This window comes from Nitrospirillum karajorum (assembly GCF_036348415.1).
Lineage (GTDB): Bacteria > Pseudomonadota > Alphaproteobacteria > Azospirillales > Azospirillaceae > Nitrospirillum > Nitrospirillum amazonense_B.
Genome location: NZ_JAZBQB010000001.1, coordinates 570,049 through 684,316, shown reverse-complemented (window position 1 = coordinate 684,316; position 114,268 = coordinate 570,049). Strand labels below are relative to the sequence as shown.

Genomic DNA, 114,268 nt, shown 5'->3' with positions numbered 1-114,268 from the left:
GGACTTCGTGTTCATGGTGGCTTGCCCTCATCACAACGTCATGCTGGTCGACCGGTGTGCCGAGTGCAGGGGACCACTTAACTGGCTGACCAGCAAGTTGACCCACTGCGTGCATTGCGGTGCCGACTACCGCCTCATCGACCCCGAGCCTGCCCCTGACGACATTGAAGGCTTAAGGGCTGTTGTCTCACTCCTCGAAGGTAAGCCCCCGCCGGAAGGGCTGGCAGGCATGGACGTCGGCTGCCTGCTGAAGACCATCTACATGCTGGGCCAATGCGTCCACGACACCTTGTTGAATGTCGCGGCGGTCAAAATCGGTCGGCATCATCCCGAACGAGTCCTTGCCTACCTGAACATCGGCTGGCAGGCCTGCGCGGACTGGCCCCATTCCTTCTACCGCCATATCGATTGGCTTCGGCAGGGGGCGGCTGATCGTCAGGACCAGCATGAGCGGATGTACCGCGACATCGGCGTTACCGCCAAATGGATCCTGAAACAGGATAAGGACCCGGCGTTTGGGCCCATTACCAGCACCTTCAGCCGGTATATCGCCGGTGATGTCAGGCTGGTAACCAAAGCCAGGGCCGTCGTCCGCGCGCGCCGTGCCAATCCATCGCGGTCCTTCTTTCTTCCCCAGGAGGCTATTCGCCTCCTAGGGACCTCAATGCCTCGGCTGATGCGTCTGGCCGAGGAACGCGACATGTTCTTGGTTAGGGGAAGGGCAAAGGCTACGGCTCCCGGCTCGACCCCCAGAAGCTCCTGGACCTCAAAGCTGAGGTCGAGAAATTCATCGACGGAAAGACAGCCCGGAAGATGTTGGCAGTCAATGACCGGATTCTTGGGCAAATGGAGGATGCCGGTCTTCTCACCGTGGCGTCCGAACCGGTCGCCACCACATTCTTTAAGCACCCGCTTCTCAAGGCGGAAGTTCAGGATCTCCTGGACGCCATCAACCGCTTGGAACTTACGGAGCTGCCGTCGCCGCTGGGCAAATACAGTAAGCGTCAGCGCAGCCCCGCCTTCCCAGGGCGTTATTGATGGGCATGCTTGCCGCTCGGCTTGAGTGGTGGACGCATGGATGACGTGACGGTGATCGGCAAGGAGGCGCTTCGAAGTGCTCATACGAGCGCTTCGGAGTTGCACGGCGAGGTTTTGAGCGGGCCGGAGCGGCGGCGGCGCTGGAGTACCGAGGAGAAGCTGCGGGTTCTGGCGCAGAGTGTGGCGCCGGGGTCGTCGCCGAGCCTGACGTGCCGGATGCACGGTATCAGCACCGGTCAGCTGTCGACGTGGCGCAAGCAGTTCCGGTCGGGTGAGCTGACGGGGTTCGTGCCGGTCTCGGTCGTTGCCGATGCGGCGTTGCCTGAACCAGCTGTCGCTCCTCAAGCGGCGGAGCGGGCCCCCGTTGCCATCGGCGTGATCGAGGTGGAGCTGCCGACCGGCGTGCGGCTGCGGATCACCGGCGATGTCGGCGAAGCGGCGTTGCGCCGGGTTTTGGCGGCGTTGTCGTGATCGGCATTCCGGGCAATGTGCGCATCTACCTGGCGTGCGGCGCGACCGATATGCGCCGTGGGTTCGACAGCCTGGCCGCCCAGGTGCAGACGATGCTGAGGCTTGATCCCCACGACGGCGCGCTTTACGCCTTCCGGGGGCGGCGGGGCGACCTGATCAAGATTTTATGGTGGGACGGCCAGGGCCTTTGCCTGTTCTCCAAGCGGCTGGAGCGCGGCCGGTTCGTCTGGCCGCAGGCCCGGGAGGGCTCGGTCGTGCTCACCTCCGCCCAGGTTTCCATGCTGCTGGAAGGGATCGATTGGCGGACGCCGGTGCGCACCTGGCAGCCGGACGCGGCCTGCTGAGCACGCTCGGTTCCATGCGGCCCCCGGCGCGTCATAGTGACTCGGATGCTGTCCACCACCCTGCCGGTGGTGGTGTTTTCGGGTAGAATCCGCCCCATGACCGACGTTGCCGCAGAGATCGCCGAGCTTCGTGCCCGGCTCGCCGAACGCGAGGCCGAACTGGCCGCGGCGCGGGCGGAACTGACCGGCGCACGTCTCCTGATCGAGCAGTATAAGGCGCAACTGGCCAAGCTTCGCCGGATGCAGTTCGGCCGCTCGTCGGAGAAGCTCGACCGGCAGATCGCCCAACTGGAACTGATGCTGGAAGACCTGGAGGAAGGCGAGGCCGCCCGGACGGCGCCGTCGCTGGATGGCGGGAACGCGGCCCCGGAACGGCGCCAGCGGGACCAGCGTCATCCGGTGCGCCGTCCTCTGCCGGAGCATTTGCCACGCGAAGAGGTCGTCCATTCCCCAGGCGACGTCTGCCCCGGCTGCGGCGGCACGCATTTCTCCCGGTTGGGTGAGGACGTGACCGAGGTACTGGAGAAGATCCCGGCCCGGCTCAAGGTGATCCGCCACATCCGGCCGAAGCTGTCTTGCCGGGCGTGCGAGGCCGTCCTCCAGGCGCCGGCCCCGGACCTGCCGGTGGAGAAGGGCCGCCCCGGGGCCGGCCTGCTGGCCAATGTCGTGGTGTCGAAGTACCTGGACGGGCTGCCGCTCTACCGGCAGTCGGCGATCCTGGCGCGTGAGGGCATCGCGATCGAGCGCGCGACCTTGGCCGATTGGGTCGGCCATGCCGCCTGGTGGGTAGCCCCCCTGGCCGGTCTGATCGGCGCCCATGTGATGGCGGCGCCAATCATCCACACCGACGACACGCCGGTCAAGGTGCTGGCCCCCGGCAACGGCCAGACCAGGCTCGGTCGGCTCTGGACCTATCTGGTCGATGAGCGGCCCTGGTGCGGTGACCGTGCGCCGGCGGCGTTCTATCGCTTCAGCCCGGACCGCAAGGGCGAGCGCCCGCGTGAGCATCTCTCCGGGTTCAGCGGGGTGATCCAGGCCGACGCCTACACGGGCTATGAGGCCCTGACCCGGCCATCGGGCCTGGTCCCGCCCGGTATCGTTCCACCAGGTATCGTCCATGCGGCCTGTTGGGCGCATGCGCGGCGGCACCTCTACGACCAGTACGAGAAGACCAGGTCACCCATCGCCGAAGAGGCCTTGCGCCGGATTGGGCGGCTCTACGAGGTCGAGGCCACGATCACCGGCCTGTCGGCCGACCAGCGCCGGGACGCGCGACGGCAACTCGCCGTTCCCATCCTCGACGACCTCAAACCATGGCTGGAGGCGCAGCAGCGGCGCCTGTCGGCCAAGAACACGCTGGGCAAGGCGATCGGGTATGCGCTGAACCGCTGGAACGCGCTCACCCTCTATGTCGCCGACGGCCGCATCGCCATCGACAACAATCCCGCCGAGCGCTCCCTGCGTGGCATCGCCCTTACCAGGAAGAACTTCCTGTTCCTGGGCTCCGAGGCGGGCGGCGACCGGGCGGCACTCCTCTACTCCGTCCTGGAGACGGCGAAGCTGAACGGGCTCGACCCCGAGGCCTATCTGGCGGATGTCCTGGACCGCATGGCCAAGGGCCATCCGATCAACCGGCTGGCCGAACTTCTGCCCTGGAACTGGACACGCCGGGCTGACAAACTCGCGGCATGACCGCCGACGCCCCCCTCCCGCCAGAGCTCATCGCGACAGTCCGCATCGATCTGCTCGACACCGACCCGCCGATCTGGCGCGAGGTCGAGGTGCCGATCACGATGACGCTGAAGCAAGTTCATGGCGTCATCCAGGCCGCCATGGAATGGCAGGATGCCCATCTCTGGTCATTCGCCAGCGACAGCGAGGAGATATCCCAAAGCCGGGCCGCCAAGCTGCCGCTTCAAGACCTGCTGCGGCCTCGCAAGACCAAGCTCCTCTACACCTACGACTTCGGTGACTGCTGGGAACATCAACTGACTGTGACCCGGCCCCGTCCGCCCGAAATGGGTGTCGCCTATCCCCGCTACGTCGCCGGGGAAGGTGCCGCGCCGCCGGAGGATTGCGGCGGCATTCCTGGCTTCTATGCTCAACTCGACATCCTCGCTGACCCGAACCATCCCGATCACGATGAGGTCAAGGAGTGGCTCGGTGACTACGATCCTGGCGCCTTCGATGAGCAACCGGTCAGGCAAAGACTCGCCCGCATCGCCGCTCGCCGGTCAGCACCGAAAAAGGCAAAGACGCGGTGATCCGCTGACGCTTACCAAATACATGATCACGACGGCCAACCTCATCAGGCGCATGCCGGTGAGTTATGACGACCGAAACGCCGCGACGGTGTATCGCGCTGTGATCGAGGGCGCATTGCTTCCGGCCGGGAGATTGGCGGGATCTGGGGATTCGCCAATCTGGTCTTCACCATCGATGCGGTGAAGAAGTTGGCGGTGAAGCTTCGCCAGGACGTTCTGGCCGTTTCCGACATTGCGGCCAAGCTGAACGTTCAGACCAAGTCGGTTCGACTTTGGGTGCAAAACGACATCCTGAAATCCAGGGACAAGGTCGGACGCGTCACCCGCCGTGCCAAGGTCTTGAACAAGGATTTCCGCGACTTTTCTGGAAGGTACATGCTCGCCAGAGACGTTGCGGCCCAGCGCGGTTTAGATGTCAAATCAGTCAACTCGACGCTTCTGTACAGCGGAGCACGACCGGTTTCCGGTCCCTCCGTCGATGGCGGCGAGATGTATCTTTATGAGCGCAGTGATATCGACCGGATCATCGGATAGATAAATCGGCGCGAGGTGCGCGACATATCTCTCCGAATCAAGTCCCTCGGCCACTCCAATAAGGGGCCGGGCCAACGACACAGCCGACACGAATCCGGCGTTCTATGACAAAGACCGGCCTGAATCCGGCATTCCATGAAAAGGAATCCGGAATTCTATGAAAAGCCCCCCAGATTTCCTGAGGCTCTCAGACGCCCAAGATCCGGATTTCCATGAAAAGGGATGAAAGATGAAAGGCGTCCAGTAAGGCCCTTTTTATCTGGAATGCCCCCGGGTGGTTCTCTTCGAGCAATCGGGGAGGCCGCCCGGGGGCATTTTTGGCTTTTATCGCTTCAGCAGGAATTCACGCCCCATCTTGACGCGGGCCACGCCGTCATAGGCGACGATGTCGGCGGTGGCATAGGTCTCCCCCCAATGCTCTGGCAGGAAGCTGCCGGTTCCCACCACATCGATCGGGGCTTGAGCATCCGCCATAACCCGGCATTTGGCCGGGCTGAAACCACTGGAGGCCACGATTTTCACGGTGTGGAAGCCGGCTTCGTCCAAATGCTCCCGGACCCAATGCAGGCCCGCGGCGGATACGCCAGCACCGATCAGGTAGCGCAGCTCCGTTTCATCGCGATAACCGCGGATGCTGTCCGGGGCGCGGCGTTCAAGCACGGCATAGCTTTGTGGCGGGTCCAATCCTTCGATGAAGCGTCCGCCGGGCGTATCCAGCCGAACCGATAGTTTGCCGGCGGCCGCCAACTCCGGGAAGCGCCGACACACCGCCAGCGTGTCACTGACTTCCCGCCCGAAATAGTCCACCAGCACGGTCATGGCTTCGTTCGGGAAGGTTTCGTTGTACAGTTCAGCCGCTTTGACCGTCGAGCCCGCATAACCAATCAGGGCATGCGGCATGGTGCCGAACCCATGGGACTGGCCAAAATAGTGAGCGGTGGCGTCGGTGGCGTTGCCGATGAAACCAATGGCGCCGGCCTTGCGCCGGGCGCGCTCGGAACCGACGCTGGCGGCGTAAGCCATCAGGTCCGCCATCTCGGTACCGGCACAATGGCGGGCATCCATGGCGAGGAAGGCGGATTTGGGCAGGCCCGCACTCATTACGAACGCGTTATGAGCGGCGACGCAGGCTGGACCCAGTTTCATTAGGAACAGGGTTTCCAGTTCCGCGAGCTGCGAGAACGGGCCGGTGATCCACATCATGGGCTCACCGGCGCCGACCCATTGGCCTTCGTGATAGCGAACCTCGATTTCCGGGGTGAAGCCCCGGGCGGCGGCCACCGACCTCAGCCAGTCCAAGGCCAAGCGGGGAGCGAACACTACGGGGCGGCGCATGAAAACGGCATAGGTCACAGGGACGTCGCCGTGGCGCTCCACGATGGTGCGGGTGCGCTTGAAATAGACGTCGGTCCATTGCCCAACGACGCCGGCGGGTGGCCATGGCGTGCCTATTTCCTGTGCCCTCGGGGTATCTACGGGGCCGGCCTGCAAGCGGGCCGTTTCATCCATTTTGTCCGCAGCCACGTGGCTATCCTTCCGTTGTCCTCAGGACATGCGGGTGGATCATAGACGATGGTCGGTGGGCAAGGGCAAGCGGTGTCGTGAAGCGACGCGCCGAATGGCCTTACCAATCCATCTCATTGGGGCTTTTCAGGGGGCGTTGCCGGCGGCGTTTGGCCATAGGCGCGGGCGTAAGCGCCCAGGGCTGTTTCATGCACGCCTTGCTGGATCTCCCCGATCAGGGACCGGACGCGGGCGAAGGCGGCGCTCGCGGCCGCCGGGTCGAAGGGCTGTGCCTTCAATCGCTGCACGGCTTCATGCCGCGCATCCCGCAATTGCTGAAGCTGGATCTGTGCCAAATCCTGGCGGGCGGCGATGGCATCTTTGAGAAAAGGCAGCACCTGCTCCGGGGCGTTCTTCACGAACATGTCATAGGGACCGGGCCGCGGATTGGCGTTGGGGTCGGGTCGGTTGACATTGACCCGAGCAACGACGTTGCTGCCGTCCAGGCGTTGACCCAGGACCATGCCCGCGACAAGGAGATTGATCGAAACGGAAATGATCAGCAGGACGATCATTACCTTGGAAAGCGAGCCTCCCGAGGAAGCGCCCAAGTCCGAATGCGCACGCCCCTCGGTCACTGCCCAATCTCCGTGTCGATTTCGGTCATAGCCTTCATATATTCCGTGGTGGCGGAGGTGTGGGTGTCGGCGGATGACAGGGCAATCGGCGAAACGCCGTGAACCCCCAGCACAATGCCCACGGCCGCAGCAGCCAGTCCGGAAGCCAGGGCAGCGGAAACGCCACCACCCCAAAGGCCGACCCCCGCCCCTCGGCCGCCACCTCCGGCGAAGATGGGCATGCGACCCGACCGCCAGCGGGGGCCCCCTGTCATAAGCCGTTGGTCAGCCGGGCGCTGTTTTGAAGAGCGCGCTTCGACCGATCCAGCGGGGGATGCAGAGGGAATGGCGAGAATGGAGCGGCGTAATTCCGCGCTGGCTTGATCCAGCGGCATGGCGGTGAGCGCCTGTTCCATCAAGCGCGCCTGGGCCATGACAGCCTGCGCCGCCGAGGACCGGCTCAGAAGTGCCACGGCCCGGGGCCGGTCGGCGGCGGGCCACAGGTCGGGGTCCGGCCCATGCAGGTCGACCAGTTCCTCAAATTCCGCGATCATCATCATGTCGTCCATTATCGCGGTCCTCCCGTCCGTGAGCGCCGACCATCCTGGGCATCAGAGGGGGCGAGGGGCGCCAATGTCGCCCTTAAGGCGCGGCGGGCCCGTACCAACAGGGTTTCCAGCGCGCCCACGCTCACCTCCATGGCGGCAGCGGCTTCGGCATTGCTCAGTCCTGCATCATAGCACAGGGAAATGGCTGCCCGCTGCCGCTCCGGCAGATCATCGACCGCGCGTGCCACGAGCCGCCCCAGTTCCGACCGCTCCACCAGGGCGACGGCGTCCAGCGATGGATCAACCGGCTCCGGCACGCTCTCCAATGCGTCATGGGCGGGCCGGCGCTTCCGGTCGAGGCAAAGGTTCATAGTGATTCGGTAAAACCAGGTCGAGAATCGGGCCTCCGCCGGTCGGAAACGTTCGGCATGTTGCCAGAGGCGCAGGAAAGCTTCCTGCGCCACGTCTTCCGCCTCCGCTGCGCCGCCGAGGACGCGACGGGCCAGTGTGACGGTTCGGTCCAAATGCCGATCTGTCAGCACGCGAAAGGCTTGCGCGTCGCCTTCGGCAACCCGTCCCACCAGGTACTCATCACTGCTGGTGGCCAACCCATGACCATCGCTTCGCTGCACAGGCTTGCCTTTGCCGCCACTGGTGACAGGCAGCCCTGCCAGCCGCCCCACCCGCTTAGTTAGACCAATCGCGGCCGGTACGCCAGAGAGGTCATAACCACCCGCGCCGGCAGAGGAGGCGATTGCGGCAGCTGAATGTGAGTTGGCATACGAAGGCATGGGCAGATGTATCCCTTGCGGTCTTTGGCATGGCCAAGTCGTGTCCATCAGCGTCGACGCCAAGAACACCGGAAGGCCAAGCCACCGGAAGGCCGCCGCCAGTGGTGGCCTGAACTTGGGATTGATACGTCTCATATCGCCGTAACCCTGCGCCGCCTAAGGCGGGACTCAAAGGCGCGGGCGGTTGCCACCGACAATTTTGCTGTTACCCGCATAAGTGGTGCGCGCAATTAGTTAATCAATGTGACCAAATATGATATCGTGCTTTCTAGGGCGATTTGCCGGCTGGGGCGCTGCGGCAAGGTGGTGAGCAGCGGGCATAACGTGACTGTGGCTGCGGGCGGACTGTTTTCATGAGCTTGGCGGAGCGGGAACGGAAGACCAAGGGTGTTGTCTTCGGACGCAGCCTCAACCACCGGCCGGAGCCGGTGGCGGGGGAAAGCGTTTCCTCGCCCTTGCGTCTGACGGATGTGGAATATTTCACCCTGCCGCAGAAGTCCTGGCGCGATCAGCTGCGGCTATTCCTGCAAGCCAGCGGGCTCTCGACCATTCCGATGATGACCCGCCTGCGCTGGCAGGCCCATGACATCATCGAATCGCTGCAGGCGTCCCTTCTGGGCAAGGGGCGGGCAAAGCGGGCCGCTATCTCCCACCCCGTGCAGCTTCTGCCGGCGATGGAGTTCCTGATGGGATTGCCGCCGGATCTGGATGTGGAACGCCGCATGATCCAGACTTTGGTCGGCCGGGCGCTCATAGATTATCGCAAACGGATCAGCGAGGAGCGGGAGAAGCCTTTCCTGTTCGCGCGCGAAGCATCGAACTATTTTTATGCTGGTTTTAAGGAACAGCAGCTGATTTCAAAAGTGTCTTCGCCAAGTGAGCAATTTTATATCGTTCAACGCATTTATAATAACTACTATTATTTTAGGCTTTTTTATATCTGCTCGATCATGTCGCGAGAACCGGCGGAGGGGGCCAACAAGCTCTTCTCCAAATTCATGCGCTCATCCTTCTTCCTGTCGACGGTGCAGGATGATGGCACCCTGGCGGCGAAGCCGTCCTATCGCTCCCTTCCCCCCAAAGACCACGTCGTCTACTTGGCCAAACGCGATCACGCGCTGCAGGCGCGGCTGCGGGAGGACCAGGGCTTGCGTACCGAGCTGCAGTCCGTCCTGCGGTATTTCCGTCCCCTGCGGGGCTAAGCCGTTGCCTGCGCCAGCGGGTTCCGGCCACTATGCCGCCCGTGTCCGGTCGTGGGGGTAAGTGACAGATGCATGAACGGGTTGCCGGCTTCGACCTGGCGGTGAACGGGGGAGTGGCCACCCTGACGGTCAACCGGCCGGGCAAGCACAACGCGCTGACGCTGGACATGTGGCTGGCCTTGCCCGAGCTTATGGCCACGGTCGGTACCGACCCGGAGGTGCGGGTGGTGGTCGTTACCGGCGCTGGGAGTGAGGCATTTTCCGCAGGCGCGGACATCGCCGAGTTCGCTCAGGTTTTCAGCACGCCGGAAGGGACGGCCCGTTTCAATGCGGCGGTACGGTCGGGGAACCGGGCGGTCGAGCGCTGCCCCAAGCCGACCATCGCCATGATCCATGGCTTGTGTGTCGGCGGTGGGTGTGGATTGGCGTTGCATTGCGACCTGCGTTTCGCCGGATCCGGCTCGCGCTTCGGCATTACCCCGGCCAAGCTGGGCTTCGTTTACCCGTTCGAGGACACGCGGCGGCTGGTGGACCACATCGGGCCGGCGCGGGCGAAGGACCTTTTGTTCAGCGGGCGGTTGATCGGCGCGGCGGAGGCCCTGGCCATCGGCCTGGTGGACTGGGTGGTGGGGGATACGGAACTGGGGGCCGCCGTGAAGGATTACGCCGCCACCCTATGCGGCCTATCGCAATTCTCCATCCAAGCGGCCAAGTGCATCGTGCAGTCCATCCAGGACGGGGCCCAGGACGGGCCCCAAGACGGAGCGGCGGGCGGCCCCGGCGGTGGTGCCGAAACCTTCCTGGCCCATGCGGCCCGCAATGCCGACTTCGTCGAGGGGCGCGATGCGTTCCTGGCCAAGCGCCGCCCCAACTTCACCTGGCAAGGGTGGGACGAAGAACCCTGAGGGCGCGGCGGCGCCTGAGGTCAAAGGCGGGTGGGTATCAGCGCACCAGGAAGCAGGTGCGCCCCTGGCAGCGAACATAGACCGCCAGATCCTTCCCATTCTGACACGTGATCTTATACACGATGTCGGGGTTGTTACCGACCAGGCGCTGCACCGCCTCCACCTTGTTGGGCTTGCAACTGGCTTCCAGCGCCACCGACTTGGCTTCAGCTTCTGACTCGGCGGCGGTTGCGCCGCTGGTCACACCCATGAACGCACCAGCCAGCAGGCCGATCATCCAGGGTATCCGACGCGGCGTAAGCTGGGACGGGAAGCGCATCTGACATCCATCTCGGAAAGATATCCCGGATGGTATCACTCTTGTCTGGCGAAGGTCACGACGGAGAGCGTGCCCGCGTGGCACGGGCTCGAGCCCTATCTCGGAAGGGACTACCGAATTACTGCGTCGGTTCATGAGCCGGTGGAGAAATCTGTTCCTTTATTATCAAATGTTACGGGATATACCCATATTGCGTAAGGTGAAAATCATCTGAAATACATACGCCTACGGAGGAAGCCCATATTGACGGAAAAGCGATGCTTATGAGGAACATGGGACATCAGCATCGTGCGGCGGTTACGCCGGCGGCACCTTTATTTCCGAGAGGGCGTTATGGGCATGCAGACCACCCGTGGCTCAGGCCTGACATTGGACGAATACCGGCAGATGGAGGAGTCGCTGCTGGCCACGGCCAAGGGGCGCGACTTTTTCTACGAGGTCCAGCGCCGCGCCCGCTCGGTGGAAACTGATGAGCTTCGGCGTACCATCACCAGCATCCAACGCCTGATCGCCGCGTCCCGCAATGCCGCGGCCCCAACCACCACCGCGCTGGGCAACCCGGAAATCGCCTTCCTGAAGGCGGAGGTCGAGGCGATGGCCAACACCATCCGCCTGGTGAAACGCGAGATCGCCGCCATCAAGCCCAGCGATCCCAAAGCCGACCGCATCAGCGCCGCTACGTCCGAACTGGACGCCATCGTCACCGCGACGGAGGAGGCGACGAACCGCATCCTGACCACCGTGGAGCGTATGACCAACGCCTTGCGGCGCCTGCGCCCTGGGCGTGCGGTTGACGGTCAACTCCTGACGGCGCTGGAAAACGCCTGCATGGATGTGATGATGGCCTGTTCCTTCCAGGACATCTGCGGCCAGCGCACCGCCAAGGTGGTGAATACCCTGAGTTATATCGAGGAGCGTGTGGGTGTGATCACCGGCCTTTGGCGCACCCTGCCGCAGGCCTCGACCACCCCGGCCATGCCGCCAGCCGATGCGCCGCGCGACGTCTTGCTGCCCTATAAGCACGATGACGCCCGGCCGGATGCCCATCTTCTGCATGGTCCCGCGTTGCAGGCCCCCTCACAGACGGCCATTGACGCTCTGTTCGGCGCGGTAGCCCCCGCCCCGTCGGCAGCGGTGGTAAAGGATGTCGTCATCCCAAGCACCACCGGGCTATCGTCCGACGCGCTGCGGACCCAGCAGGAAATCGACGCCCTGTTCGAAGGGGCGCACTGACAGCCGTCCTAACGAGCTGAGCTGACTATCAGCCTTCCGCGCCACCGCTTCGCACCAAGGCGGCTACGTCGGTGGCCCCATCCTGACCTAGCCCTTTTACCACGCCGTCGCGGTCGGCGACAGGGCGGTTTTGGCTCATCTTCCATTTGCCTTCCAGGCTGGTGAGGGCTAGCCGGAAGCCGACGATGCCGCGCAACTGCGCCTGGATGAAGTCGGCGGGGGCATCGTCCACGGCCCAGGGCGCGGCGCGTCCATCCTCATGCCCACGGGTCAGGTGGGTGACCAGATCCAGCAAGGCATCCGCATCCTGGAAAAAGGTGATGGGCCCCCGGGCGTGGATGGTGGCGTAATTCCAGGTGGGAACGACCTTTTCCGTCTCTGCCTTGGTCGCGTACCAGGACGGGGTAATGTAGGCATCCGGTCCCATGAAAATGGCCAAGGCCGGACTGCCCGCCGGTGTGTCCCGCCACTGCGGATTGGCTTTGGCGAAATGTCCGTACAGCGTGCCGTAGGGGCCCTCATCCGCCTGCAGCAGCAAGGGCAGGGGGCTGGCATGGGGCGCTCCGTCCGTTCCCACCGTCACCACATTGGCCAGCCCGATGGCCATCATGGCCTGGTGCAGCACGGGCAGCCGGTCTTCCTTGAAATGGGGCGGACGGTACATGGCGGATCGCTTTCGGTAGGACTGTCCAGAGCAAGAGAGGGCGTCCACTTTTCCTCGGACTGGTGGACGGACGATAATGCTGGTTTTCGCGCCCTGGTCCGCCCCTCGCGTGGGTCTGCCGTGCCCGGCGATCAGATCGCCGCCGGCAAGGGCGAAAGTTCCTTGCGCATGGGCACGAACTCGATGGTCTGGCCATTGGGCAGGGGATGGAAGACTCGCCCCGTGGGCAGGAAGCCCAGGGCGGTGTAGAGCGGCACGCCCGGCAAGGTGCCCATCAACTCCAGCGCTCGGAAGCCGGCCGCCTGGGCCTCCGCCTCGCAGGCCTTCAGCAGGGCGCGGCCGATGCCCTGGCGGGCCCGGTCGGGGTGGACGAAAAAGGCGCGGATGCGGGCGGGGTCGAGGGCCGGGTCCAGCATCTGGGAGGAACGGTCCGGACGGGCGTCGCCCCCGAACAGCGTCATGCGCCGACTCCACCCACCGCAGCCGACGAACAGGCCATCCGCTTCCTCGGCCACGAAATAGGTCTGGTCATGGATCAACTCACTGTCGACGCCGAAGGCGCCCGCCAGCGCCCCTTCCACCACTTCCGGTGTGTAGTGGCCGCCGCTGAGGCCACGCGCGGATGCCTGGATGAGATCCTGAAGCGCCGCCCTGTCGTCCAGCCGTGCCTTGCGCAGCGTGTAGGCCATGCATCCCCCTGGCGCTCTGTCCCGCGAAGCCCTTGAAGATACATCAGCGTTGCTGCGACTCCACTTCTGGAATCGCCCGTACGCGCCCGCCTAGGGGGCCTTACCCCCGGGCCGCCGGCGCGTCCCGCTTCAGCCACCATGTCGCCAGGGCGTCGGCCGGCAGGGCGTGGCTGTAGAGGAAGCCTTGGGCCACGGGAACGCCCAAAGCCCGCAGGCGCGTGGCCTGTTCCTCCGTCTCCACACCCTCGGCCACCACCTTCGCGTCGATGACGGCGGCCACTTGGACGATGGCCCGCACCAGCATGTCGGACTTCGAATCCTGGTTCATGCCCTGGATAAAGCGGCGATCCACCTTCACCGTGGTGGCGGGAAGGCGGTTCAGGTAGCTCAATGAGGAATAGCCGGTGCCGAAATCGTCCAGCGCCACGCCGAAGCCCCGGTCACGCAAGCCCTGGATATGATCGAAGGCGCGCTGGTCGTCGCCGACAAAGACCGACTCGGTGATCTCCATTTCCAGGCCCTCGGCTGTGACGTCCTGGGCCGCCAGCACGCCATCGATGCCATGAAGGAAATCCGCCTGCTGCACCTGCAGGGCGCAGACATTGACCGCCACCGGGATGTCCAAACCCTCGGTCTGCCAGGCACGGCGCTGGCGGATGGCCATTTCCAGCACCATCAGGCCCATGGGTAGAATCAAGCCGCTGGCCTCCGCCAGGTCCAGGAACTGGGCCGGCATCAACAGACCGTGCCGCGGCGATTGCCACCGCACCAGCGCTTCCACCCCGACCGGCCGTCCAGTCAGGAGATCCAGCTTGGGCTGGTAATGCAGCACCAACTCGCGGTTACGCAGGGCGGCGCGGAATTCGGCCAGCAGCGCCAGCCCGGCGTTGTTGCGCCGCTCCAGTTCCGGGTTGAAGGCGATCAGGCGGCCCCGTGCCCGCAGTTTGGCATCCTTCAGCGCCAGGGACGCTTGCTGCACCAGCTGGTCGCCGCTATCGCTGGCACTGATGGTGCAGCCGCTGGTGGCCGACAGGCTGGCGTGGCGCCCAGCGACATCGAAGCCGGCCTCGAACGCCATCTCAAGCTGTCGCTCCAAGGAGGGCAGCGACAGCTCCTCGTCGGTCGGCAACGGCAGGGCCAAGGCGAAACGGTCGCCGCCAAAACGGCTGACGGCCACGGCGTCGGGGAAGGTGCTCACCAGCCGGTGGCCCACGGCGCGCAGCAGGGCGTCCGCCACCTGGAAGCCCAGCCGCGCATTGATGAAATGGAACTGGTCCAGGTCCAGCAGGATCACCACCGGGCCACGTCCTGGAACCGGGTTGTCCCGCGCCGCCCGGTCCAGTGCGGCGATGAATCCAGCACGGTTGGGCAGACCGGTCAGCGGGTCGGTGAAGGCCACGGAACGCAGATGCTCAAACAGGGTCGCGGTTTCGAAGCCCAGCGCGACGTTGATTGTGAACAGGCGCAGCAGGTCGCGCTTCTGTTCATCCACCGGGATGGGGGTGGACATGTAGACGGCGGCCGGATGAGCGCTGCCCGACTGCAGGTACAGGATATCCCCGTCCCGGCTCTTGAAGCCCTGGCGCCGTGAAAACGCCTCCAGAAGCGCGGCCTCGATCTCGACATTGCCCAGGGTGGCCAGGGGCTTGCGGATATGATCGGCGAATCGGCCGGCCGCGGCGACGATGACGGGGCCGTCCACCGTGCCCTGGGCGCACAACAGCCCCTCCGGTTCCGTTCCCATCTGGGCCGCCAGTTGGATCAGCACCCCGGCGCTGAACTCGTTCAGGCTGCGCTCGCTGAACAGGTCGGCGGAGGCCTTGATCACCTGTTCCAGTCCCCGGCGGTGGCGGTCCAGCGCCACGATCTGCTCATACGAGCGCAACGCCGTGATGATGCTGGAGGCCAGCCGGGTGACGGTCAGCTCCGTCTTGGCCTTGTAATCGTTGATGTCATACTGGCGGATGACGTCCAGTTCCGGGGCATAGCCCGGCTGGCCGGTGCGCAGCACGATGCGCACCTGGTCATTGCGCAGGTCTTCCCGGATGCGCCGCACCAGATCCAGCCCGGCGTGTTCATCCTCCATGACCACGTCCAGCAGCACCACGGCGATATCCGGGGTGTTGGACAGGTAATCGAACGCCTCCCAGGCGGAATAGCAGCTGTCCAAGGTCAGCGGCCGGCCCCGGAAATCCATGCCCTCCAGCGCCAGGCGCGTGGCCAAGTGAACCTGCTCGTCATCGTCGACCACCAGGATGCGCCAACCGGGGCCGCCCTGCCGCGTGTCGTCCCGGTCATCCTCGATGTGGATCAGGGCCTCGGCCGGGTTCGCCATCAGCTGGGTTCCTGGCCAGGGTCCAGCGTATCCGGGTGGGCGGCGAGGCCGTCGCTGGCCTGGGGCGCCACCAGCGGCAGGGTCAGGGTCACGCTGGTTCCCTGGCCGGGCGATGCGGCGACGGCGATGGAGCCGCCCAGGATGCCGGTCACGATGTTGTAGACGATGTGCATGCCCAGGCCCGACCCTCCCTGACCCAATTTCGTCGTGAAGAACGGTTCGAAAAGACGCCGGCGCACATCTTCGCTCATCCCCGCGCCGTTGTCCTGCACGCGCAGGGTTACCTCGCGGGCGTTGCGGCTGGCCTCGATGCGCAGCCTCTGGCCGGTGGCCTCCCGGTCCCGCGCCGAAACGGCGCCATCGAAGGCATGCAGTTCGGCGTTCTGGATCAGGTTGGTCAGCACCTGGCCCAGCGGGCCGGGATAGCTGTCGAGATCGATGCCGTCGGGAATGCGGGTTTCGACATTGAACGTGGCGCGCCGCAGCATGGGACCCAACGTGGTCAGGGTATCCGACACCATTTCCGCCAGGTCGAACCGTCGGCGCTGGGAACTGGTGCGGTCCACCGCCACCTGTTTGAAATGCTGCACCAGGGTGGTGGCGCGGTCCAGGTTGCGCTCCAGCAGGTCGGTGCTGTCGCGGGCCACGCGGGCGAAGCGGTCTACTGTGCTCTGTCGCAATTGGCCGGCCTCGATGGCGGCCAGGAAGCGCTTGGTTTCCAGCGCCAGCGTGCTGCTGGCGCTGACCGCCACGCCCAGGGGGGAATTGACCTCGTGCGCCACGCCGGCGACCAGGGCGCCCAGGGCGGCCAGTTTCTCCGACTCGACCAACTGGTCTTGCAGTTGGCGCAGGGTGGCCAAGTTGGTTTCCGCCTCGGTCTTGGCGGCGGACAGGGACTGGGCCTCGTCCGTGCGGTCGGCGATCATCCGGTCGCGTTCCGCGCTTTTGTCCCGCAGCACGGCCAGCGCCTCGGCAAGGCCGGCGATTTCGTCCCGCCGGCCGCTGCTCGGGAGGGGATGGTCGTAGCGGCCCTGTGCGAAGGCGGCGGTGGCCCTGGTCATGGCCTGTATCGGGGCGGCGATGGCGCGGTTGGCCAGCACGGCCAACAGGGTTCCCGCCGCCACGGCCAAGCCGATGCCTGCCCACAGCATTAGGCGCGTGGATTCGTAGATGGCGTTGCCCTCGCGCGCCGTGGCGCGGCCCTGGTTCACGTTGAACGCCAGGTCACGCAGGATGGCGTCCGTCGCCTGGTTGTCGGCGTCCCGCAGCGGCCCATTGTACAGGGCGATGGCCTCCGCCTTGTTATGCGCCCTCACCAGGTCCTTGAGCCGCTGCTCATATTGCCGGCCGGCGGCCCAGGCTTGGTCGAAGGCGTGCAGGTGCCGCTCATCCTCCGTGTTCATGACGATGTATTGCTGATAATCGCGGCGCGCGATCTCCACGTCCTGGTTGCGGTGGTCCAGCGTCTCCAGGTCCCTGTCCAGGGTGGACTCGTCGGAAAAGAGCAGCCGGGCCGTGGCCAGGCGATGGCTTTTGATGGCGGAGATCATCTGGCCGTTCACGGCCGTGCTGGGCAACCAATTGTCCCGGATGACGGTGGTCTTTTCATTCACGGCCGCCAGGCGATTGACGGCCAGCAAGCCCGCCAGCACCACCCCCAAGGTCAACAGGCCGAAGGCCAGCAACAGGCGCAGGCGCACGGTCATCCCGCCCGTGGCCCGGCTCGGGGATGGGACGGACAATGAGGCCCCCGGCGGGACGGTCCTCTCCGCCGTTCCCATCTCCATCGACCGGGGACCGGTGGACTGTGCCATGAGCCATGCTTCCGCTTGTGACCCGCCCTATCCGCCCTTCCGTGACGGCGGACGACCGGGAAAAGGCGCGACATCCCCCTGAGAGTAACGTTTGCCGGCGGTGGTGGACAGGGGCAGGGCGCTATCCTCCGGTACAGGGAGGGGCGGGGCAAGGGGCCGAGAGAGGGGGCGACCGCTGGTCGCGGTCCCGCTGCGGCCATGGCAGCCGCAAAAGAAAAGGGCCGCCCCGGGGGACGGCCCTTTCCCGACAGGAGGCTTCCCAGGGGAAGCCGATCCGATCAGACCGAGTAGTACATCTTGTATTCGATGGGGTGCGGCGAGGTTTCGAACGCCAGCACTTCTTCCATCTTCAGGTCGATGTAGCTGTTGATGAAGTCCTCGGTGAAGACGTCGCCCTTCTTCAGGAAGGCGTTGTCGGCGGCCAGGGACTCCAGGGCCTCACGCAGCGAGCGGCAGACGGTCGGAACCTCCTTCAGCTCCTCCGGCGGCAGGTCGTACAGGTTCTTGTCCATCGCGTCGCCGGGGTGGATCTTGTTCTGGATGCCATCCAGACCAGCCATCAGCATGGCGGCGAAGGCCAGGTAGGGGTTCGCACCCGGGTCCGGGAAGCGGACCTCGACGCGCTTGCCCTTCGGGCTGTTCACGAACGGGATGCGGCAGGAAGCCGAACGGTTGCGCGAGGAGTAGGCCAGCAGCACCGGCGCCTCGTAGCCCGGGACCAGACGCTTGTAGCTGTTGGTCAGCGGGTTGGTGAAGGCGTTCAGGGCGCGGGCGTGCTTAATGATGCCGCCAATGTAGTACAGGGCGGTTTCCGACAGGTCGGCGTAGCCTGAACCGGCGAACAGCGGCTTGCCGTCCTTCCAGATGGACTGGTGGCAGTGCATGCCCGAACCGTTGTCGCCGAACACCGGCTTCGGCATGAACGTGGCCGTCTTGCCATAGGCGTGGGCGACATTGTGCACCACGTACTTAAAGATCTGCATGGTGTCGGCCATGCTGACCAGGGTGCCGAACTTGATGCCCAGTTCGTGCTGCGAAGCGGCCACTTCGTGGTGGTGCTTCTCGACCTCGACGCCCATGTCGGCCATCACGGTCACCATCTCGGCGCGCAGGTCCTGGCCGGCGTCGATCGGGGCGACCGGGAAGTAGCCGCCCTTGACGGCCGGACGGTGACCCAGGTTACCTTCCGGATAAGCCTTGCCGGAGGTGTACGGGCCTTCCTCGCTGTCGAACTCGTACATGACGCGGTTCATCGAGACTTCGAACTTCACGTCGTCGAACACGAAGAACTCGGCCTCGGGGCCGAAGTAGGCGGTGTCGCCGATGCCGGCGCTGGCCATGTACTTCTCAGCGGCCTTGGCGATGGAGCGCGGGTCGCGCTTGTAGGGCTGGCCGGTGGACGGCTCCAGCACGTCGCAGAACACGGTCAGCAGCGGCTGGGCGGCGAACGGGTCCAGGACGGCGGTGGCGGGGTCGGGCATCAGGATCATGTCCGACTCGTTGATGGCCTTCCAACCGGCGATCGACGACCCGTCGAACATCACGCCGTCGGTGAACATATCCTCGTTCACGGTGCTGATGTGCTGGGCGGTGTGCTGCAGCTTGCCGCGCGGATCGGTGAAACGGAAGTCGACGTACTTGACGTCGTGCTCCTTAACCAGGTCGAAGAACTTCGCGATATCGGACATCTTGATGGGTTCCCTAAAGTTCTGGGAGGTGTTGGGTTACTACTGACTGGTTCTCATGGGCGGGAACATCGCTGCACCCCCATCCCATACTGTTCCGGCGCCCAGGGTTACTCCCATCCCGTGCCGCCGGCCCCAAACTCGCGCGTCAGACGGCGTCCGGCCCACGCTCCCCGGTGCGAATGCGGATGACATCCTCGACCGGGGTGACGAAGATTTTGCCGTCGCCGATGCGCCCGGTGTGCGCCGCCTGCTGGATGGCTTCGATCGCGCGGTCGACCAGCTGGTCGTCCATCACGATTTCGATCTTCACCTTGGGCAGGAAATCCACGACGTACTCGGCGCCCCGGTACAGCTCGGTATGGCCCTTCTGGCGGCCGAAGCCCTTGGCTTCGGTCACGGTGATGCCCTTGATGCCGACTTCGTGCAGCGCTTCCTTCACCTCGTCCAGCTTGAACGGTTTGATGATGGCTTCGATCTTTTTCATCGCTTACGGCCACGCCTTCGCTTCAAGGGCGGGGGATGTTGGCGCCGCTGCCTGGGCTGGTGATCGACCCTTGGTCTCATCCCAGGGAAACGGTACCGGGAACCCCCACGATTTTCAATTCGCTGTCTGGCCGATACACAACACGGCTTGGGCGTTTCCCGCAACAGGCGTTCCGCCCCACCCGTGTGGCCCGACCGGACCGGGCCGATAGGATAGCACGCCCCATGCCAACCCGGCGGATGGGGCGGTGCCGGCCCTCCTGGCCAATCGCCGTCCATGCATGCACTGTTTCTATGCAAACGGCAGCACAAAAAATAGACAATGGCCTGAAATTTACTCTTAAGCCATCCTCTCGCCCGGATTTGCGGGGGTGGCGCTGCCTCGATTGCGGCCTATCCCGCAACGCGACCCCGGCATGTGAAGATTATTTTATCAGAACGCTTGACGGGATGGGGGTAGGTGGTGCAGAAACCCGCCTCACGGCGGCGGTGGTAGCTCAGCTGGTAGAGCTCTCGGTTGTGGTCCGAGCGGTCGTGGGTTCGAGTCCCATCCATCGCCCCATTCTCCTTATAGTATATATAAGGATGGCAAAGGCGCCCTTCGGGGCGCCTTTTTGCGTTATGGTGGTGCGCTCGGCGGGAAGGCTCGCTTAAGGCCTCAATGGCCGCCGCAACTGCCGCCTCCGCAACCGCCATGGCCGCCGCATCCGCCGTGGCCGTCCCCACCATGGCCAGCCCCATGCCCATGACCGCCCCCGCAGGAGCCGTGGGCTGGGCCGCTTCCGCTGTCCCAGCCGGTGGAGGCCTCCGTCCCGCCACCCTGGTCGCCCCGGGTCTTCTGCACCCAGGCGATGGCCATGGGGCTGGGGACCGGCCAGGCTTGCGGGTCGGGCACGCCGTAGCATGCCTCATAGGCCAGCCAGGTGCGGGCGTAGGCCTCGGCGCTGCCCGCGCCGACATGGTGGTGAATGAACCGCCCCGCCGCCGCCCGGCAATAGTCGGCATAAAGCGCGGTGCACAGCACCAGCTCATGCCAATAATCATCCACTTGGCTGTCCGGCGCCCCCAGGGGCCGACCGGCGGCCCACGCCGGGGGCGTTGCCATCAGCCCGAAATAGCGGCGGAATTCCCGTTCCCAGAAGGCGGCGGCGGTCGCGTCCAGGCCTTGGCGTAGGCGGAAGCGCTCCGTGGCTAGGGACAGGTCGTGGGCGAATACGGCCCGCAGGCGTTTTTTTCGTTGGTGAAGAAGGCGGCCGCCCCAGGCGGCAATGGTGGCCCAACTGGCCAGGATCAACGTACCCGGTCCCCAAATGGTGGACATAAGCCCTCGACGGGTGGTTACGGACGGCGCCATTGTAACCGGACATCCCCGGCGCCGCCAGTGGTGCGTTGTCCTGCCGATGCCGGGATCAACTTCAGGTCGCCCCGCCGCCGAGTGTCCGCCCTATGCCCCCGCGCGCCGCTTCCCTATTCCCGCCCGCCTCCATGAACGTCTTGCTGTCCGTCGCCCGCATGCGGGCTGCCGATGCCGCCGCCATCGCCGGTGGGGTATCCGGCATCACCTTGATGGAGCATGCGGGCCGGGCCGTGGCGGATGCCGTCATGGCCCATCAGCGTGGCGGCCAGGGCGTGGCGCCGGTGGCCGTGCTGTGCGGGCCCGGCAACAACGGGGGCGATGGCTTCGTCGCGGCCCGCCATCTGGCGGCCGCCGGTTGGCCTGTGCGCCTGGCCCTGCTGGGGGAACTGGACCGGCTAACGGGGGATGCCGCCCTGGCCGCCGCCGAATGGGTGGGGGCCTGGGGGCGAGACTCGGTGCTGGCGGCCGAGTCGCGGGTGTTGAACGGGGCCGCGGTGGTGATCGACGCCCTCTTCGGCACGGGGCTTACACGTCCGCTGTCCGGTGCCGCGAGGGAATTGGTGGTGGCGATGGCGGCGGCGCGCCGGGACGGCGCCATGGTGGTGGCGGTGGACGTGCCCAGCGGTCTGGACGCGGACACCGGCCATCCCGTGGGTAGCCGCCCGATGGAAGAGGGGGGCATGGTCCAGGCCGACCTCACCGTCACCTTCTTCCGCAAAAAGCCCGGCCACCTGCTTCTGCCTGGCCGTGTGGCCTGTGGCGCCACCCGTGTGGCGGATATTGGAATACCCGAGGGCGTGCTGGACGGGCCGGCGGTGGCGAGCGACGTGTGGGAGAACGGGCCGGCCCTGTTCGTGGACGCTCTGCCACGACCGCGCGTTGACGATCACAAATACCGGCGGGGCCATGCCTTGGTCGTGGGCGGGGCGGTCATGACAGGCGCCGCCCGTCTGGCCGCGCGGGCGGCGCAACGGGTCGGGGCCGGCATGGTGACGGTGGCCAGCCCGCCGGCGGCGGAATTGGTCTACCGTCTTTCCAGTCCCAGCCAGATCGTGCGTCCGATGGCGGACGCGGCCGCCGCGGCGGACATGGTGGCGGATGCCCGTGTCGCCGCCGCCGTGTTCGGCCCCGGCGCCGGCACGGATGACGCGTCACGGGCCTTGCTGCATGCCTTGGTGGCGGCGGCCGGGCGGCGGGGCCCCGATTTCGGCCTGGTGCTGGACGCTGATGTTTTCACCGCCTTTGCCGGCGCGGCCGATGCGCTGCGCCCGCATCTCACGGGGCGGGTCGTGCTGACGCCGCATGAGGGGGAATTCGCCCGGCTGTTTGGCGCCGGCCACCCGATCCTGTCCTCCACCGCTTCGGGCGCGGACAAGCTGTCCCGCGCGCGGGTGGCGGCCCGGCATCTGGGCGCCGTCGTCCTGCTGAAGGGGGCGGACACCGTCATCGCCCACCCTGACGGCCGCGCGGTGATTGAGGCGGGCGGGCCAGCCACCTTGGCCACCGCCGGGTCGGGCGATGTGCTGGCGGGACTGTGCGTGGGGCTGCTGGCGGGCGGCATGGATGCCTTTCGCGCCGCCCAGGCCGCCGCCTGGCTGCACGCGCGGGCGGCGGTTCGCTTCGGCCCCGGCCTGGTCGCGGAAGACCTGCCCGAGCAGGTGCCGGCCCTTTTGTCGGCGCTGTTGCGGTCGACGGATGACCTCGACATAGCCGCAATCAAATAGAAAACCCATAAAATTGTATATAATGCCGCGCCTTCTCCTTGGCGGCCGTCACGACCTTTTCAGGTCTCTTCGATGCCCATGAAGGGCGAAGGGGAATATTTGAAATTCGATTTTCGGCATACACCAAAAGCATTGCCCCTATAAAAACAATCGGATACTCTCCAATTCGAACTGAAACTGCCTTGCGACAGTCGTCCTTAACAGGGGGCGATTGATCGGCGCAATATCCACACACCGAACCATCTCTGCTTGCGGCATCTGTGTCTTTGGCAGTTTGGGTCGCGCTTCGCGTTTCAAGTATTCGTGAATCGCGTTTTGGTTGTGGGCTGGGTCGAGCTGGCGCGGGTGGGGCAAGGCGGCGGGGCCTTTATCCCGAACGTCTGGCGCCGTGGCCGATCATCGCCCCGTTGTCTGGGGTTGGCCGGGGGCCTGCTTTATAGGGGGGCGGGTGTGGGCTTCTCTCTTTTTCGCCGGTCGCGCCTGGACGATCCGTTGCAGGTCGGTGCGCAGTACCGCCGCGTCGTTTCCGGCAGTGTCACGGAAACGGCGGAGGTTTTGACCATCACCACGGACAGTTTTCATATTCCGCATGTGCGCTTCATGGTGCGCAATAACCTGGCCGAGGACGGCAGCGCCCCGGACCAGCGCACCCTGTCGGCGGAAAGCTTCAGCCGGCTGTTCAACGAGCGCGTCGTTAACTGAGCCAGGGTGCCCGTCGCCCGCCCGCCTCGCCTGACGGGGTAGCCCGCTAGGACGCTGGAACAACTGGCGGAATGTCCCCATCGTCTTATGTGGGGCCTCCATCCAAGGAGGCCGGTTCTATGTAACCGGCCGCCATCGGTGTCCCTGAACGGATGCGAACGGGGCGGACGGCATGGGATGGAAAGACGCGATGCCCCCCACGGCCGATGCCGTCCAGCCGGGCACGCCCGCGGCCCCTTTGAGGCTCACATCTCCCTTGGTCGCACAGACACCCGTTCCCATGACCTCGCAGGCCCCCTTGGTGGCCGTTGACGGTCTCGCGGTGGGTTTGATCGAGCTGGTTCAGGCGCTGTCGTTCTGCCGCGACATGGCCAGTGTCATGGCCCTGGTGCGCCGCGCTGCTCGCGCGTTGAGCGGCGCTGACGGCGTCACCATCGTCCTGCGCGAGGGGGACCTGTGCCACTACGTGGACGAGGATGCCATCGGTCCCTTGTGGAAGGGGCGCCGCTTCCCCTTGTCCACCTGCATTTCCGGCTGGGTCATGTTGAACCGCCGGCCGGCGGTCATTCCCGACATTTACCAGGACGACCGCGTTCCCCATGACGCCTATCGTCCCACCTTCGTGAAAAGCCTGGTGATGGTTCCCGTGCGCGTGGATGAACCGATCGCCGCCATCGGCGCCTATTGGGCGGCGGTGCGCCAGCCGACGCCGGGAGAGGTCGCGTTGTTGCAGGCGGTGGCCCATTCCACCGCGGTCGCGCTGACCAACGTCCAGCTTTATGAATCCCTGGACGCGGCATTGGCGGAAAGCCAAGCGCGGGCGGAGGAGGCGGAGAAGGCCAACCGCGCCAAGTCGGTCTTCCTCGCGGCCATCAGCCACGACCTGCGCCAGCCGTTGCAGACCATGCGTCTCTATCACACCATGTTGAGCGAGCGGGCGACGCTGGGCGCCGCGATCACTGGCGTGGCGACAGCGTTGGATCGCAAGCTCATCGCCGGCATGGGCGAGGCGCTGTCCTCTGGCGAGGAACTGTTGCGCGCCCTGCTGGACATATCGGTGTTGGACGCCGGCACGGTGCGGGTGAACCCCCAGCGCTTTTCGTTGGAAAATACCCTGGCCGGCTTGGTCAGCGCCATCCGCGGCGACGCGGAGAAGGCGGGCGTGGACATCCGCTTGCGTGCGGGCGCCAAGACCGGCCCGCAGGCGGCGCTGGCGGACGCGGATACCGACCCCGTCCTACTGAAATGCATTCTGCGCAACCTGCTGACGAACGCCGTGCGCTACACCCCGCGCGGGGGGCGCGTGCTGGTTTCCACCCGTCGGCGGGGCAATGCCCTGCTGGTCCAGGTTTGGGACACCGGCGCCGGGATCGCCCCGGACCAATTAGGCGCCGTCTTCGAGGATTTCGTTCAGCTGAACAACCCCGAGCGGGACCGTGCCAAGGGCCTGGGCTTGGGGCTGGGCATCGTCCGCCGCATGGCCCGCCTGCTGGGCATTCCCGTCACGGTGCGCTCCTTTCCCGGCCGCGGTTCCGTCTTCTCGCTCCTGGTGCCCGCCGTACCGGCGGCGGTGGCGCCCGGTGGCGACAGTCTGGTGGCCTTTCCCCGGGACAGCCAGCGTCCGGCCCAACGCGACAGCGACCCGCGGACCATCCTGGCGGTGGAGGACGACCCGCTGCAGCGCCTGGCGCTGGGCGCCATCATCGAAAGCTGGGGGTATCGCGTCATCACCGCGGCCGGTTCCGACGAGGCCATGGTCGCCATCCGCGGTGCCGGTCCCCTGCCCGGCCTGGTGATCAGCGATTTCCGCCTGCCCGGACAACTCAACGGCGTGCAACTGGTCGCCCGCCTGGGCAATGAACTGCGGCGCCACCTTCCGGGCATCATCGTGACGGGGGATACCGATCCCGCCCGCATCCAGGAGGCGTCGGCCACCGGCTGCACCCTAATCCACAAGCCCTACCTGCCGGAGGTTCTGCGCGCCGCCATCGAGGGGGTGCTGCAAGGGCCGGAGGATGGCGCGCGTCCGGCCGCGCGGTCCCAGGCGGCCACCCGGGAGGGTTAGCGCGTGGTGTCAAAACTTTCAGGCGCCAAAAATTTTGAACACCGGTCTTCAGGGGCGCCGCGCGCGGGTCTATAACCCTGGGTATGAGCGGGCGCCGGGCCTTAGGCCCATGGGCGCCCCACCCCTGAGGGAAGACACGCGGCATGCCTGACGCCTCGACCGTTTCCGCCACCCACCCCGACAAGATCCGCCTGCTGGAGGCGCTGGAGCGCAAGGTGCTCTGGCTGTCGGCCTGGACCATCCACAACGCCAACCATATCCGCCCGTCGCGCGATGGCTTGAAGGTGGGCGGCCACCAGGCCTCCAGCGCCTCGCTGGCCAGCATCATGACGGCCCTGTACTTCGACGTTCTGCGGCCGCAGGACCGGGTGGCGGTGAAACCCCACGCCAGCCCCGTCTTCCACGCCATCCAGTACATGCTGGGCCGCCAGACCAGGGAGAAGCTGGAACGCTTCCGCGCCCTGGGGGGCGCGCAAAGCTACCCGTCGCGCACCAAGGACACCGATGACGTGGATTTTTCCACCGGATCGGTGGGGCTGGGCGTGGCGGTCACCGCCTTCGCCTCCCTGGTCCAGGACTATGTGCGCCTCAAGGGGCTGTCGGACCAGCCGGAGGGGCGTATGGTCGCCCTGGTGGGCGACGCCGAGATGGACGAGGGCAACGTTTTCGAGGCCATGCTGGAGGGCTGGAAGCACGACCTGCGCAATACCTGGTGGATCATCGACTATAACCGCCAGAGCCTGGACAGCGTGGTGTCGGACCGGCTGTGGGTGCCGATTGAGGGCATGTTCCGCTCGCTGGACTGGAACGTGCAGATCCTGAAGTACGGCAAGAAGCTGCAGGCCGCCTTCGTGCAGGAGGGCGGCGACGCCCTGCGCCAGTGGATCGACACCTGCCCCAACCAGCTCTATTCCGCGCTGACCTTCAAGGGCGGGGCCGCCTGGCGCGAGGCATTGATCCGTGACCTGGGCGACACGCGCGGCATCCGCCATATCCTGGACGCCCATGACGACGCGGCCCTGGGCGGGCTCATGACCAACCTGGCGGGCCATGATCTGCCCACCCTGCTGGAAACCTTCCACGGCACCACCGACGACCGGCCGGCCTGCTTCATCGCCTACACGGTCAAGGGCCGGGGGCTGCCCTTCCAGGGGCACAAGGACAACCATGCCGGCCTGATGAATCCAGAGCAGATGGCGGCCTTCAAGGCGGCTTGCGGCCTGGCCGAAGGCCAGGAATGGGACCGGCACGCCGGCCTGGACGTGGAGCCGGCCGACCTGGACGCCTTCCTCGCCCAGGTTCCCTTCGCGCAAGGAACGGGGCCTGGGCGCGCCAGCCGTCGCCTCAAAGGCGCGGCCATCCCGGTGCCGCCCACCCTGGCGGTGGATTTGGGCGCCCGCATGTCGACGCAGGAGGGCTTCGGCAAGATTTTGGGCGAGATCGCCAAGGGTGACGACGACCTGGCCGCCCGCATCGTCACCACCTCGCCCGATGTCACCGTATCCACCAATCTGGGTCCCTGGGTGAACCGGCGTGGCCTGTTCGCGCGGCAGGAGACCCAGGACATTTTCCGCGAACAGAAGGTGGTGTCCGCCCAGCGCTGGCAGGGCGCGCCCGGTGGCCAGCACATCGAGTTGGGCATCGCCGAGCACAACCTGTTCCTGATGCTGGCGGCATTGGGCCTCAGCCACGACTTGTTCGGGGCCCGGCTGCTGCCTATCGGCACCCTGTACGATCCCTTCATCAAGCGCGGCCTGGACGCCATGAACTACGCGGCCTACCAGGATGCCCGCTTCATGGTGGTGGCCACCCCCTCGGGCGTCACCCTGGCGCCGGAGGGCGGCGCGCACCAATCCATCGTCACGCCGCTGATCGGCATGGGCCTGCCCAACGTCTCCAGCTATGAGCCCGCCTTCGTGGATGAACTGGCCGCCATCATGGCCTGGGGCTTCGACCATATGCAGCGGCCGGATGGCGGCTCCCTCTACCTGCGCCTCAGTACCCGGCAGGTGGACCAGCCCGGGCGGGGGGAATCAGGGGGCCTGGACCGGGAGGCCGTCATCCAGGGAGGCTATTGGCTGCGTCCCCCGGCGCCGGACGCGGAATTCGCCATCGTCTATTGCGGCGCCCTGGCGCCGGAGGCGCTGGAGGCCCACGCCCAGGTGCTGGAGGATTGCCCCGGCGCCGGCCTGTTGGCCGTGACCTCCCCCGATCGGCTGCACGCCGGCTGGACGGCGGCCCAGCGTCAAGGACGGGGGCATGAGGCCCATGTCCACCGCTTGCTGTCCGCCCTGCCGGCGGACGCCCGCCTGGTGACCGTCATCGACGGGCATCCGGCGACGCTCTCCTGGCTGGGGTCGGTGCGTGGCCAGGCGGTGGCGGCGCTGGGCGTGGAAAAGTTCGGCCAGTCCGCCGATATCCCGGACCTTTACCAAGCCCAGGGTCTCGACGCCGACGCCATCGTCGATGCATGCGCCAAGGTGCTTTTGGGATAGGGTTTGAAGCCGAAACGCCTATTACCTGATCGACTTACCTGATCGACGCGCAACCCACGGGGCGGTGTTGAGCGATTTCGGAAATCTCATGGTGACGTGACCTTGGCGTATTCCCGTCAATATCGACGATATCCGCGATGCGCGATCAGCTCACCGACAGAACTACTTGGGGGGAGGGTCGTAGGTGCAAGGGCCATTGTGCGACGCTAGGTAGTCTATAAAGGTTCTGACCTTGGCCGAGAGATATTTGCGGCTTGGGTAAACCGCGTGGAGCGTTGTGCTGAATGCCGCCGTGCCCGGCAACACGATCTCCAGCCGCCCGGCGGCGACGTCGGGCTGGACCATCCAGAAAGGGAGCAGAGCAAGGCCCATTCCTTCGACTGCCGCCAAATGAAGGATGGTCTCGTTCCCGCTTCGAAGCACGATGCGGAAGCGGACAGTCTCAGGCCCCTCCGGTCCGTTGAACGTGAGATCCGGTCCGATGTTGACGCCGCTGTACATCAGCATTTGATGTCCATTGAGATCTGCAATCCTGGCGATACGGCCCGTGCGCTCGAGATAGGAGGGCGCGGAGACCAGGCGGAAGTCTATTTGGCCGAGGGGGCGGGCTATCAGGCCGGGATCGAGACGGTCGGGCGCCGTGGCGCGAAGCGCGAGGTCGAAGCCCTCGTCGACCAGATTGACGATCCGGCCGCTCAGATCAAGATCGAGGCACACATCGGGGTAGCGCCGGTGATACTCGGCCAACACGCCGGCCATCATGGCGGTCGCGATCCAGACAGGCGCGCTGACCTTGAGCGTTCCGCGCGGTGAGAGTGCGACGTTACTGAGCGCCGCCTCGACCTCGTCCAGACCGTCAAGGGCCTGCCGGGCTTGCGCGAGATAAAGCGCGCCTGCCTCTGTCAGGCTGACATGGCGGCTGGTGCGGTTGAGCAACCGAATGCCCAGCCGATCCTCCAGGCGCTGCACATGCTTGCTGGTCATGGCCGGTGACAGGCCAAGGCGGAGCGAGGCAGCCGTGAAGCTCTCCAACTCGGCCACCGTGCAAAACACCCGCAAACTCATCAACGTATCCATCGATCATCAACATAGAAGAAACACTTCGTCAATGGAAGCGCGGTTGTTCCACCAAAAGGAAATCATCACCTTGGTGGTGGCAAAGCGCCGCTGACCCAAAACCGCGGTGGCCACAGTTTGGGACATAGCAAGGATGTCAATCGTGCGCGCGGGACGCCTGCCGACCTATTTCATCAGCCACGGCGGAGGCCCCTGGCCGTACATGACGGGCGAGTTTCGCCGCCACTTTGACAAGTTGGAGCAATCGCTGATCGAGATGCGCGCCGAACTGCGCGACCTGCCGCGTTCCGTTCTCGTGATCTCCGGTCACTGGGAGGACGACGGCTTTGCGATCTCATCCGGCGAACGGCCCGGCATGGTCTACGACTATGGCGGCTTTCCGGAATATCTCTATCACATCCGCTATGCCGCGCCGGGTTCACCAGAGCTGGCGCGCCGGGTGCGTGAACTGCTGGGTGCCGCCGGAATAGGGGCGAGGCTCGATCCGGCACGTGGCTTCGATCACGGCACTTTCAGCATCATGAAACCCCTCTATCCCGATGAGGATATCCCCGTCGTCCAGCTCTCGCTCAACGTGGGGCTCGATCCCGCGCTGCATATCGCGGTCGGTCGGGCGCTCGCGCCGCTCCGCGACGAAGGCGTTCTGATCATGGGCAGCGGCTTGAGCTTCCACAACCTGTCGAGAATGAGCACTGAGGCCAGCCGTGAGTCTTCACGCCAGTTCGACGACTGGCTGCAGCAGACCGTGATCCATGCCGCACCTGATGCCCGTGTGGCCCGCCTCTTGGACTGGGAACAAGCCCCTGCGGCGCGCAGAGCGCATCCGCGTGAAGACCATTTGATTCCCCTGATGGTGGCCGTCGGCGCCGCCGAGGCGGAGCCTGCGACCCTTAGCTATCACCAGACCGATTTCGCAGGCGGAATCACGGCTTCGAGCTTCCGCTTTGGCCCGCTTCCTGCCGCCCCTTCTCAAGGAGAATGAGCATGACCGAAGCCTTCAAGCCCATCGTCTATCTGAAGCAAAATTGCCCTTTTTGTATGAAGATCCGCCTGTTCATCCTGGAGGCGGGCCTTGGCGCCGAAGTCGAGACCCGCGACTTCGGCAGTGGAACGCCGCAGGAAGACACGGTCCGCGCCGAGCTCAAGGATCACTTGGATAAAGTGAGCTTTCCGGCGGCCCAGATCCGGCCTGGCCAATTCATCACGGAATCGGATGACATCATCGCTGCTCTGGCCCGGAAATCCGGCCGCGATCCTGCGACCATGCCAATCTACCAGAACTATGTCGACGGGCCCTTCGCCGCCCTGATGAGGCTCTGGAAGGAAAATATGGACCTCAAAAAGGCCGCCGCGGCCGCCTGACCTGCTGTCTGGGAGAAAGAGGCCATGATCAACACAGCCATTTGGACGCCGCGTGTCCTGGCCACTCTGCGGATCGTCACCGCACTTCTGTTCCTGGAACACGCAACGATGAAGTTCTTTCAGTTCCCAGCCGCGATCCCGGGCATTCCCTATCCGCTGCCCGCCATCATGCTGATCGCCGGCGCCATCGAGGTCGTGACGTCGGTGCTGATCGCGGCTGGCTACCACACCCGCATCGCCGCCTTCATAGCGTCAGGAGAGATGGCTGCCGCCTATTTCATGGCCCATGCGACTCAGGGCTTCTGGCCCGCACTGAACATGGGTGAGCCCGCCATCCTGTTCTGCTTCATCTTCCTCTATCTCGCCTTCGCCGGCGCGGGCGCATGGGCGCTGGACAACATCCTGCGACCGGCATCGCGGCAGAAGGCTGCGGTCTGAACCCGCCTCGGCAGCATCTCCATCCGATAGTCAGACCGCGCCCGCTCAGCGGCCCCCTGCAGGAAATCGTCCCATGAAAGCCGTTCTCCTCAAATCCTATGGTGACGTCGATCAGTTTGGCGTCGAGGACGTTGCGACGCCCGAGCCCGGTCCGGGCGAGGTGCTGCTCCGCCTCAAGGCGTCGGCCGTCAATCCGTTCGACCTCTATTTGCGCCAAGGCTACTTCACACAGTTCGTACCTTTAACCCTCCCAGCGATCCTGGGCGGTGATGCCGCCGGCATCATAGCCAAGCTCGGAGCGGGCGTGAGTGGCTGGTCAGTGGGGGAGCGCGTCGTCGCCGACTTCATGGCTAATGGTCGTGGAGCCCATGCCGAATATGGCGTCGTTCCAAGCACTTCGATTGCGCGGTTGCCGGACGATCTGAGCTTCGAACAGGGCGCGGCATTGGTGAAGGCCGGCCTGACCGGAAGGCAGACCGTCACCGCGCTGGGCATCAAGGCTGGCGACCGCGTGCTGGTTTCAGGCGCCCTGGGTTCGGTGGGGCGCGCCGCCATCCAATATCTGCAGGAACTCGGCGCAAAGCCCGTAGCAGGGGTTCGCCCTCAGCGTCTCGAAGAGGCGCGCGCCTTGGCCGGCCAGGCGATTGACATAACCCTGCCGGCCAGCACGCCCGCCTTTGACTTCGCGATCAGCGCGGCGGCTCCGGTGGCGGGCAATTTGATCAGTCATGTGCGCGATGGTGGAACGGTCATCAGCATCGTTCCAGTTCCCGTTGGCGCCAACGCCGCCAACCGCGTGACCATCCGGGAGATCTTCCACCAGACCGACGCCACCACCCTCGACGCGGTTCTCGATGCGGCGGCCCGTGGAACATTGATCATACCCATCGCCCAGACATTCCTGCTGGATGAACTCGGCGCCGCGCACACGGCGGTTGCTGCCGGCGCACCCGGCAAGGTCGTGCTGAAACACTGATCGGTATTTCGACGCGCCACCGCGATGTCCGTGCCGCATGAAATTTCATGGCGGTGGCCCCCAGCCCTCAAAATTCCCCCAACGCCTTGATCTGTGACCCGTCGCTCGTGAAGTTGTCCGGCGCGAGCCATGCCGCCAGGCGCTGGCGGCGCGTGGGCCATTCCGAATCCAGGATGGAAAAGACGTTGGTATCCCAGTTGCGGCCTTTCATCCACAGGGTCTGGCGCAGCAGGCCCTCATGGGTGAAGCCATAGCGCAGCGCCGCCTTGACGGAGGCGACGTTGGGCGGTCCGCAGCGCCATTCCAGGCGGCGGTAACCCGATTGGCCCAGGGCGTAGTCGATCAGCAGGAACACCCCCTCCGTCCCCGTCACCTTGCGGCTCAGGGCGGGACCATAGACCAGGCCCATCTCCACCGTGCCCATGTCCGGGTTGGCGTTCAGCAGAAGCAGCAGGCCCGCGGGTGCCGGCGCTGCGCCGGTCTTGTCCATCACGACATAGATGGTCTGGCCTGGCCGGGGAATGCGGTCCCGCAGCCACTGCGTGAATATCTCGGGCTCAGCGAAGGGGCCGCCGGGGATATGGTCCCACAAGGTATCGTGCCGGCCGATGGCCTGCCATAGGCCGGCGGCGTGCCGATCCAGGTCCAGCCGTTCCAGGTCGACCGTGCGGCCGGCCAGCCGGTCGGCGGTGAGGGCGGGGCGGGGCAGGTCCGGGATGATGGGCGTCGGCGGTGTGGTCATGCGGGGGGCGGCCTCGGGTGCGGGTGGCATGGGCCGCAGCATATCAAGCCCGTGGTTGCGTGGGATAGCCGCGCGCGCCTGGGCACTTCGCCCTTGGGTGCCCCAAGGCCCTTCCTCGGCCTAGATTCCTATTTACGCGGGTGCGCGGGTGCTATAGATCGGACGGCGCCTGGAAGGGTCCGGGCGCTATTCCTATGCCTATTTCCCTTTGGCGCCGCCGGCGTCGGCGGGGCGGGGCCGTGGGGTGGGCGCCCAGGCGACCTATAGTGCCGGGTTTGGACGCGGGCGTGGCGGAACTGGTAGACGCGCCGGATTTAGGTTCCGGTGACGAAAGTCGTGGGGGTTCGAGTCCCTTCGCCCGCACCAAGCACGAGATATCAACCCAACCGCCCGTGGTCCGTCCGGCCCCGGGCACCCAGGGGCCGGGGATGCCGGCATCCGGGGCCGATCACAGAGACAGGTTCGAATAGTCCCATGAACATCACCGAGACCAGCGCCGAAGGCCTGCGCCGCGAATACACGGTCGTCATTCCCGCCGCCGATCTGGCCGGCCGCGTGGACGCCCAATTGAAGGAAATCGGCAAGACCGTGCGCATGCCGGGCTTCCGCCCGGGCAAGGTGCCGATGTCGGTGCTGAAGCAGCGCTATGGGCAGTCGGTGATGGGTGAGGTGCTGGACAAGGCCATGTCCGACAGCGCCGCCAAGGTGGTTGAGCAGCACAGCCTGCGTCCCGCCCTGCAGCCCAAGGTCGAGATCGTGAAGTTCGAGGTCGAGTCCGAGAGCGACCTGGAATTCAAGCTGGCCTATGAGGTGCTGCCCGAGTTCGAGCCCGCCGACCTCGGCGGCGTCGCCATCGAGAAGCCGGTGGTGGAGATCACCGACGCGCAGGTGGACGAGGCCCTGGGCCGCATCGCCGCCGGCCGCAAGACCTCCGCCCCGCTGACCGAGGATCGTCCGTCCGCCAAGGGCGACATCGTGGTCATCGACTTCGACGGTTCCGTCGATGGCGAGAAGCGTCCGGGCATGAAGGGCGAGGGCCATGAGCTGGAGCTGGGCTCCGGCAGCTTCATCGACACCTTCGAGGAGCAGCTGGAGGGCACCCGCGCCGGCGACCACCGCACCGTCAACGTCACCTTCCCCGAGGGCTACCACGCCGCCGAGCTGGCCGGTAAGGCCGCCGTGTTCGAGGTGGACGTGAAGGAAGTGAAGCAGGCCGTCGAGGCGACCATCGACGATGAGTTCGCCAAGGGCCTGGGCTTCGACGATCTGGCCGCGCTGAAGACCGTCATCCGCGACCGTCTGGGCGGCGACTACACCGTCATGAGCCGCCTGCGCGCCAAGCGCGCCCTGCTGGACCAGCTGGCCGAGCTGCACAGCTTCGAGGTGCCGCAGGGTATGGTCGATATCGAGTTCGACCAGATCTGGAAGCGTCTGCAGGATGAGCTGAAGGCCGGCGACGCCGGTGAGGACGCCGGCAAGGACGAGGAAGAGCTCCGCAAGGAGTACCGCGATATCGCCATTCGTCGTGTTCGTTTGGGTCTGGTCCTTTCCGAGATCGGTCAGAAGAACAATATAACGGTGGCTAGGGAAGAGCTGAACCAGGCCGTGCTGGCCGAGGTGCGGCGCTACCCGGGCCAGGAGCGTGAGGTTTTCGACTTCTTCAAGAACAACCCCCAGGCGGTGGAAAGCCTGCGGGCCCCGGTTTTTGAAGACAAGGTTGTCGACTTCATCCTGGGACAGGTTAAGGTGACGGAGAAGCCCGTGTCGGCTGAAGAGCTGATGCAGGATCCCGATGAGGACGAGGCGGCGGCCTAAGGTCGCGTCTCCCGTCTTCGGTTTCTGACGGGCCTCGGTATTGAAACGGAATGGGGGAGGGATCGTCCCTCCCCCGGACCGGCAACGGGCCCGGGGATGGCCCCCGGGTCGGACGCAGCGCTGGAGCAGGCATGATCGACTTTGAGCCGCAGATGAACACGCTGGTCCCCATGGTGGTCGAGCAGACCAACCGGGGTGAGCGCGCTTACGACATCTATTCGCGCCTGTTGAAGGAACGGATCATCTTCCTCGTCGGTGGCGTGAACGACGCGGTGTCGAGCCTGATCTGCGCCCAGCTTCTGTTCCTGGAAGCGGAAAACCCCACGAAGGAAATCTCCTTCTACATCAATTCGCCGGGCGGCATCGTGACCTCGGGCCTGGCGATCTACGACACCATGCAGTACATCCGCTGCCCGGTGGCCACCCTGTGCATCGGCCAGGCGGCCTCCATGGGCTCGCTGCTGCTGGCCGGAGGTGCCGAGGGCCGGCGCTATTCGCTGCCCAACAGCCGCATCATGATCCATCAGCCGTCCGGCGGCGCCCAGGGTCAGGCTGCGGACATCGAGATCCAGGCGCGAGAAATCCTGAAGATCCGGCACCGCCTCAATGAGATTTACGTGCGCCATACCGGCCAGCCGATCGACAAGATCGAGCGGGCGATGGAGCGCGACAACTTCATGACCGCGGACGAGGCCAAGGCGTTCGGTCTGATCGACGACGTCATCGCCACCCGTCCCGGCGCCGGCGGAACAGCCCAGGCGGCATGAGGATTTGAGACGTTGAGCGTCCGGGGCTGGGCGGTGTTTCCGCCGCCCAGCCGTCCCACCGGGATACCCCGGTCAGGGAAACCGGACACAAGCCGACACACGGGGGGTTGAAAGCCCAGCGTTCCGTGGTGTTGAATGGGCGGGCAGTGGCGGGTGAGCGGTGTTCATCCCCTTGTCCGCCGGCCGATCCCGGGAGGATCGGGCCCCGGTTCCGTCATCGTGATGGCTCCGGGTGACTGTCCCGGTGATGTACGGAGCTTTTATGACCAAGTCGACCGGCAGCGATTCGAAGAATACCCTCTACTGCTCCTTCTGCGGGAAGAGCCAGCACGAGGTGCGGAAGCTCATTGCCGGCCCCACGGTGTTCATCTGCGATGAATGCGTGGAATTGTGCATGGACATCATCCGCGAAGAGAACAAGACGACGCTGGTGAAGTCCCGCGACGGCGTCCCCACCCCACGCGACATCTGCGCGGTGCTGGATGACTACGTCATCGGGCAGAGCCACGCGAAGCGCGTCCTCTCGGTCGCCGTGCACAACCACTACAAGCGGCTGGCCCACGGCACCAAGCACAGCGACGTCGAGCTGGCGAAATCCAACATCCTGCTGATCGGCCCCACGGGCTGCGGCAAGACCCTGTTGGCCCAGACGCTGGCCCGCATCATCGACGTCCCCTTCACCATGGCCGACGCCACCACGCTGACCGAAGCCGGTTATGTGGGCGAGGATGTGGAAAACATCATCCTCAAGCTGCTGCAGGCCGCCGACTACAATGTCGAGCGGGCGCAACGCGGCATCGTCTACATCGACGAAGTGGACAAGATCAGCCGCAAGTCCGACAACCCGTCCATCACCCGCGACGTGTCGGGTGAGGGCGTGCAGCAGGCCCTGCTGAAGATCATGGAGGGCACCGTGGCCTCCGTGCCGCCGCAGGGCGGCCGCAAGCATCCGCAGCAGGAATTCCTGCAGGTGGACACGACCAACATCCTGTTCATCTGCGGCGGCGCCTTCGCCGGCCTGGAGAAGATCATCGCCGCCCGCGGCAAGGGCACGTCCATCGGTTTTGGCGCCGATGTGAAGGGCCCGGACGACCGCCGCACCGGCGACGTCCTGCGCGAGGTGGAGCCCGAGGATCTGCTGAAGTTCGGCCTCATTCCGGAATTCGTTGGCCGTCTGCCCGTGGTGGCGACGCTGAACGACCTGGACGAGGAAGCGCTGATCGAGATCCTGACCAAGCCCAAGAACGCGCTGGTGAAGCAGTATCAGCGCCTGTTCGAGATGGAGGACGTGAAGCTCTCCTTCGCGGAAGAGGCGCTGAAGTCGATCGCCAACAAGGCCATCCAGCGCAAGACCGGCGCCCGTGGCCTGCGTTCGATCATGGAGTCCATCCTGCTGGAGTCGATGTTCGATCTGCCGGGCCTGCAGGGCGTGGATGAGATCGTCATCAATGGCGAGGTGGTCGAGGGCCGCGCCCAGCCGCTGTACATCTACGCCGACCGCAAGGCCGAGGCGGCGCCCGTCGCCTGACGGTTCCCGCGCAGGCGACGTAGCCAGTTTGGATAGTTGCAGCCCGGGAAGCTCCTCGTTGCGGGGTTTCCCGGGCTTTATTTTGCCTTCGCTCCGCATTTCAACCGGAATTCAGGCACTTGGCCCCGATCACGCCCGGTTGTCCGGTGCTCACGCTTGCAAAAGCGCGATTTTCCCGCCTCCGCTCCCGTCCTTAACGCAGAAATCACCGGGTTCAAGCCCTTGAAGGGGGGGGATCGGTGTGCCACGTTACCAGGGCGACCTCCCGACGCCGCGCCCATGACGGGGCGGCTGGTGGATGGCAGGCCAGGCCCATCACGGGCTGGCCGCTAAGATTTGAGTGGAAGGTCAGACCTATGTTGGAAGCCACCCGAGGCACCCTTTATCCGGTCCTCCCCCTGCGCGACATCGTGGTGTTCCCGCACATGATCGTGCCCCTGTTCGTGGGGCGCGAAAAGTCGGTGCGCGCGCTGGAAGACGTGATGAAGGATGACAAGCAGATCCTGCTGGTCACCCAGAAGAACGCCGCCCAGGACGATCCCACGCCCGACGACATCTATTCCGTCGGCACCATCGGTACCGTGCTGCAACTGCTGAAGCTTCCTGATGGCACCGTGAAGGTGTTGGTCGAAGGCGGGCAGCGCGCGCGCATCGTCAGCTTTGAACGCAGCGAGGACTTCTTCCAGGCCTATGCCGAGCCCATCGAGGAAAAGACGGGCGAGGCGCAGGAGGCGGAGGCTTTGGCCCGCGCCGCGGTGGCCCAGTTCGAGCAGTACATCAAGCTGAACAAGAAGATCCCGCCGGAAGTCCTGGTCTCGGTCAACCAGATCGAGGAACCGGGCAAGCTGGCCGACACCATCGCCTCGCACCTGGCGCTGAAGATTCCAGAGAAGCAGCAGCTTCTGGAAGCGGCGACGGTGGGTGAGCGGCTGGAAAAGGTCTACGCCTTCATGGAGGGCGAGATCGGCGTGCTTCAGGTGGAGAAGCGCATCCGCAACCGCGTCAAGCGGCAGATGGAGAAGACCCAGCGCGAGTACTACCTGAACGAGCAGATGAAGGCCATCCAGAAGGAACTCGGCGAGTCCGAGGATGGCAAGGACGAGGTTGCCGAGCTCGAGGAGCGCATCGCCAAGACCCGCTTCAGCAAGGAAGCCCGGGAAAAGGCGCTGGCCGAGGTCAAGAAGCTGCGGACCATGAGCCCCATGTCCGCCGAGGCGACCGTCGTGCGCAACTACCTGGATTGGATGCTGTCCATTCCGTGGAAGAAGCGCACCAAGGTGAAGAAGGACATCAAGGGGGCCGAGGCCATCCTGGATGCCGATCACTACGGCCTGGAGAAGGTCAAGGAGCGCATCCTGGAGTACTTGGCCGTGCAGCAGCGCATGGACAAGGTGAAGGGTCCCATCCTGTGCCTCGTCGGCCCGCCCGGCGTCGGCAAGACTTCGCTGGGCAAATCCATTGCCAAGGCCACCGGCCGCAACTTCGTCCGCGTGTCACTGGGCGGTGTGCGGGATGAGGCCGAGGTGCGCGGTCACCGCCGCACCTACATCGGCTCCATGCCCGGCAAGGTCATCCAGGGCATGAAAAAGGCGAAGTCGTCGAATCCGCTGTTCCTGCTGGATGAGATCGACAAGCTGGGCGCCGATTGGCGGGGCGATCCGTCCTCCGCTCTGCTGGAGGTCCTGGACCCCGAGCAGAACGGCACCTTCAACGATCACTACCTCGAGGTGGACTACGACCTCTCCGACGTGATGTTCGTCTGCACGGCCAACACCCTGCGCATGCCCCAGCCCCTGCTGGACCGCATGGAGGTGATCCGGCTGTCGGGCTACACCGAGGATGAGAAGATCGAGATCACCCGCGGCCACCTGATCGACAAGGAGCTGAAGTCACACGGCCTGAAGGCGGGCGAGTTCACCATCTCCGACGATGCGTTGCGCGACCTCATCCGCTACTACACCCGGGAAGCCGGCGTGCGCAGCCTGGAGCGTGAGATCGCCAACCTGGCCCGCAAGGCCATCAAGGAGATCCTCATGAAGGGGGTCGACAAGGTGTCGATCACCCGCCGCAACCTCGATAAGTATGCTGGCGTGCGCCGGTATCACTATGGCGAGGCGGAGAAGGAGGATCTGGTGGGTTGCACCACCGGTCTTGCCTGGACCGAAGTGGGCGGTGAACTGCTGACCATCGAGGCGGTGATGCTGCGCGGCAAGGGCCGGGTCACCACGACGGGTAAGCTGGGCGACGTCATGAAGGAATTGGTGCAGGCCGCCGAGAGCTTCGTGAAATCCCGCTCCACCCAGTTCGGCATCAAACCGACGCTTTTCGAGCGCAAGGACATCCACGTCCACGTACCCGAAGGAGCTACGCCTAAGGACGGTCCGTCGGCCGGTGTCGCCATGACCACCTCCATCGTCTCCGTGTTGACGGGCATTCCCGTGCGCAAGGATGTCGCCATGACTGGCGAAATCACCCTACGCGGCCGGGTCCTGCCGATCGGCGGATTGAAGGAGAAGTTGCTGGCGGCGCTGCGCGGCGGAATCAAGACCGTGTTGATTCCAAAGGATAATGAGAAGGATCTCGCGGACATTCCCGACAATGTGAAGCGTGGCCTGACCATCATCCCGGTGACGACGGCGGACGAGGTTCTGGCCAACGCCCTGGTGCAGCCGCTGGTTCCGATCGAGTGGTCAGAGCCGGAAGTCGTCGAGCCCGTGGCCGCGAAAGCCGCGGAAGAGGGCCAGGATGGCGTGATTCGGCATTGAAGTACGGACAGAAATCGTGTGAATTGAAGGCCTGACGCGACGGCCCCGGGGTGGATAACCCCGGGGCCGTACGTCCGAACCGAATCCCAATCCCGGCGCGCGCCCCGCGACCGGGACGTAATCCAGTCAGATCCTGCTTCAAGAAGGGGGGCCTTAAGTGAATAAGAACGATCTCGTTGCCGCTGTCGCCGCTAGCGCGGAGCTGTCCAAGGCTGATGCGAACAAGGCGGTCGATGCGGTGTTCGAGGGCATCACCGAAGCCCTCAAGAAGGGTGACGAGGTTCGCCTGGTCGGTTTCGGCACCTTCGCCGTTGCCGAGCGCGCCGCCTCCGAAGGCCGCAACCCGCGCACCGGCGAGGCGATCTCCATCGCCGCCAGCAAGCAGCCGAAGTTCAAGCCCGGCAAGGGCCTGAAGGACGCGCTGAACTAAGAACGGCGTCACCGCCGTTTGATCCGCCGGTTTTGGGGGACCGGTTGCCGCGATGGCGGCGCCTTTCCCCCACAACAGGTGTGATGGTCCACCACAGTCAAGGTGGCGGACCATCGGGTTGGTGCCGGCAGCATGCTGGCGCAATCCCGACCAGTGATGTGATAAGACGGGACGCCAGAGGGTGTTCCCGTCTTTTTTGTTTCCGCCGTCAATTTCGGGCTTCACGCCTTCCGCTCCGGTGGATTCAAAAAATGGGTTCCCAAACCGGCCGTGGGCCGCTAAAGCGTCATGTCCCGGCGCACGACGCTGCGGGGCCAAGGTGACGGGCGGTTAGCTCAGGGGTAGAGCAGGTGCTTTACACGCATCGGGTCGGGGGTTCAAATCCCTCACCGCCCACCACTTCCCATGATGTCCAGCGTGGATGCGCGGCCCGCCGCAGGCAAGGCCGCCATGCCGGCCGGCTCCGCATTGTCACTTTGACCGCGATGGCAAAGCTGCAATCCTGACATGGGGGCGGTCCACGGCGGCCGCTCAGTCGTATCAGGGGCATCTGGCGTCTTGGCGCATCGGGGCATCTGGTTTCACCATGGGACGCGCGGGCCTTATCAATCCATCCTGCCGCCTATTTAACGGCGGCGGGGCCCGCGAGCGCGCAATCCGGGGGACGCTGTCGCCCCCGTTTGGGAGGGGGCATGGCGTCGAACGGCCAGTCGATCTTGGGGGAAGTGGGCAGCCTCTTTCGTGAGGTGTTCGCCGCCCCTGAACGCATCGCGCGTTTCCTGGGCATGCCCGCGGTCTTTAGCCTGGCCGCCGCCCTGTTCTTCCAGTTCCGCAGCATCCAGTACCTGGGTCACGAACCTGGTCAGGAGCAATGGGCCGAGTTCGGCTTCATCTTCTTGGTCTTGGTCGTTTTCCAGACCTGGGCGCACATGCGGTCCCTGTCCGCCTGGGGGGGCTGGGTGCGGACGGGGCAGGAGCCCGTGACCTTCCTCCAGCCGGGTTTCGGCCGCAATGAATGGGCCGCCACCGGCTGGCAGATCCTATACTTCTTCATGCTGCTGATCGCCCTGATGGTGCTGATGTTCGGCCGCGCCATGCTGGTCGATTCGACGGCGGAGGAGCAGGCGGGGCCGGGCGTTTGGCTGGCCATCCTGGCGGGGGCGTTGGCTGTTGGTATCCTGGCGCTGCATGTCACAGTGCGCCTGGGCATCGGGCTCATGGCCGTCCTGGCCGGGGAGACGCCGGCGTTCAGCCGCTACTGGCGCGCCGCCGCGCCCCTGGCCTGGCGCTTGACCGGTGTCGTCTTGGTCAGCCAGGCCGTGCTGCAGGTTCCCTGCTTCTTCATCAACCGCCTGGTGATGGGGGACTGGCTAACCACCAGCACCACCGCGCCCCCCGACGTGGCGGTCAGCCTGCTGTGGACCCTGGCGATGGCGGTCGTGAATTTCATCTGTGTCGCCCTGCTGGGCGTGGCGCTGGCCCGCGCGCATCGCGCCTTGAGCCAGGACGGGCGGGCCGGCGCGGTGACGGTGGCCGCGGGGGATGTCCGGTGATGGACACGCCGCCGCCGGATATGTCGCCTGGCGGGCTGACACCGCAGCACCGGGTCTTGCTGATCATTCTGGGCTTGGCCATGATCGGCGGGCGGCTTTGGGACATGACCCATGACCGCAGCGGCGGTCCGGGGATGAACATCCTGGTCATCCTGCTGGGCGTCATCGTCCTGGCCGCGGCGCTGCTGGCGGGACGACGTCCCCGGCGCTGATCCGCCCTGGGCCTGTGTCCGCTCCCGCTCTGATCCATCGGCTTGCCTGGAATAGATCCGCCCCATGGAAACGATGACCGCCGTCCTGATCCTGCTGGTGACCGTCGCGGCATCGGGCGGGATCAGCCCTTTCGCCCGCCGTGTGCCCCTGCCGCTCATCCAGGTGGCCTTGGGCGCGGCCCTGGGCGGCTTCTCCGGCGTGCCCATCGTCCTTAACCCCGACCTCTTCCTGCTGGTGTTCATTCCGCCCCTGCTGTTCCTGGACGCCTGGCGATTCCCGGTGCTGGAGTTGCGGCGCCTGGGGTTCATCATTCTGACGCTGGCAGTGGGCCTGGTGCTGTTCACCGTGGTCGGGGCTGGGCATATCATCCACTGGCTGCTGCCCGCCGTTCCCCTGTCCACCGCCTTCGCCCTGGCGGCGGTGCTGTCGCCCACCGATGCGGTCGCCGTGGCGGGCATGGCCGGCGGCGCGCGCATGCCCCCCGCCTGAAGCATATATTGGAGGGGGAGGCGCTGCTGAACGACGCCTCTGGCCTCGTGTGCCTGCAATTCGCCGTGACGGCGGCCCTCACCGGCACCTTCTCCGTCGGCGCGGCCACTGTCTCCTTCCTGTGGGCGGCCATAGGCGGCGTGCTGGTGGGCGTGGTCATGGTGGCCGCGGTGCGGGTGGTCCATGGCTGGCTGGTCCGCGCCCGGGGCGATTCGCCGGGCACCACCATCCTCACCATGTTTCTGGTGCCCTTCGCCGCCTACCTGGCGGCCGAGCATCTCGACATGTCGGGTATCCTGGCCGCCGTGGCGGGGGGCATGACCTTGAACCTGCTGCCGCTGGAAGAGTCGGGGCAGGTGGCCACACGCCTGCAGGGCACGGCGGTGGGCGAGATGATCCAGTTCACGCTGAACGGAGTGATCTTCGTCCTGTTGGGCTGGCAACTGCCGGGCATCCTGGGCCAGGCGCCCATGATCGCCAGCCAGGCCGGGGCTCCCCATGCCGGACCCCTGGAAACGCCGGTCGGCCTGGGATGGCTGGCGTTGCAGGTCGCCATCATCGTCGGCGTGCTATTGGGCCTGCGGGTTCTTTGGGTCTGGGTGTCGCTGGTGGTCAGCCAGGCGCTGGCCCGTTGGCGGGGGAAGCCCCGGCCCGGCGGGCCTCCCGGCATCATGCTGCGTATCATAGCCGCCATGGCCATCGCCGGGGTGCGTGGCGCCGTCACCCTGGCCGGCGTGCTGTCCCTGCCGGACTGGTTGCGTGACGGTGTGCCCTTTCCTGGGCGCGACGTCGCGATCTTCCTGGCGTCGGGTGTCATTCTGGTGTCGCTGGTCTTGGCCAGCCTGGCCCTACCCTGGCTGTTGCGCGGCCTGAGCATGCCCGAGGAGGACGCCGGCGTGGAGGAGGAGAGGGTGGCCGAGGCCGCCCTGGCGCGCGCGGCCCTGCGCCGGTTGGAACAGGCGCACCACGCCAAACGCCTGGATAGCGATGACGCCGACCTCCATACCGAGGCCGTGCTGCGCCTGATGGAGTTCTACCGCCGCCAGGTGGAGGATCCGGACATGCCGGTGGATGCCCGCGCCCAGGCCCGGCGGCGGCTTACCATCGACGCGGAACTGCGGCTGGCCGCCCTGCGCGCCAAGCGCGACGAACTGGCGCGTCTGCACCGCATCCACGCCATCAGCGAGGAAACCTGGCGCCGCATGGTCCACAGCCTGGACATGATGGAGGCGTCACTGGCCCGCTCCCGGGTGCTCTGAGGCCTCCCGGTGCCGGGGGGCAGGGTGTGGACGCCACGTCTGGTGGCGAGGTGTCGGCCGCGGCCGACATGGCAGCCCCTATCCATGAGCAGAGGTCGATTTCCCATCGGGGGCCGCCCGGGAAAGATGGTAAGCTTCGCCAGCCCCGGCTGTGCTTTGGGGGGCCTGCCTGGCAACGAACCGGAGCATCGGGTCATGGAAAAGGATGAGCGGCGCCTCGGCGACCGGATTTTGAGCGCGCTGGAACTGGCGCTGGAGCACGGCAACCTTACGGTGGCGGAACCGCTGGCCCAGGCGCTGGAATTGTGCATGACCGCTTTCGGGGGGCCCGACGCCGTGGACCATCGCGGCGTTCCCACCCGCCTGCTACAGGCGCTTGACCGCTTGGACAGCCTGCGTCGTGCGGAAAAAGCCGCGTGAAATCAATTGCTTACAAAAAAATGAAAAAAATCGGCGCCACCGCGTTTTTCTTGTTTGACAAGGGGTGGGGCTTTTTACTACAAACCGCGCACCGCAGCGACGCTGACGGCGCGAAACGCACCGAACGATAAAACGAACGGTGCGAAATAAGGCCAGAAAGCAACGTTGCAACGACGCGGGTGTAGCTCAGTTGGTTAGAGCGCCGGCCTGTCACGCCGGAGGCCGCGGGTTCAAGTCCCGTCACTCGCGCCACTTTATCGATGCCGGACAGGGCGATCGATACCTTAGCAAGGCCGCGCTGGCAACAGCGCGGCCTGCTTGCGTTATGGGCTTTCGCGCCTGCGGTAGAGCGGGAATTGAGAGTGGATCTCAACAAGCCCGATTTTGGCCATTTCCCCCATATTTTCAGCGCCTTGGCCCCAGCGCCGCGCATGGCGTAATTTGCTTTCCTTGGGCACGGCACCCGCCTATATTCCAACACGCCCGGCCCCAAGCCGGGCTTTTGTTGCAGGCATCCGGACCCCCGCATGGGTCTGGAGGTTATGTCCAGAACCGGCGGGCAGGCCGGGTGGGGCCAATACCGACAATCAGATGTGTGGGCCTGGGCTTCATGCACTTGGTTGCGGGTGGCGCCTTCCGCAAGCCCTGTCGGGCCAACCGGGACGAAATTGGGGCACACTCATGTCCAGTCAGGTTATGTCCACCGAGCTGCTGAGCCAGTACCTGCCGATCCTCATCTTCGTGGGTATCGCCGCGGTGATCGCGGCGGCCATGCTGTTCGGCTCCATGCTGGTCGCCAAGCAGAAGCCGGACAGTGAAAAGCTGTCGGCGTACGAATGCGGCTTCGAGCCGTTCAACGACGCCCGCAGCAAGTTCGACGTGCGCTTCTACCTGGTCGCCATCCTGTTCATCATCTTCGACCTGGAAGTGGCCTTCCTGTTCCCCTGGGCCGTGTCCCTGGGCCGCATCGGCTTGTTCGGCTTCTGGTCCATGATGGCCTTCCTGGGCATCCTGACCATCGGCTTCATCTACGAATGGAAGAAGGGCGCGCTGGACTGGGAGTGATCCCGGCCGGCGCTCAGGCCTTTTTCCGTCTTTCGCATCGCTGCCCGTTCACACCGGAGCCAGACCCGTGACGTCTTTGCCAACCCATTCTTCCGTTCCCCCCGCCGGCGCGGGCGCGCCCCTGCCGCCCGGTCCCGCCCAGGACGCCTACATCAAGGCCGTGACGACGGAATTGCAGGATAAAGGCTTCGTCGTGGCGAAGCTGGACGCCTTGCAGGAATGGGCGCGCACCGGGTCGCTGTGGCCCATGACCTTCGGTCTGGCGTGCTGCGCCGTGGAAATGATCCACGCCTACATAAGTCGTTTCGACCTGGACCGGTTCGGCGTCATTCCGCGACCCAGCCCCCGCCAGTCGGACGTGATGATCGTGGCCGGCACCCTGTGCAACAAGATGGCTCCGGCCCTGCGCAAGGTCTACGACCAGATGGCGGAGCCGCGCTGGGTCATCTCCATGGGTTCCTGCGCCAACGGCGGCGGCTACTACCACTACAGCTATTCCGTGGTGCGCGGTTGCGACCGCATCGTGCCCGTGGACATCTATGTGCCGGGCTGCCCGCCCACGGCTGAGGCGCTGGTCTACGGCGTGCTCCAGCTGCAGAAGAAGATCAAGGGCGGCAACCGCCTGGTTCGGCGCTGAGCGGCCCGGGGGATCTGGAATGAACGACGAAACCCTACAGGCGCTGGGCGCCAAGATCGCGGCGGCCCTCCCGGGCGCTGTGACCGGTACCGAGATCCAGCACGGCGAGCTGGTGGTCCGCACCACCCGTGAGGGGCTGTTGCAGACCCTGACCGTGCTGCGCGACGACGCCGGCTGCCGCTTCACCCAGCTGGTCGACGTGACCGCGGTGGACTGGCCGTCGAAGGCGGAGCGGTTCGAGGTCAACTACATGCTGCTGTCGGTGTCCAAGAACCTGCGCGCGCGGGTGAAGGTCACCACGGATGAGGACACGCCCGTCCCGTCCTGCGTCCCGCTGTTCCCGGCCGCTGGCTGGTACGAGCGCGAGACCTGGGACATGTTCGGCGTGTTCTTCGCGGGCCATCCCGACCTGCGCCGCATCCTGACCGATTATGGGTTCGAGGGTCACCCCCTGCGCAAGGACTTCCCCCTGACGGGGTATGTCGAGGTCCGCTACGACGACGAGCAGAAGCGTGTCGTCTATGAGCCGGTGAAGCTGACGCAGGACTTCCGGGCCTTTGATTTCATGTCGCCCTGGGAGGCGATGACCGATGTGCAACTGCCGGGCGACGAGAAGGCGGTGATCCCGCTGGGCGCGTCGCTGCGCGACGGCAGCGTGAAGAAGTGAGATCGGCCATGGCCAATCCTGTCGAAAGCCAAATCAAACCCTACACGATGAACTTCGGGCCGCAGCACCCTGCCGCCCACGGCGTGTTGCGCCTGGTTCTGGAGATGGATGGCGAGATCGTGGAGCGGGCGGACCCGCACATCGGTCTGCTGCATCGCGGCACCGAGAAGCTCATCGAGTACAAGACCTACATCCAGGCGATGCCCTACTTCGACCGGCTGGACTACGTGTCGCCGATGTCGGAGGAGCACAGCTTCGTCCTGGCCGCGGAAAAGCTGCTGGGCATCACGCCGCCCAAGCGCGCGCAGCACATCCGCGTGCTGTTCGCCGAGCTGACCCGCATCCTGAACCACCTGCTGAACGTCACGACGTTCGCCATGGACGTCGGTGCGCTGACCCCGGCCCTGTGGGGCTTCGAGGAGCGCGAGCTGCTCATGGAGTTCTACGAGCGGGTGTCGGGTGCCCGCATGCACGCCAACTATTTCCGTGTGGGCGGCGTCCATCAGGACCTGCCGGCCGGCATGCTGGACGACATCGAGGCCTACGCGGCCAAGTTCGAGAAGTTCGTCGACGATGTGGAGGGCCTGCTGACGGCCAACCGCATCTTCAAGCAGCGCCTGGTCGACATCGGTATCGTGTCGGGTGACGAGGCGTTGGCCTGGGGCTTCACCGGCCCGGTGCTGCGCGCCTCCGGCATTCCGTGGGACCTGCGCAAGGCGCAGCCTTACGACACCTACGCCGAGTACGACTTCGACGTCGCCATCGGCAAGACGGGCGACTGCTACGCCCGCTATCTGGTGCGCGTGGAGGAGATGCGGCAGTCCAACCGGATCGTGCAGCAGGCGGTGGCCAAACTGCGCCAGACGCCGGGCCCCATCAAGGTGGACGATCGCAAGATCGCCCCGCCGCCGCGTGGCGACATGAAGCGGTCGATGGAATCGCTGATCCATCACTTCAAGCTCTACACCGAGGGCTATCACGTCCCGGCCGGCGAGACCTACACCGCCACCGAATTGCCCAAGGGCGAGTTCGGCGTGTACCTCGTGTCCGACGGCACCAACCGTCCTTACCGTTGCAAGATCCGGCCGACGGGCATCGCCCATCTGCAGGGTGTTGATTTCATGTCCCGGGGCCACATGCTCGCCGACGCCGTCGCGATCATCGGCTCCATCGACGTCGTGTTCGGAGAGATCGACCGATGAGCGCTTCCGAGACCCCTGCCGGTCCGGCGACCTTCGAATTCACCGCCGACAACCTGGCCCTGGCCCAGCGGATCATCGCCAAGTATCCGGAAGGCCGCCAGGCGAGCGCCGTGATGCCTTTGCTGGACCTGGCTCAGCGCCAGCACGACAACTGGCTGCCCCGCGCCGCGATGGACTATGTCGCCGGCATGCTGGGCATGGCCCCCATCCGCGTGTACGAGGTCGCCAGCTTCTACACCATGTACAACCTGAAGCCGGTGGGTAAGCACTTCGTGCAGGTCTGCACGACCACGCCCTGCTGGCTGCGCGGGTCGGATGAGGTGCTGGCGGCGTGCAAGCGCAAGCTGGGCATCGGCCCGGGCGAGACCACGGCCGACGGCCAGTTCACCGTGGTCGAGGTGGAATGCGCCGGCGCCTGCGTGAACGCCCCCGTGATCTCGCTGGACGACGTCTATTACGAGGATCTGGACGGCCCCTCCACCGAGGCGCTGCTCGATACCCTGATCCGGGGCGAGAAGCCCAAGCCCGGCCCGCAGAACGGCCGCATCAATTCCGCGCCCATCGGCGGTCCCACGACCCTGATCGAGATGGCGCAGCGTAACGGCGTCAAGCCGGCGTCGCAGGAGTAAGGCCGATGTTGCGCGACGAAGACCGCATCTACACCAACCTCTACGGCTTCGAGGACTTTCGCCTGGACGCCGCCCGCAAGCGCGGCGACTGGGATGGGACGAAGGACATCCTGGCCCGGGGCCGCGACACCATCATCGAACAGATGAAGGAATTGGGCATGCGCGGCCGCGGCGGCGCCGGTTTCTCCACCGGCCTGAAGTGGTCCTTCATGCCCAAGAAGGTGGACGGCCCCGTCTACCTGGTCATTAACGCCGACGAGGGCGAGCCCGGCACCTGCAAGGACCGCGAGATCCTGCGCCACGATCCGCACAAGCTGATCGAAGGCTGCCTGATCGCCGGTTTCGCCATCGGCGCGACCGCCTGCTACATCTACATCCGTGGTGAGTTCTACCACGAGGCGTCCAACGTCCAGGTCGCCATCGACGAGGCCTACGCTTCCGGTCTGATCGGCAAGAATGCCTGCGGCAGCGGTTACGACTACGACATCTACCTGCACAAGGGTGCCGGCGCCTACATCTGCGGCGAGGAAACCGCGCTCATCGAGTCCATCGAGGGCAAGAAGGGCCAGCCGCGCAACAAGCCGCCGTTCCCCGCCAACGCCGGCCTGTATTCCCGCCCGACCACGGTCAACAACGTGGAAAGCATCGCGGGCGTGCCCACCATCCTGCGCCGCGGTCCCGCCTGGTTCGCTGGCCTGGGCCGCCCCAAGAACGCCGGCACCAAGCTGTTCTGCATCTCCGGCCACGTGAACAAGCCGTGCAACGTGGAAGAGGAGATGGGCATCCCCCTGAAGGAGCTCATTGAGCGCCACGCCGGCGGCGTGCGCGGCGGGTGGGACAACCTGCTGGCCATCATTCCCGGTGGCTCGTCGGTACCGGTGATGCCCAAGAGCGTCTGCGACACCGTGCTGATGGATTTCGACAGCCTGCGTGAGGTTGGGTCGGGCCTGGGCACGGCGGCCGTGATCGTCATGGACAAGTCCACCGACATCGTGAAGGCCATCGCCCGCCTGTCCAAGTTCTACATGCATGAGAGCTGCGGCCAGTGCACGCCCTGCCGTGAGGGCACGGGCTGGCTGGCTCGCGTCATGGACCGCATGGTGCGCGGCCAGGCCCGCCTGGACGAGATCGACATGCTGTACGACGTGACCAAGCAGATCGAGGGCCGGACCATTTGCGCCCTGGGTGACGCCGCCGCTTGGCCGGTGCAGGGCCTGATCCGCCACTTCCGGCCGGAGATGGAAGCCCGCATCGCCGCCTACCGCCAGAGCATCGCTGCCGAGTGATCGGTGGAAGGATTTAAGACATGCCGAAACTGACCATCGACGGTATCGAGCTTGAAGTGGCGCCTGGCACCTCCGTGCTGCAGGCCTGCGAACAGCTGGGCATCGAGGTTCCGCGCTTCTGCTATCACGAGAAGCTGTCGGTCCCGGCCAACTGCCGCATGTGCCTGGTGGAGATGGAGAAGGCCCCCAAGCCCATCGCCAGCTGCGCCATGCCCTGCGGCGAAGGCATGGTGATCAAGACCGACACCGAGACCGTGCACAAGGCGCGCAAGGGGGTGATGGAGTTCCTGCTCATCAACCACCCGCTGGACTGCCCCATCTGCGACCAGGGCGGCGAGTGTGACCTGCAGGACCAGGCGGTCGGTTACGGTTTCGACCGCGGCCGCTATGGCGAGGAAAAGCGCGCGGTCAAGGACAAGAACCTGGGCCCGCTGATCAAGACGATCATGACGCGCTGCATCCACTGCACGCGCTGCATCCGCTTCAGCGACGAAATCGCCGGCGTGTCCGTGATGGGCGCCACCGGCCGTGGCGAGCATATGGAGATCGGCACCTACGTCGAGGCCGCCGTCTCGTCCGAAATGTCGGGCAACCTGGTGGATGTGTGCCCCGTGGGCGCCCTGACCTCCAAGCCCTACGCCTTCACCGCCCGCCCCTGGGAACTGCGCAAGACGGAATCGGTGGACGTCCTGGACGCCGTCGGCTCCAACATCCGCATCGACACCCGCGGCGGCGAGGTGCTGCGCATCCTGCCCCGCCTGAACGAGGCGGTGAACGAGGAATGGATCAGCGACAAGACGCGCTATGCCCATGACGGCCTGAAGCGTCAGCGCCTGGACCGCCCCTACATCCGCGAGAACGGCAAGCTGCGCGCCGCCTCGTGGGAAGAGGCCCTGGCCCTGGCCGCGACCAAGCTGAAGGGTTCTGCGCCGGAGAAGATCGCCGCCATCGCCGGTGACCTTGCCGATGCCGAAAGCCTGCTGGCCCTGAAGGACCTGCTGGGCGGCATGGGTGTCGCCAGCCTGGAAAGCCGCCAGGATGGCAGCGCCATCGACGCCACGTCGCGCGCCGGCTACATCTTCAACAGCACCATCGCCGGGATCGAGCAGGCCGACCACGTCTTCCTGATCGGCACCAATCCGCGTTGGGAAGGCGCCCTGGTCAACGCCCGCATCCGCAAGCGCTACCTGCAGGGCGGCCTGACCGTCACCGTGCTGGGCCCGCGCGTCGACCTGACCTTCCCCATCGAGCACCTGGGCAACGACGCCACGCTGCTCAACGCCATCGCCGACGGCAGCCATCCCTATGCCGAAACGCTGAAGGCCGCCAAGAAGCCCTTGCTGATCCTGGGCTCCGGCGCCCTGGCCCGCCCGGACGGCGCCGCCGTCTGGGCCGCCGCCCGCGCGGTGGCGGAGGCCTGCGGCCTGGTGCGTGAGGATTGGAACGGCTTCAACGTCCTGCACCGCGCCGCCTCGCGCGTGGGCGCCCTGGACCTGGGCTTCCTGCCCGCCAAGGGCGGCCGCGATCTGGCCGGCATCCTGGACGGCGCCCGCAAGGGTGAGGTCGAGGTGGTCTACCTGCTGGGTGCCGACGAGATCGAGGCCCAGCACTTCGGCCGCGCCTTCGTGATCTACCAGGGTCACCACGGGGATCGCGGTGCCCACCGCGCCGACCTCATCCTGCCCGGTGCCGCCTACACCGAAAAGAACGCGACCTACGTCAACACCGAGGGCCGCGCCCAGCACACCCGCCAGGCCACCTTCCCGGTGGGCGAGGCGCGCGAGGATTGGAAGATCATCCGCGCGCTGTCCGGCGCCCTGGGCAAGCCCCTGCCGTATGACACCCTGCAGCAGCTGCGCAAGCGGCTGGCCGACGCCAACCCGGCGTTCGCCCAGATCGACCGCGTGACCCCGGCCGCCTGGGGTGCGTTCGGCACGGCCGGCGCCGTGGCCGCCGCCCCCTTCACCCTGCCGGTGGAGAACTTCTACATGACCGACGCGATCAGCCGCGCCTCGGCCACCATGGCCGAATGCACGGAGGCCTTCGTGTCGCCCGCCGTTGCCGAGAGGACCGGTACCCATGGCTGATTTCCTCGCCCTTCATCTGGGCCTGCCCCTGGCCGGGGCGACCCTGCTGGCGATCATCCTGAAGATCCTTGTGATCACGGTGCCGTTGCTGATCGCGATGGCCATGATGACCTACATGGAACGCAAGGTGCTGGCCGCCATTCAGCTGCGCCAGGGTCCCATCCTGGTGGGCCCCTTCGGCCTGCTGCAGCCCTTCGCCGACGGCCTGAAGCTGCTGACCAAGGAAACGATCATTCCGGCCGGCGCCAACCGCGCCGTGTTCCTGATCGCGCCCATGCTGACCTTCATCATGGCGTTGATCGCCTGGGCGGTCATTCCCTTCGGTGAGGGGCTGGTGCTGTCCGACCTGAACGTCGGTGTGCTCTACCTCTTCGCCATCAGCTCGCTGGGCGTCTACGGCATCATCATGTCGGGCTGGGCGTCCAACTCCAAATACGCCTTCCTCGGCGGCCTGCGCTCCGCGGCGCAGATGGTGTCCTACGAAGTCTCCATCGGCTTCGTCATCATCACCGTGCTGCTGTGCGTCGGCTCGCTGAACCTGTCGGACATCGTCCGGGCCCAGAGCCATGTGTGGTTCTGCATCCCGCTGTTCCCGATGTTCGTGGTGTTCTTCATCTCGGCGCTCGCGGAAACCAACCGCGCCCCCTTCGACCTGCCGGAAGGCGAGTCCGAGCTGGTCGGCGGTTTCCACACCGAATACTCGGCCATGACCTTCGCCCTGTTCTTCCTGGGCGAATACATCAGCATGCTGCTGATGAGCGGCATGACCTCCGTGCTGTTCCTGGGCGGCTGGCAGCCGTTCCCCTTCCTGGGCTTCATCCCCGGCCCGCTGAACCTGATCATCAAGATCCTGCTCCTGATGTTCGTGTTCATCTGGGTGCGCGGCACGCTGCCCCGCTATCGCTATGACCAGCTGATGCGCCTGGGCTGGAAGGTGTTCCTGCCGTTCTCCCTGATCTGGGTGATCCTGACCGCCGGCTTCCTTGTCTACTTCGACAAGCTGCCGCACTGATCGCCTGCGCCTGTATGTGCCCCGCCCCGGGCGGGATTGGTGACTGACTTTTGACCGCGGGGGGAGCCGCCCCCCCGCATCAAGGAATGAGGTGACGACATGGCCTGGCTCGACCGCACGGCGCGCGGCCTGTTCATGACCGAGCTGGTGAAGGGCTTCGCCCTGACCTTCAGCTACATGTTCAAGCCCCGGGTGACGATCAACTACCCGTATGAGCGCAGCCCGCTGAGCCCCCGGTTCCGCGGTGAGCACGCCCTGCGTCGCTATCCCAACGGGGAAGAGCGCTGCATCGCCTGCAAGCTGTGCGAAGCGGTGTGCCCGGCCCTGGCCATCACCATCGAAGCGGAACCGCGCGAGGACGGCTCGCGCCGCACCACCCGCTACGACATCGACATGACCAAGTGCATCTACTGCGGTCTCTGCCAGGAGGCTTGCCCGGTGGACGCCATCGTCGAGGGACCGAACCTGGAGTTCGCCACCGAGACGCGCGAGGAGCTTTTCTACAACAAGGAAAAGCTGCTGGCGAACGGCGACCGGTGGGAACCCCTGCTGGCCGCCAACATCGCGGCGGATGCGCCGTACCGCTGACCTTCACGCCTTGTGACGCCTAACCCCGTGACGCCCGCGCGCGGGACCGCCCACGCCCCCTACCCAGAGCCAGCGACCCAGACCCTGGGCCCGGTTACCGGAGAGAGATCTTGATCGCCAACGTCCGCAACCCGCACCGGAAGGAGAGCCGCCGATGATACTGCCCGCTCTCGCCTTCTACCTGTTCGCCGCCGTGCTGGTGCTGTCCGGCATGCTGGTGATCACGGCGCGCAACCCGGTGCACTCCGTCCTGTTCCTGATCCTGGCCTTCTTCAACGCGGCCGGCCTGTTCGTGCTGATCGGGGCGGAATTCGTGGCGATGATCCTGGTCATCGTCTACGTGGGCGCCGTCGCGGTGCTGTTCCTCTTCGTCGTCATGATGCTGGACATCAACTTCCAGGAACTGCGTAAGGGCTTCCTGCGCTACCTGCCGGCGGGTCTCGCCGTGGGGGCGGCCCTGTTGGCGGAACTGGGTCTGGTGATCTCCGGCTGGGTCTACGCCGGGCCAGCCGACAGCGTCCGCGCGGCGCCGACGCCGGAAAGCGTGGGTAACGCCCAGGCCCTGGGCGACCTGCTCTACACCCAATACGCCTATGTCTTCGAGGCTTCCGGCCTGGTGCTGCTGGTCGCCATGATCGGCGCCATCGTGCTGACCCTGCGCTCGCGCAAGGGCACCCGCCGCCAGGTCATCGCCGACCAGGTGTCGCGTCGCCGCGACGACGTGGTGGCCGTGGTCAAGGTCCGGACCGGGGAGGGCGTGTAACCATGGAAACCATGATGGATATCGGTCTGGGCCACTACCTCGCGGTGGCGGCCATCCTGTTCATCCTGGGCGTGTTCGGCATCTTTCTGAACCGCCGCAACGTCATCATCATCCTGATGTCGATCGAGCTGATCCTGCTCGCCGTCAACATCAACCTCGTCGCCTTCTCGGTCTTCCTGCACGATCTCGTGGGACAGGTGTTCGCCCTGTTCATCCTGACCGTGGCGGCTGCCGAGGCCGCCATCGGCCTCGCCATCCTCGTCATCTACTTCCGCAACCGTGGCTCGATCGCGGTTGAGGACATCAACCTGATGAAGGGTTGAGGGCCATGGCCGTCATCGCAGCAATCTTCCTGCCGCTTCTCGCGGCCTTCATCGCCGGCTTCTTCGGCCGCCGCATCGGTGACCGGGGCTCCCAGCTCGTCACCTGCGGCGCCATGGTGGCGGCGCTGGTCCTGTCGATCATGCTCTTCATCGACGTGGCCATCAACGGCCATGCCCGTGTGGTGCCCCTGGCCAATTGGGTGGCCAGCGGCGACTTCCACGTCGATTGGGCCCTGCGCGTCGATACCCTGACGGCGGTCATGCTGATCGTGGTCAACGGCGTGTCGACCATGGTCCACATCTACTCCGTCGGCTACATGAGCCATGACCCGGACAAGCCCCGGTTCATGTCCTACCTCAGCCTGTTCACCTTCATGATGCTCATGCTGGTGACCTCGGACAACCTGCTGCAGATGTTCTTCGGCTGGGAGGGCGTTGGTGTCGCCTCCTACCTGCTGATCAACTTCTGGTTCGAGAAGAAGAGCGCCAACGACGCCTCCATGAAGGCGTTCCTGGTGAACCGCGTGGGTGACTTCGGCTTCGCGCTGGGCATCTTCTCGATCTTCATCATCTTCGGCAGCGTCGAATTCGGCACCATCTTCCCGGCCGCCGCTGGCAAGGCGCACGCCACCTTCAACTTCCTGGGCTGGCAGGTGTCGGCGCTGGACTGCGCCTGCCTGCTGCTGTTCGTCGGCGCCATGGGCAAGTCGGCTCAGCTGGGCCTGCACACTTGGCTGCCGGACGCGATGGAAGGCCCGACCCCGGTGTCGGCCCTCATTCACGCGGCCACCATGGTCACCGCCGGCGTGTTCATGCTGGCCCGCATGAGCCCGGTGTTCGAATACGCCCCCACCGCCCTGGCCGTGGTGACGGTGCTGGGCGCCCTGACCGCCTTCGTCGCCGCGACGATCGGCATGACCCAGTTCGACATCAAGCGCGTCATCGCCTACTCGACGATGAGCCAGCTGGGCTACATGTTCTTCGCCATCGGCGTGTCGGCCTACCAGGCCGCCGTCTTCCACCTGATGACCCACGCCTTCTTCAAGGCCCTGCTGTTCCTGGGCGCCGGTTCCGTCATCCACGCCATGTCGGGTGAGCAGGACATGCGCAAGATGGGCGGCATCTGGCGGCTCATTCCCTTCACCTACGCGGTGATGTGGATCGGCAACCTGGCCCTGGCGGGTGTCGGCATTCCCGGTGTCTTCGGCTTCGCGGGCTTCTACTCCAAGGACATCATCCTGGAGGCGGCGTACGGCTCCGGCACCGCCGTCGGCCACTTCGCCTACTGGCTGGGCATCGCTGCCGCCTTCATGACCGCCTTCTACTCCTGGCGCCTGCTGATCATGACCTTCCATGGCAAGCCGCGCGCCTCGAAGGAGGTCATGGACCATGTGCATGAAAGCCCGGTGGTCATGACCGGTCCGCTGACCGTGCTGGCCATCGGCGCCCTCATCGCCGGTATCGGCGGCTACGAGTGGTTCGTCGGCCACGAGGCCCGTGCCGAGTTCTGGCGCGGCGCCATCCAGGTGCTGCACGCCCATGACAGCATCCACGCCGCCCATGAGGGGCCGGAGTGGGTGGGTGTCCTGCCGCTGTTCGTCGGCCTGGCCGGCATCGCCCTGGCGTATGTCTGCTACATGTTCGTCCCCGGCATCCCGGCGACCTTCACCAAGGTGGTGAAGCCGCTGCACGTGCTGGTCTTCAACAAGTACTTCTTCGACCAGATTTACGACGTGCTGTTCGTGAAGCCGGCGCGGCTCCTGGGCTTCGGCCTGTGGAAGGCGGGTGACGGCGCCATCATCGACGGGCTGGGCCCCGATGGTGTCGCCAAGACCACCCGCGGTGTGGCCGCCGGCGTCAGCCGTCTGCAATCCGGTTACGTCTACCATTACGCATTCGCCATGGTGATCGGCGTGGTCGCGCTGGTCGGCTGGTTCTACTTCAAGCCCTGAGCAGGACGAGGCATATACGATGGCTGATTGGCCGATCCTGTCGCTGACGACGTTCCTTCCGTCGATTGGCGCCCTACTCATCCTGCTGGTGCGCGGCGAAGAACAGGCCGTGGCGCGGAACGCGAAGGCGCTGGCCCTCGCGACCTCGCTCCTCACCTTCATCGTTTCGCTGTTCATCCTGGTGAAGTTCGACCCCTCCAGCGCTGGCTTCCAGCTGGTGGAGGAACACAGCTGGCTGCCCGCGCTGGGCATCCAATACCTGCGCGGCATCGACGGCGTGTCCGTCTGGTTCGTGCTGGCCTCCACCTTCCTCACGCCCGTCTGCGTGCTGGCCTCCTGGGACAGCGTCGAGAAGCGCGTGAAGGAGTTCATGATGTCGCTCCTGCTGCTGGAGACCATGCTGGTCGGCATGTTCACCGCGCTGGACTTCGTCCTGTTCTACATCTTCTTCGAAGGTGTCCTGCTGCCGATGTTCCTGATGATCGGCGTGTGGGGTGGTCCGGGCCGCATCTACGCCGCCTATAAGTTCTTCATCTACACCTTCATCGGCTCCGTCCTGATGCTGCTGGCCATCATCGCCATGTATCTGCAGGTCGGCACCTTCGACATGCGGGTGATGCTGGACCACACCTTCGATCCGTCGATGCAGAAGATCCTGTGGCTGGCCTTCTTCGCCGCCTTCGCGGTGAAGACCCCGATGTGGCCGTTCCACACCTGGCTGCCCTTCGCCCACGTGGAGGCGCCGACCGCCGGCTCCGTCATGTTGGCCGGCGTCATGCTGAAGATGGGCGGCTACGGTCTGATCCGCGCCAACCTGCAGATGCTGCCCGTCGGCTCGGCCACCTACACCAACCTGGTGTTCGTGATGTCGGTCGTCGCCATCATCTACACCTCGCTGGTGGCGCTGGCGCAGACCGACATGAAGAAGATGATCGCCTATTCCTCCGTGGCCCACATGGGTTACGTCAGCATGGGCATCTTCTCCGCCAACGCCCAGGGCCTGGACGGTGCCATGTTCCAGATGCTGTCGCACACCGTGGTGTCGGCGGCCCTGTTCCTCTGCATCGGCGTGGTCTACAACCGCCTGCACACCCGTGAGATCGCCCGCTACGGCGGCATGGCGCACAACATGCCCAAGTACGCCGTGGTGTTCATGCTGTTCATGCTGGCCTCGGTCGGCCTGCCCGGCACCTCGGGTTTCGTGGGTGAGTTCCTGTCCATGCTGGGCGCGTATGAGGCCAACACCTGGGTGGGCCTGTTCGCCTCCACCGGCCTGGTGTTCGGTGCCGCCTACATGCTGCTGCTCTATCGCAAGCTGTTCTACGGCAAGCTGGAAAAGGCCGACGTGATGGCCATGCCCGACCTGAACGCGAAGGAAATCCTGTACTTCGCCCCGTTGGTCGCCATCGTCATCATGATGGGCGTGTACCCCAAGAGCTTCAGCAGCGTGTACGCCGCCTCTCTGGACCACATCCTGTCCCATCATCGCGACGCGCTCGCGGCCGAGGGCTTGACCCCGCCGGTCGCCAACCCGGCCTCCGCCTTCGTTCCGGCCGCCAATGCCGGGACGATGTCGGATGATCATATGGCCGCCCACCCGGCGACCACCGAGACGCCGGGCACCGAGCAGGCCACCGAACCGTCCACCACCGAAACGCCCGCCTCTGAAACCCCTGCCGGGGCACCTGCCCAGGCGGAGCCCAAGGCGGACGCCAACCCCGACGCCGGCCACTGATCCAGCGGGAAACGATCCATGCAACCTGTCCTCACCGATCTGATCCCGGCCCTGCCTGAGATCTTCCTGGCCGTGGCGGCGCTGCTGCTGCTGATGCTGGGTGTGTTCAGCGGCAAGAACGGCACCCGCCTGGTCAGCGGCCTGGCCTTGGTGGCGCTGGTGGTGACCGCCGTGCTGCTGTTCCGCCAGGAACGCTACGACGTGGCCTTCTCCGGCCTGTTCATCACCGACAGCTTCGCCGTCTTCTCCAAGCTGCTGATCCTCCTGGGCACGGGCCTGTCCCTCATCATCGCCCAGAACTTCATCGCCCGTGAGGACATGGACCGGTTCGAGTATCCGGTGCTCATGGTGCTGGCCACGGTCGGCATGATGATGATGGTGTCGGCCAACGACCTGCTGTCGCTGTATGTCGGCCTGGAACTGCAGAGCCTGTCGCTCTACGTCATCGCCGCTTTCCGCCGCGATTCAGCCAAGAGCACCGAGGCGGGCCTGAAGTACTTCGTCCTGGGTGCCCTGTCCTCCGGCATGCTGCTGTACGGCATCAGCATGATCTACGGCTTCGCCGGCACCACCAACTTCATCACCATCGCCCAGGTCCTGCAGGCCGGTCCGGCATCGCTGGGCGTCATCGTCGGCCTGGTGTTCGTGGCCGCCGGTCTGGCGTTCAAGATTTCCGCCGTGCCCTTCCACATGTGGACGCCGGACGTCTATGAGGGCGCGCCCACCCCGGTCTCGGCCTTCTTCGCCGTGGCGCCCAAGGTGGCGGCGATCTGCCTGTTCATTCGCGTGCTGGAAGGTCCTTTTGGGTCCCTGCTGCCGCAGTGGCGCCAGGTGATCGAGTTCTGCGCCGTCGCCTCCATGCTTGTGGGGTCCCTGGCGGCCATCCGCCAGACCAACATCAAGCGCCTGATGGCCTACAGCTCCATCGCCAACATCGGCTATGCCCTGGTTGGCGTCGCCGCCGGCACCGCCGATGGCGTGCAGGCCGTGCTGATCTACATGGCGATCTACCTGGTGATGACCGTCGGCACCTTCGCCATCATCATCGGCATGCGCCAGAAGGGTAAGGCGGTGGAGGAGATCGCCGACCTGGCCGGTCTGTCCAAGACCAGCCCCATGCTGGCCCTGGCCTTGGCCGTGTTCATGTTCTCCATGGCGGGCGTGCCGCCGGCGGCCGGCTTCTTCGGCAAGCTGCTGGTGTTCATGGCCGCGTGGAAGGCGGGTCTGTATCCGCTGTCCACCATCATGGCGCTGACCAGCGGCATCAGCCTCTACTACTACCTGAAAGTCTGTAAGGTCTCCTGGTTCGACGACGTGAAGGAGCCGCTGGACCGTCCGGCCGCCGGCCTGTCATGGGTCGTCACCGCCACCGCCCTGGTGGTGTTCCCGGTGGCTCTGGTGATCGGCACCCCGGTGCTGAACGGCGCCGCCGCAGCCGCCGCCAGCCTGTTCCATTGAGCGGGCAGGCGCTGATCCCCGGTCCCCACCGTCTGCCGGATTGGATCCGGCCGACGGTGTTGGACCGGTGCGGCAGCACCAATGACGTTGTGAAAGACATGGCCCGTACTGGCGCGCCGGAAGGCACGCTGGTCCGGGCCATTCGTCAAGAAGCGGGGCGCGGCCGGCGCGGCCGCTCCTGGCTGTCTGACGCGGGCAACCTGGCCTGCACCCTGCTGCTGCGCCCCGGCGGCACACCCCAGCGGGCGGCCGAGCTGTCCTTCGTCACCGCGCTGGCGGCGGGGGAGGCGGTGGATGGCCTGGTTGCCGCCGCCCCTAAGCTGAAATGGCCCAACGATATCCTGGTGGGAGGCGCCAAGATCGGCGGCATCCTGCTGGAGTCCGAGGCTGATATCGACGGCAGCGTCGCCTGGGTGGCCGTCGGCATGGGCCTGAACGTTCGCCACCATCCCGATATGGACGATTACGCCACCACCTCACTGCTGGCCCAAGGGGCCGATGTGGAGCCGGATCAGGTCATGGCCCTCTATGCCGGCGCCTTTGACCGCTGGTACCGTCGCTGGCAGGCGTACGGCTTCGCGCCCGTGCGCGCGGCCTGGCTCAACGCGGCGCACGGCCTGGGTGGGCCGGTGACCGTTCGCCTGCATGACCGCAGTTTTGATGGCCGTTTGCTGGACCTGGACGCCGACGGTGCCCTGCTGGTGGACACACCCGCAGGCCGGGTGCGGGTCACCGCCGGTGATGTCTTTTTCCCCCACGCCGCTCAGACGACCTCCTGAGACAAGGGCTCCCCCATGCTGCTCGCCATCGATGCCGGCAATACCAACGTGGTCTTCGCCATCTATGAGGGCGACACCCCCCGGGGCCGCTGGCGCATCTCCACCGACAGCCGTCGCACCTCGGATGAGTACGCGGTGTGGCTGACCTCCGCCATGGCGCTGAAGGGCCTGACCGCCCAGGACGTCAACGCCGCCATCCTGTCGTCGGTGGTGCCGGCGGCGACCCCGGATTCTGATCCGCCTGTGCAAAGATCATTTCGGATGCGTTCCGATGCGCATCGGTGATCCGGCGGTCGATTTGGGCATCGAAATCCGCATCGATAACCCACGCGAGGCGGGGGCCGATCGCTTGGTCAATGCCGTTGCGGCAACGGAACGGTATCCGTCGCCTCTGGTTGTCCTGGATATCGGCACGGGCACCACCTTCGACGTCGTGGACGCCGATGGCGCCTTCGCCGGCGGCATCATCGCCCCCGGTCCCACCCTGTCGCTGGACGCCCTGCACCGTGTGGCGGCACAGTTGCCCAAGGTGGACATCGCCAAGCCCGACAGCGTCATTGGCCGCGGCACGGTGGGGGCCATGCAGTCGGGCATGTATTGGGGCTATACCGCGATGATCGAGGGCCTGCTGCGCCGTATCAAGGCGGAGCTGTCGCCCACCGGGACGCCGCCGGTCACCGTCATCGGCACGGGCGGCATGGTGCGGGTATTCGCGGAGGAGACGGGCATGGTCGATCACATCGACAGCGACCTGACCCTGCGCGGCCTCTTGCTCATTTACCGCCGCAACGCCAAATCAGGGGGCTGACCCCCACAAGTCCCGCCCCTTCCTTCCCTTGCCCCAGTCCTTTTCCCAGGTGTCCATGATCGACGATTTGCTGTCCCCCGATGCCCTGTATTTCCTGCCGTTGGGTGGGTCCGGCGAAATTGGCATGAACCTCAACCTGTACCATCACGCCGGCAAATGGCTGATGGTGGACCTGGGCGTCAGCTTCGGCGATGACGCCGCCCCCGGCGTGGACGTGGTCATGCCCGATCCCGAGTTCATCGCCGAGCGGCGGGAGGATCTGGCGGGCCTGGTGCTGACGCATGCGCACGAGGATCATCTGGGTGCCGTGCAGTACCTGTGGACGGAACTGCGCTGCCCCGTTTACGCCACCCCGTTCACCGCCGCCGTGCTGCGCGCCAAGCTGCGCGAGACGGAGTTCAGCGGCCTGGTGCAGATCATCGAGGTGCCGCTTTCCGGCCGCTTCCACGTCGGCCCCTTCGATATCGAGCTGATCAGCCTCACCCATTCCATTCCCGAGCCCAACGCCCTGGTCATCCGCACCCCGGGTGGTACGGTACTGCACACCGGCGACTGGAAGCTGGACCCCGATCCCCGCGTGGGTGCGCCGGTGGACGAGGCGGCGCTGATCGCGCTGGGCCACCAGGGCGTGACCGCCCTGGTCTGCGACAGCACCAACGCCACCGTGCCCGGCACCTCGGGTTCCGAGGGCACCGTCGCCGTGGGGCTGGAGGAGCTGATCGGCCGCTATCCCGGCCGCCGGGTGGCCGTGGCGTGCTTCGCCACCAACGTTGCCCGCCTGCATTCCATCGCCAAGGCCGCCGCCGCGCATGACCGCCAGGTGGCCCTGGTGGGGCGCAGCCTGCGCCGCATCAACGAGGCCGCGCGGGCGACGGGATACCTCAAGGACCTGCCGCCCTTCGTCACCGAGCATGACGTGGGCTATCTGCCGCGCGAGGCCCAGGTGCTGATCTGCACCGGCAGCCAGGGGGAGCCGCGGGCCGCCCTGGCCCGTATCGCCGAGGGCGACCATCCCGAGATCGACCTTGAGCCGGGCGACGTCGTCATCTTTTCCTCCCGCGAGATTCCCGGCAACGAGAAGGCCATCGCCAAGGTGCAGAACGGCCTGATCCGCCGGGGCATCGAGGTGGTGACGGCCAGCGACGCCGACGTCCATGTCTCCGGCCATCCGGCGCGGGATGAGCTGGCGCAGATGTATCAATGGGTCCGCCCCTTCCTGTCGGTGCCGGTACACGGCGAGCAGCGCCATCTGAAGGCGCATGCCGACCTGGCCCTGGAATGCCAGGTGCCGCGGGCCCTGGTGCCCGAGAACGGCGTGGTCATCCGCATCGGCCCCGGCGAGCCGGAGATCATCGGCACCGTGCCGTCGGGCAAGCTGTGCCTGGACGGGCGTCGCCTGGTGCCCCTGGGCGGCACCTTGCTGCGCACCCGTAACCGCATGGTCTTCAACGGCGCCGCCGTGGTCACCCTGGTCATGGAGGACACGGACCTGATCGCCGATCCCAGGCTCAGCGTCATCGGGCTGCTGGATGAGGAGGAGGACGGCGCCTTCATCGAGGGTTTGGTGAAGGGCATCGCGCAGGCGGTGGAAAAGCTGGGCCCGGCGGAGCGGCGCGACGATGTCGCGGTGACGGAGGCCGCGCGCCTGGCCGTGCGGCGCACCTTCCACGCGGCGCAGGGCCGCAAGCCGGTGACCGAGGTGCATCTGGTCCGCGTGTGACCGGAAGCCGCACGGGCGCGGAACAGGACAGGGAAGCGGGGCCCCCTAAAGGCGCCGCCAGAGCGGCCGGGCGGCCCGCCTTCCGGCGCCGATCCAGGGCCATGGGGGAGGGGCCAATGGGGGAGGGAGTGTCATGAGTCTGGTCACGCTGGCGGCCATCTATTTCACCCTGTGGTGGGTGGTGCTGTTCGCCGTTTTGCCGTTCGGCGTCCGCCGCGACGATAGCCCTTTGAAAGGCAACGATCCCGGCGCGCCGGTATTTCCCGACCTGCGGCGCAAATTCATATGGACGAGCCTCATTTCAGCGGTAATTCTCGGGCTCGTCTGGGCTGTTTTTCATTTTGGCCTCATCAACTATGACCGGCTGTTCGATCCGCCAGGCAACGCGCCGCTTTGACGCGATCGCGCCCTGGTTTGGCGGATCGGCTGTTGGTTGAGCCGGTACGGTCGTTCGGGGAATGCTGATCCAAATCCTGATGGGCTTTTCCGCCCTGCTGATGCTTGCGGCCATCATGTTGTGGCTGTGGCGGCAGACCGTGGAACTGCGCCTGCGCAAGGCCCTAGGCTCGTCCACCGACAAGATGCGCGCCGTCTCCAACGAAAAGACCCAGGTGCTGTCCTTCCTGGAACAGCAGCGCATGGCGCTGGGGGTCAAACGGGGGAGGCGGCCAAGATGCGGGCCGCCATTTCCCAGCTGCGCATCGACAACAACGACATGCGCGTCCGCGACTTCTACGTCCTGCACCAGATCGGCGAGCCCTCCAAGGACAAGGAGGAATACGCCTGCAACCTTCTGCCGTCCCCGTCCGTGGATCCCGGGCGCGAACTGCCGGCGCCGTTGCGGGGCATCGACCATCGCTCCAGCATCTGGGCCGAATCGGAAGCCGCCGCCCGCCGTCAGCTGGACATGCACTTTCCGGAAAAGGGTCCGCTGCGGCCCGCCGGCTTCCGTCGGGGGTCGTGATGGAACTCGGGTGGCTGATGCTGCTGATGATTGGCCTGCTGGGGGCCTTGCTGTTCCGCCAATGGCGCGAACTGACGGTCCGCCGGCTGGAGCTGAGCCGACAGCTGGAAAAGCGTGAGGCGCTGGTGGCCCAGTTCCGCCAGGAAATCGATGGCACCTCGGGCGAGCTGGAGCAGATCACCACCACCATCGACACGGTGGATGCCACGCTGCAGGAACTGCGCGAGGAACTGGACGCGCTGGACAAGGAGCGCAAGACCCTGCGCGAGCGCCGGTTGCAGCCCCTGATCCTGCTGGATCGCCAGACGCTTTCAGCCCAGCGCTTCTGGGAGCTGACCATCGCCAATCCCGATTTCGGCGAGACGGCCACGGCCCGTATGGCGCCAACCGAGTATGTCGATGATTGGGTCTCCGGTCGCGTCTACTTGGTGGGGGCCGACACGGCGGAGGACGCGACCAAGCGCGCCACCCAACGCTTCAGCCCCTCCCTGGGGTATCGGGTGCAGGGGGCGGTCGCGTTCCGCCGGCGCTGAGGCCGGCACCAGGAAGCCTGATGCCGGCCCTATGCCAAGTTGCAATAAGCTTTGTTCATCACGGTTTTGTATAAACGCTCAATGCCCCTCCGCCGTATCGTCAACCTTCGGCGGAGGGGGAGCGGCAATCACCAGCCCGGTATGATCAGGGGGAGATGGGGGCAAATCCCATTTGACCAACCTGGGCATCAGCATAGAGCTGGAAGCCCCGCAGGATATGAATGCCGGTATTGGTCCAGTTGTCACCGGCGCGCGGAGCAACAAAGGCTGGTGCCAGCAAAGTTTCTTTCTTGCCGGAACCATAATTGGTTGCCAGGGCGCCCGGATAGTCAGCGGCCCGGCCAACGCTGGTGGGGCCGGTGGCCTTGAACGAATATGTCAAGGCAGGCTGGTTCGGGTCCGGTAAATCGTCAACCGTTGTCGAAACGGTGATCGTATAGGAACCCTCGGTCACGCCTTCGCCGCTGCCCATCATCATAAAAGTAATGCCCGTATCAATGATGATATTAGCCATTGTCGGAATGCTGTTCGGCAGCGTCAGGGGCGGCGTGCTGGGCGGCGTGGCCGGCTGGATCGTAATGGTACCAACCGGCGTAGCGAAAATGCCGGGATTGACACCGGAATTCTCCGCCGGTCCAGCTCCCTTCGGGTCGGGGTTCGCCCCCAGCTTCTGGAATGCGAAGGCCGAAGGCAGGTCGTCCGGCGTGATCCCCAATGTAATGCCGTCTTGATTGATCAGATAGGACGGGTAGAGGCTGGTGCCATCAACCAAACTGGCATTGACAAAGGTATTTGTGCCCATGTTGGGACGGCCAAACCCGACACCCATCATCAGCGGCCCCCCTGTGGTCGGCCCGGTCACCGTGGCGGACTTTGAGCCGCTTTTCATGAAATGCTTCGGCACAATCCCAAGGACAACGGCATTTTTGACAAGCGCTGCCGCCGTGCCATCCTTATTCACACCAAGGCCCAATTGGGCTACCTTGTAGTAGAAACCATATTCTGATTTGCTATCTGAGGAATAAGTTATACTGCCAGGCCCAATATATTCAACCCCCGCCAGCAGCGTTCCTGTGATACTGGTTGGCACCATATATTCGGTGGCCGCGCCCGCTGCGGCATCTTCTTTACTTTTTTCAGTCTTCGTTTCGTAATGGACGGTATATTCACCTTTAACAAACAGATTTCCGACATTAATCACACAGCCTTGAGAGCCGGTATCGACCTGCACTAGCATATGCGGGGAAGCAGCGGCCGGCTGTGTCGGCTGTATCATCCAGGGCAACAAGGAAACAATAGGCGGTGTCATGACCGCGATCATCATATCGATACCCTGATGATCCCAGTTTGAGCCGGGTGTCCAGACGTTAATCGGCTTAGGGTAGCTAGTCATTTTTATCCCGCATCGAATATGTTTGCGATGTGGGAAGTTTAAGTGGTTAGCTGGCGCTCACAACTATAAACTGAGCGCGTCAACATTGATCACAATTCAATTTATTTCAACACTTGCCAATCTTCGCCTAATGCGTGTGGCGTATGATCGCGACCGCTCAAACGCCCCCTTGCGTCCAGCTTGCCGTCTTCCCATGCCGTGTGACGGATGGGAGATGCGCGGAGATCCGGTGGCCACCAGATCTCCGCGTGCGGCGGGCGGCGCCCGCCGTTGCGGGCTACAGCGGCAAGGGCCTTATCTAGGGCCGCTAGTATTAGCGCCGGTTTGACCGCTGGCTCAGCGCCAGTGACCTTCCACCCACAAGTGACGACCGTCCGGGCCCGTGCGCCAGTGGCCGGGCACCCAATGGGCGCGGGGATGCGGCGGGGCGGCGTAGTGCCCCTCCACCCAATCCCAATGGTCGTGCCAGGCCCAGTGGCCACCCACCCAGATATGGCCCGGCTCCGGCGGCGGGGGAATCACCTCATGGCGCGGCGGCGGGGGCGCCTCGCGCACCCACAGGTCGATGCCGACCTGGGCGGCGGCGGGTGTGGCGCTGGCGATGGTCAGGCCGCCGGCGATGGCCACGGTCAACGCCGCGGCGCCGATGGTGGTGCTGGCGGACTTCATGATGGACTTCATCGGGTCACCTCGTGGTTGATGGGCCAATTGTCATTGGCGCACCAGTGCTACGAAGGATGACGACAGATCCCGTCATCATTCGTCCGGTAATCGCCATGCGTCTGGCCTTCACCGGCAATAAGCGCAAGGATAGATGGCAGAATGGTGGCGAAGATGGCGCCCCATTCGGCCTTCATACCCATCAATACTCATATCCAATGAGGATTCCCATTATTGCTTACAGCGTAAGATCGCGATTATTAGCGTTTTTGTCACGATCCTAGCAGTGTGAGCTGCTGTGCACCCTGGATCAGCATCAGGACGCCCATCACTGCCACTCCGCCCAGGCAGCCCAGGATGATGGCATAGCCGCCATAGAAGAAGGGGTGGGGCGGGCGGCCGTTACGGATCATCTGGCGGGCCAGCAGGAAGAACATCCAAATGCCGGAGCAGGATGCGCCCACGCCGAAAACCAGGCGCAGCACCAGCACGACGGCCATGGTGCCGCCGATGAGGCCGGCGGCCACGCTGATGGCGATCAGGGTGATGAAAAAGGCCAGGACGTTGCGAAGCAGGCGGCGACGGGCGGCGGGCGACAGGGTCGGGGTCATGGGACGGGGCGGCACTCGATTTCCAGGGGAGGGCGGGGGATTCAGGTTTCCTCCCGCCGCGTCCCCTTCTAGCATTCACCGGCGCCGTCCTCCTACCCCCGTCCTCCCACTCGTTGCCACGCCTCAGCCGGGAATCACGCCCCATGTCGGGATATTGCGCCATCGCGTCAGGCCACCCCTTCCATGGCCCCTATCATGACCGGGAACATGGCCATCCCACCATGGATGAGGCCGTGTTGTTCGAGCGGCTGATGCTGGAGGTAAACCAGGCGGGTCTGTCCTGGCTGGTGGTCTTGCGCAAGCGCGCGGCCTTCAACGCCGCCTTTCACGGCTTCAACGTGGATGCCGTGGCCGCCATGACACCGGAGGATGTTGAGCGCCTGATGCAGGACGCCGGCATCGTGCGCAACCGACTGAAGATCGAGGCCGCCCTCTACAACGCCCGCGTCATCCAGGGGCTCCGCGCCAGCCATGGTGGCTTCGCCGGCTGGCTGGCTGCCCACCACCCGCTGACCAAGGCGGAGTGGGTCAAGCTGTTTCGCCGCACGTTCCGCTTCACCGGCGGGGAGATCGTGGGCGAGTTCCTCATGAGCATCGGCTATCTGCCCCTGGCCCACGCGCCGGATTGCCCGGTGGAGCAGGAGCTGGCCAAGCTGGGCCAGCCTTGGCGTGAAGCCGCGGCGGCAGGGTTCGTCTACTGATCACCCCGCCGCGCGGAACGCGGCCACCAGCGTGGCCAGCGCCGCCCGGCTGCGCCGGTCGCTGACGGCGGAGCGCAGCACCACGGCAGCGCTGGGCAGGGCCGGCAATCCATAACGCTCCCCCACATCGACGGCACCCAGGGGGGCCGCGCGGGGGGCCAGGGCGGCCACGCCCAGCCCAGCCAGCACCGCCGCCCCCACGGCGGCCACGCCACCGCCCACGAACACCTCGGTCCAGGGGATGCCGGCGGCGTCCAATGCCCGCAGGGCGTGGCCGCGCACGCCGCAGGGCGCCGACAGCGTGGCGATGGGCAAGGGGGCCGCTACGGGCGGTTCCCATCCCGGTGCGGCGAACCAGCACAGCGGGTCGGTGAACAGCAACTCCCCCGCCTCGGCGGGCGGGTCCGATTGCCGGCCGTCCAGGGGCGGTTCCAGGCGCAGGATGGCGGCGTCCAATTCCCCTTGTTCCAGCAGGCCACCCAGGTGGCGGGACGCGGCGATGCGCACCTCCATCACCAGGGTGGGATCGCGGCCTTGCAGGCGGGCCAGCAACTCCGGCAGGTCGCGGCCGGCCACATGATCGCTGATCCCGATGACCAGGCGGTGCGGCGCCTGCTCCAGGCCGGCCAGCGCCTGGTCATGCGCCGCCAGCAACCGCCGCGCGGGGTCCAGGAAAGCGGCGCCCTGGGACGACAGGCGCACCTGGCGGGGTGTGCGCTCCAGCAGGCGGTGGCCCAGCCTGTCCTCCAGCCGTTTCAGCTTCAGGCTGATGGCGGACTGCGTGGTCCCCATGGCCTCCGCCGCGCGGGTGAAGCTGCGCAGCGTGGCTACCAGCACGAAGGCGTGCACGGCGTCCAGGTCCAAGGGGCGGAAAGGGGCGGCGGCGATGGTCATCGAGATTTCAATCTAAAATCAATTTCTGCCCAAGGATTTTATTTGGAAATGGCTGGCGGGTCCACCCTGCGGCGTCGTGTCCATCGCCAGTTTCGCCGTTGGCCTCCGTATAACCAGGGCGGTGCCGGGTTGGGCGTCGCCGCGTGCTTTTGGAGCCGGACGCTGACGCCGTTCGGTTCGCCACCCCTATACCGGCCACCCGATGCTGCATCACAAGAAGGTCGCCGTCGTCCTGCCCGCCTACAATGCGGAGCGGACCCTGCGGCAAACGTTCGACGAAATCCCCAAGGATATCGTCGACGACATCATCCTGACCGATGACGCCAGTTCCGACGCCACCGTGCGGCTGGCGCGCGAATTGGGCATCCATACGCTGCGGCATGACCGCAACCGCGGCTATGGCGGCAACCAGAAGACCTGTTACCAGGCGGCGCTGGCGCGGGGGGCGGATATCATCATCATGCTGCACCCCGATTACCAGTATACGCCCAAGCTGGTGACGGCCATGGCGTCGATGATCGCGTCGACGGAATATGACGTGGTGCTGGCCTCCCGCATCCTGGGGAAGGGTGCCCTGGCGGGTGGCATGCCCCTTTACAAATACGTGGCCAACCGCGTCCTGACGTGGGCGGAGAACTGGCTGGTGGGCCAGAAGCTGTCGGAGTACCACACCGGCTATCGGGCCTGGAGCCGGGAGGCGCTGGCCCGCCTGCCGCTGCTGCGCTGTTCCGACGACTTCGTCTTCGACAACCAGATGCTGGTTCAGGCCATCGCCCAGGGCCTGAAGATCGGGGAGATTTCCTGCCCCACCAAGTACTTTCCCGAGGCGTCCAGCATCAACCTGCGGCGCAGCATCGTCTATGGCTTGGGCGTCCTGCGGACGGCGCTGGCTTATCGCCTTCACCGCATGGCCGTTGTGGCCAGCCCCCTGTTTGCCAAGGCGGACGACGGCCGCCTGCCGGCGGGGGAACCCCGGTGCGGGTGATGGGCCTATCGTCGCGCCGCAGCCTGACGCTGGCGGCCACGGGCCTGCCGCTGCTGGCCATGGCGGGGGCGCTTCTGGCCGCGCGGACGGACTTGTTGCCCCTGCTGGCGGCTTTGCCCGGGGTGATGCGCGCGGCCGGCGTGGCCGGCTGGCTGGGTCTGCTGCTGCTCCAGGTTCTAGTGGCGGCCAGCGGTGTGCTGCCGGCGGCGTTGATCGGCCTGGCCGCCGGTGCCGCCTACGGCGTAGCGATGGGCTTCCCCTTGGCGGCGCTCAGCCTGATGGCGGGGGCCTTGCTGACCTTCATGCTCAGCCGGTCCCTGTTCCGCCCCTGGGTGGCGCGGCTGCTGCCGGGGCGGCCCCGGCTGGCGGCCTTGGATGGCCTGGTCGCGGGGGACGGTTGGCGCCTGGTTTGCCTGCTGCGGCTGTCGCCGGTCATGCCCTTCGCCGTGACCAGCTACGCGCTGGGCCTGTCCTCCATCACCCCGGGGGCCTATCTGGCCGGCACCCTGGCCTCGCTGCCGGCGTTGCTGGGCTATGTCGTGGCCGGCCAGGTCGCGGACACGCTGCTGCGCGACTGGGGGACGGGGGCAGCCCCGTGGCGCTTGGCCCTGCTGGCCGTTGGCGGGGGCGCCACCATTCTCGCCACTTTGCGTCTGGGCCGCCTGCTGCGTCGCGCCGGCCTTCTGGGCGGTATGCCCACCGAACAGGATCAGCCCGGTGCCTAAGATCACGTCCCGCCTTTTGCCAGTGCTGCTGTTCCTGGCGGTGGCGCTGCCCACCTGCCTGGTGTTCGCCTTCCGGGTGCCGCCTGGGCAGGTCGCCGATGAACCAGGGCACATCGCCCGCGCGGACAGCCTGGCCTCGGGCCAGCTTGCCGGCCGCCGGGGGCCGCAACCGCAGCCCGACGGCACCACCGCCATCGTCGCCGGCGTCATGGCCGACCCCGCCTTCATGCAGGTGGCCACCATGGTATCCCCACATACCCAGGTGATAGACCCGTCGCGCCTGGCCTGGGCCCGCGCGCTGGGGTGGCAGGGGCCGCGCGTCTTCGTCGGCCTCAACACCATCGCCACCTACATGCCGGTGTTCTATCTGCCGGCGGTGGCGGGCATGCAGGTCGCCCGCGTCCTGGGGGCTGGGCCGTTCGACGCCATCCTGGCCGGGCGCTTGGCCAATGTCGCGGCCTTCCTGGTGCTGGCCGGTACCGCACTGGCCGTGGCCCGCCGGGGCCACGGCTTGCTGTTCTGCATGCTGGCGGTGCCCATGACCCTGTCGCTGGCCGCCTCATTCAACCAGGATTGTCTGATCATCGCCGCCGTGGCGCTGGCCGCCGCCCTGGTGACGCGGGGGGAGGGGGCGGCGAACCCGGCTGCAACCACGCCCTACCGCTTGGCCGCCTTGCTGCTGGCCATGGTCATCGCCGTGAAGCCGCCCTACCTGCCGCTGGTGGCGCTGTTGCTGCTGCCCTTGCCGGCGTCCTGGCAGGCGCTGGGGCAGGCGCTGGGGCAGGCGCTGGGGACGCCGCCGGCCCGTGGGCCCTTGTTGCGGCGTCTGGCCCTGGCGGGCCTGGCGCTGCTGCCCATGATGGCGTGGGGCCTGCTGGTGCAGCGGGGCCTGGCCACGGCCATTCCCCGGCCCGCTTACGAGGCCGGGCTGATCTGGCCCGGTCCGCGCCCGGCCGTCTTCCATGGAACCGACGCGGCGGCCCAGATCCAGGTTCTGCTGGCGGCGCCGTGGCGCGTGGTGACACTGGTTTGGCACACCTTGCGCATCCCCCGCCACTTCACCGGCCTGTTTTTCGAGAGCATCGCCATGCTCGGTTGGCTGGATCTGCGTTTGCCCAAGACGGTGTACGCCGCCTGGACCCTGGCCCTGGCCGTCGCGGCATGGCTGGACATGCGGCTGGACAGGGGGGGCGACCGGCGCTGTGCGCCGCTTGGGGCCGCGTGCGCTGGACGGAGGTGGCGCTGCTGGCCCTGGCCGCCGGCGTGGCGGTGGAAGGGATCTTCCTGTCCCAGTACCTCACTTGGACCAACGTCGGCTGGCCCACGGTCGATGGCCCGCAGGGGCGCTATTTCCTGCCCCTGTTCCCACTGTTCATCCTGGCCCTGCCGCGTCCCCCGGCCGCGACGGCCGGGCGGCCGCCCCGCCTGCTGGGCTTGGCGCCCACGGCGGCGGCGTTGCTGACGCTGGCATTGCTGCCCGCGGCATTGGCGGCTGCCTATTATCCGGGCTGAGGTCGGTCACGGCTTGCTTCTGCCGTAAAATTGATCATCAGCGGGGCGCGGAAGAGGTATCACCGCCCCCTGTGCCCCCTCGTTGGCGGAGGGGGGCGCGAGAAACGGCTCGGCCGTTTCGCCTAGCCAGGGCGCGGGCATTCTGCGCCGCAGCATCAAATCGGAATGATTCGGGGGTGATTCTATTGCGGTGCGGAGCGATTCCGCAGGGTGGCAACAGCGGGATTGCTCAATAAAAGGGCAATTTGCCGGCTATATTGTAATCAATCGAACGCCGATTGTGCAAAAGCACAGAAAAAGCACAAAAAGAAAGGCCAGCCTTCTGTTAAGGCTTGCCTTTCGGAAACTCGGCGTAGCATTATCCAAGCGTTGGAGGGTACATCCCCCTCTAACATTGAGTCGCTTGGTGGCGATTCCTCCCTAAACTCAAGGCCGCGCCGCGCTTCAGCGAGCGCGGTCTTTTTTATGCCCTTGCGTTTACGAGGGCGGAGTATAGGGAGACGAAACCATTCCGTCATCTGTTTTTTGATCATTTTCAAGGCACGATGCCTCAAAGGCGGCCTTTCGGGTCAAAAACGACGCCCAATCATAAATTTTACTCAACGAAAGACCAGGAATTATCTTGGCTGATCAAGGCCCTGGCATTTAAGCCAGGGCGAAGCGCAGCACAAAGAGTGCTGCCAGAATGGGCAGTGCGATCCCCAGCTCGCGGCCCTTTCCGGTCAGCAGCTTGATGGCGCAATGGGCGATCAGCCCAAAGGCGATGCCGTCGGCGATGGAAAAGGTGAAGGGCATGGCCAGGGCCGTGATCACCGCCGGAACCGAGTCGGTGACATCGTCCCACGCGATCTCCGCCAGGCCGCGCACCATCAGGCAGGCGACGTAGAACAGGGCCGGGGCCGTGGCGTAGCCGGGAATGGCGGCCGCCAGGGGCGACAGGAACAGGGCCGCCAGGAACAGCAGGCCGACAACCACGGCGGTCAGGCCGGTGCGCCCGCCGGCGAAGGTGCCGGCCGCGCTCTCGATATAGGCGGTGACGGTCGACGTGCCCAAGGCCGCGCCGGCGGTGGTGGCCAGGCTGTCGGCCAGCAGGGCGCGCTTCAGCCGGGGAAGGCGGCCTTGGCCGTCCAGCAGCCCGGCGCGGTGCGACACGCCCACCAGCGTGCCGGCGGTATCGAACAGGTCGACGAACAGGAAGGCGAAGATGATGGCGGTCAGCCCCATCTTGAAGGCGCCGGCGACATCCATCTGCAGCAGCGTTGGGGCGGGATTGGGCGGCAAGGAGACGGGGCTGGCGATCATGGGCGTGACGCCCAGGACCATGCCGGCCAGGGCCGTACCGACGATGGCGATGACCACGGCGCCGGTGACGCCGCGCGCCACCAGCACCACCAGGGCCAGGAACCCGGCGCAGGCCAACAGGGCCTGTGGCTTGCCCAGCGGCCCCAGCGTCACCATGGTGGCGGGATGGGCGGCCACGATACCGGCGTTCTGCAGGGCGATCAGGCCCAGGAACAGGCCGATGCCGGCGGAGATAGCGTGCTTCAGCCCCGTCGGGATAGCGTTGACGATGGCCTCGCGCACCGGCAGCAGGCTCAGGATTGTGAAACCAACACCTGACAGGAACACCGCCCCCAGCGCCACCGGCCAGGGGTAGCCCATGCCGCCCACGACCGAATAGGCGAAATAGGCGTTCAGGCCCATGCCTGGGGCCAGGGCGATGGGATAGTTGGCGTACAGCCCCATGATGAAGCAGCCCAAGGCGGAGGCCAGGCAGGTGGCCACGAACACGGCCCCGGGGTCCATGCCGGCCTTGCCCAGCACCTGGGGGTTCACGAAGATGATGTAGGCCATGGTCAGGAAGGTGGTGACACCGGCCAGGATCTCTGTCCGGACGGTGGTGCCGTGCGGCGTCAGCCCGAAAAAACGATCAAGCAAAGGAAGCCCCCGGGGTTATTCTTGGGAAAGCGCGCCGAGACCCCCATGGTCGGCGCGGAGGCCCCTGCCAAGCAAGGACAATGCCGATGCGGCGGATCGCTGTTGTGATGGGCGGGCTGCTGGCGCTGGCGGCGACGGACGCCGCCTGTGCCCAGGGCACGGCATCGAACCAGGGCGTGGCATCGAAGGTCGGCCCCGGCGTCCCGCCACCGCCCGGCCTGACCATCGCCGTCGACCCCGCCGCCTGCCAATGGGCGGTACGGCATCAGCCGGCCCCCGACGTCGCCTACCAGCCCGGCGTGGACGTGGATGGCAACCCGGTGGTGCCCGCCGACCTGGACGGCGGCCCCCGCGCGCAGCCGCCCCAGCGCATCGAGATTCCGCTGACCGCCCGCCTGGCCCGCGCCTTGCCGCGCCCCGCAGGCACTGTCCGCCCCCGGGCCGACGCTTATTTGGGGCTGCTGACGGTGGAGGGTGACCAAGTGCTGTTCAACGGCCAGCCGCTGACCGACCCGGCGGAAGACGAGCTGGCGGCCCTGTGCCGGGAGCAGGGCCTGGCGGGGCGGTGACGAAGCGGAACCACAGCGGTTACAGCGCGGTTTGGGGGGCGACACGACCCGCGCAACCATCTGCCCACCGCGGATGAGAGTTGGGATCACGCCCCGGCGGGCACGGCCGGGGCGTGATCCCTTCCCCATGTTTGTCAGGCAGCTCCGCGATCGATTTGGCGGCTGACGTCCACCAGCCTACGGGCGGACCCGAGTTGAGCCCGAAGCTTGGCCCGGCCGTCTTTGGGCCGCAGGGCCGGGCGCGGCGGCGCCACGATAACGGACTGGCCGCCGAGCAGGGTCATGTAGGTCGCAGTGTGGTGCTGCAACGCGGCCTCTTCATACCAGGTGCCCCCGCCCTGGAAGGTGCCGGGGAGAGAGGCGTTGTTGGTGGGCGGCTGAGCGTAGCCCACCTCGTAATACAGCATCGCGGCCTCAAACCCGATCAGCGCGACTTCCACCAAGTCGGGGGTCGTCAGGCCGTAGGGGTCATAAACGGTTTCGACGCCCCAAAGGTCGCTCCAGGCCTTGGGCGCAATGTCCAGCGTATTGAAATACCGCAGGAAATACGGGAACGTGTCCGAAAAATACTGGGCGAAGGCGGTGTTGCCGGCTGTGGGCCCGGCGAAGGTGGCGGGCACGATAGGGCCGGTGAGCCCCTGTTGCGCCAGCGTTCCCTTCAACCATGGCGCTACCACGGTGGACAGGCAGGCCCCCAGGCTGTGCCCGGTGACGACCAGCACTGGCGTATTGTTTTTGGGGTCGCCGACATAGCCGGCCACGTACTCCAGCAAACTTTGCCCGCCTGACCTCAGGCCCTGGATGTTTTCCAGCCCGTCCAGCGTGCCCTGTGCCACAAGCACGCCGCTGGGCGCCGACCAGGGCAGGGGCACCTGATTGGTGACGTCCAGATCCTCCCATATCTGTTCAAGGATGCCCAAGCCATTGTCGATGTTGACGTCCGTGCCACGAATCACCACGGCGGTGAACACCGGCAGCCCAGGCCCGTAGAAATAATTGGCGACGAAGGCCAGATTGGCCTGGTCGGCAGTCTGTGCCGGGCCCCAGCCGCACTGCCAGCTGCCGCCGGCATTCAGGGTGGGCAGTTGCGCCACCAAGGTGGGAATGGTGGCGGGCGCTTGATAGGACAACTGGCACAGCTGCAGATAGCTGACGGCGAACGGGTTGGTCGGTCCCGGCTGCAAGGCCGCTTGTTTCAACGCGTCTATGGTCATGATCCCTCCAAGAAGATGAGGGGGTGCCTCTCCAGGTTGGGTCGAATGGCCTGATGTGCGCTGGAAAGAGGACGCTGGTGCGGGCACCCCGCGATCCAGGCGATTGGCTGAGCTATGCGCTTGCGGTTTATAGCCGTTCGTATCTTGCTCGTTTTGAGCACGATTGCTGCCAATCGCCCACAAGAAAATAAATCAAATGCGGAAACAGATAAACGTATAACGTGTATCGCTGACGGATGGCCGCCTCACCTTTCGGGCTGTAACCATTCCGTTACTGGCCTGTCCTTTTGCCCCCTTGCCCAGGGGGCTAGTCTGAATTCCCACAGCAAGAAGGGGATCCCATGTTCAATCGTCGCGCCTTCCTGGCCGCCAGCGCCGCCTCCGTCGCCCTGGCCACGGTTCGTCCCGGCCTCGCGGCCGACAAGGCTCCGGGAGGAGGGGCCGCCGCCGCCAGCCTGAACCAGTTGTTGGACACCTTCTTCCAGGAGGATTTGCGGCGCAGCCCGGAGGGCGCCACCCTGGCGGGCATGGACACCGGCAAGCTGGCCGGCCTGCGCGCCAAGCTGGACGACCGCAGCCCCGCGGGGCGCAAGGCCGATGCCGCCGCCACCGAAAGCCAGCTGCGCCGTCTGCGTGCGCTCGACCGCAAGGCGCTGACCGACATCGATGCCGTGAACTACGACAGCGTGGACTATGTCCTGGCCGACGCGGTGGAGAGCAACCGGAAATTCCCCTTCGGCTCCGGCGGGTCACCCTATGAGCTGTGCCAGCTGCAGGGTTCTTACCAGTCCATCCCCAACTTCCTGGACGTGCACCACCCCATCGAGGGTAAGGCCGACGCCGACGCCTACCTGGCGCGGCTGGAGGCGTTCGCCGGCACGCTGGATACCGAGACGGCGCAGTTCCGGCAGGACGCCGCCCACGGCATCCTGGCCGCCGACTTCATGCTGGACACCACCTTGACGCAATTGCGGGCACTGCGGGTGGACGCGGGCGCGTCCGGCCTGGTGTCGTCCGTAGCCCGGCGGGCGAAGGAGAAGGGGCTGGGCGACGCCTATGGCGCCCAGGCCGCCAAGATCTACACCGACAAGGTGGGGCCGGCGCTGGACCGGCAGATCGCGGCGGTGGCGGCCGCCCGCAAGACGGCCACGCACGACGCCGGCGTCTGGCACATCAAGGATGGCGAGGCCTGGTACGCCCAGGGCCTGAAGTCCAGCACCACCACCACCCTGTCCCCGGATGAGGTGCACCAGATCGGCCTGGACCAGGCCAAGGAGATCGGGGCGCGGCTGGAAACCCTGCTGGCCGCCCAGGGACTGACCCAGGGCACGGTGGCGGAGCGCATCAAGGCGCTACGCGCCCGCCCCGACAGCACCTATCCCAACACCGACGCCGGCAAGGCCCAGCTGATCGCCGACCTGCAGGTGAAGCTGGACGAGATGGCTGGGCGCCTGCCGCGCATGTTCCGCGACATTCCCAAGGCCAAGGCCCGCGTGCAGCGCGTGCCGCCGGCCGTTGAGACCGGCGCGCCGCTGGCCTATTACGAATCCCCGCCGCTGGAGGGGGAGCGGGTGGGCACCATCTACTTCAACCTGCACGACACGGCTGAATGGCCCAAATGGTCGCTGCCCACCACCGTTTATCACGAGGGCATTCCCGGCCATCACCTGCAAGGCTGCATCGCGCAGGAAACCAAGGGCATCCCGCTCTATCGCGCCAACATGTTCTTCTCGGGCTATGGTGAGGGCTGGGCGCTGTATGCCGAGCAGTTGGCCGACGAGCTGGGCATGTACGATGCCGATCCGCTGGGCCGCATCGGCTACCTGAAGTTCCTGCTGTTCCGGGCCGGCCGCTGCGTCATCGACACCGGCATGCACCACAAGCGCTGGGGCCGGGAACAGGCCATCAAATACATGGTGGACCTGACCGGCGACACCGAGAGCGCCATGACGCGCGAGACCGACCGCTACTGCGCCTGGCCTGGCCAGGCGTGCAGCTACAAGATCGGCCACACGCTGTGGAACCGGCTGCGCGATCAGGCGCGGACGGCGCTGGGCGACAAGTTCGACATCAAGGACTTCCACCAGGTGGGCCTGAACTCCGGCGCCGTGCCGCTGGACGTGCTGCAAACCATGGTGGGGGACTACATCGCCCGCGTGCAGAGGGGCTGAGCCCGTTCCCGGGCCCGGACCATCGCGTCCGGGCCCGGATTGGTCGGGCGGTGGCGGGCCCGTCTTATACCAGCGGCACGAGATAGTGACTCGTGCCACTGTAGGCCCCGACGGGGGCCGCCGGAGCGAGCACCGCAGGGCGCAGCGAGGACAAGCCTAGGCGGACTAATGTCCGCCGCCCGGCGCTTGAGGGTGCATTTGAGAGGTCACGATCAAATGCCGCGCGTATTACGCCACCTTGGTGTCCGCCAGGAACGTCTCCACTAGGCCGCGCATCTTTTCCGCCTCCCGCGCCATGGAGGTCGCGGCCATCAGCACGTCATGGGCGGAATGCCCCGTCTCATCCGCGGCGGCGGAAACGCCCTGGATGTTGCGGGTGACGCTGTCGACGCCCATCGCGGCCTGTTGGGCGTTGCGGGCGATCTCCTGCGTGGCGGCTCCCTGCTGCTCCACCGCCGAGGCGATGGTGGTGGCGATGCCGTTGATGGCCTCGATGGTGCCGGAGATGGCGCCGATCGCGCTCACCGCCTCCCGCGTGGCGCCCTGTACGGTAGCGATCTGGGCACTGATCTCCTCGGTGGCCTTGGAGGTCTGGTTGGCCAGGCTCTTCACCTCGCTGGCCACGACGGCGAAGCCCTTGCCCGCCTCGCCCGCCCGGGCGGCCTCGATGGTGGCGTTCAGGGCCAGCAGGTTGGTCTGGCTGGCGATGTTGGTGATCAGGACCACGATCTCACCGATCTTCTGCGCGCTCTGTTCCAGGCCTGCCACGATGGTGCCGGTGTGGGTCGCCTGGCGTACCGCGTCGCCGGCCACAGTGGCGGCATCGGCCACCTGGCGGCTGATTTCCTGCGTGGACGATGCCAGCTCCTCCGTCGCGGCCGCGGCGGTCTGCACGTTGCTGGTCGCCTCCACGGCGGCAGCGGCGACCGCCGTCGCCTGCCGGGTGGTCTGTTCGGCGGAGGCTGACAATGAACTGGCGCTGGCCTGCATCTGGGCGGCGGCGGCGGCCACGACGCCGATGACCTCGCCGGCCTGTGCGTCGAAGCTTTGGGTCAGACGCTCCAGCACAGCGGCGCGGGCGACCCTGGCGGTCTGCTCCCTCTCCCGTTCGGCGCGCAGGCGCTCCGCCTCGCGGGCTTTGTCGCGGAAGACCAGGGCGGTCTTGGCGATATCACCGACCTCATCACCCCGCTCCGTGCCCTGGATGGTGATATCCAGCCGGCCCTGCGTCAGGTCCTGGAGATCGCGGACGATATGTCCGATGGGGATGACCAAGCCATGTCGGGCGATCAGCAGGCCGATGGCCATGCCGATGACGATGCCACCCACCGCCACGCCGATCACCATCCGGGACAAGTCACGGGCCAGCACCTGGCCATCATCCGCCACGGCGGTGCCGTCCTTGTCCAAGGCTTCCTCCAGGGTTTCGATCTGGTTGGTGAGGGATGTGGCGGCCGCGCGCGACTGCTTCACTTCGTCCAAGATTTCCTGGCGCGCGCCGTCATTTTGCAGGTTGGCATGGCGGCGGCTGACGGCGACGGTGGACTGATATTCCTTTTCATACGTGCTGAACGCCGACTTTATTTGAAGCAGCGCGGGGCGGTACCTCCCTTCCGCCTGGGTCTCCAAGGCGGTCAACGTGTCATTGAATGCCGCGATGCGTTTTTGCGCGAGGCTTGCCGCCTCATCCACCTCCGCCGGGCTGGCGGCCATGCGGTATTCAGCGCGGTTCATGAATAAGATGTTGGCCCGCAACTCGCTGGCCTGCTGCAGATTGGTGCCCATCACGTCCAGGCGCCGGGCCATCACCGACAATTTGGACATGCCGCTGTAGCCGGCGGCGGCGATGGCGATCGCGCACAGCGACATCACGGCGATCACCAAACAGAATTTAACGATGATCCTGGTGTTTACGAGCATGGATACACCCATTTAATTGATATTGATTATCGATCATCCGCCGAATTATTTTTATTGGCGGTGCGTTCGTGCGGTTTTTTAATTGATGGCGTTTGTTTTAAATTTTAAAGAGTCGAAGTCGCCGCTGCGCCGCCAATAGGGCTTTTCTGCGCTGTCGGGAAACTTGGGCAGGGGTATGGGCTGCCCAATGGCCCCCCCAAGGGGGGTTCAGTGCGGTACGTCACCCAGGAATGGCAACGCTGACGCGGTATCCGGCGTCAGGCTGAAGATGCCGATGGCCGTGGTCGCCGCGTCGCTGTCGCCATGGCGGACGGGCAGGGACAGCAGGCCATGGTTCCGTCCCGAGAGTGTCACCTCGTCATAGGCCGGCCATGACCGCGCGTTGCGCAGGTAGGATATGGAAAACGGCTGGCAAACCGCCGCATCGAAACAATTGGCTAGCATGCCGCCGGCGTTCCACCCAACATAATGCCAGCGCGGCGGCTCACGCCGGAAATCGGCCATGGCCAGGAAGTCGTGGTAACAGGGGCAGATGCGATCCAGGAACCGTGACCACGCGGGCAACGCGTCGCCCGCCGCTTTTTCCCGCAACCAGGAAGCCAGGATGTTCAGGTGGCCCGGATGCTCGACGCTTCTGAGATAGGGGGCATGGACCAAGGCCCGCGCCACCACCTCCCGATCCGTCAGGCGACTCATCACTCCCCCACCACCCAGGCCCCGATGCAACGCGGTCTCTGTTGCCGGGCCAGCATATGGAACGCCCGCCGCCGCCAGCAATTGCGGGCACGGCTGGGCCGGGGCTTCTGCACTCTTGAGCGACATTTCCTGCACGGAGCGGATGGTGCCGTACTTGGCCGCGCGTTTTGGGCGGATTATCGCAGGTGCTGGCGGCGATACACGCTTGGCGACAGCGCGAATGTTTCCAGGAAACGGCGGCTGAAGTGACTGGGATTCGCGAAGCCCGCCAGGGCGCTGATCTCGGTTATGCTCTTGGCGGAAAAGCGCGCGTCGCAGAGCAGCGACCGGGCGTAGTCCAATCGCATGGCGGTCAGCTCGCGACCGAAGCTGGTGCCCGCGGCGGCGAACAGGGCATGCAGGGTCCGTTTGGCTATGCCTTGCTGTTCGGCGAAGCGCGAGGGGGTCAGTGCCGGATCATGAAGTGTCTCGCGCATGGCGCGGCGCAGCCGGTTCAAGGTCGCGCGCTGATAACGCTTCATCTCCAGGGTGGTGTGACCGGCCGCCAGCGTCAGAAGCGCTGCGATCTGGCTGGCCACCTCGCCCGGGGGCAGGGGCAAGGTCTCCACCGTTTCCGGCGCCACCTCTTTCAGCACGCAGGTCAGCGCGCGCGCCCAGCCGGTATGGGGGTCGATGCTGGTAAGCGCCAGATCCTCCGCCTGCGGCATGCGGGCGCTCAGCCAGGCCCGTGGCATCTTCAGCGCCTTCGCCTGGGTGCGGGACGTGAAGCGCAGGGAAAACCCCGCCGCCTCGTCCATCAGGATGAACTGTCCAGCATTCAGCGGGAAATCCGTTCCGGTCGTGTCGGAAACGACGGTGGACCCGCTGTCGACATGTAAAAGGCAAAAGTCATCGACCAGGTCGCGGGCGATGTAGCGCCGGGGCCGGCAGGCCACGTAAGGGTCGACGTCCAGGGCCAGCAGCCGCACAGGCCCCAGGGACGTCGCGGTGGCCGTTGCCTGGAACGATGCCTGATGGGGGAAATCCAGCAGCAGGCCCGGTCGCCGTGCGCTCACGTCGTCGGCCCAGAATTCCTTGGCATCGCTGGGGGACAATCCCGCCGTTGATAAATGGATGTAAGGCTTCGCGGCGGCGGGGGAAGATGCGGTGGCGGAAGACATGGGAAGGCGCTCTCCGACAACCTAACTCGACCAGGGTAATCCCTTAGGTGCAAATATGTGACTTTGCGGAAAGGTCAAGATGGTCGCGTCCCCATAAAGCAAGGGCCCGGGACGCGCAGTCCCAGGCCCAGGCCGTCAATGCCATGCGGGAGGATGTTACGCCGCCCGGGCGTCCACCAGGAACTGTTCCACCAGGCCGCGCATCTTCTCCGCCTCCCGTGCCATGGAGGTCGCGGCGGTCAGCACGTCATGGGCGGAATGGCCCGTCTCATCCGCGGCGGCGGACACGCCCTGGATGTTGTGGGTGACGCTGTCGGCGCCGGCGGCGGCCTGCTGGACGTTACGGGCGATCTCCTGCGTGGCGGCACCCTGCTCCTCCACCGCCGAGGCGATGGTGGTGGCGATGGTGTTGATGGTCTCGATGGTGCCGGAGATGGCGCCGATGGCGGCCACGGCCTCGCGGGTCGCGTCCTGCACGGACGCGATCTGCGTGCTGATCTCCTCGGTCGCCTTGGAGGTCTGGTTGGCCAGGCTCTTCACCTCGCTGGCGACGACGGCGAAGCCCTTGCCCGCCTCGCCCGCCCGCGCCGCCTCGATGGTGGCGTTCAAGGCCAGCAGGTTGGTCTGGCTGGCGATGTTGGTGATCAGGCCCACGATCTCCCCGATCTTCTGGGCGGTCTGCTCCAGCCCGGCGACGATGGCGCCGGTATGGGTGGCCTGACGCACAGCGTCACCGGCCACCGTGGCCGATTGCGATACCTGGCGGCTGATCTCCTGGATGGAGGAGGCCAGTTCCTCCGCCGCGGCGGCCACGGTCTGCACGTTGGCCGAGGCCTCGACGGCGCCGGCGGCGACGGTGGCGGACTGGCGGGTGGTCTGCTCGGCGGAGGCCGACAGCGAGCTGGCGGTGGCCTGCATCTGCGTGGCGGCGGAGGCCACGGCGCCGATGACGTCGCCGGCCTGCACGTCGAAGGTGCGCGTCAGGCCTTCCAGGGCGGCGGCGCGGGCGACGCGGGCCGCTTGTTCCTTCTCCTGTTCGGCGCGCAGGCGCTCCGTCTCGCGGGCGTTGTCGCGGAAGACCAAGGCGGTCTTGGCGATGTCGCCAACCTCATCCCCCCGCTCCGCGCCCTGGATGTCGATGTCCAGCCGCCCATGGGCCAGATCCTGCAGATTGCGCACGATGTGGGTGATGGGTGTCACCAGGCCGCGCCGGGCGATCAGCATACCGACGACAATGCCCACCGCGATGCCGGCGACGGCGACGATGATGATCATCATCGTCAGTTCCCGCGCCACGGACTGGGCCTGCTGCGCGACGGTGGTGCCGTCCGTGTCCAGGGCGTCCTGCAGGGTCTTGACCTTGTTGATCAGCGTGGTGGCCGCGACGCGGGATTGCGCGACCTCATCCAGGATTTCCTGGCGCGCTGGTTCGTTCTTCAAATCCATGTGCTGACGGGTCGTTGCCGCGGTGGCATCGAACTCCTTCTTGTACGCGGCAAAGGCGGTTTTGATATCCGCCAGCATGGGCCGGTACTTGTCCTCAACCTCTTTGTCCAAAAGGCCCATGTTCCTGTTGAACTCCGAAACCCGGCCGTCCACGTTCTTCAGAACCTCGTCCGCGTCATTGGGATTGGCGGCCATGCGATACTCGCCCCGGTTCATGAACAGGACGTTGGCGTTCAGCTGACCCGCCTGGTGCAGGTTGGTTCCCATGACGTCCAGCCGGTGTGTCGCCACCGCCAGCTTCGACATGCCCATGTAGCCGGCCACGCTGATGGCGAGGGCGGCGAGCGCCATGACCAGGATGACCAGGTTGATCTTGGTTAGGATTTTGGCATTGGCCAGCATGGCGTTGGTCCTCGGGCGTCGGTCGGTATCGGCTTGGTATCAGGAATTGGTTAAGGCCGCGTAAAGACCATACGAAGCTTGCCGGGGTCAACGCTGCCATTGGGATATATATTTACTTTCGTGTATAATTTTCTTATCCGCCAGGCGGACAGGCTGGACGATACTTATAAGGGAATCTAATCGGCGGATTTGAAAAACTGATTGATTCTGATTTTCCTATCTATATTCCAGATACGGGCGCGAGAAGTCGTGGCGTAGCGAAATGGGCCGCTGCTTTTCTGTGATTTTGTCAGATTTCCGTCGCAGGGGACCCCCGCGCCGCGCCGGCGCCGATGGGTGCCGCTGCGATCGGGTAATGCTCCGCCGCCATGGACAGGGGGAATGTCATTGCCTAAAGTCGCGGCTCCCTTTCCGTAATCCAGTTCATGAAGGCGACGGGTTCCCGCGATGCGCTCCTCCCAGTTTTTCCTGCCCACCTTGAAGGAAACCCCGGCGGAGGCGCAGATCGCCTCGCACCGGCTGATGCTGCGCGCCGGCATGATCCGGCAGACCAGCGCCGGCATCTACGCCTGGTTGCCGCTGGGCTGGAAGGTCCTGCGCAAGATTTCGCAGATCGTGCGGGAGGAGCAGGACGCCGCCGGCGCCCAGGAACTGCTGATGCCCACCATCCAGTCGGCGGAGCTGTGGCGCCAGTCGGGCCGCTATGACGATTACGGCAAGGAAATGCTGCGCATCACCGACCGCCACGACCGCGAGTTGCTGTACGGCCCCACGAACGAGGAGATGATCACCGACATCTTCAAGACGTTCGTGCGCAGCTACAAGGACCTGCCCAAGAACCTGTACCACATCCAGTGGAAGTTCCGGGACGAGATCCGCCCCCGCTTCGGCGTCATGCGCGGCCGTGAGTTCCTGATGAAGGACAATTACTCCTTCGACCTGGATGCCGAAGGGGCCAAGCTGTCCTACCGCAAGATGTTCCTGGCCTATCTGCGCACCTTTGCCCGCATGGGGCTGAAGGCCATCCCCATGCGTGCCGACACCGGCCCCATCGGCGGCGACCTCAGCCATGAGTTCATCATCCTGGCCGAGACAGGCGAAAGCGGCGTGTTCTGCCACAAGGATTGGCTGAACCTGGACGTGCTGCAGAACCCGCCCGAGGCCGGCAGCGACCTGAAGGACTTCTTCGCCAAGTACACCAGCATCTACGCCGCCACGGACGAGAAGCACGACCCCGCCACCTGCGAGGTGCCGGAGGACCAGCTGGTCTCCGCCCGCGGCATCGAGGTCGGCCACATCTTCTATTTCGGCACCAAATACTCCAAGCCCATGGGCGCCGTCGTCGCCGGCCCGGACGGGGAGCCGGTGGCGGTGGAGATGGGCAGCTACGGCATCGGCGTGTCCCGCCTGATGGGCGCCATCATCGAATCCAGCCATGACGAGAACGGCATCATTTGGCCGGACGCCGTCGCTCCCTTCCAGGTCGGCCTGATCAACCTGAAGGCCGATGACGCCGCGTGCGCCAGCCTGTGCGAGGACCTGTACGCCAAGCTGAACGCCGCTGGCGTGGAGACGCTGTACGACGACCGGAACGAGCGGCCGGGCGCCAAGTTCGCCGACATGGACCTGATCGGCCTGCCCTGGCAGCTGACCGTGGGCCCGCGCGGCCTGAAGGCCGGCGTGGTGGAGCTGAAGCGCCGCGCCACCGGCGAGAAGCGCGAGCTGCCGGTCGATGCTGCCCTGGCCGAGCTGATCAAGGCCTGACCAGGACAAGAAACGGGACGCCCGCCCCTGTCGCGCATGGTAGGAGCGGGCGCCTTTTTCCGCCCAGAATCACGCGCATTGCCTCATCACTTTCCACCCTCGACGGCCCGGCCCCCCGAATGATCTTTTCCGCCTTTGAACGCATGGTCGCGATGCGCTACCTCCGGGCGCGCCGGCAGGAGGGGTTCATCTCCGTCATCGCCGGCTTCTCCCTGCTGGGCATCGGGCTGGGCGTCGCCACCCTCATCATCGTCATGTCGGTGATGAACGGCTTCCGTACCGAACTGCTGAGCCGTGTCCTCGGCCTGTACAGCCATCTGGAGGTGCAGTCGCTGCTGGGCCCGCTGCCGGAGAATGACGCCGTCACCCAGCGCCTGCTGGCCGTGCCGGGTGTCACCGCCGTCATGCCGACGGTGGAGGGGCAGGCCCTGATCACCCAGGACGGCACCGCCAGCGGCGCCTATGTCCATGGCATCACGCCCGCGGATTTCCGCCGCCGGCCCATCGTCTCCACCCATTTGGTCGAGGGGGCGGCGGAGGCCTTCGGGGCGGCTACCGGTGCCACGGGGGACGAGGCCAATCTGGGCGATGGTATCGCCATTGGCCGCAGAATGGCGCAGCGCCTGAACCTGCATGTGGGTGACAGCCTGCGCCTGATAAGCCCGCGCTTTAACCAGACGGCCTTCGGGTCGATCCCCCGCGCGCGCACTTATCCCATCGCCGCCATCTTCGACGTGGGTATGTATGAGGTCGACAACAGCTTGATCTTCATGCCCCTGGCGGCGGCGCAGACCTTCTTCGGCGTGGCCAACGGTTACACCTCCATCGAGGTGTTCGTGCAGAACCCCACGCAGATCGATCCCTATGTTCAGTCGGTTGGCCGGGCGGCGGGGCAGGAATACCGTGTCTATGACTGGCGCCAGCGCAGCGCCGCCTTCGTCAACGCCATCGATGTGGAGCGCAACGTCATGTTCCTGATCCTGTCGCTGATCATCCTGGTGGCTGCGTTCAACGTCATCAGCAGCATGATCATGCTGGTGAAGGACAAGGGGCGGGACATCGCTATCCTGCGCACCATGGGCGCCAGCCGGGGCATGGTGCTGCGCATCTTCTTCCTGACCGGCGCCAGCATCGGCGTGGTGGGCACCGTCTTCGGCGTCATCCTGGGCGTGCTGTTCACCAAGAACATCGAGGCCATCCGCCAGTTCATCCAGTCCATCATCGGCCGCGACCTGTTCAGCGCCGAGATTTATCTGTTCACCCAAATCCCGGCCAGGCTGGACTGGATGGAGGTGACGCAGGTGGGCGTCATGGCGCTGTTCCTGTCCTTCGCCGCCACCGTCTACCCCTCCTGGCGGGCCGCCCGCCTCGATCCGGTGGAGGCCCTACGCTATGAGTGACGTGTCCGTCATGGAAAAGCCCATCATCCCGGCCACGGGCGATACCGTACTGGAACTGTCCGGCGTCGTGCGCCGCTTCCAGCAGGCGGGTGCCGTGCTGGAGGTGCTGCGCGGTGCCGCCTGTGCGGTGCGCCGGGGTGAGATCGTGGCCCTGGTCGGGCCCAGCGGCGCCGGCAAGTCCACCTTGCTGCACATCGCAGGATTGTTGGAGCATGCCGATGGCGGCGTCATCCGCATCGATGGCCGCGACGCCGCCACGCTGGACGACGCCGGCCGCACCGCCCTGCGGCGGCAGACCATCGGCTTCGTCTACCAGTTCCACCACCTGTTGCCGGAGTTCAGCGCGGAGGAGAACATCGTCCTGCCGCAGATGATCGCCGGCGTGCCGAAGGCCGTGGCGCGGGAACGGGCCAAGGAGCTGCTGGCCCAGGTGGGCCTGGCCGCGCGCGGCAGCCACCGCCCGGCCCGCCTGTCCGGGGGCGAGCAGCAGCGTGTTGCCATCGCCCGCGCGCTGGCCAACCGGCCCAGCTTGCTGATCGCGGACGAGCCCACGGGTAACCTGGACCACCACACCGCCGACGATGTCTTCGCCCTGCTGACCCGCCTGGTGCGGGGCAGCGGTACTGGTAAAGACGGCTTCGGCGCATTGGTCGCCACCCATAACCTGGATCTGGCGGCGCGCATGGACAGGGTGGTGGAACTGCGCGACGGGCTGCTGGTGGAGTCTTGAGCCAGCAGACCCTGGACCTGCCGCCGGGCTTCGACCCCGACGCCGCCTGGCGCTATCACGGCCGCGACTGGTACCGCGACCGGGACGCCCCGGCGGAGCGGGTGGCCGGACCGGCCTTGACCAAGGCTCTGGAATTCGACGGCCGGACCTACCTGCTGACCCTCACCGTGCCCGCCGGCGGCGGCACCCTGGTGATGGGCATGGACAGCGACGACCCTGTGATCCTGGCCCGCGCCCGGCGGGTGGCGCTGCGCATGCTGGGCCTGACGCCGGCGCTGGCCGAGGCCGCCGCTGGGCTGGAGGCGCGGGCGGACCGGGACGCGACGACCGCGCGGCTGGTAGGCGGTCGTCGGGGATACCGCCCACCCTTGGCGGCGACGGTGTTCGAGGCGCTGGCCTGGGCCATCATCGGCCAGCAGATCAACCTGACCTTCGCCGCCGACCTGCGCCGCCAGCTGATCCTGCTGGCCGGCAGGCCGCACCCCTCGGGCATGATCGCGCATCCGGACGCGGCGGCGGTGGCGGCCCTGGATCCGGAACTGCTGACCGCCCGGCGCTTCTCCCGCTCCAAGGCGCGCTATCTGGTCGATGCGGCCCAGGCGGCGATGGATGGCCGGCTGGACCTGGCCGCGCTGGAGCGGCTGGATGCGGACCCGGCCGGCGAAGCGGTGGCCGAGGCGAGCTTGCTGGCCCTGCGCGGCATCGGGCCGTGGACCACCAACTATGTGCTCATGCGCGGCTGCGGCCTGCCCGACCGGGTGCCGGTGGGCGACGCCGGCCTGGCGGCGGCCCTGCAGCGCTTCCACGCCATGGACCGCCGCCCCACGGCGGAGGAGCAGGCCACCCTGATGCGCCCCCATGCCCCCTGGCGCAGCCTGGCCACCGCCCATTTGTGGGCCAGCGTGGCCTGAGGGCGTCCAGACGGCGGACTGCGGCAGGTTGTCGCGCCCGGGAGCGGCAGGATGAGTCGCCCCCTTTGTCACCGCGGCGCGCTTGCGGGCGGGGTGCCATTTTTGCGATAACGGGACGCAACTTTTTAACCTACTTTTCTTTTTAACCTACTTTTCTGCGACCCGTACCCTTGCAAGGGTAGCCCTGACCTCGCCCTGAGAATCCGTCGATTCAAAGGAATTGTCCCCATGCGCCACCGTCTCGCCTCTCTTGTCGCCGCCCTGGCCCTCACGCTGTCCGCCGCCCCGGCCCTGGCGGGGACGACTGATTGCCGCCTGAACCCGGTGGGGGAACTGCCCATCCATCTGGAGAACGGCTTGCCCATCGCCGAGGGCCTGCTGGACGGCAAGCCGGTGCGGGCGCTGGTCGATACCGGCACCACCCGCCACCTGGTGTCGGTGCAGGCCGCCCGTCGGCTGGGCCTGGACTTCCAGGAACGCACCGTGCGCGGCGTGAACCTGGGGCAGGGGGATTGGCGCAAGGCCGGCACCATGATGGCCGACACGCTCAGCTTCGGCCCCTGGCAGGGCAGCGGCTATCGCCTGCAACTGGTCGATGCCGGTGATTTCGGCGCCCATGTCGACATGGTGCTGGGGCAGGATTTGTTCGTGCAGTCCGATGTCGAATTGGACATGGCGCACAATGTCATCCGTTTCTTCCGGCCGGCGGACTGCGATGATACGCCGCTGGCCTACTGGGCCCAGACCTATTCCCAGGCCACGCTGCGCTCCCGTGGGTTCGGCAGCTATTCCGTCAGCCGGGTGGTGGTGCAACTGAACGGGCTGGAGTTCTGGGCCCGGCTGGACACGGGCGTGCGCACCAGCACGGTGCTGACCCGCCTGGCCCACCGCGTGAACGTGCGCGAGGACAGCCCCGGTTCCGTTCCGGGGCCGGAGCGGCGCGACATCGGCCGCACGCCGGTGCCCACCTGGATCGGCACCTTCGACACCCTCAGCGTGGGGGATGAGACCATCCGCAATGCCCGCCTGTCGGTGGGCGATTACTACAATCTGGGCGTGGACCGCGACGGCAGCCTGGCCATGGTGCTGGGCATGGATTTCATCCGGTCGCACCGCATCTTCATCGCCAACAGCCAGGACAAGATCTACTTCACCAACGTGGCCAAGCCGGTGTTCGGTTCGCCGGGGGCGTGATTTGTCGATGCGGGGCCGGGTGCCAGGCGGCCGCATTTACCAATATCGGGGAGTTGCGATGCGTCTCGGGGAAATGCGTGGTGCGGTGCTCTCAACGGCCATCAGCGCAATCTTGATGTCTGCGCCCATCGGTGCCGCCTGGGCTGCGGCTTCGGATTGCAAAGTGAACAAAATCGCGGAGCTGCCCATCAAGGTGGAGCATAATCAGCCGCGGGCGGAGGGGACGGTGAATGGCAAGCCCGTCCATGTCCTGGTCGACACGGGGTCATACCGCACCACCCTGACACGCCGCGCGGCGGAGCGTTTGGGCCTGGACGTCACCCTGCATGCCGCGGCGGGCGTCGCCGTGGGTGTGGGTGGCCAGACGGCCATTGGGTCCGCCCCCGTCGCGGAGCTGTCGTTGGGGAATTGGCACGCCCATGACCTGAGGCTGGAGGTTTTGGACACCGTCGACGTCGGGCCGGCCGTCGAACTTATCCTGGGCCAGGACATCTTCGGTCAGAGCGACGTTGAGCTGGATTTCGTCGGCGGCGCGATCCGTTTTTTCCAGCCGACGGGCTGCGAGGATGTCCCCCTGGCCTATTGGGCCGAGACCTATGCCGAGGCGCGGATGAAGCCCGTGGCGGGGCGGCGCACGTCCAACATGGTGCGGGTGGCGTTGAACGACCATGAATTCTGGGCGATCCTGGATACCGGTGCCCAAAGCAGCAGCGTGCAGCTGCGGGCCGCCCACCACGCCGGCGTGCATGAGGATGATGCCGGTGTCGTCGCTGGATCGGCCAGCCACGGCGTGGGTAAGCGCAGCATTCCCACGTGGATCGGAACCTTTGCGACCTTCGTCGTGGGGGACGAGACGGTTCACAATGTGCGGCTGCGCTTCGGAGACTATTCAGCCGGCTTGGATCCGGAGCGTGATGGCGCGCACGACATGTTGTTGGGCGCCGATTTCATCAAGACGCATCGCATTTATATCGCCAACAGCCAGAACAAAATCTTTTTCACCAACGTTGGGCATCCGATCTTCACGCCCCTGCCCAAGGTCCCCGAAACGGCAGCCAAAGCGCCAGAGACGGGGACACCGGCTGAGAATTGAAAATCCGGGCGGCGGGTCGCTCATTCATAGCGCAGCGCCCGCACCGGCCGTTCGCGGGCGATACGGGCCAGTTGAGTGGCCACCGTCGCCCAGGCCAGGGCCAGCGACACCGCGGCGGCGGCCACGAACCACAGCGGGTCGAGCGCGACGCGGTAGGCATAGCCATCCAGCCACCGGCGCAGGGCCCACCAACTCACCGGCCAGGCGATCAGGCAGGCCAGGCCCACCGGCTTGCAGGACTGCCACAGCAGCAGGCGCAGGATCTGGGGCAGGGTGGCGCCCATCACCTTGCGGATGCCGATCTCCTTGGTGCGCCGTTCCGCCGTGAAGGCCGCTAGGCCGTACAGGCCCAGGCAGGCGATGACGATGGCCAAGCCTGAGAACAGGGCGAAGATCCCGCCCATCCTGCGCTCCTGGTCATAGAGGTGCTGGTAACGGTCCGACAGGAACCAGCGGCGTATGGGCTGGTCCGGCACCAGGGTCGCCCAGGCGCGGTCGATGGCGGCCAGGCCCGCCGCCGTCTCGCCGGCCTTCAATCGGACCATCATGACCGAAAAGCCGTCACCGACATGGAAGATGGCGGGCGACACCGGGCGGTGGATGGAGCGGAAGTGGAAATCCTCCACCACGCCGATGACGGTGCCCCGGATGGTCAGGGCGGAGCCGGCCGAGCCCACGGTCTTCAACACCACCTGTCCGATGGCGGCCTCCGGGCTGGCGAAGCCCAGGCGCCGCGCGCCGGACCGGTTCAGCACCACCGCCGCCGGCAGCTCCAGTGGTGTCATTCCCGGGGGCGGTGGCTTGCCCGCCAGCATCCAGTCCGGCCGGTGCACCTTGTCGGCGGGCCGGCTGGGGTCGAAGGTCCGCCCCGCGATCAGGCGCAGCCCCATGGTCTGGATATAGCCGAAGCTGACCCCCTCGCCCCGCATGGTGACAGGGGCGGCGTCCCCCGGCCGGCGCACCAGTTCATCCTCGCCCTCATCCGGGTTGCCCAGATAGATGGTGCTGGCCGCCACGTCCGCGATGGCCGGTTCCTGGCGCAGCCTGTCCATGAAGGGGGGCCATTTGCCGGGCGCGCCCAGCGTGTCGTCGATATCGACCATGACCATGTTGTCGCGCTGGAACCCGACCGGCTTATGCCGCGCATACAGATACTGGCCGTGCACCACCGCCGCCGTCGCCAGCAGCCCGATGGACACGGCGAACTGGAACACCACCAGCAGGGTGCGCAGCCGCCCGGTGCCGCTGGCGGCTGAGGTCCCCCGCAGGGCGGATACCGGGGTGACAGCGGACAGGACGAAGGCGGGATAGGCGCCGCTGGCGACGCCGGTGAGCAGGCCCATCCCGGCCAGCAGGCCCAGCAGCGCCGGGTCGCCATAATCCAGCCTGAGCGGCGTGACCGTCAGGCGGGAATAAAGGGGCAGGGTGACCTCCGCCAGGGCGATGGCCAGGATCATGCCCAGGCCGGTCAGCAGCAGCGCCTCACCCATGAACTGAAGCATCAGGCGGCCCCGGCTGGCGCCCACCGTCTTGCGCACCCCCACCTCCCGCGCGCGCAGCGAGGCGCGGGCGGTGGCCAGGTTGGTGAAGTTGATGGCGGCGACGCCCAGGATCAGCGCCGCCACCAGGGACAGCAGGGACAGGCTGCCCGCGTCGGTTCCCGGCTGGGCGTCATCCTCGATGGGATCGGTGTGAATGGTGCGCAGGGGGCGCAGGTGGGGCACATACATCTCCGCCAGCCGCAGGGGGCCTTGCGGCGTTTGAGCGTCCGGTGCCGCTTGGCGGTACCAGCTGGTCAGCTCCCGCTCAACGGCGGCGGCATCGGCCCCCGGGGCGAGCCGGATGTAGGTGCGCCAGTCCAGCGCGAACCAGTCTTCCTCTGGGTTAGGCTTGGACAGGATGATGGAGTTGCTGGGCACCATCATCAGGGACGGGGCGAAGTGCGTGGTCTCCGGCAGGTCGGCGACCACGGCGCGCACCGTCAGGCTGTGGTCACGTACCACCAGGGTCTGGCCCAGGGCGGGCCCATCACCGAAGTAGCGGCGCGCCCCCGTCTGGGTCAGCACGGCGGCGGCCGGGTCGGCCAGGGCCGCCGTGGCATCGCCGGCAAATACCGTGCGGGGGAATACCGCCAGGAAATTGCCGTCGACGACGGTAACGACATCCTTGAACCGTTGGTCACCCTGGCGCACCACCATCCGCTCGCCGCTGGCGCGGGTCACCGCCTCCACCTCCGGGTGGTCCTGGGCGAAGGCCGGGCCGATGGCCCGACCGGTCTGGGCGATGCGGCGGGCCGCTTGGCCCAGATCGTGGACCTCGGTGTCGATCTGGTAGAGGCGGTCGGCGGCGGGGAAAAAGGCGTCGAAGGAGGTTTCGTGCCGCACGAACACCAGGATGAGGATGGCCGCCGCCAGGCCTATGCCCAGGCCCAGCACGTTCAGTGCCGTGTACAGCCTGTGCCGGGCCATGACCCGCAGGGCCACCGTCAGATACTGTCCCACCCACCACCCCCTTCGCCATCCTTGGGCCATCCGGTTGTCCAGGCCCGCTGTTTTGCACCGGAATAAGCAATAACAAGGCCATCAATAAGCGCTTGTTTTTCCTATCACCCCGCGCAAGGGTCGCTGTCCGCGCGCGGACAGTGTGCGGAAACGGACGGCGTATCCGTCGCGACATGCGCGCCCTGGCGGGGCCGCGTTCCGCGTGGCAGGGTGGGATGGTAAGGAAATGGTTGGTGGTGTGAAATGGGTGTGACGCTGGCGGGTGCGGGCCGGGGCCGGTGGTCCCAGGTGATGACGGTGGTGCGGGTTGCCAGCGGCAACTTCCTGGAAATGTACGACTTCATGGTGTTCGGCTATTTCGCCGGGGCCATCAGCCGGGCCTATTTCCCCCAGGGCAGCGACACTGCCGGCTTGCTGCTGACCTTCGCCACCTTCGGCGCCGGCTTCCTCATGCGGCCCATCGGCGCCCTGGTCCTGGGCGCCTATATCGACCGCAAGGGTCGCCGGGACGGCTTGCTCCTGACCCTGGGCCTCATGTCCGTCGGCACCATCACCATCGCGCTGATGCCTGGCTATGCCACCATCGGCCTGCTGTCACCCTTGCTGGTGCTGCTGGGCCGGCTGGTGCAGGGCCTGTCGGCGGGGGTGGAACTGGGCGGCGTCTCCGTCTATCTGGCGGAAATCGCCACGCCGGGCCGCAGAGGCTTCTACGTCAGCTGGCAGTCCGCCAGCCAGCAGGTGGCCGTCATGGTGGCCGCCCTGATCGGCGTGACGCTCACCTTCACCCTGACGCCGGAGACGATGCAGGCCTGGGGCTGGCGCATCCCCCTGGTGGTGGGCTGCCTGATCGTTCCCTTCCTGTTCCAGATCCGCCGCTCCCTGACCGAGACGGAAACCTTCCTGGCCCGCACCCACCACCCCACGGTGGGGGAGATCATGGCCACCTTGGCGGCCAATTGGGGCGTCGTCCTGACGGGCATCGGCCTGGTGATGATGACCACGGTGTCGTTCTATTTCATCACCGCCTACACCCCCACCTTCGGCCGTGACGCCCTGCATCTCAGCGACATGGACAGCCTGCTGGTGACCCTGGCCGTGGGTGCCAGCAATCTGCTGTGGCTGCCCCTGTCGGGTGCCCTGTCCGACCGCATCGGTCGCCGCCCCATCCTGGTGGCCTGCACCCTGCTGGCGCTGGCGACGGCCTATCCGGCGCTCAGCTGGCTGGCGGAGGCGCCCAGCTTCGGCCGCCTGCTGGGGGTGGAGCTGTGGCTGTCCTTCCTCTATGCCAGCTACAACGGCGCCATGGTCGTCTACCTGACGGAAATCGTGCCGGTCACCGTGCGCACCGCCGGCTTTTCCCTGGCCTACAGCCTGGCCACCGCCGCCGGCGGCTTCACCCCCTTCATCAGCACCTACCTGGTGAAGCATGGCGGCAACGCCGCCATGCCGGGGCTGTGGCTGTCGGCGGCGGCCCTGTGCGGCCTCATCGCCGTGCCGGTCAGCGCGAGGTTCGCCAAGCGGCATGCCGACTAAGGGCGGTTACCGCCCCCGCGCCAGCCAAACCGTATGCCCGCCGCAGTCGGGATCCTCCGCCCGAAATGCCACGACATCGAAGCCGTGGCCGTCCAATAGGGCGCGGTACTCGGCCGGGTCCAGGCTGGCGTGGTACAGCGGCTCCCCGGCATAGCTGCCCAGGACCACGCCGTGCCGTGGTCCGCTGGTGAACATCAGGGCGGCACTCGGCAGGGCGTGACGCTGGAAAACGGCGAACAGGGCGCGCTGGTCGTCAGCCGTCAGGTGGAAGAAGCTGTTCCAGGCCAGGATGCCGGCGTAGCGCCGGTCCAGCTCCAGGCCGCGCATGTCGGCCAGACGCCAGTCCTGCGCCGGCATGCGGGCGCGGGCCAGGTCCAGCAGGGCGGGCGCGGTGTCCACGCCGGTGACCGCGCGGCCCCGGTCGACCAGATAGGCGGCCATGGGCTGACCGCCACCACAGCCCAGGTCCAGCATGGGTCCCGGTGGCGCCAGGGCCAGGAAACGGGCCAGCCAGGCGCCCTCCATGTCAGGGTGGCGCCGTTGGCCGGCCTGGCGGTCGGCCTCCCACGCCAGGCCGTGGCGTTGGTACAGGGCGATGATGCCGTCGGCGTCTTTGTCCATGGGACGATCCGGGGTGCGTATCCTTGGTGCCGCCAAGGATACGCCCTTGGGCACGCCAGCGGCGACCGCCAATGCGCGATCAGGCCGCGCGGACCGTCGCCAGGAAGTCTGACACCTCGCGGCGCAGGTGCTCCGCCTCCGTCGACAGGCTGCGGGCGGCGGCCAGCACCTGGGTGGCGGCGGTGCCGGTTTCGCCGGCGGCCTGGGTGACGCTGGTGATGGTGCCGGACACCTCGCTGGTGCCGGCGGCCGCCTGGCTGACGCTGCCCGCGATGTCGTTCGCCGCCGCACTCTGCTGGTCGACGGCGGCGGAAATGGCGGTGGCGATGCGGTTCATCTCCCCGATGGTGCCGGCGATGGTCGAGATCGACTGGCCGGCGGCGTTGGACGCCGCCTGGATATCGGTGACCCGGCTTGCCACCTCTTCCGTCGCTTTGGCCGTCTGGTTGGCCAGGGCCTTCACCTCGCTGGCCACGACGGCGAAGCCCTTGCCGGCCTCGCCCGCGCGGGCCGCCTCAATGGTGGCGTTCAGCGCCAGCAGGTTGGTCTGGCTGGCGATCTCATGGATCAGCGCGACCACGGTGTTGATGTCGGCGGCCGAGCTTTTCAGCGTCGTCACCGCCGCGACCGTCTCGTCGGTGGTGGTGACCGCTTCCGAGGCCACGGTGGAGGAGCGCGCGACCTGGCGGCCGATTTCCTGGATCGACGCCGACAGTTCCTCCGTGGCGCTGGCGACCGTGTTGACGTTGGCGGCGGCCAGTTCCGCGGCGCTGGCCACGGTCTGCGACTGTCGGCTGGTTTCCTCGGCGGTGGCGGCCATGGCCTGCGCGGCCGCCTGCATCTCCGTGGCCGCGCCGGCCACGGCGTCCACCACGCCCTTGACCGACTCCTCGAAGCGGCCCGCCATCTCCAACAGCGCCGCCTTGCGCCGCGCCTCGGCCTCCTGCTTCTCGCGGGCCGCCGCCTCTTCCATGGCGCGGACGCGCAGGGTGCTTTGCTTGAACGCCTCCGCCGCGTGCGCCAGGTTGCCGATCTCGTCCCGGCGGCCCAGGCCCCGCACCTCCACGGTGGTGTCGCCCGCCGTCAGCCGGGCCATGACCGCGATGATGCCGTTGATGCCGCCGGTCACCGACCGCACGACGACCACCGCCAGGATCACGCCCGCCACGATGCCCAGGCCGCTGATCCCGATGGTCAGGGCCATGGTGCGGCTGAAACGCGCCATCGAGTCGTCGAAGATGCGCTTGGCCTCGTTGACCTGCAGGGCGATCAGCGGGGCCAGGGCCTGGGTCACGCGCCCGAAAGCCTCACGGTCCTGCGGGTCGCCGGCGGCCAGGGCGCGGTAGGCGGTGTAGAGGGGCTCGAACGTGCGGGCCAGGTCTGCCTCCTCCGGGGTCAGGTAGGTCGACATGTAGTGCGTCCAGGCCGCCGTCATGCCCGCCTCGGCGCTGGGGGCCTTTTCCCCCGTGCCGCGCGCCGCCCGCAGTTGGTACAGGTTGTCCTGAAGGGCGTTCAGATCGGCCAAGGCGACCGTGCGGTCCTCATAGACGCTCTTGAGGTCCTGGTTGGTGCTCCAGGCGCCTTGCAGGCCCAGGGCGCCCGCCACGATGGCCACAAGCGCCAGGCACCCCACCAGCAGGGTGAGCCGCGTTCCGATCTTCAGGTTGTTCAGCATGACAAGGCCGGTCCTCAATTATTCACGGCTCAACTATGGGAAATCACCCTTGAGCAATGATTAACGAGGTAGTCCGTCGGACCGCATCCATAAGGATGGCAAAAGGATAGGATGCCGAACCGGGGTCACCCCACCGGCAGCAGCAACTGCGCCTTCAGGCCCGGGCCGTTATCCTCCAGCACCAGGGTGCCGCCATGGCGCTGGGCCACGGCGTCGACCAGGCTAAGGCCCAGGCCGCTGCCGGGGCGGGCCTGGTCGCGTTCCAGGCGGAAGAAGCGCTCGCGCACCCGCTCGCGGTCCTCCGCCGGGATTCCGGGGCCGTTGTCGGCCACGGTGATGCGCACGCGGCTCCCGCCGTTGGGAACGGGGCCGTCGCTGGCCACCGTCAGGCTGACGCGGCCGCCCTCGGGCGTGTACTTCAGGGCGTTGTCCAACAGGTTGGCCAGGGCCTGGCCCAGCAGCTGGCGGTTGCCCTGGACCATGGCGGCCGGGCCCGTGGCCTGCACCGCCATGGTGAAGGTGATGCCCTGATCCTCCGCCACCGCGTCATAGAGTTCGCCGGTGCTAAGCGCCAGGGCATCCAGCTGCACCGGGGCGATGGGCAGGCTGGCGCCGGACTCCACCTCCGCGATGGCCAGCAGGGCGCGGAAGGTGGCCAGCAAATGGTCCACCTCCTCGATCGCCGCTTCCAGCACCTCCCGCGGGTTCTCCACCGTCTCGTGCATCAGGGCCAGTTCCAGGCGGGTGCGCAGGCGGGTGAGGGGGGTGCGCAAATCGTGGGCGATGCCTTGGCTGACATGGCGGATGCCGGCCACCAGCGCCTCGATGCGGTCCAGCATGGCGTTCAGGGTGTGGGCCAGCTGGTCGAACTCGTCGCCGCTGCCGGTCAGGGGCACACGGCGGACCAGCATGCCTTCGCGGATGGCCTCCGCCGTGCGGGTCACGCCGTCCAGGCGCCTCAGCCAGACGCGGCTCATGGCCAGTCCGCCGACCAGGCCCAGGACCAGGGCCAGGCCCATGCTCCAGCCGATCACGCGCTCCAGCCGTTCGCGCAGCACCCGCACCTCGCCCAGGTCCCGCCCCACCAGCACGCGGTAGCCACCCGGCAAGGCCGCGATCAGGGCACGCACGTCGCCGGGGCGCACCTGGCCGGTGCTGGGGTCCTTCACCGGCAGATTGACCCAGCCGGCTTCGTCAATCCCCTTGGGCCAGAACTGGTTGCCGGCCAGGGTGGACCCGGAACTGGCTGACAGGATGTAGATGGACGCGGCGTTGCCCATGCCGCGCTCATTCACCGCCTCCGCCAGGCCCGCCATCCCGCCGGTGCGATAGCGGTCGGCCAGGGCCTGCATATCCTCGCGGATGGCGGTGTCGGCCTGCCCTGCCAGGAAGCCCGCCGTGGACCAATAGATCAGCCACAGCACCAGCAGGACGGAGCCAATGAACAGCCCGAGATAGATCAGGGCGAAACGGAAGGTGGTGGTGCGCAGCAGCCGGCCCAAATGGCGGTCCGCCGGGCGATGCCGATCAGCCGGCCCGTCACCCGCCGTCCCGCCGTCGTTCCCCTTGGCCATCAGGCGGCGCTTCAGGGCCTTAAGCAATATCCGGCCCCCCGCACGGTCTGGATCAGGGCGTGGTCGAAGCCCTTGTCCACCTTCTGGCGCAGGCGCGCGATGTGCACGTCGATGACGTTGGTCTGCGGGTCGAAATGATAGTCCCACACCTGCTCCAGCAGCATGGTGCGGGTGACCACGCTGCCGACATTGCGCATGAGGCATTCCAGCAGTTGGAACTCACGCGGCAGCAGGTCGATGGCCTTGCCGCCGCGCTTTACCGTGCGGGCCAGCAAATCCAACTCCAGGTCCCCCGCCACCAGCTTGGTGGCCTGGGCCTGCGGGGCGGCCCGGCGGCGGCCCAGGCTTTCCAGCCGGGCCAGCAGCTCGGAAAAGGCGTAGGGCTTGGTCAGGTAATCGTCACCCCCGGCGCGCAGGCCGGTCACCCTGTCCTCCACGCTGCCCAGCGCGCTCAGCACCAGCACGGGCGTGTCGTTACCGGCGGCGCGCAGCAGGCTGACCAGGGACAGGCCGTCACGGCCGGGCAGCATGCGGTCCACCACCAGGGCGTCGTAATGCTCCGCCCCCGCCAGGTACAGCCCCTGCGTGCCATCGGGCGCGTGGTCCACGGCGTGCCCCGCCTCCTTCAGGCCTTTCAGCATGTAGGCGGCGGCCTGGGCGTCGTCCTCGATGACTAGGATCTTCATGGGCGCAAAACCTGGGTTGGGGTAGGCGTAACCGGCAGAAGTCACGAACTCCGGCTGCCGAAGGCCGGCGACCGCCGGCCTGGGCCGGTCAGGCCCGTGAGCCAAGCCGCCGGATGGCGGCGCCCGGCGCTTGAGGGCCAGATACCAGACCAAAGGGCCGGACGGTGGTGATCCGCCCGGCCCTGGCTCTCCATCATCCGGCGCCGTCGCGGGCCGGGGGGCCGGCGTCAGCCCTTGGGCGTCACCGGCAGGGGCAGGAACATCTGCTGGTCACCACGGCGGACCAGCAGCAGAACGGACTTGCGGCCGTCCTTCTTGGCCTTTTCCACCTGGGCGGTGACGTCGGCCGGGGCCTTCACGCTTTCATTGTTGACGCTGGCGATGATGTCGCCGGGGCGCAGGCCCAAATCGTCCTTGCCCGGATCGACGATGACGACACCCTGGGCGTCGCCGTCCAGGCCCAGGCGTTCCCGGGTGCGGTCGTCCAGCTTGCCCAGCTTCAGGCCGGCGACGCTGGTGTTGTCGCCCTTGCCGTCCGTCGAGCCAGATCCGACGGCCGGGCCGTCCTTGTCGTTGCTGGGCGCCTCACCCAGCTTCACGGAAACGGTGATGGCCTTGCCGGCGCGCAGCACGCCCAGGTCCACGGTCTTGCCCGGGTCGATGCCGGCCACGTTGCGGGCCAGGTCGCGCTGGTTGTCGATGGCCTTGCCGTTGATGCTCTGCACCACGTCGCCCTGCTTCAGGCCGCCCTTCTCGGCCGGGCTCTTGGGCGAGACGGCGTTGATGATGGCGCCCTTCGGCTCCTTCAGGCCCAGGCTGTCGGCGATCTCCGGCGTCACGGCCTGCAGGGTCACGCCCAGATAGCCGCGCTGCACATGGCCGGTGGCCTTCAGCTTCTCGATCACCGGCTTGGCCACGTTGGACGGGATGGCGAAGCCGATGCCGACCGACCCGCCGGTGGGCGAGAAGATGGCGGTGTTGATGCCGATGACCTCGCCATTGGCGTTGAAGGTCGGACCGCCCGAGTTGCCCTTGTTGATCGAGGCGTCGATCTGCAGGAAGTCGTTCAGGTTGGCGGGGTCGATGTCACGGCCGCGGGCGGAGACGATGCCGGCGGTGACGGTGCCGCCCAGGCCGAAGGGGTTGCCCACGGCCACCACCCAGTCGCCGGGCCGCATCTTGTCACTGTCGCCGAAGGCCAGGGCCTGCAGCGGCTTCTTGGTTTCCACCTTCAGCAGCGCCAGGTCCGACCGTTCGTCCTGGCCCACGATCTTGGCGGGCACGTCGTCGGTCTGGTCCTGGAAGTGGACCTTCACCTCATCCGCCCCCTCGATGACGTGACGGTTGGTGACGATGTAGCCGGTGGGGTCGATGACGAAGCCGGAACCCAGGGCGGATTCGATCCGGGGACGGCCGCCGCCGCCACGACCGCCGGGCAGGGCGTCATCGGGCAGGCCGAAGTGGCGCATCATCTCCTGCAGTTCCTGGGGCACCTGCGGCGTCGTCACCTTGTGCGCGGCGGTGATGGTCACCACCGCCGGCGACACCTTCTCCACCAGGTCGGCGAAGCTGGGCAGGGACGCCGGGCTGGCGGCGTGGGCGGTGATGGCGGCCGGTGGGGCCACCAGCGCGGTGCCGGTCATCAGCCCGATGGCCAGCGCGGTGACGGCCAGGCGGGGAAAGCGCTTCTTGGTGCTGGGAACGGTGGTCATGGTCTAACGCTCGCTTTCACGAAGATATTCTTGGCAAGAAGATATTCTTGGTCTTGGGATTCCCGGATTCGCCTTTCGGCGGAACCGGGTCAGGAGGCGGGCCGGCGCGGGGCCAAGCCTCAGGTATCACTTCAGGTGTCGATGGAACCGTCGTCGAAGCCGCCGTCGTCGGCGGTGTCATAGCTGGCGTCCTGGTAGCCGCCGGTATCATCGCGATAGCTGTCGTCGCGATATCCGGTGTCCTGGCGGCCAGGATCGAAGCGGTCGCCATTCTCATTCACGATGGTCTCGTTGACGGTGGTGTTGTTGATCACCGTCTCGTCGATCCGGTCGCCGCCATAGCCGGCCCCCCAGGGGGAACCGCCAAGGCCACCCCCAAGACCGCCGTGACCGCCCCGGAACAGGGACTCCACGGCATCGGCCGCCAGCACGCCACCGGCGACGCCGGCCATGGTTTCGAACATGCCGCGCATGAAGCTGCGGGGCTGGGCATAGACGGGCGGGGCGCCGTAAGCCGGCTGGCCATACGCCGGCTGCGGCGGCGCATAGGTTTGGCCATAGGGGGGTTGGCCATAGGCGGCCTGGCCGTAGGGTGCCTGGGGCTGCTGTGCGGGGTAGGAGGACTGCCCCCACGGGCCGGGGGAGGGGCCGGTGGACGAGGTGCCGGCCGATTGGCCCGACGATGGGCCGGTGAAGGGCGGGGGACCGCCCTGCGGACGGGCGGCCGCGGTCTGCTGCAGATCGGCCAGGCGACGCTGCGCATCCACCAGCGCTTCCTGCTGGGCCAGCAGCGCCTGCGCCATGATGTAGGGCAGCGCCGGCTGGCGGGAGAGGGCCTCACCCACCAGGCGATCCGATTCCGGGTCGCGGGGCATGCCGTCCAGTCGGGACACACGCGCCAGCAGGGCTGTCAAATCTTCGCGGTCCTTCGGGGTCATGATGGTTTCTCGCCTGCTTTCCTCGGTTGGGCGTGGGGTACGCCGACGCAATTAACATGGGACCCAATTAACATGGGACGATCATCGCCCGCCGCAACGAGGATGATCATGGCCGGAATAGACTTTCCAGCCTGTGGAGCCAGGATTAAGTTTTTTTCATGCGGTGATGGCCCTAAAGCGATAGGAACACGTCTTCCTTTTGACTTGCCGAGGGTGCCCCCGGGGGCACGCCGTCCGCCCATGGCCATCATGCTACCCCTGGCGCCCCCCGCCTACACCCCGGAGGAGATGCGCGCCCGCGTCCTGCACCAGGACGCCGACGTCCTGATCGTGGACAAGCCCTATGGCCTGCCGGTGCATTACGGCACCAAGTCCACCGACCATCTGGAACGCTATCTTCCCTGGCTGGTGGCGGAGGACGCGCCGGCACCGCGCCTGGCCCACCGGCTGGACAAGGACACCACCGGCTGCCTGGTGCTGGGCCTGAACGAGACCGCCTCCACCCGCTTGGGCAAGCTGTTCCTGGCCGGCCGGGTGGGCAAGCGCTATTGGGCCGTGGTCAAGGGCCGGCCAGCGGCGGAGGCGGGCCGCATCGAGCTGCCGCTGATCAAGCGTCCGGTGCCGGGCTGCTCCCGCATGATGGTGGATCATGAGGAGGGCAAGCACGCCCTCACCGAATGGCGGGTTATAGCTGAAAGTGTTGGGACCGAAGGGCAGGCGCTGTCCTGGCTGGAACTGACGCCGCGCACCGGGCGCATGCACCAGTTGCGCGCCCATTGCGAGGCTATGGGCTGGCCCATGCTGGGCGATCCGATCTATGGCCGCGATTGGCGGGTGGAGGGTGGGCGGGACCCCGCGCCGGCCGTGCCCCTGCACCTGCACGCCCGCTGGGTCGCCCTGCCCTGGGGGCCGCCGACGGAGGCGCCCCTGGCGGCCACCGCCCCCCTGCCGCCGCACATGCGGGACACCTTCCAGCGGCTGGGATTCGCGCCGGAGGCCGCGGGCTGACGATACGACTTTTAGGCGACGGGTTGGCGCGGCACCCCGCGTATAAGCATCGACTCAAGGGTCCCCGAAACGAAAGGGCCCCAAAGAGAAAAGGTCGGTGGCATGACACCACCGACCCAGTAGGCTTGGAAGGAATTCAAGACAGGACGGCAGCAACCGTCTTGGCTTGGTAGATCCACTACCGCGACCGGACAGGCCAGGACGCCGGACCGATCACCGCAGGTACGGGGAACATCCGCCGGGCAGGGTGGTCTAGAACCCCAGCCCGGGGCTTCGCCGGCGCCAGTTCCGACCCCCAGGGTTGGGGCAGAGGGGGCGGAACGCCGCTCGCGGTCTAGAACGAGCGTGGCACCGGTGCCACCAGCCAAGGGAAGGGCGCCGCGGGCGGGGGGTTGGGGCTCCCGTCTCTGGCTGTTGCCGTCCCCATCGGCTGGCGACAAGGGGAGACTGCCACGGCAAGCTGACCGCAGCCTGACAAAGATGCCGGGCATAACGATTTTTGGACGCCGTCACATTTTCGCCCCCTAGGCCTGGCATAACCAGCCCCGTGGCCTCGGTCCCGCGCGCCAGCCCGACCCACCGACCGCGCCCCGCATCCCGTCCTTGTAGACGGGCTGTTAACCTTCCGGGGCTAGGATCGGTGGTGCCGGGAACGCCGGCGCCGTTTGCCGCTTGCTCCATTTTGTATCCATTTCGGGCCGTTTTCCGCTCCGGAACCCTTCCGCATCGTCGCGGATGATGCGATAGAGTTCCGGCAGGCGGACGCCGCTGCACGAACATGCTGTCAGAACCTGAGTCAGATACCGCTCCCATGTTGACCTCCCTCTCGGCCGCGTCCGGTTCCACAGCGCAGCAGGCGGCGGCACCCGCGGGCAAGCGCCTGTCCATCGTCATCCCCATGCATAATGAGGAGGGCAACCTCGACGCCCTGTTCCAGCGGCTGGTTCCCGTGCTGGAGGGGATAGGGCTGGCGTTCGAGATCATCTGCGTGGATGACGGCTCACGCGATGGCACCTTCGCCGCGCTGACCGCGCACCAGGCGCGGGAGCCCCGGCTGAAGCTGTTACGCCTGTCGCGCAACTTCGGGAAGGAGGCGGCGATGTCCGCCGGGCTGAGCCATGCCAGCGGCGACGCCGTGGTGCTGATGGATGGCGACCTGCAGCATCCGCCCGAAACCATCGTCACCTTCGTGGAGCAATGGCGCCAGGGCATGCAGATGGTTTACGGCGTCCGCGCCAGCCGCCTGACCGACCCCTGGATGCGCCGCTTCCTGACCAAGCTCTATTACCGCCTGCTGGACAAGATGTCCGAGGTGACTCTGCCGCGCGGCGCGGGCGACTTCCGCCTGCTGGACCGCAGCGTGGTCGACGCCCTGAACGCCATGCCGGAGCGCAACCGCTTCATGAAGGGCCTGTTCAGCTGGGTCGGCTTCCGCCAGGTGGCAGTGCCGTTCGAGGTGGCGCAGCGCCATGCCGGCGCCACCTCCTTCAATTTCTGGCGCCTGCTGCGTTTCGGCCTGGACGGCGTCGCCTCGTTCAGCAACGTGCCGCTGCGCGTCTGGTCCTGGCTGGGCATCGCGTTGTCGGTGCCGTCCTTCTTCTATGGCCTGGTCATCATCACCAAGACCATCATGTTCGGCCGTGACACGCCCGGTTATGCCTCGCTCATGGTGGCGGTGCTGTTCCTGGGGGGCGTGCAGCTGATCGGCCTGGGCGTGCTGGGCGACTATCTCGGCCGCGTCTTCACCGAGGTGAAGGGCCGGCCCATGTACCTGGTGAATGAGAAGGTTGGGTTCGATGACGCGCCGGCACGCGGTGGCGCATCGCCCAGCGTTGTCGGGGGGCACCCCTGACCTCCATGACCTTGGCCCGCTCGTCCGACACCGCCGACGCCCTGCCTGCCGTATCGCCCACCCCGGCTATCGGCGCTGGCCGCATGCTGCCGGCCGGCGCCCGCCTGGGCAAGCCCGCCGGGGCGCCCCTGTGGCGCCGCCTGTCGCCTTGGGACATCGCCTTCTGGCTGGTCCTGGCGGTGGCGGTCGTGATCGTGTCCTGCACCTTCCCCGACTTCGGCATCACCTTTGACGAGCCGCTGCACGTCGAATACGGCCAGCGGGCGCTGGAATGGTACGCCTCGCTGGGCAAGGACCGGGCGGTGCTGGAGTTCCAGAACCTCTATCTCTACGGCGCCCTGTTCGACACCGTGGAGGCGCTGTTCGAGAACGTGCTGCCCCTGGATGTCTATGCCACCCGCCGCCTGATCGGCGGCCTGACCGGCCTGCTGGGCGTGCTGGCGGTGCGCCGCATCGCCCGCGATATCGCGGGGGAGGAGACGGGCGCCCGCGCCGGGTTGATCGCCGGCCTGTGCCTGATGCTGATTCCCGACTGGTGGGGGCATTCCTTCGCCAATCCCAAGGATGTGCCTTTCGCCGTGGCCGCCGCCTGGACCCTGTCCTGGCTGGTACGGGTGGGCCGCGGCCTGGACGAATCGCCCCGGGGGCCTTCCCTCGGCGCCGTCGCCATGCTGGGCCTGTGCTTCGGCATGGCCCTGGGCATCCGCGTGGGCGGCGTGCTGCTGGCCGGACCCATCGGCCTGGTCATGCTGGCGCATGTCGCCAAGGGCATCCTGGCGGGCGATGGCGCGCGCCAGGCCGGGGCCACCGCCTGGCGCCTGGTGCGGCGCCTGTGGATCGCCGCCCCCATCGCCTATGGGGTCATGATCGCCGCATGGCCCTGGGCCCAGGTCGATCCCCTGCGCCACCCGGTGGAGGCGCTGGCGGAATTCTCCAAGTTCCCCATGGACTTCACCTTCACCTTCGCTGGCGTGCAGGTCCGCACCACCAACCTGCCCTGGTGGTATCTGCCCGTGGGCTTCGGCGTGAAGCTGCCCGAGGTGGAACTGCTGGGCCTGTTCGCCGCCGCCTTCTTCGCGGCCAGGACGGCGCTGCGCCGGCCCTTCCCGGCGGGGGTTCGGCTGGACGGCGTGGCCCTCACCACCGCCGTGCTGTTGCCGCCGGCGGCGGTGGTGGCGACCGACGCCGTGCTTTATGACGGCATCCGCCACATGCTGTTCCTGATGCCGCCCCTGGCCACGGCCGCCGGCCTTGGCTTGAACGGCCTGCTGACCCGACTGCCCCCGCGCTGGCCGCGCCTGGGGTGGCTGAAGCCCGCCTTGGGGGCTGTTCTGCTGGCCTGCGCCGGCATCCAGGTCGCCTTCATGGCCCACCTGCACCCCTATGAGACCATCTGGTTCAACCGCTTCGTCGGTGGCGTGCGCGGGGCGGGACCGAAGTTCGAGCTGGATTACTGGGGCAGTTCCCTGTCCGAGGCGGCCAAGCGCCTGACCGACACCATGGTCAAGCTGGAGGGGCCGCAGGCCTTGACCCAGCCCTACCGCATCCGCGTTTGCGGCCCGCCCACCTCGGTGTTCCACTACCTGCCGCCGGCGTGGAAGCCCACGCGGCGCAACACCGGCCCGGTGGATTTCTACCTTGCCTTCACCCGCTGGGCCTGCAAGGAAATCCCGGCGGGCCAGGACATCGTGCGCATCGAGCGCGATGGCGAGGTCCTGGCCTATGTGCGTGACTTGCGGGAGCCGCCACAGTAAGGAGCGGCCTCCCGATTTGGGAGAGGATCGCCAGATGAAGCTGTTCGGCCTCGCGGGCTGGAGCGGTTCGGGCAAGACCACCCTGATGGTCCAGTTGATCCCGGAGCTGACGGGGCGCGGCTATCGCGTTTCCACCCTCAAGCATGCCCATCATGATTTCGACGTGGACCAGCCGGGCAAGGACAGCTATCGGCACCGCACGGCCGGCGCGACCGAGGTGCTGGTGGCCTCTTCCCGGCGCTGGGCGCTGATGCACGAGCTGCGCGGCGCGCCCGAGCCGACCTTGGCCGACCTGGTGTCCAAGCTGTCGCCGGTGGACCTGGTGCTGGTGGAGGGGTTCAAGCGCGACCCCATCCCCAAGCTGGAAATCTGGCGGGCGGAGAACGGCAAGGCGCCGCTGTTCCCGGAGGACCCCACGGTGGTGGCCCTGGCCGCCGACGATCCCTTGCCCCCGCCGCTCTCAGGAGCGGAGGGGCGGGCGGCGCCGCTGCCCCGCTTCGCCCTGGACGCGGTGCCGGCCATCGCCACCTTCATCCTGGCCCATGTCGGCCTGCCGCCCTACGGGCCATAAGGACGGGTCTATCCCATGCCAGGCGCCACCGATTGCTTTTCCACCCCCTTGCTCAGCGTTGACCAGGCGCGGGATCGCCTGTTGCGCTCCGTCGCCTGCGTCGCGGGCGTGGAGATGGTGGCGCTGGACGCCGCCGATGGCCGCATCCTGGCCGGTGACCTGGTGGCGGCGCACAGCCTGCCGCCCTTCGCCCAGGCCGCCATGGATGGCTATGCCCTGGACCACCGCGACGTGGCCGGCGTGCCGGCGGGCCTGGTGCGTCTGCCCCTGTCGGGCCGGGTGGCGGCGGGCGATGCGCCGGGCCCCCTGACGCCCGGCACCGCCGTCCGCATCTTCACCGGCGCCCCCCTTCCCCAGGGGGCGGACACCGTGCTGATGCAGGAGGACGCCGCGCTGGACGGCGACGTCCTGCTGGCGCCGCCCGGCCTGGCGGCCGGCCGCCATTGCCGCGCGGTGGGGGAGGATATCGCCGCCGGCGCCGTGGCCCTGGCCGCCGGGTATCGCCTGACCCCGGCGGCGGTGGCGCTGGCCGCGGCCCTGGGTGAACAGGCCCTGGCGGTCCGTACCCCCCTGACTGTGGCCCTGCTGTCGACGGGGAACGAGGTGCAGCCCGCCGGCGCCCCCCTTCCCCCCGGTGCCATCCATGACGCCAATGGCCCCCTGCTGGCGGCCCTGTTGCGCCGCCTGGGGTGCCGCGTGGTGCGGGCGGGCATCGTGGGCGATAGCCGGGATGCCCTCAAGGCCACCCTGTCGGGCCTCAAGGCCGACCTCATCCTCAGCAGCGGCGGGGTTTCGGCCGGGGAGGAGGATCACGTCAAGGCGGTGGTGGCCGACCTGGGCGGCATCGCCTTCTGGCGCCTGGCGCTCAAGCCGGGCAAGCCGCTGGCGTTTGGTCACATCGGGGGTGGTCACATTGGGGCCACGCCTTTCCTGGGCCTGCCCGGCAACCCCTTCGCGGCCTTCGCCGCCTTCCTGGCGCTGGGCCGCCCCCTGGTGCAGCGCCTGGCCGGCGAAACCGTCACCGATCCGCGGCGCATCACCGTGCGCTGTGGGTTCAGCCATGCCCGTGCCCCAGGCAAGCGGGAGTATCTGCGGGTGACGCTACGGCAGGAGGGAGCGGAAACCGTGGCCCATCAGGTCGGCGCCGGGGGCAGCGCCGCCTTGTCCTCCCTGGCCCAGGCTGACGCCGTGGCGGAGGTGGAGGACGCGCGCGACAGCCTGCGTCCCGGCGACCCGCTGACGATCATCCCCCTGCACGGGCTGTTCTGACGGGCACGTTTATCTCATTACGCCGTGTCATCACGCCACCAGGGCCAGCATGGCCAGCAACAGGAACAGGGTCTTGCGTATCATCGCGGGGCCTTTCGTCCGGCGGCGGAAAGGTCGATGTGCGGATGGTCTGCACGTGGCCTAGGGGGCGCCGGGCCGTTCCGCCGCACCCTATGGGTTATCGGCAAGGAGCATCAGCACCACCCTTGGTGACGGGCGTGAGCATGCCGGTGAACGCGGTCGGCCGCAACCTAGCGCGTGTGCGTTGCCCTGCCGTTGGCCTGTGACAATTCCGGGGCGGCCACGGTGACGGGGGCGCTGGCCTGGATGGCGCCGCCTTCGCCGCGTAGGGTCAGGACGTAGCGGCCCGGCGGCAAGTAGAGCGGCAGCACCTCACCCGGCCGCAGGAACAGGCGGTCATAGGGCGCGGTGTCGGTGGGCTGGCCGGGCTTGCGCGCCTCCACCACCCCGTCGCCGTCCTTGGGCAGCAAGGCCGCCGGGATGGCCACGGGCTGGCCCAGCCAATGGCGGGAGACGCCGGCGGCGGCGGTCAGGTCATCGCCCCTGGGAAGGGGCATATAGACCTGCACATCGACATGGCCCACAGCGCTGGCAATGACACGGGGGGTGCCATCTGGGGTCACATAGGTGACGGCCGCAGCCTGCGCGTCCGCGCGCTGGCATCCCGTGGTGTCGACGGTCAACGGGTCGATGCCGGTACGCTGCTTTAATACCTCCGCCATCCAGGGGGTATGCGCCGGCCCACTCAGGCCTTTGTTGACATGGCCCCAGCCAGCCAGGACCAACAATTTCCCGTCCGCTGGCATATGGGTCAGGGTGTCCGCCAGCCGCGCCGCTTCCACCCGCTCCCGCGAGGCGATGCGCTGTTCCCTGTCGCCATCCTGGTCGGCGAGGGACGCTTCGTCATAAGGCACCAGGGTGAAGCCCAGGGCCATCGCCCGGCGGATGACGGCGGCGAAGGTCGGCTCGCCGAGATAGGGGGCGAAGCCCTTGCCTCCAGCGAAGGATTCGCGCACTTCCCCGCTGGTCCAGTCATCGCCGCGCGGCGACAGGGCCTCCAGCGCCAGATGGGTGAAGCCCATCTGGCGCAGGCGGGGCAGGACCGCCAGCCAGAAGGCGCGGGAGGTCGGGGCGAAATGGTTCTCGTTGATCATCACCACGCGGCGGTCCTGTGCCAGGCGTGACAGCAGATCCAGCGGGTCGGTGGGTATTCCCTCCTGCGCGACCACGTCGCATCCGGGGTTTCCATGCAGGCGGCCTGCGGCCCAGGCCAGGTCTGGGCGCCCCAGGCGCGCATATTGCGTGGCGAGGGCCTGAGCCATAGCTGGGCCCGCCGCGCTGTAGGCGTGGATCTCCCCGATGAAGTCCCCCGCCGCAAGGCGTTCGGAGCGTTGCAAGGGCAGATGGGCCCCCACGGTCTGCGTGTTCTCTTGCGCCAACACCGACGTTGTCACCAGGCAGGCGGCCACGGCCACGCCCATCCACCGTCGCGTCATTTCGAAGCCCCCACGGTCCGCGCCACGTTGGCTCCAGCGTCCTTACCCTGCGGTGGGGCGGCCACGGTGAGGGGGGCGCTGGCCTGAATGGCGCCGCCTTCGCCCCGCAGTGTCAGGACGTAGCGGCCGGGCGGCAGGTAGAGCGGCAGCACCTCGCCCCGCCGCAGGAACAGGCGGTCATAGGGCGCGGTGTCGGCGGGCTGGCCGGGCTTGCGTGCCTCCACCACCCCGTCGCCACCCTTGGGCAGCAGGGCCGCCGGGATGGCCACGGGTTGGCCCAGCCAATGGCGGGAGACGCCGGCGGCGGCCACCGGATCGGCACCCACCGCCTGGGGCACATGCACCTGCAGATCGACGTGGCCGACGTAGGACGGGGTGATGCGGTCGCTGCCGTCTGGGTTCAGATAGGTGGTGGCGGAGGAGGTCGCGTCCGGGCGCTGACAGGCGGTGGTATCGACGGTCAGCGGGTCGATACCGGTGCGCTGCTTGAAAGCCTCCGCCATCCAGGGCACCTGGCCGCGCATGCCCTTGTCGACATGCCCCCAGCCGGCCAGCACCAGCAGTTTGCCGTCCGGTGGCATGCGGGCCAGGACCTCCGCCAGGCGCGCCGCCTCCACCCGTTCCCGCAATTCCGTCCTTAAATCAGGGTCTTGGTTCATGACGTCCATATCGTCATAGGGAACGAGGTCGAAGCCCAGGGCCATGGCCTTGCGGATGACGGCGGCGAAGGTCGGTTCGCTGAGATAGGGGGTGAAGTACGGATGATCATCATAAATCCCCCGCTCCCGCACTTCGCCGGCCTGCCAGTCGCTGCCATCGATGGAGAGTGCCTCCATGGCCACATGAGTGAAGCCCATCTGGCGCAGGCGGGGCAGGGCCGCCAGCCAAAAGGCGCGCGAGGCGGGGGCGATATGGTTCTCATTGATCATCACCACCCGGCGGTCTCGCGCCCGGGATAGCAGCGTTTGCAAGGGATCGGCGGCGACCCCTTGGGCGGCTTCGTCACAGTCTTTACGGCCCCGGCGCTTCCAGGCTATCCAGGCCAAGTCCGGTCGGCCCAGCCGGGCATATTGCGTCGCCAGGCTTTGGCTCATGAGATCGGAGTCTTTCTCCCGTGCGGCGGCGGCTTCATAGACATGGATTTCGCCGACGAAGTCGCCAGCGGCGAGGCGATCCCCCCGCTCAAAGGGCAGGTCAACAGCAGCGGGGGCGCTTGCCGGCGATGCGGATTCTTGCGCCATCGCGGGCAAGGTGCCCATCGCCCAAGCCGCCGCCAGAAATCCCCAATACCCCCACCCTGCCATGCCCTGCCCCCGCGTCCCCTGGTTGCGGACAGGGTATGGTTAATGGGGAGGGGCGGCAACCTATGGCGTGTGCGGCGGCTATTTCTTCGCCTGGCCTGGTCGATTATGTCGCAGCACCCAGCCCGCCAGTTCATCCAGCGGGGCGGGGTGCCCGTCGCCGTCGCGGAAGCGCACGCGGACGGTGTGGCCGGGCCAGGTCACGGTCAATTGGGTTTCCAGGGCGTCGGGATAGCCGGGGCCGGGGTAATCCGCCGGCTGCCCGGCCAGGTCGGCGGCCTGCACCAGGCGTTGCAGGGCTTGGCGCTCCGCCGCGTCCAGGCCCGCCACCTCCACGCTGATCGCGGGCCGGCGTAGGGGGAAGGCCAGGCCGCCCTGGCGCTGGCACTCGATGACGACAGGCAGGGGCGGGGCAGGTGGGGGCGGGTCGGCGGTCATGGCGGCAGCATGGGGTCAAAGGCCCACGGCCGTCCAGGCGTCGTCCACCGCCTTGGCGGCGGCGGTTCCATGCTTCTGCGCCACCTCGCGCGTGGCGGCGGCCGCGTCCTTGAATTCCGACCACAGTTGCAGGCGGGTGGTCAGGGTCTCGTACCAGATCAGGCCCGCCACCTCCCACGCCTTGCCGCCAATGGCGGTGGCCGCCAGGTAGAAGGCGTGGTTGGGGATGCCGGAATTGATATGGACGCCGTAATTGTCGTCGGACCCGCTGTAATAGTCCTTCATGGTGGCGGGCTGCGGGTCCTTGCCCAGGGTGGGGTCGTCATAGGCGGTGCCCGGCGCCTTCATGGACCTCAGGGCGGTGCGGTTGGTGCCGGCCTTGGGGATCAGCAGCCCCTCGCCGATCAGCCAGTCGGCCTGGTCGGCCGTATCGCCGGCGGCGTACTGCTTGATCAGCGACCCGAACACGTCGGAGAAGGATTCGTTCAGCGCGCCCGACTGGCTGGAATAGGTCAGGCCGGCGGTGAACTGGGTGACGCCGTGGGTCAGCTCGTGCCCAATGACGTCCAGGCACTTGGTGAAGCGGTCGAAGATCTCACCATCCCCGTCGCCGTACACCATCTGCTGGCCGTTCCAGAAGGCGTTGTCGTAGTCGGTGCTGTAATGCACCGTGGAAACCAGGCGCATGCCCTTGTCGTCCACGGAGTTGCGCTTCATCACGTCGAAATAGAAATCATAGGTCGTGCCGGCGTAGTCGTAGGCCTCGTTCACGGCCACGTCCTGGCCCGCCGCCTGGCCCTCCGACCGGACCAAGGTGCCGGGCAGGTCGCCGCCATGCTGGGCGTCATAGACGGTGCGCCGCTTGGTACCTGTGCCCAGGCCCGCGAAGGCGAACTGGTTCATGGCGGTACGCATGCCGCGCAACTGGCCCTGGTGATACAGGTTGCGCAGGGCCCGCCGACGCATCGCCGGGTCGGGGGCGTTGGTCGCCACATGCTCCGTCATGTAGGGTGGGATGATGTAACAGATATGCGGGGGGCAGCCGGCGTGCTGGCACATGGGGCGGGCCTTTCAGCGCTGGTGGGGGGGCCAGCGTGGCACCGCGATGGGGTCGCCGGAATAGTCGCCTAGGGCATACCCCGGCCGGGGGCGCCCGGCGCCACGCCGCTTAACCCCTTCGACAGCGCCTCGGCGGTGACCAGGTCGTCCGGCGTGTTGACATTGAAAAAGGGATCGACCGGCAGGGCCGGGAAATCCACCTCGGCCAGCGGCTGGCGTGCCAGGAAGGCGCCGACCTTGCGCAAGCCCTCCTCCACCAGCGCCCGACGCAGGGGGGCGGCCAGCGCCACGGGCCACAGCGCCACCACCGGATGCCGCTGCCCGGCCGACGCGGCGATGGCCACACCGCCCGGCGGCGCCACCGCCACCAGCCGCGCCGCCAAATCCCGGGGCAGGAAGGGGCAGTCGGCCGGCACGCTCAGCACATGGGTGTAGCCGCCCTGGGCACTGGCGTGGTCCAGGCCCGCCAGCACACCGGCCAGGGGCCCGGGATGCCCCGGTACGTCGTCCGCCAGGATGGGCAGACCCTGGTCATGATAGCGGGCGGGGTCGCCGTTGGCGTTCAGGGCCAGGGCCGCGACCTGCGGCGCCAGCCGGCTGCGCACATGGGCCAGCAGGGGCTGCCCGGCCAGGGTCAGCCGCGCCTTGTCCACGGCTTGCCCCTCGCCGCCGCCGAAGCGACGGGCCAGACCGCCGGCCAGGATCAGGCCCAGGATGTGGATCGTTTCGCTCACGGAATGTAAAGCGCGCGGAAGTCGTTGACGTTGGTGCGGGTGGGGCCCGTCACCACCAGGTCGCCCAGGGCCTGGAAAAAGCCGTAGCCGTCGTTATTGGCCAGGTGGGCCGCCGCATCGATCCCCAGCGCCTGCGCCCGCGCCAGGGTGTCCGGCGTCAGCAGGGCGCCGGCGTTGTCCTCCGTGCCGTCGATGCCGTCGGTGTCGCAAGCCAGGGCCCAGACGGGGTCGCCCTTCAGCGCCACGGCCAGGGCCAGCAGGAACTCGGCATTGCGGCCGCCGCGCCCCTGGCCGCGCACGGTCACGCTGGTCTCCCCGCCTGACAGCAGGACGCAGGGGCGGGGCAGGGGCTGGCCGTGGCGCAGACAGCCGCGGGCGATGCCGGCATGGACCTTGGCCACCTCCGCCGCCTCGCCCTCCAGGTCGTCGCCCAGCACCAGGGGCGTCACGCCGGCGGCGCGGGCCACCTGGGCGGCGGCCTCCAGCGCCTGGATGGGCGTGGCCGCCAGGGTGTAGCGCGCATGCGGCAGGCTGCCGGGCTTAGGCGTCTCATTGGCCAGGTCGTCCAGCGCCGCCCGGATGCTGGGCGCGGGCTCGATGCCATAGCGCGCCAGCACGGCGCGGGCGTCGGCCAGGGTGGTGGCATCCGGCACGGTGGGGCCGGAGGCGATGGTGCCGGGATCGTCGCCCGGCACGTCGGACACGGCCAGGGTCACCACCGGGGCTTGGCTCACCGCCGCCAGGCGTCCGCCCTTGAAGCGCGACAGGTGCTTGCGCACCGTGTTGATCTCACCGATGGCGGCACCGCTGCGCAGCAGGGCCTTGGTCAGGGCCTGCTTGTCGGCCAGCGTCACGCCGGGGGCCGGCGCGACCATCAGGGCGGACCCGCCGCCCGACAGCAGGCACAGCAGAAGGTCGTCCGGGGTCAGCGCCGCCGCCAGGTCCAGCGCCTGGGCGGCGGCCTTCATGCCCGCCGCGTCGGGCGTCGGGTGCGCCGCCTCCACCAGGGTGATGCGGCGGAGGTCCTGGCCGTGGTGGTAGCGGGTGACAGCCAGGCCGGACAGGGGGCCGTCGGATTGGGGGGCCTCGCCCCAGGCCCGTTCCGCCACCGCCGCCATGGCGGCGGCCCCCTTGCCGGCGGCGATGACCAGGGTGCGGCCCTTGGGCCGGGGCAGGGCCTCCGGCGTCAGCAGCCGGGGCAGGATGGTGTCGGCCGACACGGCGTCGAGCCCCGCCTGGAACAGTTGGCGCAGGAAGGCGGCCGGGTCGGACGGCGGTATGGTCATTGGGGCGGCTCCTTGACCTGTTCAACCTTGGGGCCCTGTTCAACTTTGGGGACCTGTTCCACCTTGGGGGCAGGCGCCGCCTTGGGCTCGGGCTTGCCCGAGTCAGGCTTGCCCGAGTCAGGCTTGGTGGCCTCAGGCTTGACGGCCGGCTTCTCCTCCGGTGGCTTGGCCTTGTCCGGCGGGGCGTCGAAGCGGGGGGATTTGGCGATGAACCGGCCCTTATCCAGCGCATGCGACAGCACCAGCGATTCCAGGGCGCCGGCCGGCTGGTCCGGGTTCAGGTCCAGCGTGTCCTTATTCAGGGCGTAAATGGTGAAGACGTA

General features: G+C 66.7%; 102 protein-coding genes, 4 tRNA genes and 1 pseudogene (2 of these 107 running past the window's edge). 69 read left to right on the top strand and 38 right to left on the bottom strand.

From position 1 onward, the window contains the following. From UCD39_RS03065 to UCD39_RS03040, 6 genes are all read left to right on the top strand, one after another. Nucleotides 1-1,063, top strand: partial view of a TniQ family protein gene (locus tag UCD39_RS03065; protein WP_330494636.1) — the 3' portion only. The gene continues 350 nt to the left of window position 1, outside the view; only the last 1,063 of its 1,413 coding nucleotides appear in the window; its start codon lies off the left edge, out of view; it ends in the stop codon at nt 1,061-1,063. 11 nt (nt 1,064-1,074) lie between these two features. Continuing rightward, nucleotides 1,075-1,509 carry an IS66-like element accessory protein TnpA gene (gene tnpA, locus UCD39_RS03060; RefSeq protein WP_330494635.1) on the top strand — a complete coding sequence of 145 codons (435 nt, stop codon included), beginning with the start codon at nt 1,075-1,077 and terminating at the stop codon, nt 1,507-1,509. Then, nucleotides 1,506-1,853, top strand: coding sequence for an IS66 family insertion sequence element accessory protein TnpB (tnpB, locus tag UCD39_RS03055; protein WP_044559820.1), 348 nt, complete (start codon nt 1,506-1,508; stop codon nt 1,851-1,853). The genes tnpA and tnpB overlap by 4 nt, the downstream gene beginning before the upstream one ends. Nucleotides 1,854-1,949: 96 nt before the next feature. Beyond that, complete coding sequence (gene tnpC / locus UCD39_RS03050) at nt 1,950-3,545, top strand: IS66 family transposase (protein WP_330494634.1); 1,596 nt, start codon at nt 1,950-1,952, stop codon at nt 3,543-3,545. Then, complete coding sequence (locus tag UCD39_RS03045; RefSeq protein ID WP_330494633.1) at nt 3,542-4,117, top strand: plasmid pRiA4b ORF-3 family protein; 576 nt, start codon at nt 3,542-3,544, stop codon at nt 4,115-4,117. The genes tnpC and UCD39_RS03045 overlap by 4 nt, the downstream gene beginning before the upstream one ends. Before the next feature lie 180 nt (nt 4,118-4,297). Next, entirely contained in the window at nt 4,298-4,651 is a 354-nt protein-coding gene (locus UCD39_RS03040; RefSeq protein ID WP_330494632.1) for a P-loop NTPase family protein, read from the top strand. A 324-nt stretch (nt 4,652-4,975) separates the two neighbouring features. Here the strand turns inward: UCD39_RS03040 and UCD39_RS03035 are convergent, their stop codons facing one another. The 4 genes from UCD39_RS03035 to UCD39_RS03020 all read right to left on the bottom strand — a co-directional run bounded on the left by UCD39_RS03035 (nt 4,976) and on the right by UCD39_RS03020 (nt 8,110). Then, nucleotides 4,976-6,160 carry a beta/alpha barrel domain-containing protein gene (locus tag UCD39_RS03035; protein ID WP_330494631.1) on the bottom strand — a complete coding sequence of 395 codons (1,185 nt, stop codon included), beginning with the start codon at nt 6,158-6,160 and terminating at the stop codon, nt 4,976-4,978. Between the two features lie 128 nt (nt 6,161-6,288). Continuing rightward, a complete protein-coding gene (locus UCD39_RS03030; RefSeq protein ID WP_330494630.1) occupies nt 6,289-6,729 on the bottom strand; it encodes a periplasmic heavy metal sensor in 441 nt (146 codons plus the stop codon). 59 nt (nt 6,730-6,788) lie between these two features. After that, complete coding sequence (locus tag UCD39_RS03025) at nt 6,789-7,340, bottom strand: hypothetical protein (RefSeq protein ID WP_330494629.1); 552 nt, start codon at nt 7,338-7,340, stop codon at nt 6,789-6,791. Beyond that, nucleotides 7,340-8,110, bottom strand: a complete 771-nt coding sequence (locus UCD39_RS03020) for an RNA polymerase sigma factor (protein ID WP_145732296.1) — start codon at nt 8,108-8,110, stop codon at nt 7,340-7,342. The genes UCD39_RS03025 and UCD39_RS03020 overlap by 1 nt, the downstream gene beginning before the upstream one ends. A 353-nt stretch (nt 8,111-8,463) precedes the next feature. On the opposite strand from UCD39_RS03020, the gene UCD39_RS03015 reads away from it, so the two are divergent. Beyond that, nucleotides 8,464-9,312 carry a hypothetical protein gene (locus tag UCD39_RS03015; RefSeq protein WP_145732294.1) on the top strand — a complete coding sequence of 283 codons (849 nt, stop codon included), beginning with the start codon at nt 8,464-8,466 and terminating at the stop codon, nt 9,310-9,312. Nucleotides 9,313-9,380: 68 nt separating this feature from the next. Continuing rightward, nucleotides 9,381-10,217 carry an enoyl-CoA hydratase-related protein gene (locus tag UCD39_RS03010; RefSeq protein WP_330494628.1) on the top strand — a complete coding sequence of 279 codons (837 nt, stop codon included), beginning with the start codon at nt 9,381-9,383 and terminating at the stop codon, nt 10,215-10,217. Nucleotides 10,218-10,254: 37 nt separating this feature from the next. Here the strand turns inward: UCD39_RS03010 and UCD39_RS03005 are convergent, their stop codons facing one another. Further along, nucleotides 10,255-10,494, bottom strand: a complete 240-nt coding sequence (locus UCD39_RS03005; RefSeq protein ID WP_145732290.1) for a hypothetical protein — start codon at nt 10,492-10,494, stop codon at nt 10,255-10,257. A 381-nt stretch (nt 10,495-10,875) separates the two neighbouring features. On the opposite strand from UCD39_RS03005, the gene UCD39_RS03000 reads away from it, so the two are divergent. Further along, nucleotides 10,876-11,769: a hypothetical protein gene (locus tag UCD39_RS03000; protein WP_330494627.1), complete on the top strand. Its 894-nt coding sequence runs from the start codon at nt 10,876-10,878 to the stop codon at nt 11,767-11,769. A 28-nt stretch (nt 11,770-11,797) separates the two neighbouring features. Here UCD39_RS03000 and UCD39_RS02995 read toward each other — a convergent pair whose 3' ends face one another. From UCD39_RS02995 to UCD39_RS02970, 6 genes are all read right to left on the bottom strand, one after another. Then, nucleotides 11,798-12,433, bottom strand: coding sequence for an FMN-binding negative transcriptional regulator (locus UCD39_RS02995; protein WP_330494626.1), 636 nt, complete (start codon nt 12,431-12,433; stop codon nt 11,798-11,800). 131 nt (nt 12,434-12,564) lie between these two features. Next, nucleotides 12,565-13,122, bottom strand: coding sequence for a GNAT family N-acetyltransferase (locus UCD39_RS02990; protein WP_330494625.1), 558 nt, complete (start codon nt 13,120-13,122; stop codon nt 12,565-12,567). A gap of 100 nt (nt 13,123-13,222) precedes the next feature. After that, the gene (locus UCD39_RS02985) at nt 13,223-15,457 is read right to left on the bottom strand and encodes an EAL domain-containing response regulator (protein ID WP_330494624.1); all 2,235 of its coding nucleotides are present in this window, start codon (nt 15,455-15,457) and stop codon (nt 13,223-13,225) included. Beyond that, nucleotides 15,457-17,271 carry an ATP-binding protein gene (locus tag UCD39_RS02980; protein WP_330494623.1) on the bottom strand — a complete coding sequence of 605 codons (1,815 nt, stop codon included), beginning with the start codon at nt 17,269-17,271 and terminating at the stop codon, nt 15,457-15,459. Before UCD39_RS02980 ends, UCD39_RS02985 begins: the two co-directional genes overlap by 1 nt. Before the next feature lie 278 nt (nt 17,272-17,549). Beyond that, a complete protein-coding gene (gene glnA / locus UCD39_RS02975) occupies nt 17,550-18,959 on the bottom strand; it encodes a type I glutamate--ammonia ligase (RefSeq protein ID WP_330494622.1) in 1,410 nt (469 codons plus the stop codon). A 145-nt stretch (nt 18,960-19,104) separates the two neighbouring features. Further along, complete coding sequence (locus tag UCD39_RS02970; protein ID WP_004274165.1) at nt 19,105-19,443, bottom strand: P-II family nitrogen regulator; 339 nt, start codon at nt 19,441-19,443, stop codon at nt 19,105-19,107. Nucleotides 19,444-19,928: 485 nt separating this feature from the next. On the opposite strand from UCD39_RS02970, the gene UCD39_RS02965 reads away from it, so the two are divergent. Continuing rightward, a tRNA-His gene (locus tag UCD39_RS02965) sits at nt 19,929-20,004 on the top strand. A 96-nt stretch (nt 20,005-20,100) separates the two neighbouring features. Here the strand turns inward: UCD39_RS02965 and UCD39_RS02960 are convergent. Further along, the gene (locus tag UCD39_RS02960) at nt 20,101-20,763 is read right to left on the bottom strand and encodes a UCP032817 domain-containing protein (RefSeq protein WP_330494621.1); all 663 of its coding nucleotides are present in this window, start codon (nt 20,761-20,763) and stop codon (nt 20,101-20,103) included. Nucleotides 20,764-20,927: 164 nt separating this feature from the next. Between UCD39_RS02960 and UCD39_RS02955 the strand changes: the two genes are divergently transcribed. The 4 genes from UCD39_RS02955 to UCD39_RS02940 all read left to right on the top strand — a co-directional run bounded on the left by UCD39_RS02955 (nt 20,928) and on the right by UCD39_RS02940 (nt 27,785). Continuing rightward, the gene (locus UCD39_RS02955) at nt 20,928-22,523 is read left to right on the top strand and encodes an NAD(P)H-hydrate dehydratase (protein WP_330494620.1); all 1,596 of its coding nucleotides are present in this window, start codon (nt 20,928-20,930) and stop codon (nt 22,521-22,523) included. Between the two features lie 450 nt (nt 22,524-22,973). Then, entirely contained in the window at nt 22,974-23,225 is a 252-nt protein-coding gene (locus UCD39_RS02950; protein WP_330494619.1) for a hypothetical protein, read from the top strand. Nucleotides 23,226-23,505: 280 nt separating this feature from the next. Further along, nucleotides 23,506-25,290, top strand: coding sequence for a hybrid sensor histidine kinase/response regulator (locus UCD39_RS02945; protein WP_330494618.1), 1,785 nt, complete (start codon nt 23,506-23,508; stop codon nt 25,288-25,290). 143 nt (nt 25,291-25,433) lie between these two features. Further along, nucleotides 25,434-27,785, top strand: coding sequence for a thiamine pyrophosphate-binding protein (locus UCD39_RS02940; RefSeq protein WP_330494617.1), 2,352 nt, complete (start codon nt 25,434-25,436; stop codon nt 27,783-27,785). Nucleotides 27,786-27,947: 162 nt separating this feature from the next. Here UCD39_RS02940 and UCD39_RS02935 read toward each other — a convergent pair whose 3' ends face one another. Then, nucleotides 27,948-28,850: a LysR family transcriptional regulator gene (locus UCD39_RS02935; protein ID WP_330494616.1), complete on the bottom strand. Its 903-nt coding sequence runs from the start codon at nt 28,848-28,850 to the stop codon at nt 27,948-27,950. A gap of 154 nt (nt 28,851-29,004) precedes the next feature. Between UCD39_RS02935 and UCD39_RS02930 the strand changes: the two genes are divergently transcribed. The 4 genes from UCD39_RS02930 to UCD39_RS02915 all read left to right on the top strand — a co-directional run bounded on the left by UCD39_RS02930 (nt 29,005) and on the right by UCD39_RS02915 (nt 31,638). Next, entirely contained in the window at nt 29,005-29,844 is an 840-nt protein-coding gene (locus tag UCD39_RS02930; protein WP_330494615.1) for a DODA-type extradiol aromatic ring-opening family dioxygenase, read from the top strand. Nucleotides 29,845-29,846: 2 nt separating this feature from the next. Beyond that, nucleotides 29,847-30,224 carry a glutathione S-transferase N-terminal domain-containing protein gene (locus UCD39_RS02925; protein WP_330494614.1) on the top strand — a complete coding sequence of 126 codons (378 nt, stop codon included), beginning with the start codon at nt 29,847-29,849 and terminating at the stop codon, nt 30,222-30,224. 24 nt (nt 30,225-30,248) lie between these two features. After that, on the top strand, nt 30,249-30,662 hold the full coding sequence (locus UCD39_RS02920; protein WP_330494613.1) for a DoxX family protein: 414 nt from the start codon (nt 30,249-30,251) through the stop codon (nt 30,660-30,662). Nucleotides 30,663-30,735: 73 nt separating this feature from the next. Beyond that, a complete protein-coding gene (locus tag UCD39_RS02915; protein ID WP_330494612.1) occupies nt 30,736-31,638 on the top strand; it encodes an NADP-dependent oxidoreductase in 903 nt (300 codons plus the stop codon). A 67-nt stretch (nt 31,639-31,705) separates the two neighbouring features. On the opposite strand, the gene UCD39_RS02910 is transcribed toward UCD39_RS02915, so the two are convergent. Continuing rightward, complete coding sequence (locus UCD39_RS02910; protein WP_330494611.1) at nt 31,706-32,410, bottom strand: GNAT family N-acetyltransferase; 705 nt, start codon at nt 32,408-32,410, stop codon at nt 31,706-31,708. Between the two features lie 251 nt (nt 32,411-32,661). Here UCD39_RS02910 and UCD39_RS02905 point away from each other — a divergent pair. From UCD39_RS02905 to UCD39_RS02745, 33 genes and pseudogenes are all read left to right on the top strand, one after another. Continuing rightward, nucleotides 32,662-32,746: transfer RNA gene (locus UCD39_RS02905), tRNA-Leu, on the top strand. 108 nt (nt 32,747-32,854) lie between these two features. Then, a complete protein-coding gene (tig, locus tag UCD39_RS02900; protein ID WP_330494610.1) occupies nt 32,855-34,195 on the top strand; it encodes a trigger factor in 1,341 nt (446 codons plus the stop codon). 131 nt (nt 34,196-34,326) lie between these two features. Then, a complete protein-coding gene (clpP, locus tag UCD39_RS02895) occupies nt 34,327-34,962 on the top strand; it encodes an ATP-dependent Clp endopeptidase proteolytic subunit ClpP (RefSeq protein WP_145732251.1) in 636 nt (211 codons plus the stop codon). A 262-nt stretch (nt 34,963-35,224) separates the two neighbouring features. Next, nucleotides 35,225-36,490, top strand: coding sequence for an ATP-dependent Clp protease ATP-binding subunit ClpX (gene clpX, locus UCD39_RS02890; protein WP_040849805.1), 1,266 nt, complete (start codon nt 35,225-35,227; stop codon nt 36,488-36,490). Nucleotides 36,491-36,846: 356 nt separating this feature from the next. Beyond that, entirely contained in the window at nt 36,847-39,255 is a 2,409-nt protein-coding gene (lon, locus tag UCD39_RS02885; RefSeq protein WP_330494609.1) for an endopeptidase La, read from the top strand. A 157-nt stretch (nt 39,256-39,412) separates the two neighbouring features. After that, complete coding sequence (gene hbs / locus UCD39_RS02880; RefSeq protein WP_004274300.1) at nt 39,413-39,685, top strand: non-specific DNA-binding protein Hbs; 273 nt, start codon at nt 39,413-39,415, stop codon at nt 39,683-39,685. Nucleotides 39,686-40,009: 324 nt separating this feature from the next. Beyond that, nucleotides 40,010-40,084 (top strand) — tRNA-Val (locus UCD39_RS02875). A 293-nt stretch (nt 40,085-40,377) separates the two neighbouring features. Then, a complete protein-coding gene (locus UCD39_RS02870) occupies nt 40,378-41,238 on the top strand; it encodes a hypothetical protein (protein ID WP_330494608.1) in 861 nt (286 codons plus the stop codon). Then, nucleotides 41,238-41,450, top strand: coding sequence for a hypothetical protein (locus tag UCD39_RS02865; RefSeq protein ID WP_145732244.1), 213 nt, complete (start codon nt 41,238-41,240; stop codon nt 41,448-41,450). Before UCD39_RS02870 ends, UCD39_RS02865 begins: the two co-directional genes overlap by 1 nt. A gap of 64 nt (nt 41,451-41,514) precedes the next feature. Then, complete coding sequence (locus UCD39_RS02860; RefSeq protein WP_330494607.1) at nt 41,515-41,940, top strand: cation:proton antiporter domain-containing protein; 426 nt, start codon at nt 41,515-41,517, stop codon at nt 41,938-41,940. 8 nt (nt 41,941-41,948) lie between these two features. Further along, the gene (locus tag UCD39_RS02855; RefSeq protein ID WP_330494606.1) at nt 41,949-43,199 is read left to right on the top strand and encodes a cation:proton antiporter domain-containing protein; all 1,251 of its coding nucleotides are present in this window, start codon (nt 41,949-41,951) and stop codon (nt 43,197-43,199) included. Between the two features lie 195 nt (nt 43,200-43,394). Continuing rightward, a complete protein-coding gene (locus UCD39_RS02850; protein WP_145732645.1) occupies nt 43,395-43,619 on the top strand; it encodes a hypothetical protein in 225 nt (74 codons plus the stop codon). 175 nt (nt 43,620-43,794) lie between these two features. After that, a tRNA-Asp gene (locus tag UCD39_RS02845) sits at nt 43,795-43,871 on the top strand. 444 nt (nt 43,872-44,315) lie between these two features. Then, on the top strand, nt 44,316-44,684 hold the full coding sequence (locus tag UCD39_RS02840; protein ID WP_145732644.1) for an NADH-quinone oxidoreductase subunit A: 369 nt from the start codon (nt 44,316-44,318) through the stop codon (nt 44,682-44,684). 76 nt (nt 44,685-44,760) lie between these two features. Next, nucleotides 44,761-45,321: a NuoB/complex I 20 kDa subunit family protein gene (locus UCD39_RS02835; RefSeq protein ID WP_442943589.1), complete on the top strand. Its 561-nt coding sequence runs from the start codon at nt 44,761-44,763 to the stop codon at nt 45,319-45,321. A 19-nt stretch (nt 45,322-45,340) separates the two neighbouring features. Next, entirely contained in the window at nt 45,341-45,988 is a 648-nt protein-coding gene (locus tag UCD39_RS02830) for an NADH-quinone oxidoreductase subunit C (protein ID WP_322484389.1), read from the top strand. Between the two features lie 8 nt (nt 45,989-45,996). Beyond that, nucleotides 45,997-47,190 (top strand): NADH-quinone oxidoreductase subunit D, encoded by a 1,194-nt coding sequence (locus UCD39_RS02825; RefSeq protein ID WP_330494604.1) that lies wholly within the window; start codon nt 45,997-45,999, stop codon nt 47,188-47,190. Further along, nucleotides 47,187-47,819 carry an NADH-quinone oxidoreductase subunit NuoE gene (gene nuoE, locus UCD39_RS02820; protein WP_145732234.1) on the top strand — a complete coding sequence of 211 codons (633 nt, stop codon included), beginning with the start codon at nt 47,187-47,189 and terminating at the stop codon, nt 47,817-47,819. Before UCD39_RS02825 ends, nuoE begins: the two co-directional genes overlap by 4 nt. Nucleotides 47,820-47,824: 5 nt before the next feature. After that, nucleotides 47,825-49,105: an NADH-quinone oxidoreductase subunit NuoF gene (gene nuoF, locus UCD39_RS02815; RefSeq protein WP_330494603.1), complete on the top strand. Its 1,281-nt coding sequence runs from the start codon at nt 47,825-47,827 to the stop codon at nt 49,103-49,105. A 20-nt stretch (nt 49,106-49,125) separates the two neighbouring features. Then, on the top strand, nt 49,126-51,192 hold the full coding sequence (gene nuoG, locus UCD39_RS02810) for an NADH-quinone oxidoreductase subunit NuoG (RefSeq protein WP_145732230.1): 2,067 nt from the start codon (nt 49,126-49,128) through the stop codon (nt 51,190-51,192). Beyond that, a complete protein-coding gene (gene nuoH, locus UCD39_RS02805; protein WP_145732228.1) occupies nt 51,185-52,204 on the top strand; it encodes an NADH-quinone oxidoreductase subunit NuoH in 1,020 nt (339 codons plus the stop codon). The genes nuoG and nuoH overlap by 8 nt, the downstream gene beginning before the upstream one ends. Before the next feature lie 99 nt (nt 52,205-52,303). Continuing rightward, nucleotides 52,304-52,792, top strand: coding sequence for an NADH-quinone oxidoreductase subunit NuoI (gene nuoI / locus UCD39_RS02800; RefSeq protein WP_145732226.1), 489 nt, complete (start codon nt 52,304-52,306; stop codon nt 52,790-52,792). A gap of 154 nt (nt 52,793-52,946) precedes the next feature. Further along, entirely contained in the window at nt 52,947-53,555 is a 609-nt protein-coding gene (locus UCD39_RS02795) for an NADH-quinone oxidoreductase subunit J (RefSeq protein WP_145732224.1), read from the top strand. A gap of 14 nt (nt 53,556-53,569) precedes the next feature. Then, on the top strand, nt 53,570-53,878 hold the full coding sequence (gene nuoK / locus UCD39_RS02790) for an NADH-quinone oxidoreductase subunit NuoK (protein WP_330495478.1): 309 nt from the start codon (nt 53,570-53,572) through the stop codon (nt 53,876-53,878). A gap of 5 nt (nt 53,879-53,883) precedes the next feature. Then, nucleotides 53,884-55,830, top strand: coding sequence for an NADH-quinone oxidoreductase subunit L (nuoL, locus tag UCD39_RS02785; RefSeq protein ID WP_330494602.1), 1,947 nt, complete (start codon nt 53,884-53,886; stop codon nt 55,828-55,830). A gap of 19 nt (nt 55,831-55,849) precedes the next feature. Continuing rightward, a complete protein-coding gene (locus UCD39_RS02780) occupies nt 55,850-57,565 on the top strand; it encodes an NADH-quinone oxidoreductase subunit M (RefSeq protein WP_330494601.1) in 1,716 nt (571 codons plus the stop codon). Between the two features lie 18 nt (nt 57,566-57,583). Next, nucleotides 57,584-59,023: an NADH-quinone oxidoreductase subunit NuoN gene (gene nuoN / locus UCD39_RS02775; protein ID WP_330494600.1), complete on the top strand. Its 1,440-nt coding sequence runs from the start codon at nt 57,584-57,586 to the stop codon at nt 59,021-59,023. Beyond that, nucleotides 59,020-59,802 (top strand): biotin--[acetyl-CoA-carboxylase] ligase, encoded by a 783-nt coding sequence (locus UCD39_RS02770; protein ID WP_442943546.1) that lies wholly within the window; start codon nt 59,020-59,022, stop codon nt 59,800-59,802. The genes nuoN and UCD39_RS02770 overlap by 4 nt, the downstream gene beginning before the upstream one ends. Nucleotides 59,803-59,817: 15 nt before the next feature. Beyond that, a pseudogene (locus UCD39_RS02765) lies at nt 59,818-60,610 on the top strand (type III pantothenate kinase). 55 nt (nt 60,611-60,665) lie between these two features. Then, the gene (locus UCD39_RS02760) at nt 60,666-62,330 is read left to right on the top strand and encodes a ribonuclease J (RefSeq protein ID WP_246130336.1); all 1,665 of its coding nucleotides are present in this window, start codon (nt 60,666-60,668) and stop codon (nt 62,328-62,330) included. Between the two features lie 133 nt (nt 62,331-62,463). Continuing rightward, nucleotides 62,464-62,727 (top strand): DUF1467 family protein, encoded by a 264-nt coding sequence (locus UCD39_RS02755; RefSeq protein WP_145732214.1) that lies wholly within the window; start codon nt 62,464-62,466, stop codon nt 62,725-62,727. A gap of 276 nt (nt 62,728-63,003) precedes the next feature. Further along, a complete protein-coding gene (locus tag UCD39_RS02750; RefSeq protein ID WP_330494598.1) occupies nt 63,004-63,294 on the top strand; it encodes a hypothetical protein in 291 nt (96 codons plus the stop codon). Nucleotides 63,295-63,311: 17 nt separating this feature from the next. Next, a complete protein-coding gene (locus tag UCD39_RS02745; protein ID WP_330494597.1) occupies nt 63,312-63,827 on the top strand; it encodes a hypothetical protein in 516 nt (171 codons plus the stop codon). A 145-nt stretch (nt 63,828-63,972) separates the two neighbouring features. Here UCD39_RS02745 and UCD39_RS02740 read toward each other — a convergent pair whose 3' ends face one another. From UCD39_RS02740 to UCD39_RS02730, 3 genes are all read right to left on the bottom strand, one after another. Next, on the bottom strand, nt 63,973-65,151 hold the full coding sequence (locus tag UCD39_RS02740; RefSeq protein ID WP_330494596.1) for a hypothetical protein: 1,179 nt from the start codon (nt 65,149-65,151) through the stop codon (nt 63,973-63,975). Nucleotides 65,152-65,556: 405 nt separating this feature from the next. Then, nucleotides 65,557-65,889: a hypothetical protein gene (locus UCD39_RS02735; RefSeq protein ID WP_330494595.1), complete on the bottom strand. Its 333-nt coding sequence runs from the start codon at nt 65,887-65,889 to the stop codon at nt 65,557-65,559. A gap of 263 nt (nt 65,890-66,152) precedes the next feature. Then, nucleotides 66,153-66,506 carry a hypothetical protein gene (locus tag UCD39_RS02730; RefSeq protein ID WP_330494594.1) on the bottom strand — a complete coding sequence of 118 codons (354 nt, stop codon included), beginning with the start codon at nt 66,504-66,506 and terminating at the stop codon, nt 66,153-66,155. Nucleotides 66,507-66,634: 128 nt separating this feature from the next. Here UCD39_RS02730 and UCD39_RS02725 point away from each other — a divergent pair, with 128 nt between their 5' ends. Further along, nucleotides 66,635-67,192: a DNA-3-methyladenine glycosylase I gene (locus tag UCD39_RS02725; RefSeq protein WP_330494593.1), complete on the top strand. Its 558-nt coding sequence runs from the start codon at nt 66,635-66,637 to the stop codon at nt 67,190-67,192. Here the strand turns inward: UCD39_RS02725 and UCD39_RS02720 are convergent, their stop codons facing one another. Continuing rightward, nucleotides 67,193-68,086, bottom strand: coding sequence for a LysR family transcriptional regulator (locus tag UCD39_RS02720; protein WP_330494592.1), 894 nt, complete (start codon nt 68,084-68,086; stop codon nt 67,193-67,195). Between the two features lie 202 nt (nt 68,087-68,288). Between UCD39_RS02720 and UCD39_RS02715 the strand changes: the two genes are divergently transcribed. From UCD39_RS02715 to UCD39_RS02705, 3 genes are read left to right on the top strand one after another with little or no spacing between them, the layout of a single operon-like run. Next, a complete protein-coding gene (locus UCD39_RS02715; protein WP_330494591.1) occupies nt 68,289-69,071 on the top strand; it encodes a glycosyltransferase family 2 protein in 783 nt (260 codons plus the stop codon). Next, nucleotides 69,071-69,796, top strand: a complete 726-nt coding sequence (locus tag UCD39_RS02710; RefSeq protein ID WP_330494590.1) for a TVP38/TMEM64 family protein — start codon at nt 69,071-69,073, stop codon at nt 69,794-69,796. Before UCD39_RS02715 ends, UCD39_RS02710 begins: the two co-directional genes overlap by 1 nt. Beyond that, nucleotides 69,789-71,258: a DUF2142 domain-containing protein gene (locus tag UCD39_RS02705; RefSeq protein ID WP_330494589.1), complete on the top strand. Its 1,470-nt coding sequence runs from the start codon at nt 69,789-69,791 to the stop codon at nt 71,256-71,258. Before UCD39_RS02710 ends, UCD39_RS02705 begins: the two co-directional genes overlap by 8 nt. A 695-nt stretch (nt 71,259-71,953) precedes the next feature. Here the strand turns inward: UCD39_RS02705 and UCD39_RS02700 are convergent. Beyond that, nucleotides 71,954-73,246 carry an NCS2 family permease gene (locus tag UCD39_RS02700; RefSeq protein ID WP_330494588.1) on the bottom strand — a complete coding sequence of 431 codons (1,293 nt, stop codon included), beginning with the start codon at nt 73,244-73,246 and terminating at the stop codon, nt 71,954-71,956. Between the two features lie 86 nt (nt 73,247-73,332). Here UCD39_RS02700 and UCD39_RS02695 point away from each other — a divergent pair, with 86 nt between their 5' ends. Beyond that, nucleotides 73,333-73,815, top strand: coding sequence for a hypothetical protein (locus tag UCD39_RS02695; RefSeq protein WP_330494587.1), 483 nt, complete (start codon nt 73,333-73,335; stop codon nt 73,813-73,815). 134 nt (nt 73,816-73,949) lie between these two features. Here UCD39_RS02695 and UCD39_RS02690 read toward each other — a convergent pair whose 3' ends face one another. Then, nucleotides 73,950-75,029: a lipase family protein gene (locus UCD39_RS02690; RefSeq protein ID WP_330494586.1), complete on the bottom strand. Its 1,080-nt coding sequence runs from the start codon at nt 75,027-75,029 to the stop codon at nt 73,950-73,952. A gap of 341 nt (nt 75,030-75,370) precedes the next feature. On the opposite strand from UCD39_RS02690, the gene UCD39_RS02685 reads away from it, so the two are divergent. Continuing rightward, nucleotides 75,371-77,200 carry a DUF885 domain-containing protein gene (locus UCD39_RS02685; protein ID WP_330494585.1) on the top strand — a complete coding sequence of 610 codons (1,830 nt, stop codon included), beginning with the start codon at nt 75,371-75,373 and terminating at the stop codon, nt 77,198-77,200. A 228-nt stretch (nt 77,201-77,428) separates the two neighbouring features. Here UCD39_RS02685 and UCD39_RS02680 read toward each other — a convergent pair whose 3' ends face one another. The 4 genes from UCD39_RS02680 to UCD39_RS02665 all read right to left on the bottom strand — a co-directional run bounded on the left by UCD39_RS02680 (nt 77,429) and on the right by UCD39_RS02665 (nt 82,824). Further along, the gene (locus UCD39_RS02680; RefSeq protein ID WP_330494584.1) at nt 77,429-79,069 is read right to left on the bottom strand and encodes a methyl-accepting chemotaxis protein; all 1,641 of its coding nucleotides are present in this window, start codon (nt 79,067-79,069) and stop codon (nt 77,429-77,431) included. 258 nt (nt 79,070-79,327) lie between these two features. Further along, nucleotides 79,328-79,816, bottom strand: coding sequence for a hypothetical protein (locus UCD39_RS02675; RefSeq protein ID WP_330494583.1), 489 nt, complete (start codon nt 79,814-79,816; stop codon nt 79,328-79,330). Nucleotides 79,817-79,992: 176 nt separating this feature from the next. Continuing rightward, on the bottom strand, nt 79,993-80,976 hold the full coding sequence (locus tag UCD39_RS02670; protein ID WP_330494582.1) for a helix-turn-helix domain-containing protein: 984 nt from the start codon (nt 80,974-80,976) through the stop codon (nt 79,993-79,995). Nucleotides 80,977-81,132: 156 nt separating this feature from the next. Then, on the bottom strand, nt 81,133-82,824 hold the full coding sequence (locus UCD39_RS02665; RefSeq protein ID WP_330494581.1) for a methyl-accepting chemotaxis protein: 1,692 nt from the start codon (nt 82,822-82,824) through the stop codon (nt 81,133-81,135). Between the two features lie 447 nt (nt 82,825-83,271). Here UCD39_RS02665 and proS point away from each other — a divergent pair, with 447 nt between their 5' ends. The 6 genes from proS to UCD39_RS02635 all read left to right on the top strand — a co-directional run bounded on the left by proS (nt 83,272) and on the right by UCD39_RS02635 (nt 89,916). Then, nucleotides 83,272-84,588, top strand: a complete 1,317-nt coding sequence (gene proS, locus UCD39_RS02660; RefSeq protein ID WP_330494580.1) for a proline--tRNA ligase — start codon at nt 83,272-83,274, stop codon at nt 84,586-84,588. A gap of 119 nt (nt 84,589-84,707) precedes the next feature. Continuing rightward, nucleotides 84,708-85,988, top strand: a complete 1,281-nt coding sequence (locus UCD39_RS02655) for a lipoprotein-releasing ABC transporter permease subunit (RefSeq protein WP_145732177.1) — start codon at nt 84,708-84,710, stop codon at nt 85,986-85,988. Further along, nucleotides 85,981-86,718: an ABC transporter ATP-binding protein gene (locus UCD39_RS02650; RefSeq protein WP_330494579.1), complete on the top strand. Its 738-nt coding sequence runs from the start codon at nt 85,981-85,983 to the stop codon at nt 86,716-86,718. The genes UCD39_RS02655 and UCD39_RS02650 overlap by 8 nt, the downstream gene beginning before the upstream one ends. Beyond that, nucleotides 86,715-87,629 (top strand): DNA-3-methyladenine glycosylase family protein, encoded by a 915-nt coding sequence (locus UCD39_RS02645; RefSeq protein ID WP_330494578.1) that lies wholly within the window; start codon nt 86,715-86,717, stop codon nt 87,627-87,629. Before UCD39_RS02650 ends, UCD39_RS02645 begins: the two co-directional genes overlap by 4 nt. 228 nt (nt 87,630-87,857) lie before the next feature. Further along, nucleotides 87,858-88,823 carry an aspartyl protease family protein gene (locus UCD39_RS02640; RefSeq protein ID WP_330494577.1) on the top strand — a complete coding sequence of 322 codons (966 nt, stop codon included), beginning with the start codon at nt 87,858-87,860 and terminating at the stop codon, nt 88,821-88,823. Between the two features lie 163 nt (nt 88,824-88,986). Next, nucleotides 88,987-89,916 carry an aspartyl protease family protein gene (locus tag UCD39_RS02635; RefSeq protein WP_330494576.1) on the top strand — a complete coding sequence of 310 codons (930 nt, stop codon included), beginning with the start codon at nt 88,987-88,989 and terminating at the stop codon, nt 89,914-89,916. A 20-nt stretch (nt 89,917-89,936) separates the two neighbouring features. Here UCD39_RS02635 and UCD39_RS02630 read toward each other — a convergent pair whose 3' ends face one another. Beyond that, nucleotides 89,937-92,417, bottom strand: a complete 2,481-nt coding sequence (locus UCD39_RS02630; RefSeq protein WP_330494575.1) for an ABC transporter permease — start codon at nt 92,415-92,417, stop codon at nt 89,937-89,939. A gap of 243 nt (nt 92,418-92,660) precedes the next feature. Between UCD39_RS02630 and UCD39_RS02625 the strand changes: the two genes are divergently transcribed. Continuing rightward, nucleotides 92,661-93,950, top strand: a complete 1,290-nt coding sequence (locus tag UCD39_RS02625; protein WP_330494574.1) for an MFS transporter — start codon at nt 92,661-92,663, stop codon at nt 93,948-93,950. Between the two features lie 6 nt (nt 93,951-93,956). Here UCD39_RS02625 and UCD39_RS02620 read toward each other — a convergent pair whose 3' ends face one another. From UCD39_RS02620 to UCD39_RS02595, 6 genes are all read right to left on the bottom strand, one after another. Further along, complete coding sequence (locus UCD39_RS02620; RefSeq protein ID WP_330494573.1) at nt 93,957-94,571, bottom strand: class I SAM-dependent methyltransferase; 615 nt, start codon at nt 94,569-94,571, stop codon at nt 93,957-93,959. 79 nt (nt 94,572-94,650) lie between these two features. After that, nucleotides 94,651-96,246 carry a HAMP domain-containing methyl-accepting chemotaxis protein gene (locus UCD39_RS02615; protein WP_330494572.1) on the bottom strand — a complete coding sequence of 532 codons (1,596 nt, stop codon included), beginning with the start codon at nt 96,244-96,246 and terminating at the stop codon, nt 94,651-94,653. 125 nt (nt 96,247-96,371) lie between these two features. Then, on the bottom strand, nt 96,372-97,847 hold the full coding sequence (locus UCD39_RS02610; RefSeq protein ID WP_330494571.1) for a sensor histidine kinase: 1,476 nt from the start codon (nt 97,845-97,847) through the stop codon (nt 96,372-96,374). Continuing rightward, nucleotides 97,832-98,506: a response regulator transcription factor gene (locus UCD39_RS02605; RefSeq protein WP_145732159.1), complete on the bottom strand. Its 675-nt coding sequence runs from the start codon at nt 98,504-98,506 to the stop codon at nt 97,832-97,834. Before UCD39_RS02605 ends, UCD39_RS02610 begins: the two co-directional genes overlap by 16 nt. A 227-nt stretch (nt 98,507-98,733) precedes the next feature. Then, entirely contained in the window at nt 98,734-100,218 is a 1,485-nt protein-coding gene (locus tag UCD39_RS02600) for a Do family serine endopeptidase (protein WP_330494570.1), read from the bottom strand. 131 nt (nt 100,219-100,349) lie between these two features. Continuing rightward, nucleotides 100,350-101,156: a DUF2076 domain-containing protein gene (locus tag UCD39_RS02595; RefSeq protein ID WP_330494569.1), complete on the bottom strand. Its 807-nt coding sequence runs from the start codon at nt 101,154-101,156 to the stop codon at nt 100,350-100,352. Between the two features lie 240 nt (nt 101,157-101,396). Here UCD39_RS02595 and UCD39_RS02590 point away from each other — a divergent pair, with 240 nt between their 5' ends. The 5 genes from UCD39_RS02590 (at nt 101,397) to UCD39_RS02570 (ending at nt 107,610) form a co-directional block, all read left to right on the top strand. Then, nucleotides 101,397-102,164 (top strand): RluA family pseudouridine synthase, encoded by a 768-nt coding sequence (locus UCD39_RS02590; RefSeq protein WP_330494568.1) that lies wholly within the window; start codon nt 101,397-101,399, stop codon nt 102,162-102,164. A gap of 811 nt (nt 102,165-102,975) precedes the next feature. After that, entirely contained in the window at nt 102,976-104,016 is a 1,041-nt protein-coding gene (locus tag UCD39_RS02585; protein ID WP_330494567.1) for a glycosyltransferase family 2 protein, read from the top strand. A gap of 5 nt (nt 104,017-104,021) precedes the next feature. Next, nucleotides 104,022-105,770 carry a hypothetical protein gene (locus tag UCD39_RS02580; RefSeq protein ID WP_330494566.1) on the top strand — a complete coding sequence of 583 codons (1,749 nt, stop codon included), beginning with the start codon at nt 104,022-104,024 and terminating at the stop codon, nt 105,768-105,770. A 34-nt stretch (nt 105,771-105,804) separates the two neighbouring features. Then, complete coding sequence (gene mobB, locus UCD39_RS02575; protein WP_330494565.1) at nt 105,805-106,341, top strand: molybdopterin-guanine dinucleotide biosynthesis protein B; 537 nt, start codon at nt 105,805-105,807, stop codon at nt 106,339-106,341. A gap of 15 nt (nt 106,342-106,356) precedes the next feature. Next, complete coding sequence (locus UCD39_RS02570; RefSeq protein ID WP_330494564.1) at nt 106,357-107,610, top strand: molybdopterin molybdotransferase MoeA; 1,254 nt, start codon at nt 106,357-106,359, stop codon at nt 107,608-107,610. Between the two features lie 251 nt (nt 107,611-107,861). On the opposite strand, the gene UCD39_RS02565 is transcribed toward UCD39_RS02570, so the two are convergent. The 7 genes from UCD39_RS02565 to UCD39_RS02535 all read right to left on the bottom strand — a co-directional run. After that, nucleotides 107,862-109,127 (bottom strand): hypothetical protein, encoded by a 1,266-nt coding sequence (locus tag UCD39_RS02565; RefSeq protein WP_330494563.1) that lies wholly within the window; start codon nt 109,125-109,127, stop codon nt 107,862-107,864. Further along, entirely contained in the window at nt 109,124-110,386 is a 1,263-nt protein-coding gene (locus tag UCD39_RS02560) for a hypothetical protein (protein ID WP_330494562.1), read from the bottom strand. Before UCD39_RS02560 ends, UCD39_RS02565 begins: the two co-directional genes overlap by 4 nt. 123 nt (nt 110,387-110,509) lie before the next feature. Beyond that, nucleotides 110,510-110,866 (bottom strand): protealysin inhibitor emfourin, encoded by a 357-nt coding sequence (locus UCD39_RS02555; protein WP_330494561.1) that lies wholly within the window; start codon nt 110,864-110,866, stop codon nt 110,510-110,512. Between the two features lie 15 nt (nt 110,867-110,881). Then, nucleotides 110,882-111,925, bottom strand: a complete 1,044-nt coding sequence (locus tag UCD39_RS02550) for a M4 family metallopeptidase (protein ID WP_330494560.1) — start codon at nt 111,923-111,925, stop codon at nt 110,882-110,884. Nucleotides 111,926-111,993: 68 nt separating this feature from the next. Next, entirely contained in the window at nt 111,994-112,659 is a 666-nt protein-coding gene (gene mobA / locus UCD39_RS02545; RefSeq protein WP_330494559.1) for a molybdenum cofactor guanylyltransferase MobA, read from the bottom strand. Continuing rightward, nucleotides 112,656-113,945, bottom strand: a complete 1,290-nt coding sequence (locus UCD39_RS02540) for a glycerate kinase type-2 family protein (RefSeq protein ID WP_330494558.1) — start codon at nt 113,943-113,945, stop codon at nt 112,656-112,658. The genes mobA and UCD39_RS02540 overlap by 4 nt, the downstream gene beginning before the upstream one ends. Continuing rightward, nucleotides 113,942-114,268 carry the 3' end of a YbhB/YbcL family Raf kinase inhibitor-like protein gene (locus UCD39_RS02535; RefSeq protein WP_330495477.1) on the bottom strand. Its footprint extends 411 nt past the window's final position, so only the last 327 of its 738 coding nucleotides appear in the window; the start codon falls outside the window, past its right edge; the stop codon is at nt 113,942-113,944. The genes UCD39_RS02540 and UCD39_RS02535 overlap by 4 nt, the downstream gene beginning before the upstream one ends.

Bases quoted from the DNA above. Each gene is read 5' to 3' on its own strand.
- UCD39_RS03045 (WP_330494633.1), top strand. From the start codon at position 3,542: ATGACCGCCGACGCCCCCCTCCCGCCAGAGCTCATCGCGACAGTCCGC.
- UCD39_RS02935 (WP_330494616.1), bottom strand. From the start codon at position 28,850: ATGAGTTTGCGGGTGTTTTGCACGGTGGCCGAGTTGGAGAGCTTCACG.
- UCD39_RS02970 (WP_004274165.1), bottom strand. From the start codon at position 19,443: ATGAAAAAGATCGAAGCCATCATCAAACCGTTCAAGCTGGACGAGGTG.
- UCD39_RS02595 (WP_330494569.1), bottom strand. From the start codon at position 101,156: ATGACCCCGAAGGACCGCGAAGATTTGACAGCCCTGCTGGCGCGTGTG.
- UCD39_RS02860 (WP_330494607.1), top strand. From the start codon at position 41,515: ATGGAAACGATGACCGCCGTCCTGATCCTGCTGGTGACCGTCGCGGCA.
- UCD39_RS02640 (WP_330494577.1), top strand. From the start codon at position 87,858: ATGCGCCACCGTCTCGCCTCTCTTGTCGCCGCCCTGGCCCTCACGCTG.
- UCD39_RS02980 (WP_330494623.1), bottom strand. From the start codon at position 17,271: ATGGCACAGTCCACCGGTCCCCGGTCGATGGAGATGGGAACGGCGGAG.
- UCD39_RS02555 (WP_330494561.1), bottom strand. From the start codon at position 110,866: ATGACCGCCGACCCGCCCCCACCTGCCCCGCCCCTGCCTGTCGTCATC.
- UCD39_RS02600 (WP_330494570.1), bottom strand. From the start codon at position 100,218: ATGACCACCGTTCCCAGCACCAAGAAGCGCTTTCCCCGCCTGGCCGTC.
- UCD39_RS02825 (WP_330494604.1), top strand. From the start codon at position 45,997: ATGGCCAATCCTGTCGAAAGCCAAATCAAACCCTACACGATGAACTTC.
- UCD39_RS03020 (WP_145732296.1), bottom strand. From the start codon at position 8,110: ATGCCTTCGTATGCCAACTCACATTCAGCTGCCGCAATCGCCTCCTCT.
- UCD39_RS02590 (WP_330494568.1), top strand. From the start codon at position 101,397: ATGGCCATCATGCTACCCCTGGCGCCCCCCGCCTACACCCCGGAGGAG.
- UCD39_RS03030 (WP_330494630.1), bottom strand. From the start codon at position 6,729: ATGATCGTCCTGCTGATCATTTCCGTTTCGATCAATCTCCTTGTCGCG.
- UCD39_RS02750 (WP_330494598.1), top strand. From the start codon at position 63,004: ATGCGGGCCGCCATTTCCCAGCTGCGCATCGACAACAACGACATGCGC.
- UCD39_RS02720 (WP_330494592.1), bottom strand. From the start codon at position 68,086: ATGACCATCGCCGCCGCCCCTTTCCGCCCCTTGGACCTGGACGCCGTG.
- UCD39_RS02960 (WP_330494621.1), bottom strand. From the start codon at position 20,763: ATGTCCACCATTTGGGGACCGGGTACGTTGATCCTGGCCAGTTGGGCC.
- UCD39_RS02870 (WP_330494608.1), top strand. From the start codon at position 40,378: ATGGCGTCGAACGGCCAGTCGATCTTGGGGGAAGTGGGCAGCCTCTTT.
- nuoF (WP_330494603.1), top strand. From the start codon at position 47,825: ATGTTGCGCGACGAAGACCGCATCTACACCAACCTCTACGGCTTCGAG.
- nuoH (WP_145732228.1), top strand. From the start codon at position 51,185: ATGGCTGATTTCCTCGCCCTTCATCTGGGCCTGCCCCTGGCCGGGGCG.
- UCD39_RS02670 (WP_330494582.1), bottom strand. From the start codon at position 80,976: ATGTCTTCCGCCACCGCATCTTCCCCCGCCGCCGCGAAGCCTTACATC.
- nuoG (WP_145732230.1), top strand. From the start codon at position 49,126: ATGCCGAAACTGACCATCGACGGTATCGAGCTTGAAGTGGCGCCTGGC.
- UCD39_RS02620 (WP_330494573.1), bottom strand. From the start codon at position 94,571: ATGGACAAAGACGCCGACGGCATCATCGCCCTGTACCAACGCCACGGC.
- nuoI (WP_145732226.1), top strand. From the start codon at position 52,304: ATGGCCTGGCTCGACCGCACGGCGCGCGGCCTGTTCATGACCGAGCTG.
- UCD39_RS03035 (WP_330494631.1), bottom strand. From the start codon at position 6,160: ATGGATGAAACGGCCCGCTTGCAGGCCGGCCCCGTAGATACCCCGAGG.
- UCD39_RS02830 (WP_322484389.1), top strand. From the start codon at position 45,341: ATGAACGACGAAACCCTACAGGCGCTGGGCGCCAAGATCGCGGCGGCC.
- UCD39_RS02565 (WP_330494563.1), bottom strand. From the start codon at position 109,127: ATGACGCGACGGTGGATGGGCGTGGCCGTGGCCGCCTGCCTGGTGACA.
- tig (WP_330494610.1), top strand. From the start codon at position 32,855: ATGAACATCACCGAGACCAGCGCCGAAGGCCTGCGCCGCGAATACACG.
- UCD39_RS03000 (WP_330494627.1), top strand. From the start codon at position 10,876: ATGCAGACCACCCGTGGCTCAGGCCTGACATTGGACGAATACCGGCAG.
- UCD39_RS02925 (WP_330494614.1), top strand. From the start codon at position 29,847: ATGACCGAAGCCTTCAAGCCCATCGTCTATCTGAAGCAAAATTGCCCT.
- nuoE (WP_145732234.1), top strand. From the start codon at position 47,187: ATGAGCGCTTCCGAGACCCCTGCCGGTCCGGCGACCTTCGAATTCACC.
- UCD39_RS02850 (WP_145732645.1), top strand. From the start codon at position 43,395: ATGGAAAAGGATGAGCGGCGCCTCGGCGACCGGATTTTGAGCGCGCTG.
- UCD39_RS02755 (WP_145732214.1), top strand. From the start codon at position 62,464: ATGAGTCTGGTCACGCTGGCGGCCATCTATTTCACCCTGTGGTGGGTG.
- UCD39_RS02725 (WP_330494593.1), top strand. From the start codon at position 66,635: ATGTCGGGATATTGCGCCATCGCGTCAGGCCACCCCTTCCATGGCCCC.
- UCD39_RS02585 (WP_330494567.1), top strand. From the start codon at position 102,976: ATGTTGACCTCCCTCTCGGCCGCGTCCGGTTCCACAGCGCAGCAGGCG.
- UCD39_RS02760 (WP_246130336.1), top strand. From the start codon at position 60,666: ATGATCGACGATTTGCTGTCCCCCGATGCCCTGTATTTCCTGCCGTTG.
- mobB (WP_330494565.1), top strand. From the start codon at position 105,805: ATGAAGCTGTTCGGCCTCGCGGGCTGGAGCGGTTCGGGCAAGACCACC.
- UCD39_RS02710 (WP_330494590.1), top strand. From the start codon at position 69,071: ATGGGCCTATCGTCGCGCCGCAGCCTGACGCTGGCGGCCACGGGCCTG.
- nuoK (WP_330495478.1), top strand. From the start codon at position 53,570: ATGGATATCGGTCTGGGCCACTACCTCGCGGTGGCGGCCATCCTGTTC.
- tnpA (WP_330494635.1), top strand. From the start codon at position 1,075: ATGGATGACGTGACGGTGATCGGCAAGGAGGCGCTTCGAAGTGCTCAT.
- UCD39_RS02675 (WP_330494583.1), bottom strand. From the start codon at position 79,816: ATGAGTCGCCTGACGGATCGGGAGGTGGTGGCGCGGGCCTTGGTCCAT.
- UCD39_RS02695 (WP_330494587.1), top strand. From the start codon at position 73,333: ATGCGGCGGATCGCTGTTGTGATGGGCGGGCTGCTGGCGCTGGCGGCG.
- UCD39_RS02995 (WP_330494626.1), bottom strand. From the start codon at position 12,433: ATGTACCGTCCGCCCCATTTCAAGGAAGACCGGCTGCCCGTGCTGCAC.
- tnpC (WP_330494634.1), top strand. From the start codon at position 1,950: ATGACCGACGTTGCCGCAGAGATCGCCGAGCTTCGTGCCCGGCTCGCC.
- UCD39_RS02570 (WP_330494564.1), top strand. From the start codon at position 106,357: ATGCCAGGCGCCACCGATTGCTTTTCCACCCCCTTGCTCAGCGTTGAC.
- UCD39_RS03025 (WP_330494629.1), bottom strand. From the start codon at position 7,340: ATGGACGACATGATGATGATCGCGGAATTTGAGGAACTGGTCGACCTG.
- clpX (WP_040849805.1), top strand. From the start codon at position 35,225: ATGACCAAGTCGACCGGCAGCGATTCGAAGAATACCCTCTACTGCTCC.
- UCD39_RS03005 (WP_145732290.1), bottom strand. From the start codon at position 10,494: ATGATCGGCCTGCTGGCTGGTGCGTTCATGGGTGTGACCAGCGGCGCA.
- UCD39_RS02540 (WP_330494558.1), bottom strand. From the start codon at position 113,945: ATGACCATACCGCCGTCCGACCCGGCCGCCTTCCTGCGCCAACTGTTC.
- nuoN (WP_330494600.1), top strand. From the start codon at position 57,584: ATGCAACCTGTCCTCACCGATCTGATCCCGGCCCTGCCTGAGATCTTC.
- clpP (WP_145732251.1), top strand. From the start codon at position 34,327: ATGATCGACTTTGAGCCGCAGATGAACACGCTGGTCCCCATGGTGGTC.
- UCD39_RS02840 (WP_145732644.1), top strand. From the start codon at position 44,316: ATGTCCACCGAGCTGCTGAGCCAGTACCTGCCGATCCTCATCTTCGTG.
- UCD39_RS02910 (WP_330494611.1), bottom strand. From the start codon at position 32,410: ATGCCACCCGCACCCGAGGCCGCCCCCCGCATGACCACACCGCCGACG.
- UCD39_RS02795 (WP_145732224.1), top strand. From the start codon at position 52,947: ATGATACTGCCCGCTCTCGCCTTCTACCTGTTCGCCGCCGTGCTGGTG.
- UCD39_RS02945 (WP_330494618.1), top strand. From the start codon at position 23,506: ATGACCTCGCAGGCCCCCTTGGTGGCCGTTGACGGTCTCGCGGTGGGT.
- UCD39_RS02715 (WP_330494591.1), top strand. From the start codon at position 68,289: ATGCTGCATCACAAGAAGGTCGCCGTCGTCCTGCCCGCCTACAATGCG.
- UCD39_RS02990 (WP_330494625.1), bottom strand. From the start codon at position 13,122: ATGGCCTACACGCTGCGCAAGGCACGGCTGGACGACAGGGCGGCGCTT.
- UCD39_RS02780 (WP_330494601.1), top strand. From the start codon at position 55,850: ATGGCTGATTGGCCGATCCTGTCGCTGACGACGTTCCTTCCGTCGATT.
- UCD39_RS02550 (WP_330494560.1), bottom strand. From the start codon at position 111,925: ATGTGCCAGCACGCCGGCTGCCCCCCGCATATCTGTTACATCATCCCA.
- UCD39_RS02605 (WP_145732159.1), bottom strand. From the start codon at position 98,506: ATGAAGATCCTAGTCATCGAGGACGACGCCCAGGCCGCCGCCTACATG.
- UCD39_RS02560 (WP_330494562.1), bottom strand. From the start codon at position 110,386: ATGGGCACCTTGCCCGCGATGGCGCAAGAATCCGCATCGCCGGCAAGC.
- UCD39_RS02625 (WP_330494574.1), top strand. From the start codon at position 92,661: ATGGGTGTGACGCTGGCGGGTGCGGGCCGGGGCCGGTGGTCCCAGGTG.
- UCD39_RS02735 (WP_330494595.1), bottom strand. From the start codon at position 65,889: ATGAAGTCCGCCAGCACCACCATCGGCGCCGCGGCGTTGACCGTGGCC.
- UCD39_RS02650 (WP_330494579.1), top strand. From the start codon at position 85,981: ATGAGTGACGTGTCCGTCATGGAAAAGCCCATCATCCCGGCCACGGGC.
- UCD39_RS02955 (WP_330494620.1), top strand. From the start codon at position 20,928: ATGAACGTCTTGCTGTCCGTCGCCCGCATGCGGGCTGCCGATGCCGCC.
- UCD39_RS02740 (WP_330494596.1), bottom strand. From the start codon at position 65,151: ATGATGATCGCGGTCATGACACCGCCTATTGTTTCCTTGTTGCCCTGG.
- UCD39_RS02920 (WP_330494613.1), top strand. From the start codon at position 30,249: ATGATCAACACAGCCATTTGGACGCCGCGTGTCCTGGCCACTCTGCGG.
- UCD39_RS02865 (WP_145732244.1), top strand. From the start codon at position 41,238: ATGGACACGCCGCCGCCGGATATGTCGCCTGGCGGGCTGACACCGCAG.
- UCD39_RS02940 (WP_330494617.1), top strand. From the start codon at position 25,434: ATGCCTGACGCCTCGACCGTTTCCGCCACCCACCCCGACAAGATCCGC.
- lon (WP_330494609.1), top strand. From the start codon at position 36,847: ATGTTGGAAGCCACCCGAGGCACCCTTTATCCGGTCCTCCCCCTGCGC.
- UCD39_RS02655 (WP_145732177.1), top strand. From the start codon at position 84,708: ATGATCTTTTCCGCCTTTGAACGCATGGTCGCGATGCGCTACCTCCGG.
- UCD39_RS02680 (WP_330494584.1), bottom strand. From the start codon at position 79,069: ATGTCGCTGTGCGCGATCGCCATCGCCGCCGCCGGCTACAGCGGCATG.
- nuoL (WP_330494602.1), top strand. From the start codon at position 53,884: ATGGCCGTCATCGCAGCAATCTTCCTGCCGCTTCTCGCGGCCTTCATC.
- proS (WP_330494580.1), top strand. From the start codon at position 83,272: ATGCGCTCCTCCCAGTTTTTCCTGCCCACCTTGAAGGAAACCCCGGCG.
- UCD39_RS02615 (WP_330494572.1), bottom strand. From the start codon at position 96,246: ATGCTGAACAACCTGAAGATCGGAACGCGGCTCACCCTGCTGGTGGGG.
- UCD39_RS02915 (WP_330494612.1), top strand. From the start codon at position 30,736: ATGAAAGCCGTTCTCCTCAAATCCTATGGTGACGTCGATCAGTTTGGC.
- UCD39_RS02665 (WP_330494581.1), bottom strand. From the start codon at position 82,824: ATGCTGGCCAATGCCAAAATCCTAACCAAGATCAACCTGGTCATCCTG.
- glnA (WP_330494622.1), bottom strand. From the start codon at position 18,959: ATGTCCGATATCGCGAAGTTCTTCGACCTGGTTAAGGAGCACGACGTC.
- UCD39_RS03010 (WP_330494628.1), top strand. From the start codon at position 9,381: ATGCATGAACGGGTTGCCGGCTTCGACCTGGCGGTGAACGGGGGAGTG.
- UCD39_RS02690 (WP_330494586.1), bottom strand. From the start codon at position 75,029: ATGACCATAGACGCGTTGAAACAAGCGGCCTTGCAGCCGGGACCGACC.
- UCD39_RS02685 (WP_330494585.1), top strand. From the start codon at position 75,371: ATGTTCAATCGTCGCGCCTTCCTGGCCGCCAGCGCCGCCTCCGTCGCC.
- UCD39_RS02985 (WP_330494624.1), bottom strand. From the start codon at position 15,457: ATGGCGAACCCGGCCGAGGCCCTGATCCACATCGAGGATGACCGGGAC.
- UCD39_RS02580 (WP_330494566.1), top strand. From the start codon at position 104,022: ATGACCTTGGCCCGCTCGTCCGACACCGCCGACGCCCTGCCTGCCGTA.
- UCD39_RS02745 (WP_330494597.1), top strand. From the start codon at position 63,312: ATGCTGCTGATGATTGGCCTGCTGGGGGCCTTGCTGTTCCGCCAATGG.
- UCD39_RS03015 (WP_145732294.1), top strand. From the start codon at position 8,464: ATGAGCTTGGCGGAGCGGGAACGGAAGACCAAGGGTGTTGTCTTCGGA.